Below are 113295 nucleotides of genomic sequence, written 5' to 3'. Positions count from 1 at the left end.
TTTGGTGGCCGGCGGATTGGCTGACCCTCGGCGCAATGGCGGCCGCAGTAGCTGTCGTGTACAGTATAGGTGCCTATACCTTGAGCTTGAGCCGTTCGGATCGTGATCTGCTGTGGAGCGTCCTGGATCGGAGATCACATGCTTAACTGGCGTGCACCGATCCTGACGGTCTACGACTCACGGATCTCCCATAATCCGATCCCCCGCCATGGCTCATTCCTAGGCGAATTCCATAGCTGGCCGGTCGCAAGGCAGCGAGAGGCGCAGCTGGAGCGGCTTTCGCAGCTGTTGCGGCACGCTGCCCGCAACGTACCGCATTACCGCGATGTGCTGACAGCGACTGGCGTGGTGCACGGCGACCACGTGGACCTCGACCGCTTTCGGCACGTGCCGGAGCTTACCAGAGACATGTTGCGCGCGAAATTCGAGTTGCTGAAGAGCGATGATCTCCCTTCGAGGGCCTGGTATAAGAACAGTTCGGGCGGAAGCAGCGGGGAGCCGGTGACGCTGCTGCAGGACCGCCACTACGATGACATCGGGCAGGCAACGATCGAGATGCACTATTCCTGGGCGGGAAAGCTCGCCGGGGAGCCGTTCGTCAAGCTTTGGGGGTCGGACCGCGACGTACTGTTCGGTACCGAAGGATGGCGCAACAAACTCAGCAACTTCATACGGAACCGAACGTTTCTCAACTCCTTCTATCTAAGCAGACAACACATGCAGAACTACGTAAAAGTAATTCAGCGTGTGCGTCCGGTCATCATCGAAGCCTATGCGGAAAGCATCTATGAGCTTGCGCGCTACATCAATGCCGAGCGTATCAGGCTTCCGCCCGTCAGGAGCATCGTCACGAGCGCCGGTACTCTCTATCCCTTCATTCGTGAAGAGGTCATGCGCGCCTTCAACTGCCCGATATTAAATCGTTACGGCTCGCGCGAGGTCGGCAGCTTCGCCGGCGAGCACGAGGCCGGAGCAGGGCTGGAGGTCTTCACCTATACCCATTTCGTCGAGGTCGTGGATGAGGCAGGCGAGCCATGCGGGCCGAACGAAGAAGGCGACGTGCTGGTCACGTGCCTGACCAACTACGCCATGCCGATCATCCGCTACCGGATCGGCGACCGCGCGGTGGTCGCAGCCGCGGTTTCGACCCCAACACCCTCCGTTGAAAAGTTGGCGACAGTCACCGGACGCATGATGGATGCCTTCGTGCGCGAAGACGGCTCGACCATCCCCGGATACTTTTTCGTCCATTTCCTTGGTGTCGTGCATAAATCCAATTGGCTGAGGAAGACTCAGATCATCCAGCAAGACTACGATGTGATCCTGGTTAAGATGGTCACGGCAGCGCCGCCGCCGGAGGGTGCTTTGGACGAGATCCGTAGTTCGCTGCAGCGTGTTATGGGATCAGCATGCCAGGTGACCTTCGAGTTCGTCGACGCCATTCCGAAGCTGGCCTCAGGCAAGTACCGTTACACGGTATCGCTCGTTCCTCGGCCATCACACGGCACACCTGCTATTCAATAAGTATCTGAAGTTCGCGCCGACGGCCCCCGGAGCGGAAGCCCCTCCTTTCGCTGAAGCTTCCGAACTGCTGGCAAGTTCGACCACCGTCAGGGATGACACTCGTCCTTCATTGATCCGTTTGTTTCATGCAGCCGTGGCGTGGCTTCCCTTGCAGAGGGCGGCTTGTAGGAATGCATCGCTGTCCAGATAGGTGCGTGACCACGCATCCAGAAAGAGAAGCCGCCACAACAGCGGCCCGAAGTCTCGCCCACCCGCCGAGATGTGGGCCGCGATGATGCGTTCCACGCACGTCACATCCCAGAAGCCGCGCGCCTTCGCCTCCGGGGAAAGCAGCCGTTCGCGGAGGAACGTTTGCCCACTCGGCTGCTGGAACCAGGCGCGAAGCGGAACACCAAAGCCGCGCTTGCTGCCGCGTTGCACCTGCGTCGGCAACAGCCGCTCCGCCAGCTTTCGCAGGGGGAGTTTGCCCTCACGGGTGTTGAGGAGTGCCGCACGGGGTAACCTCGCGGCCCACTCGACGACGCGGTAGTCCAGGAAAGGCGAACGCACCTCGATAGAGTGCGCCATCGAGGCCCGGTCCATCTTCACAAGGATGTCGTCCGGCAGGTACAGCGCGTAATCCAGTGCCTGTTGGCGCGCTTGAATCGCTTGCCCGCGCGTGGCGCTCCACCGGTCCCAGAGCGGTGCGCCTGCCCCCGCGAAATGGTCGCGCACAGTGGGGCCGAAGGCGAATTGCAGTGCCGGATCGGTTGGCACACCATCAAAGGCGGCAGCGTAGCCCCCATCCCGCAGCCCACATTTCAGCAAGCGGTAACGGTGCGATGAAAGTGTCGGCAACGCTTGCGACAGCCCGCGCATCGCCCAACCTATCGGGGCGGGTAACGTTGCGAGCCAACGATACCGCTGCGCCTCCACGTAACGGCGGTAGCCGCCAAACGCCTCGTCGCCGCCATCCCCCGACAGAAAGACCGTCGCGTGCTCTGCCGCCGCCTCGCACAGTGCAAAGGTAGGCAGCGCAGATGCATCGCCGAACGGCTCATCGTAGAACCAGGCGAGGCGGTCTATATCGGAGAGGCTGGCCGGCCGTTGCACGATGAGGCGGTGCTCCAACCCGGCACGCTCGGCAGTGGCGCGGGCAAGGTCGCTCTCGTCGTGATCACGCTCGGAAAAGCCGACGGTGAGCGCGAGCGGGCGCCTTCCCTCTGCGGCCTCGCCCGCCAGCGCGGCCACCAGCCCGCTATCGATGCCGCCGGACAGAAAGATGCCAACGGGAACGTCACTTCGCATGCGAATGCGCGTGGCGTCGGTCAGCAGGGCCAACAAGTCGTCCAGTTGCGCCGACGAAAGCGTATCTGTTTCTGTGTCAGCCTCATCAGACACCTGCCAATATTGGCCCAATCGGGCGCGGTGCGGCTCGTCCAGGCGTCCTGCCAGATAGTGTGCGGGCGGAAGCTTCTGATAGCCCTTGAAGATGCATCGGTCGGTGGAGAGATAGTTTAGGGCCAGGTACTCGGCAACTGCGGCAGGGTCCACCTCACGCGGGGCGTCAGACCATGCGAGCAGCGCCTTCAACTCCGAGGCGAAGCGCAAACTTCCTTGCCGCAGGTGGTAGTACAGCGGCTTCACCCCCAGACGGTCTCTTGCAATGATGAAGGTCCGCTCGTGGGTATCCACGAAGGCGAATGCAAACATGCCATTCAGGCGGTACAGTGCCCGCGCACCCTTCAGCGCAAGTAGACGAACCAGAACTTCAGTATCCGAGCCGCTTTGGAACTGTTCTCCCTCGCGCTCCAACGTCTGCCGCAGTTCGATGTAATTGTAAATTTCGCCGTTGAAGATCAGCCAATAGCGACCATCAGGCGACGCCATTGGCTGGCGGCCAAGCAGGCTCAGGTCGAGGATGCTCAGGCGGCGGAAGCCTAGCCCCCAACCCGCCCCGCTCTCGTAGCCCGCGTCATCCGGCCCGCGATGCTGAAGCAGCCTGGATAGAACCTCGACCTGTTCGTCACCGCCGCGAGGTCTCTCGCCGAACCAGCCAAATAGTCCACACATGTGCGTTCTCGCTTACTCTGCCACCGATTGCCTCCGATGAAAGCGGCATGTGGTTCCGCCGTGTCCGCTCGTCATGTCTTCTCGCCGGAAACACGAGCAGCCCCACCAGCCAACAGCTTCATCGTCGCGTAACCTGTCATCACCCGCTTACCTCCCACTTTCGCTTTACGGCGTCATAGAGGCCGAGAGCGACGAGATATCGTCTCAGTACTGCCTTGAGCGGCTTGGGGAGGGTGGCTAACGGGGGTAGCAGGCCCGCCCGCCGTTTCTTTGCCATTGAAACAGACCAGTCATATTCCACGCGCCTCACCTTGATGGCCTGGCGTGCGGTATCGAGAACGAGGTAGGTGGCGCGTGGATCGGAGGTCCGCGATTCTCCGACTGAACCCGGGTTGATATGGTAATAGGCATCCTCCGTGACCTTGATCTCGTTGCCAAGAAGTTGTCGCGGCGAGGACCCCTGCCATTCGAAGACGCCAAGGTGATGCGTGTGTCCGAAGGCGCAGATCCGGATGCCCGAGGGGTGGTTCATGAGTGCCTCGAAGCTCGCTCGGCGCTGTTCGTCATTGTCCAGCCGAACGGTATCGCAGTCTTTCTCTGGGTGCAGCGCGCCATGAACTGCGATCACCGCGTCGTCAATCTCAGCCTTGAGGGGCAGCCCGGCCAGAAATGATAGCGCTTCCCGGCCGAGCCGCCGGCGTGTCCAGAAGATCGCGCGGGCGCCGACAAAACCGAAATCATCGGTGACGAGCTGTCCACAGACAGCCCTGTCGTGATTTCCGGCTACGCATATGGCTCCGCATTCCTGTAGCAGTGCTATGCACTCTGCCGGATTCGTGTTGTAGCCGACGATATCGCCAAGGCATACGATATGGTCCGCTCCTTGCGTAGAGATGTCGTCGAGAGTCGCCCGGAGTGCCTCGAGATTGGAGTGAACATCGGAGATTATCGCCAATCTCATGCTTCCCCCCGGTGTGCGGGCTGCATGAGGCGGGAAAGCCTTTCGCCAACGCTAGACATGCCCCAATGCCATGCCGTTTGCAGCAGTACCGGATCATCCCAACTCAGATGCGAAGTCACCTCGCAGCGGATCACCCAGGGCAACCACGACCGCAAGGGCAACCCGATGGCGCGAGCAGCAAACCAATCGGAAGGGAGAGTGCACCATCGGATGCCCGGGCGGGCTTTCGCTGGGGGCGGCCGGGATTGACCGGTTAGATCTGCGTAGACCAGCGCTGGTATGTTGACGCCTGCACGTGCGCCTAGGACATGCCAAAGATTAAAGCGCGGGTTGACTTCCAGGAGGTGAAGCGCACCATCCGGGTCTCGTTTGAAATCGAATTTAGCGACGCCGTGCAGGTTCAGCTTCTCAACCAGTGCGTGGCCGAGCGATGCCACATCCGCCGCATCCGTAGTCTCCAGGGCGGTGCTGTGACCACATGACGGCGGGTAAGTTCGTATTTTTCGGCCGGTAAACTCGCCGGCAATTTCGCCCCGATGATCAACATAGACATGATAACTTTCGATGCAGCTTTCCGGCCCCGGAATCATCTCTTGGACCAGGAGATCCATTTCGTTGCTGGCCAAACGGGGCCACAATTCTCGGAATGCCTCTTCTGTGGCGACTTCGATTGCCTTGCCGCCGCTCGCGATGAATTCCCAAGGTGACCGGCGCCTGAGTGGCTTGATGACGACCGGAAAGCGCAGATCAATGGAAACCGGTACTGAGTCCGCGCATGGCCGGATTCTTCGCGATGCCGGAACGGGAAGGCTCAGCCGTTCTGCCAAAAATTGAAAACGGGCCTTGTCGACGAGATCCTCCACCAACGCCACTTCGGGCAGGATGAAGCGGAAGGCCTGCCCCAGTCTCTCGCGATATCGTGACATGAACAGGAGGTGGGAATCCTCTTCAAAGAAAAGGACGGGGGGCTCTTGCTGTGCCGTACCGAAGCGCAGCAACATGTCCGCCAACGCGTCGAGATTCTTTGAAAAGCTCTGCCAGGGTAGGACCGCTCGGACGAACCGCGAATAGGTGGTCGGATTGCCGGGCGGCGCGACAACCGCGCAGGAAATGCCGGCCAGTCCGAGGGGCCGAACCACATTCATATCGCCCATGACGCAAGCCATGGGGCCTACGACCGCCTTGCGCTTCACGGGAGCTTCCCGTGTCTGCTGTGGATGGCGAGTGCGATACATTCGAAATCCTATTCCGCGGAGCGCCGAGGAGGCTCAGGCGACGCGACGTGCCGTCAAGTGCCAGCGACGCGAGAGCTTCCCGCAGCGGCACGGCGGCCGCCGCTTGCAGGCCGAGCATCGGCCGGACCGGACAAGCGTGGCCACAGGGTCGTCGTGAACCTGCCGCGCGGCGCGGTCACGTGATATATCCCTTCTCCTGACGCACCCGACCTTGCTCAAGGCGGTGGCGCCACCATGAGATGGTCCGATCGAGACCTTCTCGAAGAGAGGTGACGGGTTGCCAGCCAGTTTCGCGCTCGAAACGAGAGGAGTCGGCCAGCAAAGCTCGAACTTCGGAATTTACCGGCCGTAAGCGGCTTTCATCCCTGCGGATGGGCTTGTTGCATTTCGTCACATCGAGGACGAGCTCGATAATGTCGGCTACGTTCGTCGCCCGTTGGCTGCCGGCATTGTAGGGGCTGCCGAATTCAATCCCGACTGCGCTTCCTGCCGCAAGAAACGCAGCAACCGTGTCTCCTACAAAGGTGAGATCGCGGATCGGTGTCGTATCGCCCACGAATATGGCCGAGCAGGATGGGTCGAGCGCCTGCCGAACAATTGTTGGAATGATGGCCCGCTCGCTCTGACGAGGCCCGAACGTGTTGAACGGTCGCAGGATAACAACGGGAAGCCCGAACGAACGGGCGAATGCTTCCGCCATCGCATCCGCACCGATTTTCGATGCCGAATAGGGAGATTGTGCCTTCAAAGGATGCGATTCACCGATCGGCATCGTGATCGCCGTTCCATAGACCTCGCTGGTAGAGGTAACGACCACGCGCTCCGTCCCCGACTGCCGGGCGGCCTCAAGGATGTTGAGCGTGCCGAGGATATTTGTCTCTACATAAGATTGGGCAGCTGCATAGGAATATGGAACTGCGATGAGGGCAGCGAGATGAAATACCAACTGGTGATCCCGCACGATGCTGCTAATGAAGTTGGTATCGCGCACGTCGCCGCGAACGAGATTGACCTTCTCCTTTATGGTTTCGGGCAGGTCGTCGAGCCAGCCATAACTGTCGAAGGAGTTGTAAAGGGCAAGGGCCGTAACCTCGCTCCCATGCCGGACGAGCTCTTCGGTCAGATGCGATCCAATGAACCCATCCGCTCCGGTTACGAGCACTCTGGTCTTGTCATATCGCATTCAACTACTCCCCTGCGGCGTTTCGCATCACGTGCGACGGTCCCAATCGGGCTAGCGACGCTCGCGCTCTGCCAGTGCGGTGCCAATCGGCGGGACCCAGCCGAGGACGGCCAACGCCCCCCGGATCATCCAAGCAATGTCGGAAGCGACGGTGCGGTGTGAGAAATAGGCAAGGTCTAGCCTTGCCTTGGCCGGAAACAGGACGTCGCGATAAAACTGCGTCGGATCCTTGTCTCGCGGATAGAACTGCCGTTCGTTGCGGAATGCTACCTGGCTCGGGCCGATCAGCCCCGGCCTGTACCGCAGGACTTCCTCGAACTCTTCGCAAAAGCAATTAACGAAGTCCAAGCTCTCCGGGCGCGGCCCAACGATGGACATCTCGCCGCGTAGCACGTTCCACAATTGCGGCAGTTCGTCGATTTTTGTCCTGGCGAGGAACTGTCCAATTCTCGTGAGGCGACAGTCACCGTCCAACGTGAGCGGGCAGCCATCCGTACCGCAGTCTGGGCGGAACTTGCGGAACTTATACATCCGGAATGGTTGCCCCCCGACGCCGACTCGTATCTGGGCGAAGAGGATCGGGGGCCCGCCTTCCAGCAGGAGCGCGACCGCGACCAGAGCCAACAGAGGAGCCAGGAGCACCATGGCGACTCCCGCGATCAGGATGTCGAACGTCCGCTGTACGAGCAGGCTGGCGGCTGGTGCTTGCTGCCTCTGCAACGCGATTGGCTGCATTATCATGCCACGGCTCCGGTATTGGCCCTGCTGTGAACCACCTCTGCGAGACGTGCGACGATCATCTCCAGCATGGATGTGCTGATCCGAGGATGCAGGGGGAGCGTCAACTCGCGTTCGGCGAAGGCTTCGGTTTGCGGCAGGTGAAGGTTCGGGTAGAGCTGCCGGTAGAGCGACAGGAGGTGCACTGGGGGGTAGTGGATGGTGGTCTGAATCCCATTGGCTCGAAGGTGATCGATCACGTCCTGCCGGTTCACGAAGGACGGCAGCAGAACCGGCATGATATGACACGCGGACAGACTGCTTCCGGAGAACGGGATTTGGACCGAAGGGCAGTCCAGCGCCATCAGGCGGCGATAGATCAAGGTCAATCCCAGCCTGATGCCGTTCCAGTTCTGGAGTTGCTTCAGTTGCACCAGGCCGATGGCGGCGCGTAACTCATCCATGCGATAGTTGAAGCCCAGCATGGTGACGTCGTAATGCGGCGTCCGGCTATTCAGCCGCTGATGGGTGGTGCTGGTCATTCCATGAGCGCGCGCCTGCCGGATTGCCTCGCGCACAGCACCATCCCGGGTCAGGACGGCACCGCCTTCGGCCGTCGTCATGTTCTTGTTGCCATAGAAGCTGAATGCAGCTGCATCGCCGAACGTGCCGGCTTCCTTCAGCCCGGGCGCATGCGCTGCGTCCTCGATGAGCAGCAGCCCTCTGCGCCGAGCGAATGCACGCCATGCCTCGCGGTCGGGTAGATATCCGGCGAAATGCACCAGGATGACGGCTTTCGTCCGCGGGGTGCACCGCGCCTCTGCCTCGGCCAAGGAGATGAGTGGCACATCCATCGACTCGATATCGACAAAGACGGGATCGGCACCAACATAGCGAACGGCATTGGCAGTGGCGACGAAGGTGAGGCTCGGCACGAGCACTTCATCCCCGCACGTCACTCCAAGTGCCTGCAAGATCAGGTGCAGTGCCGCAGTGCAGGAGCTAACGGCGACGGCGTCCTCAGCTCCATGCATCGTGGCAAACGCCTCCTCAAAGGCGCGCACGCGATCTCCCATCGTCAGCCATTCGCTGTCGATGACCTCGGAAAGGACAGCCTTTTCCTCAGCTCCTACAATGGGCGCAGAGACCAGCAGCATGGAGACACTTCCTTTGGCTCTGTGAAGACGGGAGGGTATTCCCGCAGATCCGGCTGGCGCGCCGGTACGCGTCAGGCCGCGGATACCGCTTCGATCGAGGCCGACAGTTCATCCCAGGCGATGTCCTGAGCGCTCTGGAAATCCTCGACGCGCCCGATATCCAGCCAGAGGCCCTCGTGCCGAAAGACATGCACGTCCTCGCCGCTCTCAAGCATCTGTAGGATTAAATCATCGAATCCGAATGGAACGCCGGTCGGGATGAACTCGAAAACGGTAGGATTCATGCAATAGAGGCCCATGCTCACGAGGTGCGCCAGCGTCGGCTTTTCGCGGAATCTCTTTACGGATCCTTCCTGCTCGTCGATAACGCCGAAATCCATCTTGAGCGAACGAACCGTGGTCGCGATGGTCAGTGGTCCGCAGTGCTTGTGATGAAAGCCAACGAACTGGTTCAGGCTCAAGTCGGTCAATATGTCGCCGTTCAGCACTAGAAATGGCTCGGTGAGATCGTCCCGGAGAAGGGAAAGCGGGCCTATCGTTCCCAGCGGCTCAATTTCCTGCGTGTACAGGATCCTCATGTTCCATTGGGTGCCGTCACCGCAGAAGCTGCGGAGGAGATGTCCGAGGTAGCCGGTGGTAATGTAGACATCCTGCACCCCGTTTCGCCTGAGCCACTTCAAAAGCAGTTCCAGGACCGGTCTCGACCCGATCGGCATAAGAGGCTTTGGAAGGACCGACGTGAAGGGCCGCAATCTCGTACCTTTCCCCCCGCATTGAATGACAGCCTTCATCTCATCCTCCCTGTTCCCAAGAGCCGTACCAATTAGCGCCAGGGTGGTGCCGGCACTTTGAAAACACAGCGGCACCTTTACTTATGCGGCTTCAGTTTCCATGACTCTTTTCCAGTTGGACCCCTACAGCGCCGCGCGTCTTATAAGACGCGCAAAGGTCGCTGTAGCGCTTTGAATTGCTGCATGTTTTTATCCTCAGATCGGCTACGATTTGACGAAACATGCAGTAGTTTCACTTCCCGAGCATCATATCTTGAAGGATATGGATCTGAGCGAGTGCTGTCTTCGTGTGTTCGAACGATGCGCGCGGTTCTGTCTCGCGACGATCGGATGAAGCTGTACGGCGCCCAGAATTCTGAGCTCGGAGCCAGGTTCTGCGGGCGGCGCACCCGATGCGCTGCCCGACCAGCGGTGCAGGAGCACGACCGACAAACATCGGACCAGCCGATTTGCGCCGTTACAAGCTGCCACCGCAAGCTCGCAAAGAGAAGCCTCGGTGGCTGGCCGAGGCTAAGAGCGAAGGAGATCAACGAGCATGCCTCCGACTGGTGTCAGGTCGTGAGAGCGATTATCACCAGAGGCTATTCGGCGGACCGTGGGGAACACCCCGCCGGCTGATGGTCGGATGCCGACGATGTCAGCGCAGGATTTCGGCGAGCTTTCCCGGCTTCCGATCGACGCGGTCGAGGTCGAGGCCGGAGAGCAGGTCGAGCAGGTGCTCCTCCATCAACCGCGCCGCCGTCTCCGCTTCGCCGGCCTCGATGGCGTCGACGAGCGCATGATGGGCGTGGCTTTCGCAGGTGGTGTCGCGCCGCCGCCAGTAAAGGGCAATGATCAGTGAGGAGTGGGAGACCAGGTCCCGGACGAAGCCGGTCAGGACCGCCTGACCGGCGATCTCGGCGATCGCCACGTGGAACTTGGCGGACAGCATGATGGCGTCGCTGTCCCGTCCGGCATGCAGCGCCTCTTCTTCCTTTTCCAGGTGGCTGCGCAACAGACGCACATCCTCGTGTCTGGCGACGCAGGCAGCCAGCGCGGCCACCTTCGGTTCTATCAGTGCGCGGGCGTCAAAGACCTCGCACGCCTCCTTGGGGGAGGGCTGGGCGACGAAGGCGCCGCGGTTCGGCTCCAGTCGGACAAGCCAGTCATGCGAGAGCGCCTGTAGGGCGCTGCGGATGACCGTTCGACTGACCGAATAGATCGCGGCAAGTTCGTCCTCGGGCAGCTTCGTGCCTGGAGCGAGGCGGTGGCTGACAATGGCATCGCGCAGGCCGTGATAGATCGGTGACCAGCGCGCCCCCGGTTTCTCGCGATCGTTGTCAGGCCTGAGTGTCGTCACCATCTTTGTCGCTTCCGGCGAGCTGCCGCTGCCCATGCCTTGTTTGCGCCATGTATCCTTCCCGGGGCCATTCTTCGCTCAACTGCTCCGCCACTCGCCGCGACGGGCGAACCGGCGTCACCGGACCCAACGCCCGCTGCGGGCATTGCGCCATTCCTCAACCTCCTCCTGGGGACCAGGGCGCATAGTGTCCGGCAAATCGCTTTGCGAGCGGAAAGGCGTAGCCGCCTTTCTTTGACGTCCTGAGCCCCAGCGCCGCAGTCGCTTCCGCGAGTTTTACCGCGCAGGCAACGCCATCGAGCACCGGCACCCCATGTTCGAGCGAGAGGGCATGCGCAAGATCTGCCATGCCGGCGCAACCGAGCACGATCGCCTCGGCGCCGTCTTCGCGGACTGCGCGGGCGATCTCTGCGGAGACCTTGCGGCGTGCGTCGGAGCCCGGCGATTCGAGGTCGAGGACAGCGACATCGGAAGCACGGACTTTTGCACAACGGGAGGCGAGGCCGTATTTCGACAGATTGTGCTCGATGGCCGGGACCGATCGCGCCAGCGTCGTGACAACGCTGAATTTGCCGGCGATCAGCGTGGCGAGATGAAACGCGGCTTCGCCGATGCCGATCACCGGAGCCTCCGCGGCGCAACGGGCCGCGTCGAGGCCGGTGTCGTCGAAACAGGCGATGACATAGGCGTCCACCGCGCCGGCCCTGGCCATTTCGGCGATGATGCCCGGGACGACGAAGGCCTCGTCGAAATAGCCTTCGATGCTGGGAGGACCGTCCTTGGGATTGACGGCAACGATCTGCGTCGCCGGCGATGCTGCCGCCTGTGCCGCCCTGCCGATCTTGTCGGTCATCGAAGTTGTCGTGTTCGGGTTGATGACGAGTATACGCACGTTGATCCGCCTAATATTCACCACCGAGATAAAGATGCCTGACGCGTTCGTCGGTCAAAAGTTCAGAGGAATTGCCGCTGAGCGCGACCTTGCCGGTCGTCAACGCATAGGCGCGCTGGGAGATTCTAAGCGCCATGCGTGAATTCTGCTCGACAAGGAGGACGCTCACCTTTTCATCCCGACTGATCGCGACGATGGAGCGGGCGATGTCCTGCACCAGCTTCGGCGCGATCCCGAGCGATGGTTCATCGAGCAGCAGAAGGCGCGGCCGCGCCATCAATGCCCTGCCGATGACGAGCATCTGCTGCTCGCCGCCGCTCATGGTTCCCGCCTGCTGTGAATAGCGCTCCTTGAGACGCGGAAAGCGCGTCAGCACCATCTCGATGCTCTGCCGGATTTCGCCCTTGTCCGTGCGGCTGAAGGCGCCCATCAGCAGGTTGTCGCGCACGGTCATGAAGGGGAAGACCCGACGCCCCTCCGGCACCATCGAGATGCCCATGCGGACGATCTCGTCCGGAGCGACGCCATCGATGCGGTTCCCCCGATAGTGGATCTGACCGGAGCGTATCTTCCTGAGGCCGGTGACGGCGCGCAGGATCGACGTTTTGCCTGCGCCATTGGCGCCGATGAGAGCGACGGTCTCACCCTCACGCACCTCGAGCGATACGCCTTTGAGGGCGTAGACGTGATCGTAGTAGAGCTCGACATCATCGAATTTCAGCAATGGTTCCATGGCCTACAATCCGATCGATTCGTCTTCGGCACCGAGATAGGCCTCGATGACCTTCGGGTTCTGCTGGATCTGCACCGGCGTGCCCTCGGCGATCATCTGGCCGAAATTGAGCACGACGATCCGGTCGGAGATGTTCATGACCGCCGGCATGTCGTGTTCGACCAGCAGCACCGTGATGCCGCGTTCGCGCAGTTTGCGGACGATCTCGACCGCGCGCCGGGTTTCATCGTGGTTCATGCCGGCGAAGGGCTCGTCGAGGAGGATGACGGAGGGATCTGTAGCAAGCGCGATCGCAATGCCGAGCGCGCGCAGATGACCGTGCGGCAGGGTGCTGGCGATCTCACCGCTCATCGCCGCCAGGCCGAGAAAGGCCAGGATCTCGTCCGCCGAGGCGCCGAACGCCTCGAGATCGCTCCGGGCCGCCGCGCTGCCGAAGTAAAAGCCGGCCAGGCTGGCGCGAGAGCGCAAATGGTGGGCCGTCACGACATTGTCGCGAACGGTCATGTCCTTGAAGATCGTCGTTTCCTGGAAGGTCCGCACAACGCCTCTGCGGGCGGCGATGTGCGGCGCGAGGCCGGAGATGCGTTCACCTTTGAGGCGTACTTCGCCGCTGGTCGGCCAAAGGAAGGAGGAGATCAGCTTGAACAGTGTTGACTTGCCGGCGCCGTTCGGGCCGATCACGGACAGAATCTCACGATCGCGCACGGCAAAGGACACGTCGTTGACGGCGATGAGGCCTCCGAAGCGTTTGGTGAGCCCGACGATTTCCAGAATGTCTGGCATCACTGGACGCTCCTCTTGCGGGGCAGGGCGAGGCTCAGGAGGCCGTTGGGCAGCACCAGCATGAGCGCGATCAGCACGGTCGAGAAGATCAGCAGTTGGAATTCGCCCGTCTGGAACAGCATGTCCCAGCCGAAGTAGAGGACGAAGGTGCCGAGCATCGGCCCGAGCACGTAACCAAGGCCGCCGAGGAAGCAGTTGAGCATGAAATTGACGGAATCGGCGACGGTGAAGCTCGAGGGGTAGATCGACTGCGATATCGCGGCGAACATCGCGCCGCCGACGCCGCCGAGGAAGGACGAGATCGCATAGGCAATGACGCGGAGGTAGGCGATGTTGACGCCGATTGACGAGGCGAGTTCCTCGTTCTGCTGCAGCGATTGGCAAAGCTGGCCGATCCGGGAATGGGTGAGCCGATAGAGACCGAGGAAGCACAGCGCCATGAGCAGGACGGCGGCGATGTAAAAGGCGAGGCGCGGGTTTGCCAGCGTGGCGAAATCCGGGACGAGCGTCACGCCGAAGATGCTGAGGCCCGACGGCAGTGGAATGCTGACGATGCCACTCGCGCCGTTGGTGATCGGCAGCGCAAGGGCGAGGAGGCGGGCGACTTCGGTCAGGACCAGGGTGACCATGGCGAAATAGACGCCGCGCAGGCGCAGGATCGGCAGTCCGATCAGCACGCTCGCAGCGGCGCAGAACAGGCCGGCCAGCGGCAGGGTCAGCCAGAAGGACATGCCGTGGCTCGTGACCAGGATGGCCGAGACATAGCCGCCCATCAGCGCATAGGCGCCCTGGCCGATGTTGATCCGGCCGATGTAGAACGTAATCCACACGCCGGCGCTGATGATGCTGAGCAGCGCCACCGAGGTCAGCGTGTAGTAGAGGTCGCTTCGCCCGGTGGCCTCGATCAGCAACGGCACTACGACCAGCAGGGCGAGCAGGAAAAGGGCGCTCGCGATGAGCTTGAACGTGGCGGTCCGTGACGTTTTCATCGCATCAGCCCCACGGTTTGCCCATCAGCCCGTTCGGGCGGATGCTCAGGAAGATCATCAGAAGCGCGAAGATGACGAGGTAGGTGACGTCGCCATATTCGCGCAGCGTCGCCAGCCCGATCGACTCCATCATGCCCAGGATGAAGCCGCCGACGATCGCACCGCCGACCACGCCGGCGCCGCCAATCATCACCATCAGGAAGGCCTTGATGGAAATCGGGCCGCCGATGCCGGAATTGACGCCGGTGATGCTGACCAGCAATCCGCCGACGACGCCCGCAAGCATGGCGCCGAGCGCGAAGCCGATCATCGAGTAGCGCTCGACCTTGACGCCCATCAGCTGGGCGGCAACGCGATCCTGCGCCAGGGCCCGCATCGCGCGGCCCGGCTTGCTGTACTGCATGAAGAGCATGAAGGCGGCGATCATCAGGATGGCGACCACGCCGACGACGATGCGGTCATAGGGCAGGATCACTCTTTCGGAGACAAACACGCCGCTGACGATCTTTGGAACGCCGCGCTGCTTTTCGCCGAAGAGAAGCAGCATCACCGCATCGAGGAAGAATGCTGTCGCTGCCGCGAGCAGCATGGTGCTTTCCTCGCGCTTGCTGCGGCGGACCACCGGCCGGAAGAGAAATTTTTCCATCAAGGCGCCGATAATGGCGAGCGTCAGACCCGAGCAGATCAGGGCGACGACGAACGGCAGCTTGAGCTGGCCGTAGACCGTATAGGTGACGAAGCCGCCCAGCACATACATCTGGCCGTGCGCGAAGTTGAGCACGTTCATCAGCGCGAAGATCAGCGTCAGTCCGAGTGCAATCAGAGCGTACTGGGCGCCGAGGTAAAGTCCATTGGCAATCACCTGCTCCATGGGCGCATCCAGTCGGTGGAGGTCCGGCTGCCCGAACCTCGGTTGACTTTAGGACGCGGCCAAAGCGTGCCACGGCATTGCCCGCGCCGATTCCCGTCAGGCGGAGAAAGTCAGTCCACTTCGCCGACGAACAGCGTCTGGAAGGCGCCGTCCTTGAACTCGGTCACCACCATCGGCACGAAAAGTTGTCGTTTCTGGCCAAACGAGGTCGTGCCGACATATTTCAGCGTGCTGTCCTTGGCGTAGGGGTTGGGCGCCGTGAAGCTGTCCATGGTCTTCCGGAACTCGTCCACATTGTCGATCGCCTTGGGGTTCGCCTTGAGCGTTTCGATGATGTACTCGAGCGCATAGACCTTGGTGTTGGACTCGTCGTTGTACTCCCCGAACTTCTTGGTGTAGCGGTCGATGAATTCCTCCATCAACGGCGTCCGGATCTCCGGCGTGGAAGCGCCGCCGACGGAAATGAAGCCGTTGGCAAGCTCGCCGGCCCCCTCCTGCAGGACGGTCGCATCCTGCGCGGTTTCCGCCGAAATCAGGCCCTCATAGCCGAGTTCGCGCGCGGCGCGGATCAGGAGCGGCGCATTGGCAGGGGCGACGCCCGACAGCACCAGCAGGTCCGGCTTCAACTGGACGATGGGCGTCAGCACCGGCGTAAAGTCGCGGGTGTCGCTCTGGTAGGTATCCTTCTCGGCGACGACGTCGAGGCCGAGTTCCTTGGCGGCGGCCACGCCGCTGTCGCGCTGGCTGAGCGGGTCGGACTCGTTGGCCGCGATGAAGGCCACCTTCTTCACGCCCTTGTTGTCCTTGAGGTACTTATAGATGGCCGGTCCCGACTGATAGTTGGCGATCATGCCGAGGACGGCGTTGGAGGCCGGGGCCGTATAGAGCGCTTTCGGAAAGGCGTAGGGGAAATAGATGATCCCCTTGGATTCCGCGACCGGGCGGACCGCGGCCGCGCCGTCATCGACATTGGGCCCGACGACATAGTGGATGCCTTCCTGGGCCATCTTCTCCATGCCCGCGATGGCTCGCTTGGGGTCCCTCTGGTCGTCGAAGGTGACGATGGTGATGTTGTAGGTGTCATCGCCGATCTTCACGCCGCCCTTCTCGTTGAGCCAGTCGGCACGGGTCTGCATCGAGCGGACGTTGGACGTGCCCCAAGCGGCGGCGGGCCCACTGGTCACGCCGACGAAGCCGATCTTGAGTTCCTTGTTCTCGGCCTGGGCGGAAAAGGTCCCTGCGACTGCGATTGCAAGTAATGAGACGGCGCCGAGCGCCAGTGATTTCAATGTCGAGCGTCTGTTGAACATGTCACTCTCCATCTGTTGCATCCGGCGCGCCTCTGGCGATGCGGACAGATTAAGGAGATACTAAAATACACGGTTGTCAACATTAGCGTTTCGCTGTGTATACAAAATCGATCTGCAGTGCGAAACGCGAACACGTAGTCAGTGGAAGAACTCCATGTCGTCCGCGGCTACAGCCGCGGACGCAGGTGCAATAATGCTCTTGGTAAAGCGAGAATAACGCCCGGTTTTGGTGGACGTTCTTACACCAGTCCAAGATCCGTATAGCTGTCGTGCAGAGCCCAGTCGGCGTCGCTGAAGCGGTCTTTGGCGAAATTGTGCTGGTGCCAATAGGGATAGATATAGGCTGGGCGGCTGACCTTGTTCAGCGTGTCCAGTTCATCTGCGGTCAGTTTCAAGTCGACGGCGGCGATGTTGTCGCGGAACTGTCTTTCGCTGAGGCCGCCGACGACCAGGCTTGCGACGGCCGGGCGGGAAAGCGTCCAGGCGAGCGACACCTGCGCGACGCTGACGCCGCGCGCCCCGGCTATGGCTTCCAGGGCATCAACAACCGTCCACAGCCGTTCCTCGTCGCGGATTGGCGGCTCGCTCCAGCCGGCTGCCTGACGCGAGTCGGCCGGCGTCTTGCCGCGACCGAATGCGCCGGAAAGTAGGCCAGCCGACAGCGGACTCCACACCATCACGCCAAGGCCCTGATCGACGGAGATCGGCAGGAGTTCGTACTCGGCCTCGCGTGCCTCCAGCGTGTAGTGGATCTGCTGCGTGACGAAGCGGGGAAGGTTCTTTGCCTCGGCTACCCCCAGCGCCTTCATGATGTGCCAGCCGGAATAGTTCGAGCAGCCGATATAGCGGATTTTTCCTTGCTGCCGCAGCGTGTCGAGAGCCGCCAGCATTTCCTCGACCGGCGTTACACCGTCCCATTCGTGCATGAAGTAAATGTCGATGTGATCCCTGCGCAGCCGTTTCAGGCTGAGCTCGCATTCACGAATGAGGTGATAGCGCGACACGCCCTCGTCGTTCGGGCCGTCGCCGATGCGCATGCGCGCCTTCGAAGAGATGAGCACCTGGTTGCGCTTGTCGCCGAGCGCCTCGCCGAGGATCTCCTCCGAGCGGCCGAGTGAGTACATGTTCGCGGTGTCGAAGAGGTTGACGCCGCCATCGAGGCAGCAATCGATCAGGCGACGTGCGTCCTCGACGCCCTGGTTCGCCACCCGCCCGAAGGCGCCGACACCACCGAACGAGAACGTACCCATGGCGATGGCTGAAACCTTGAGGCCCGAGCGGCCGAGTGTCCTGTATTCCATATGCATGCTCCTCCGGGAAACGCCGACCGAGTCGGCGATCATCAGTTGGCTCACTTCCGGCGAGCCCCAATCTTCGGCGGGGGCAACGGCAACATTTGCCCGCCCGTTGCTACTCCGCGGGATGCGGCAAGCTCTTCGCGGACCTTTCCCGTGTCGGGCCAGCGGCGACGCGTTCGTGGCTCGTCCGCAGGATCAGGTCGGCGCCGACGAGGATCTTGACGGGCGGCTGCGGTTCGCTGGCGGTAATCAGGTCGTCGAGAACCGTCACGGCGAGGTAACCGATCTTGCGCTTGGACACGTCGATCGTCGTCAGGCCCGGCTCCATGGTGGCGCTCTGCGGCAGGTTGTCGAAGCCGATGATCGAGACGTCGTCCGGAATCGAGACGCCGTGCTCCCGAAGCGCCCGGATGAAGCCGTAGGCGATGACGTCATTCGTGCAGAAATAGCATTCCGCGAGGTCGAGGCCGGTGGACAGCAGAGCGCGCGTGTCGAGATAGGCGCCATCATAGGTCGATTCCACCGACAGCACATCGGCCGCATTCACCTGCAGGCCCAAGCGCTCCATGTTCTTGAAGAAAGCGTCGCGGCGCAGGCGGAAGTTGGTCGTGTCGACATGGGAGGCCACGAAACCGATGCGCTGGAAGCCCTGCTTCTGAAAGCGCGACAACACCTTGTAGACGGCATCCTCGTTGTTCATGTCGACGAAATTGGCGTCGAGGACGTCGTAGAACGTATCGATGAACACCGTCGGCAGGCCGAGGCCCTGGATCAGCCGGATATCGGCTTCCGTCAGTTCGGTGCCGAGCGCGATCACACCGGAAATCGGGGCGCCGGCAAGCGATTCTGCGACAGCGCTGATCGGCTGCCCCTCGAAGCTCACCACTTCGAGCGTGTAATTGCGCCGCGTCGCCTCCGCGGACATGCCGTCGATGTAGTCGGAGACAAAGACGCTGTGGTCGCGATTGACGGTGTGGCCGTGCTTGGCAATCTTGAGGAAGCGCAGCGTCTCGCCGGGGGGCGTGCTCCGCGTCGTCCTCGGGACATAGTTCAGGCTTGCCACCGCTTCCAGCACCCGCGCCCGGGTCACGCCGGAAATTTCTCCCTTGCCATTCAACACGAGCGAAACCGTGGCCGGCGACACGCCGGCGGCGACCGCGATGTCCCTGATGGTCAGTTTTTCCGGTTTTTTCATGTGGAGGCGACAGTCCCACTTTTGCTGCAGGTGCGAATAAGTTTACTAAACGATTTTATGGATTTTTGCGAGACCTAGGCGAATTTGTCGCTCTGCGCAACCGGTCCAGTGCGAAAACGAGGCTTGCCACAGGAAATTTCCTTTGCTAGCGTTTTAGTGAAGTGAAGTTTTATTTAGTAAACAGTCGGGAGGAGATCATGCGAAAAACCGGGGGGCAGCTGGCGATGCTGGCTGTCATAAACGGCCTTTTGCTGGTCGCGGGTGCGATGATTTCCGGCGGCTCCTTCCTTTCCATCTTCAATCTCCAGTCCATGGCGAGCCAGGTGCCGGAGATCGGCCTTCTGGCGATCGGCGTCATGCTCGCCATGTGCGCCGGCAATGGCGGCATCGATCTGTCGGGCATTGCGCTTGCCAATCTTTCGGGCGTTCTGTCCGCCGTCATCGTGTCTTCCTTCCTGTCGGCAGCGGATAGCGGAACGGCCTTCAGCCTGGCCTTCATTGCCGGTGCGCTCCTGATCGGGCTTGCCGGCGGGGTGATCAATGGCTTGCTGATTTCGCGGCTCAATATCACGCCGATTCTCTGTACGCTCGGCACGCAGATGGCCTTCATGGGGCTTGCGGTCGTGGTTTCCGGCGGCAAGGCGGTGATGGTCGGCAGCCCGGCGCTGCTCTCCAGCATCGGCAACGACATGCTGGCCGAGGTGCCGATCAGCTTTCTGCTCTTCGTGATCGTCGCCGGTGTGATCGCCGCCTTGCTGAAGTTCACGCCCTACGGCCTGTGGTTGATGTTGATGGGCACCAATCCCAAGGCGGCGGTCTATGCGGGCTTTCCGAAAAACGGCGTGCTCGTCGCCACCTATGCGATTTCCGGCATGCTGTCTGGGCTTGCCGGCGTCATCATCGCGGCGCGCAACGTCAATGTGAAGTTCGACTATGGCAGCTCCTATCTGCTCATCGCCATCCTCATCGCCGTAATGGCGGGCGTGAAGCCGGAGGGCGGTTACGGGCGCGTTATCTGCGTCGTGCTTAGCGCAATCGCGCTGCAGCTCATGTCGAGCCTGCTCAATTTCGGCGGCCTCTCCAACTTCGTGCGCGATTTTGCCTGGGGCCTGCTGCTGCTCACTTTCCTGGCCGTCGGCCGCTACGACATCGCTGGCTTCCTGAACCCGGGTCGCCGTTCGCAAACCCCTTCGGTGCCTGTCCCTCAAGCGCCGAAGTGAAATAGGAGGGAAAATTCGTGGAGGTAAACATGAAGTCGTTTTCGAAGAAGTTGCTGGCGGGAACCACGGTTGCGGCCGTAGCGCTCGTCGGTTCCATCGGCACGCTGGTTGCCCAGGAAAAGCCGGTCATCGCCACCGTGGTGAAGATCAGTGGCATTCCGTGGTTCGACCGCATGAACACCGGCGTCGTCGCCTACCAGGAAGCCAATCCGGACGTCGTTGCCAGCCAGAGCGGCCCGGCGACCGCGGACTCGGCCCAGCAGCTGCAGATCGTCAACGACCTCGTCGCCAAGGGCGTCAATGCGCTCGCCGTTGTGCCGATGGATCCGGCCGTTCTCGAAGGCACGTTCCAGCGCGCCATGGATCGCGGCATCGTCGTCGTAACCCATGAAGCCGACAACCAGGCGAACACGCACGCCGACGTCGAGGCCTTCGACAATGCCGATTACGGTTCGGCGCTGAACGAGCGCCTGGCCGAGTGCATGGGCAAGGAAGGCAAGTGGACGACCTTCGTCGGCTCGCTCGGCAGCCGTACGCACATGCAGTGGGTTGGTGCAGGCGAGGAGAACGCCAAGAAGTATGCCGGCATGGAACTCGTCGATCCGAACAACGAATCCTTCGATGATGCCAACGGCACCTACGAAAAGGCCAAGGAAATCCTGCGTAAGCACCCTGATCTGAAGGGCTTCCAGACCTCCGCCGGCAACGACGTTCTCGGCGTCGGTCGCGCGATCGACGAAGCGGGCCTGAGCGGCAAGGTATGCCTTGTCGGCACCGGCCTTCCGAACCCGTCCGCCGATCTTCTCGAATCCGGCGCTATCACGGCGATCGGCTTCTGGGATCCGCAGAAGGCCGGCATGGCAATGAACGCCGTTGCCAAGCTGCTGCTGGAGAAGAAAGAAGTCACCGACGGCATGGACCTCGGCGTCGAAGGCTACAGCAAGGTCTCGGTCAAGCAGGGCCCCGGCAAGGGCCTGCTGATCCTCGGCAACGGCATGGTTCTCGCCGACAAGGCGACCTACAAGGAACACATGTTCTAATTCGACGAACCGTCAGCCGGCCGGGAGGTTTGCCTTCCGGCCGGAACCGTCCGGCGTGTCGACGCGCCGGTCAGCATGAGGACAATTTCCGTGGCGGCACAAGCAGATCGCGCGCAGCATTCGGCGGCGCTCCTTGAACTCAGAAACATCCAGAAATGGTTCGGCGGCGTTCACGCTCTCCGGGGCATCGACCTGACGCTCCAGCCGGGCGAGGCCTATCACCTGCTCGGTGAGAACGGCTGCGGCAAGAGCACGGTCATCAAGATCATGTCGGGCGCGCACGCGCCGTCGTCCGGAGAAATCGTTCTCGGCGGCAAGACTTTTTCGTCGCTGACGCCGATCCAGTCGCTGGCCGCCGGCATCGAGACCGTTTACCAGGACCTGTCGCTGCTTCCCAATCTCACGGTTGCCGAGAATGTCGCCCTGAACGAGCAGTTGGTGAACGCCAATGGCCGCCTTGCGCGTCTCTTCGATCGCAAGCGGCTGAAGGAAACGGCAGAAAGGGCGCTTGCCGCTGCAGGCCTGCCGACCGACCGCGCCTTCCTCAACACGATTGTTTCCGACCTGCCGCTCGCCTCCCGCCAGCTCGTCGCCATCGCGCGGGCGATCGCGACCCGCGCCAAGCTCGTCATCATGGACGAGCCGACCACGTCGCTGACGCGCCGCGAGGTGGACAATCTCATTCGCGTCGTCGAGCGCCTGCGCTCCGAAAACGTCGCCGTTCTCTTCGTCACGCACAAGCTGGACGAGTGCTACCGCATCGGCGGCCATGCGGTCGTCTTCCGCGACGGCCAGTGCGTCGCCCAGGGACCGATCGAGAACTACAGCAAGAAAGAGCTGGCCGAATTGATGACCGGCCGGTCCATCGACGCGCAGCGCTATCGCACGGGCAAGCCGTCCGACGCCGAACTTCTCAAGGTCGACCGCCTCGTCGCCGATGGCGTGCGGGAGATGAGCTTTTCGGTGAAGAAGGGCGAAATTCTCGGCATCACTGGGCTTGCAGACTCGGGCCGCAACGAACTCGCCATGGCATTGACCGGCGTCGCCCCCGCGACCAGTGGCTTGGTGACGCTCGACGGCAAGACCGTTTCCGTGCGCTCGCCCGCCGAGGCGATCGCCCAAGGCATCGGCTACGTGCCGGAGGACCGGCTCGCCGAGGGACTCTTCCTCGACAAGTCGATCTTCGAAAACGAGATCGCGCTGATTGTATCGCGCCTCGCCAACTCGTTTGGCGTCGTCGACCGGGAGGAGGGGCGCAAGATCGCTGCCCGCCTCTCCGAGGAGATGCGTCTCAACACCAAGGACCTCGACCTGCCGGTCGGCGCGCTCTCCGGTGGCAACCAGCAGCGTGTGCTGATCGGCCGCTGGCTGAGCATCGCGCCGAAACTGCTCGTGCTGCACGGCCCGACCGTCGGCGTCGATGTCGGGTCCAAGGACACCATCTACCGCGTCATCCAGGCGCTTGCCGAAGCGGGCATGGGTCTCGTCATCGTCAGCGACGACCTGCCCGAACTGCTGCAGAACGCGGACCGGATCCTCGTCATGAACAACGGCCGCGTGGTCGCCGAAATGGATGCGGAGCAGGCAACCGAAGACCAGCTTTACAAGGCGATGCTGACGGCCACGACGGAGACTGTGCGATGAGTGCTTCTGGGATCGATGAACTTCATGGCGCCGCTCCGTCGCGCTCCTTCAGCTTCGGCGACCTTGTGCGGCGTCGTCCGGAGACCATCACCTTCGCGTTGCTGGTTGCGATCTGCGTAATCGTTGCGATCGTCAACCCCGCCTTCCTGCAGCCATCGACCCTCATCGATATCGGCCGTGCGAGCGTGGTCATGGGCCTTTTCGCGCTTGGCGTCTTCATCATTCTTGCGGCAGGCGGCATCGACGTGTCCTTCACGGCGATTGCGGCGTTCACCATGTATTCGATGACCGTGCTGGTGCAGAACTACCTGCCCGGGCTGCCGATCGCCGTCGTCATCCTGATGTCGACGCTCGGCGGTGCGGCGCTCGGCATCATCAACGGTCTGCTCGTCCATCACCTGAAGGTGCCGTCGCTGATCGTGACGATCGGCACGCAGTATTTGTTCCGTGGCTTCCTACTCTCGTTCATCGGCACGGTCTGGATCATGTCGCTGCCGCCGCAAATGGGTGCCTTCGGCCGGATGCCGCTCGTCCAGCTCGAGTCCGCAAACGGCGCGCTCATCACCCTGCCGTTCTATTTCCTCGTCCTGCCGATTGCTGCGGGCGTTACGTGGTGGATCCTCAACCGCACCCTGATGGGGCGTGCCATCTTCGCGGTCGGCGGCAATGCCGATATCGCAAGCCGCCTCGGCTACAGCCTGCGCACCGTGCACGTCTTCCTGTTCGGCTATGCGGGCGCGCTCGCGGGCCTTGCCGGCATCATCCATGTCTGCGCCAACCGCCAGGCCAACCCCTTCGATCTCGTCGGCACCGAGATCAACGTGATCGCCGCCGTCGTGCTCGGCGGCGCACGCATCACCGGCGGCACGGGCACGGTTCTCGGCACCCTTCTCGGCGTGCTCCTGATCGTCGTCCTCAACAGCGTGCTCGTCATGGTCGGCATTCCCAGCACCTGGCAGCGGCTCGTCGTCGGCAGCTTCATCCTGCTGGCCGCCGCTTTCTTCGTCACGCGCCAGCGTAAGAAATAACCCCCATTCCCGGAGGAAACCCATGAAGAAGTTCCTGAACGATCCCGTCAACTTCGTCGACGAGATGCTGGAAGGCATCTACAAGGCGCATCCCGCCGTCACCTATGCGGCAGGCGACCTGCGCTGCCTCGTCACCGCCAAGACCAAGCCCGGCAAGGTCGGCATCGCCACCGGCGGCGGCTCGGGCCACCTGCCGACTTTCCTCGGCTTCGTCGGTGACGGCATGCTGGACGGTGCCGCGGTCGGCGGCGTCTTCCAGTCGCCCAGTGCCGAACAGATGTACCAGGTGACCAAGCACATCGATCAGGGCGCCGGTGTCCTATACATCTACGGCAACTACAGCGGCGATATCATCAACTTCGACATGGCAGCGGAACTTGCCGATCTCGACGGCATCGCGGTGAAGCAGGTCGTCGGCAATGACGATGTTGCCTCGTCGGTCGTCGGCGAGGAGCACAAGCGCCGCGGCGTTGCCGGCATCTTCTTCATCTACAAGGCCGCCGGCGCTGCCGCTGCCGAAGGCCTTTCGCTCGAAGAGGTCACCCGTCTCGCTGACAAGGCGCGTCTGCGCACCCGCACCATGGGCGTCGCCCTTTCGAGCTGCGTCGTTCCGGAAATCGGCCACGCCACCTTCTCGATCGGCGAGGACGAGATGGAGATCGGCATGGGCATCCACGGCGAGCCCGGCATCAGCCGCAAGAAGCTGGCGCCGGCCGATGCCGTCGTCGACGAGATGATGGAGCGCATCTTTGCGGAAACGGACTACAAGCAGGGCGACAATGTCGCCGTTCTGATGAACGGCCTCGGCGGCACGCCGCTAGAAGAGCTCTACATCCTCTTCCGCCGCGTGTCGCAGCTCTTCGAAGCACGCGGCGTCACCGCCAAGCATGTCTGGGTCGGCGAGTTCGCCACCTCGATGGAAATGGCCGGCGCCTCGATCTCGATCCTCCACCTCGACGAGGAGCTGGATCGCCTCATCGCCGCCCCGGCCAACACGCCGTTCTTCCAGCACGTCGCAGGGTGATGGCATGACCATGCAGACATTGAACGCCGCCGGCCTGATCGACCTTTTCAAGAGCTGGAAGAATCTCTTTGCCGAACAGCGCGAGTTCCTTATCGCGCTCGACGGCAAGGTGGGCGACAGCGATCTCGGCATCACCATGAATAAATCCTTCGCCGCTGCCGCCGAGGCGCTCGAAGCGGAAGGCGAGGGGGCTGGCATCGCCAAGCTGCTGCGCACCGCCGGGGCGACGATGGCACGCACGGCACCCTCCACCATGGGGACTCTGACGGCGACCGGTTTCCTGCGGGCAAGCAAGGTCGTCGAGGGCAAGGAAGCGCTGGATACCGCCGACATGGCCGCCTTCTGGCGTGCCTATCGCGATGGTGTAGCCGAGCGTGGCAAGGCCAAGGTCGGCGACAAGACCCTGCTCGACGTGCTCGACCCGATCGCGACGACGCTGGAAGCGCAGGCTGCTGCCGGCGCATCGCTCTCTGACGCGTTGAACGCTACCGCGGATGCTGCGGAACAGGCGCTGGAAGCGACCAAGTCGATGCTTGCGCAGCACGGCAAGGCGGCTGCGTTCCAGGAGAAGACCGTTGGCCTGCAGGATGCGGGTGCAACGGTCGGCTACTTCCTGATCCGTCGCATGGCGGAATTCGTGGCAAGCCGATAGAGATATTCTATACGGATCGCTCTGTCCGCGGGGTCTATAGACAAACTCCACAGAACCGATTGCATCCAAAAGATGCATGGAGAACCAAGTGGAATTTAATAGTCTCCGCGGCATCAGACCACCGCAACCAACGACCTCGGCAAAGCCGGTCCTTGGCTACGCCTTCGGAAGGCAGGCAGACTTTCGGCCCTGGCTGACGGCCTTGTGCATGGTCTTGCTCGGGAGTGGGCTCGTCGCTCTCACAATTGCCTTCGGCGGCTGAGGCCTGCCATTTACCGATGATTGAAAAAACCCGATCGTCGCCTTCGGCAATTCTGTTGTTGACACTCAAATGCTAAAATGTGTCGGCGCGGGCGATCATCCCTGACGCACCGCGTTCGTGTTCAACGCCGATGCAGACCGAGAACAGGCCCACCGGATTGTCCGAGGCCTCGGCCGGCACCCTTCACACTGAAACTTTACGACGAAGCCAACAAGGACAGATGGTCGTCGTTCAGCATGAAAAGCGCTGGTGGCGTCCATTCGCCGACCAAGCGGGCAGTTTCGCCCGCACGTTCGGACTTCCAATGACCCAGAACGCAGGAGGTAGCCATGATTCCCAGAACTGCCGTCTTTCTTTCCTCGTTCCTTGCCGCGAGCCAACATCTGGTCGCCGACGCGACATTGGCGCAGGACGCCACTATCAAGCCGCACGTTCCACTTGCGAAAACGATTGGCCAGGTAACGCCGACCGGGCCGGTTCCATCCCTTTTCGTCCTTAATTCCGCAGGCGCAAAGCTGGAGGGAACCACGCTCACCATGACCGGTGTTTCAATGAACTCGATCGTCTTTGCCGATCGTCCAGTTCGTGCGGCCGGCCACGTCACGACTGAGCAGTTCATCATGCAATGGGACAAAGGCAAGGGCAGTTTCGCCGTCGATCCGCCCAATGCCACCATTTCCATCCTTGGTGGCGATGGGTCGAAGGTCGAAGATGCTGTGGTGACGATCATGAATCCAAGGCTTGAAGGCGGCAACCTGACGTTTGAGGTGGCCGTCCTTGAAGGAAGTCTGTCCGGTGGGAGTGGGCCGGCGGCTCTGTTCATTGACCGTGGTGGTTTTGGTGGCTTCGGCGGGGGCGGCTTCGGCGGAGGTGGACGGGACTTTGGTGGCGGCGGCTTCGGCGGCGGACGCGGCGAGTTTGCTGGAGGCGATCGAGTGGGCGACGTCCACGTTAATGACGTCCATGTCAACGACGTCCATGCCAACTACTGGCATGCTCCGAACTATCATGGCGCCTGGTATGCCGGCGCGGGCGTTGCGACCGGGGTCGCCATCGGGGCAGCAGCCACCGCGCCCTATCGCTACGGCAACCGCTACGATGACTCCTACTATACCGGCTACGGGCCGTGTGGATACTACCCCTATCCACCATGCTACTAGCGTCGGACGTTTTGATTGAATCGACGGGATTCCGTTGAGTAGGGTTTCGCGATTCACTTCCGGAGGAAGTGATTTGCGATGGCAAAAGCTTATTCCCTTGGTCTTCGGACACGTGCTGTCAGTCATGTCGACGCCGGTCATTCGCGCCATGCCGCGCCGCCCATTTTGGCGTGTCGGCTTCCTTCGTCGTGGAACTGGTTCGGGTTTGGCGCGGCTCCGGTCGCCTTTTGCCTCGACGGGGTGGCGGCGCTCTTCCACGTGTCGAATTGAATGCGTTGTCGGTGGCCGTCATCGCACTTTCGCTCATCGCGGCGCCGTCCCGACGCGACATCACCCTGCGCGACCATAAGTGAATAGAATACATAATATACCATAATGCGCTTTGACTAATTTTTCGGATTGCTTCAACGAACCGGTAGGCAGGCTGGTGCGGGAACGAGCGCCGCCGCGCCCATAGCAACACTGGGAGGGAGTATGATGAGGTTCGGAAAATTCGCCGCGGTGGCGGCTTTTGTTGGCGCGTTCGCCGTTGGCGCCGCAGCGGCGCAGGAAAAGACTTTTAAAGTTTCGCACGTTTTCAGCGCCGATCATCCTGTGCATCTTGGTCTGTCCAAGGCCGACGAATTGCTGAAGCAGAAGTCCGGCGGCCGCTTTGCGTTGCAGATTTTCCCGTCCGGCACCTTCGCCAGCTATCGCGACGCGGTGACGGCGGTGCAGATGGGCACGCTCGACATGGCGCCGCTCGATACGGCCATCGACTGCATGCCCGCCTCGGGCGTGATGCTGTCGCCTTACACTTTCCGCGACTACGACCACTGGCGCGCGTTCAAGGGCAGCGAGGTCTATGGCAAGCTGCTGGCGGATATCAGCGAGGCGTGCGGCGTTCAGCAACTCAGCCTCTACACCTTCGGTTTTCGCCACGCGACGACCGGCAAGGTAAAGGCGACCACTCCTGACGAGTTCAAGGATTTGAAGCTGCGGGTGGCGAACTTCGCTCCCTATCCCGAAGCTGCCACCGTGCTGGGCGCGACGGGCACGCCGCTGCCGGTCGGCGATGTCTATCTGGCCTTGTCGAACGGAGTTGCGGACGGGCAGGAAAACCCCTTCACCCAGATCGTCACCATGAAGCTCTTTGAGGTTCAGAAGCACCTGATCCTCACGGGTCACATGCTGGCGAGCTCGGGCCTGACGATATCGCAGCGCGCCTGGGACGAGCTATCGACAGAGGACCAGGCGCTGTTGCGCGAGGTGTTCACCGAAGCGGCCGCCCATGTCGACTCGCTGGTGATCGACGGTGAGGCGAAGTTGCTGGACGAGTTGACCTCCACTCACGGCATGGAAAAGGTCGAAGTCGACAAGCAGCCCTTCATGGACCGGGTGCCGCTGGTGCTGGCGAAATACCCGGAGTTCAAGGAACTCTACGATCAAATTCAGGCGATTGAATAACCGCCGCCTATCAGATGCTCCTTTCCCGCCGTAGCGCGGGGAGGGGCCGGGGGAGTTCCTATGATCCGATTTCTGAAGACCGCGGAAGTGGGGATTGGCAGCTTCTGCCTGTTCGCCATGTTTGCGATACTGTGCACAAACATTCTGATGCGCTACGGCTTCAACGCCGCCTTGCCCTGGGCCGAAGAGGTGTCGAACTACCTCTTTGTCTGGGCGGGATTCCTGTCCTGCGCTTACTTGCTGGGTAAGGACGAGCATCTGCGGGTCGACTTTCTGGTCAGCCGGTTTTCGGACAAGACCCAGGCCGCGATCCGATTGTTCAACGATCTGGTGCTTGTCGCTTTCTTTGTGTCGATGGTGATCCCGAGCTTCCAATTGCTTGGCAAGCTGAGGACTACTCCGTCTTTGCGGATGCCTGAGGCGATCCCCTATTCGATCCTGCCGATCACCATGCTGATTTGCCTGGTGCATCTGATTTCACTGATCCGCCGCCACTACGCGGCCTACCGGGATGCCGCCGCATGAGCCTTGCTATCCTTCTCGGCGTTTTTGCCATTCTGTTCTTCCTGGGAATGCCTGTCGCCTTCGCGATGATCGTCGCTGCCTGGGCCTACATTCTGTACAGCGGCTTTGACCTGTCCTTCATGGCACTGCAAATGTTCGCAGGGTTGGATTTCTTCGTCCTGCTGGCTATCCCCTTGTTCATCCTTGCCTCCGAGGTCATGGCGCGCACATCGGTCGCCCAGAGGATCTTTGATTTCGCGGAGGCGCTGGTCGGCGGCATTCATGGCGGCCTCGGCCATGTGAATACCGTCACTTCGGTTATCTTTTCCGGAATGTCCGGCTCCGCTGTGGCGGACGTCGGGGGCATCGGGCGGCTCAGCCACAGGGCCATGGTCAATCAGGGCTATCCGGCGCCGTTCAGCGCCGCCGTCACGGCGACGAGCGCGGTGATCGGACCGATCATTCCGCCATCGATCCCGATGATCGTCTTTTCGATGGTCTCAGGCGCGTCGATCGCGAAACTGTTCTTTGCCGGCGCCATCCCGGGCCTGCTGATCGCCGCAGCGCTGTTCGTCTACGTTTACGTCGTCGCCAAACGCCGGGGATATCCCATGGGCAGACGCGCGACGTTCGCCCAGTTGATTGCCGCTTTCATCGCCGGTTTTCTGCCTCTGATGACACCGGTCATCCTTCTGGCGAGCATCTATCTGGGCATCGTCACCATCACGGAAGCCGCGGCGGTCGCCGTGCTCTACGCTCTCGCGCTGGGGATCTTTGTCTATCGGGCGCTGTCATGGCAGGATTTCCTCGACTGTATGCGCACCGTGTTTATTGCCTGTGGCGCCATCCTGATCCTGCTGCCGGCCGCAAAGGTCTTCGGTTTCGCCCTTACGGCGGAGGGCGTGTCCAATCATTTCGCTGCCTGGATCATGTCGATCTCGGACAATCCGATCTTCATCCTGATTGCGATTAACGTGCTGTTCATCGTGCTTGGTTGCATCTCCGACCCCAACGTCAACATCATGCTTTTCGTGCCGATCGTCATGCCGCTGGCCAACGCCATCGGTCTGGATCCGATACACTTCGGCATGATCGTGGTGCTCAACTGCATGATCGGCCTGGTGACGCCGCCGGTCGGAGGGCTGCTATTCGCCATCTGCGGCATGGAGAAGCTGCGCTTCGAGACGGTGGTGAATGCGATGTGGCCCTTCCTTGGCCTCCTCTTCTGCATTCTCGCCCTCGTTACGGCTTTTCCGGCGCTTTCCCTTTGGCTGCCCGGCATCCTGTTCAACTGACTGAAAAGAGCGAGCAATGACGATTTCGCATGCTTGGATGAAGCCGGCCCTGGCTTCTGGAGCGGTGCTGCGCGGCATTATGGTGTCGGAGTTGAAGACACCGTTTCTCGGCGCGATCCTTGATTCGGCGGGGATGGACTTCGCCATTCTCGACCAGGAGCACGGGAGTTATGGCGCGGATATGCTCGCCACGCTCATCGCCGGGTTCCGCGGAGGGCGCTGCCAACCGATCGTCCGGGTGCCGGAGATCCGTCGCGACTGTTTCCTGACACCGTTGGAAATGGGAGCGGCCGGGGTTCTGGTTCCGCGTGTCGAGACGGCTGATCAGGCGCGTGCCATCGTCGATTTCTGCCGCTATGCGCCTTCAGGCTCTCGGGGGGTCAGCCTGAGCCGCGCGCATACCGGCTTCGCCCGGGTCTCGGCCAGCGAATATCTTGCGCGCGCGAATAAGGAAATTCTCATCGGCGTGCAGATCGAAACCGCGGAGGCCCTCGACTCGCTGGACGACATCTTGGCGGTCGAGGGTGTCGACATGGCCTTCATTGGCCCCTCGGACCTAAGCGTGAGCTGCGGGATATCGGCGAATTTGCGGGCGCCTGAAATGGCGTCACATATCGACAACATCCTCGCGGCTTGCCGGCGTCACGGCAAGATCGGCGCGCTGCAGACCACCGACTGGGAAAGCGCCATGGCGCTGGTGCCAGCGGGCCTGGCCATGATCTCCGCCACCACCGACCTGGCCGCGCTGCAGCACGGTCTGCGGGCGGCGCTCGCCGCCCTGCCGGTCGCGACACCAGGAGGCTGATCCAATGCCCGCCACTAGCCCCACATATCTCGGTCTTGATTTAGGGACGAGCAGTCTCAAGGCCCTGCTCGTCGCGGCAGACGGCCAGGTGATAGCCGAAGCTTCGGCCAATTATCCGACCTTGCGGCCGCAGGTGGGCTGGACCGAGCAGGATCCTGCCGACTGGCGCGTCGCCATGGCGGACGTGGTGAAGCAACTTCAAGCGCGCGCGCCGGAGTCCATGGCCCGGGTGACGGCGGTTGGGTTCTGTTCGGCGGCGCACTTGCCGGTGCTGCTGGATCAGGCGGGCGAGGTAATCCGACCGGCGATCCTCTGGAGCGATCAGAGGAGCGCTGTCGAGGTGGCGCAGCTTCGCGCGACGCATGGGGAGCATATCCGCCGGGTGACGCTGAACGAGCCATCCTGCACCTGGACGCTGCCGCAACTCATGTGGATCGCCGCCAACGAAGCCGGGGCGATAGAGCGGGCGGCGATGCTGCTGTCCTCCAAGGACTACCTGATTCATCTGCTGACCGGGGTCTACAGCATGGATCTGACTTCGGCGGTGGCAACGCTGCTTTATGATGTGCCCAGCGGCCGCTGGGATGCGGACTTGGTCCAATTGGCAGGGCTGAAACCCTCGGCGTTGCCGCCGGTCTGTGCCTCGGCGACGGTTGTCGGGCGCATCGGCGAGGGGCGGGAATGCTTCGGCCTCCCTGCCGGGGTCGCCGTGGTGAGCGGGGGGCTCGACAGCGCGGCGGAGATGGTGGCCTGCGCCGGGCGATCCGATACAGCCCCAGCGGTGATCCGGGTCGGATCGTCGGCGGCGATCCTGGCGCCATGTAAGGCGGTGTTCCGACCGGGGTTGCTGAACTACCCGCATGCCATACGGCCCGGGCACTATCTCCAGGCCGGGACCAATGCCGGCGCGGTGGCGCTGCAATGGGCGCGGCAATTCAATGGCAACCTATCCCATGGCGAAGTCGACAGCGCGGTGTTGGCGACGCCGCCAGGCGCCGAGGGGTTACTCTTCCATCCCTATCTCCAGGGCGAGCGCGCGCCATTCTGGAACCCCGATCTGCGGGGAAGTTTCTCGGGACTGCACACCGGGCACGGTAACAGTCATTTTCTGCGCGCCGTGATGGAGGGCGTGGCATTGTCTTTGCGGGACTGCATGGAGCGGCTGTCCGTGGGGTTGCCTGACGCGGCCGGGACAAGGCTGGCCGGCGGTGTGACGCGTGGCCGTGTCTGGCCGCAGATCCTGGCCGACGTGCTTGGGCGCCCGCTTGAGACTGTCGAGCACGCCGAATCCGCGATCGGCGCGGCTTTCATCGCGATGCGGGCCGTCAGTGGCGAAGCGGCCGTGCCCGAGGTGAGGGTGAAGGCGGTCGTACGCCCGCGGCCCGAAATCGCCTATGTCTATAACGAGGCCTTTGAGCGCTATCAGCGGCTGGCCGATTTCATGGATGCTGAGTATCGAAGGCGGCAACTGCGTTCACCGGAGCTTGCCCTGCCGTTTCAGTGAAGTGGCGCCAGCCCTCGGGCAACGGCCGCTGGGTCACCGCTGGAAACAGATCCGGGCGGTTGCGCGCGAAGGCCAGAAACAGCCGCGCCACCCGCGTCATGCGATGCGGGATAAAGGCCGCGCCGAGCTGTTCGCACAAATCGTCGGTGTTGATATCCAGCGCCACCAGCCGCCCTTGCTCCAGAAGGTCCGCCGCCGCCCAGTCTGGCAGGAAGGCGATGCCGCTCTCGATCTCTGTCAGCGTGCGAATCAAATGGGTGTCGTTGCTTTGGCTGGCGATCTCCGGTGTGATGCCGTGCAATGCGAAGAAGTGATCGCTGAGGGCGCGGAAGTTAATTCCCCGCTCGTACAGGACGAATTTTTCGCCGGCGATATCGGCCGGCCGCAGCCCCTTGGCGTTGGCCAGGGGATGGTTGGGGCTGACAACGATCAGAGTGCGGTGATGGCCCAGAACGACTTGGCGGATGCGCGGATCCCGATGGGGATAGGGGATCGGCAGGAAACCGATATCGAGCGCCCCATGCAGGATGTCCTCAGCCGTTTGTTCCGTATGCGAGGTCGTGCGGATGTCCAGCTTTATGTTCGGATAGGTTCGCCCGAACGCCTGATAGAGCCTTGCCCAGATGAACGATGTCCCCGATGTGCTGGTGCCGACCCGGATGCGGCCCTGATACTCCTCGGGCGCCAGATCGCTTTCCGGCAGAAGCGCCTGGCGCTGCTGCAAAAGGCTTTGAGCTTGGGGCAGCAGGTTACGCCCGGCCTCGGTAATTTCGCATTGGCGGGCGTTGCGGAGAAACAATGGCTCCTTCAGTTCCTCCTCCAGCCGGCGGATCGTTTGGCTGACGGCCGATTGGGACATGTTGAGCTGCTCAGCGGCCAGCGAGAAACTACCGCATTCCGCAATTGCAACAAAGGTCTGCAGGTGGCGAAACTCCATGTTGGCACGCTACGGGTTTCGCGCCTTTTATTCCAGAGTTGAAAAGAGGAGATGTCAGATTAAACACTCGGACCGAGCGCGACCCGGCAAAGGCTGCGCTAACCGCGCTTTGGCCGAATGGCGCCCGGGTCACAGAACGTCAAGAACGGATCCGCGCCGGACATTAATCCTGCTTATTCGTTATCGGCAGAAACCAAACCTTTTTGTCGCTCGGCCCTCTCTCTGTCTGCCTTGCCGAAGGCGGTCATGATGCTCACCAGAACGCTCACCGTCCAACCAAACGTAAATAATCCCGACATGGCGATGATCGGTCCAATTAGTCTCCATTCATCGGGTAATGTGACCGCGTCGTCGCCAAGGGTCGTGTAGCTCTCAAGTACGAAATAGTAGGCGTCACGGAGAGATGGAACTATTTGCAGAAATACCAGCGGCGTTGCCCAGAGCAATGTTTCCGCGAAGTGCAGAGCTGCGAGTAATCCTATGTTCGCAGCGAGCAACATGTTCAGACGCCATAATGGAGTTGCCCCAGTTACGTGGATCCAGGCCCTGTTGAAGCGTCGATTTATCGTTCGGATGCCTGCGCCATGGACGAAGATTACGACGATCATCGTTAGCGTGCCCAGGATGATTTCCAAAAGCGGATGGGGAGCTGAGAGTTCGTCCATGTCTGAATCCCTTCGGCCACAGTGTCGAAACGATATCGCATGTGCCGGACCCTGTCTCCAGAGCGATGGGTATGTTGCCTGCGTCTCATGTGGCCGCCTAACGTGCACATAGGCCTTGGCCAGCGACGCTCCACCAACAGTGCAGTGAACGCAAAAAGTAAAGCAACGGAGCCATGAGGGGCATCGTTGTCAGTCGTGTGCGCCTTTGGTAGCGTCGCAGCCGAGTTCGCCATGTCACGAGGGGGAGGCTAGGACATGAGAGACAAGCCAAGGTGGCGACCATCCAACGACCCTGAACGTCCGCCGCGTATCGAACCAACCAGGTAACCGATCCAAACACGTCGCTCCCGCGGGTGTGCCAGTCGGCGGCCCGTGACGGGATCGCGCTCTCTCCTTCCAACGAGTCCTTGAAGCCATGCGCAATTTCCAGCTCCCTGGTCGTTCTCCCGTTCGCACAATGGAAGCAATGGCGGCGACCTCGCATCCGCTGTCAACGCTCGCGGCCGTCGAAATGCTTCGTGCCGGTGGCAACGCGATGGATGCCGCCGTTTGCGCCGCCGCTGTCCAGGCAGTGGTCGAGCCGCAATCGACAGGCATCGGTGGCGACTGTTTTGTCCTCTATGCGCCGAAAGGCGAGGGCAACGTGCTTGCCTTTAATGGCTCCGGTCGCTCGCCAGAGGCCGCCACCTTGGAGTGGTACGTCGAACGCGACTTTACGGAGATACCCACCCATGGGCCGCATTCGGTGACCATTCCGGGCGCGATTGATGCGTGGTGCCGCCTGATCGAGGACCACGGTCGCAAAAGTCTGGACGAAGTCCTCCAACCCGCCATCCGCTATGCGGAGCGCGGCTATGTGATCCATGATCGGGTTGCATTCGACTGGAATGATGCACTCGGCACATTGACCGGGGATGAGTATGCCGCCCGTCTGTTTTTGAAGGATGGCGCTCCTTTGCAGGCGGGTGCCGTGCACGTTCAGCCCGAATTGGCGGCGACGCTGCGAACGATTGCAGCGCGGGGCAGGGCGGGCTTTTACGAAGGCGCTGTCGCCGAGGATCTTGTCGGCCGCCTTCAAGCGCTCGGCGGACTCCATACACTCGATGATTTTGCCTCCACCGCCGGCGAGTATGTCCAGCCAGTGAGCATTTCCTACCGCGGCCATGACATATACCAGATGCCGCCCAACAATCAGGGCCTGACGGCACTGCTGATGCTCAACATCCTTTCGGAATTTGATCTGAAGGGGCTCGGTCCATGCGGTGTTGAGCGACTGCATCTGGAGGTCGAGGCGGGTAGGCTCGCCTATCGCGATCGAGACCGGTACATCGGCGATCCGGATCAGGTGGATATGCCCGTCGATCGACTGTTGTCTCGAGACTATGCGCGTGCGCTCTCGACCGCGATCAAGCGCGACCGCCCGATGTCCGATCTGCCCGATGTCGCCTTGCCGAATAGCGACACGGTCTACATCTCGATTGTCGATAGCGAGCGAAACGCCGTCTCGTTCATCAATTCGACGTTTCATTCGTTCGGAAGCGGAATCGTAGGCCCGCGCTCCGGGGTCGTTCTCCAGAACCGCGGCAGCAGCTTCAGGCTCGATCAGGGTCATCCAAACGTCATTGCCCCCCGGAAAAGACCGATGCACACGATTATGCCGGGAATGGCGGTGAAAGATGGTCGCGCTGTCATGCCCTTCGGCGTCATGGGCGGCGCATACCAGCCGTTCGGTCATGCGCACGTCCTCACCAACATGCTGGATTTCGGAATGGACCCTCAGGAGGCGTTGGACGCGCCTCGGGTGTTCTATCGCGACGGGGTAATTGAAGCCGAGAGCGGCGTTGCGGCAGAGGTTCTCTCGGGGCTTGAGGCTCTTGGGCATGCCGTGACCGGAGCGCCCGAACCGCTGGGCGGTGGGCAGGTGGTCGTGATCGATTGGGAAAGCGGCACCCTTACCGGCGCATCCGATCCGCGCAAGGACGGGTGTGCGCTGGGATTTTAGGTTCGAGGCGTCCTTATTTCGTCGCGTGCAAACAGGCACGCTCGCGAGCGGATAGCATAAGGGCTGATCTTGCAGAAACCCCTTGGCCTTGACCCACCGGCCGGAAAGAGATGTCGGTGCAGTCAAGCGCGATTTGAATCAAAAGCGATCTGCGCGATAGGGTGAGGGGTTCGCAATGGGTTTTTCTCCGGTCATCTGCTCCGCTAACAAACGACCACTCACCGGGCCAAGGGTAAATCCGTGGTGTGCGTGACCAAAGTTGAACCAAAGTCCGGGGTGCCTCCCGGCATGTCCAATCACCGGTTTCATATCCGGCAGGCACGGTCGCACCCCCATCCATGCCTCTTGCTCCACGCGCTTGCCGAGCGGAAACAGCCTCCGGGCGACCGTCTCCGCCATGTCCAGCTGAATTGGTGTTGGCGCGGAATCACGTGGGGCCAGTTCGATACCCGTTGTCAGACGAACGCCATCGAGCATTGGCGACAGGACGAAACCTCCATATTCGCTCAGGATCGGTCGTCTTAAGGAGACCCCATCGGCTGGGGAGAAGTGCATATGGTATCCGCGCTTCACGGCAAGTGGAATGCGATAGCCCAGGGGCTCGATCACGTCCGTCGACCACGCCCCAAGTGCGACAACGACTTCTTTCACCCGGATGTTGCCGGCCACCGATGGCAGGCACCAGTGCCCGTCGGCCTGCTTCAAACCTCGTGCGTCAGCATGAACAAATTTTCCGCCCCGCCGCAGGAACAACTCGGCGTAAGCCTTGGTCACCGCGCCGGGGCTGGACACAGTGACGGGATCGCGCCAATGGATCGCCCCGAAAGTGGACGCGTTGACCGAGGGCTCCAGTTCGAGCAGCTGCTGGGTTTCCAGCACGTCATAGCTTAACCCATATTTCAGCAGGCTTTCGGCCGTCTTTATCGAATACCCCAGATCCTTGGGAGTGCGGCAGATTTCCAGCCATCCATTCTGACGGGCAAGGTGGGTGGCGTCCGCATCCTGCAGCATGCGCATGTGCTCGCTGACACAAAGCTCGATGAGCGGGAGCATGTCGCGAGTTGCTTCGGCCAGACGTCCGGGCGAAGAGTGGCGCCAATATTGGAACAGCCACGGAGCGATGCGAGGCAGATGCCGCCAGTGGTAGCGGACATCCGCCGACTGGTTCAGGGCGAAACGTAGAACCGTCAGGGCATTGCGTGGGAAAGCATATGGCACGACGCTTGCGCGCTCGATAAGGCCTGCGTTGCCGTAACTGGTCTCCTCGCCGGGGCCGCGTCGGTCGACCAGAACGACGGACCGTCCCTTGGCCTGCAGATGCAGGGCCGTGGACACGCCGACGATACCCGCGCCGAGAACTGCGACGTCATTATCAATGGTCAAAATCGATTCCTAACAATTAGCTGAAAAGCCGGATGCGCCGAGGCAGCTGCAGGATATCTCCAGCTTGCCCGCCGCGCTCGCGCATATCCATATGCGGATAGGTTTTGTACGAGACGATGATGTTTGCCAGATCGCACATCTTCGCTGTGACATTGGCGTGAAGATCGAGAGTTATCGCAATGGGGATCTCATAACCGACAGCGTCCCGCAACCTAGCAAGCAGTTCGCCCTCGCTGTCTTCGCAGAATTCGGTCACCATCGCGCCGTGCAGGCCGAGCAGAATTCCCGAAATTTCACATCCCTTCCGTTTCATCCAGGCGCCCGTCACGCAACGTCGTTCCCGGCAAAAGCAAAGGCGAGCCTGCTTGGATTCAAGCAGGCCCGCCTTTGACGGTATACACGTTCAAAGAACCTGGGGTCAGGTACGCGGCTTCAGATTTTCGGGATCGTAGAGCGGCTTGTAGCCGATGCCGACAACCTCGACCGGGTAGGTCTCGGTGAAGTACTGGATGTTGAGCTTGCGGCCTTCCTGGCAATAGGCGTGCGGCAGGTAGGCAAGCGCGATGTTCTTTCCGATGGTCGGGCCGAAGGCGATGGAGGTCGTGTAGGAGCGGCGGCCGAGCTCGTCGATCAGCACCTCGCCGGTTTCCGGGTCCATGACCGGCAGGTTGCCGAGCGGATAGCGCTTGATGCCGTTCCTGTCGGTGTTCTCCGTCATGACCAGCGTGCAGAGCATGGCGGGCTGGTGTTCCCGGGCCTTGTACTCCAGGTGCTTTGCCTTGCCGCGGAAGTCGGCCTCCTTGACCTTCGGACGGGCAAGGTCGGCCTCGATGAGGTTGTACTGGGTGAGAAGATCGGCGTTCTGCAGGCGCAGACTCTTTTCCATGCGGCGCGAGTTCGCATAGGTCTCGACGCCGAAGGCCATGACGCCGGTGGCGCGCAGCGCATCCCAGACGGCAAGGCCGTCCTCATACTTCATGTGCAGTTCCCAGCCCTGCTCGCCGACATAGGAGATGCGGAAGGCCGTCACCGGCTTGCCGGCAATCTCGATCGGCTTGATCGCGGCGAAAGCAAAGTTTTCGATATCGAGTCCATCAGGATCGGCAACCACTTTCTTCAGCGTGTCGCGGGCGTTCGGGCCCCAGATGCCGACGGTGATGAACTTCTCCGACACGTCGGTGATGGTGACGTCGAGGCCACGATCCTGCGCGATGCGGCGCATGTAATGGAGGTCGCGCGGGCCGGCATCGGCGCCGTTCACGAGGCGGCCACGATCGGCCATGCGGAAGACCGTGAAGTCGGCGCGCACCATCCCCTCGTCGTCGAGGAAGTGGGTGTAGATGCCCTTGCCGATGTTGCCGTCGCCGCCGACCTTGGCCGCGCAAAGCCATTCGAGCAACTCGACATGATCCGGGCCTTCGATGTCCACCATGTGGAAATGCGAGAGGTTGACGATGCCGCAATCCTCGCTCATCGCCAGGTGCTCGGCGTTGGAGACGCGCCAGAAGTGGCGGTTGTCCCACTCGTTCTCGCGTACTGGAACGCGGTCGCCGTACTTTTCCAGGAGATGCTCGTTGGCCTTGTAGCCGTGCGCACGCTCCCAGCCGCCGAGCTCCATGAAGTAGCCGCCAAGCTCGACCTCACGCTCATAGAAGGGCGAGCGCTTGACGTTGCGGCCGTTGGCAAAGGGCTCGCGCGGGTGCACGGCGGGAAAGTAGATCTTCTGGGCGGACTCGGTGCAGCGGCCCGCGATGTATTCCTCTTCCAGCTGGTGCGGGTAGAAACGGGCGTAATCGATGCCGTTGTGGTCGATCTCGGTGCGGCCGTCCGTCATCCAGTCGGCGATCAGCCTGCCGTAGCCGGGACCGTCCTTGACCCAGATGGCGATGCAGTACCAGAGGCCGCGCACCTTCTGGCTCTCGCCGCAGGACGCGCCGCCGGCGGCGGAGACCTGCAAGAGGCCGTTGAACGAGTGGCCTTCGTTGTAGCCGAGCTCGCCGAGGATCGGCGTCAGTTCGATGGCCTTTTCGAGCGGCTCGAGGATCTGTTCCATGTCCAGGTCGCGCTGCGAGGGCGAAAGCCGTGCCTCGTGCTTTTCGAGAATGTCGCGCGGATGGCAGAGGCGCGGATTGCTGGTCTCGTAGTAGCCCCACTCGATCTGACCGCCTTCGGTCGTCTTCGGGTCTCCGGTGTCGCGCATGTAGGCGGAGTTGCCCTGGTCGCGCAGCAGCGGATAGCCGATCTCCTTGCCGGTGCCCTCGAATTCGTTGTACGGGCCGAAGAAGGTCAGCGGGTGGTCGACCGGCATGACCGGCAGGTCTTCGCCGACCATTTCGGCGATCAGTCGGCCCCAGATGCCGGCGCAGACGACGACGTGGTCGGCCATGATCGTGCCGCGGTGCGTGACGACGCCCTTGATGCGGCCATTCTCGACGATGAGCGATTGGGCGGGCGTGTTGGCGAAGGCCTGCAGCTTACCGGTCTTTTCCGCGGCGTCGACCAGCTTGCCGGCAACCGTCTGCGAACGCGGAATGACGAGGCCGGCGTCGGGATCGAACAAGCCGCCCTGCACCTGATCTTCCTCGATCAGCGGGAACAGCTTCTTGATCTCAGCCGGCGAGACATAATGGGCGCGGGTGCCGAAGGCCTTGGCCGAGGTCAGCTTGCGCTTGATCTCTTCCATCCAGGCATCGTCGCCGGTGCGGGCCACTTCCAAGCCGCCGATACGGGCGTAATGGCCCATCTTTTCGAAGAAATCGACCGAGTACTGCGTGGTCCAGACAGACAGATAGTCATGGCTGGTCGTGTAACAGAAGTCGGAGGCATGTGCCGTCGAGCCGATGTCGGTCGGAATGCCCGACTTGTCGATGCCGACGATGTCGTCCCAGCCCCGCTCGATCAGATGATGGGCGATCGACGCGCCGACGATGCCACCCAGCCCGACGATTACGACTTTCGCCTTGTTCGGAAACCCTGCCATTGATTGCCACCCTAGTTGGTATTCGCGCCGGATATTAGAGCGCGCAACAACACGACTAAAGCCTGTCTACGACATAATCATCCTGCTGCACGACCAGTGCGACATTTGCGTCCGGGCGGGCAAAGACCGAAGTCACGGCGCACGGCGGGCATTTGCTGCTCGGTTCCGAGAAAAGCACGCGGACGCAAAATGACGCGCCGCCCGGCCGGCAGAGAAGATGCGCCGTGTCGCGCGCCGATCGGCCGCTTAAGCCCTATTGTTCCAGCCGCTGCTCATCGTCCTGCGGGGAGACGGTGGCGGAGACCGACGGAACGTCCGGATCGCCTTCCGCGCGGTCGCGATGCAGTGCTGCCTGGGCGAGCAGCATCAGCGTGACCGGTGTCGTGACCGTCACGAAAATGCCGATCAGGATCTCGTGGAAAACTGGCCGGCCGCCGATGACGGAAAAGTAGATCATCGAAGCCATCACCACTCCGCCCGTTCCCCAGCTCGTGCCGAGCGTCGGGGCATGCAGGCGTTGGTAGAAGGTCGGCAGCTGCGTGAAGCCGATCATGCCGATCAGCGCCAGCCCCGCGCCGAGCAGCAGAAAGGCCGAAACGACGATGGCCGCCCACAGCGGCAAGTCGGCGGCATGGCTCATTCGATCACCTCACCGCGCATCAGGAACTTCGCCAGTGCGACCGTCGAAACAAAGCCGAGCAGGCCGATGATCAGCGCCGCTTCGAAGTAGATCGTTCGTCCGCTGCCGATCCCGAAGACCAGCAGCAGGAGCATCGAATTGAGATAGAGCGCGTCGAGGCCGAGCACCCGATCCTGCGCCCGCGGCCCGAAAACCATCCGCAGCAGGGCCAGCGCCATGGCGATCGAGAGCATCAGCTGAGCGGCCGTTAACGACCAGTAGAGGATCGTTGCGCTCATTCGAAAATCTCCCTCAGCAACCTTTCATAACGGTTCTTGACGATATCGATCCATTCCGTCTCGTCCTCGACGTCGAGAATATGCATGAGCAGCGTACCCTCGGACGAGTTGTATTCGATCCAGGCGGTGCCCGGCGTGCTCGTTACGATCACCGAAAGCAGCGCCAGCCCGGTCGGGTCCTTCAGGTCGAGCGGCACCGCCAGGAAGGCGGAGTGGTGCCCCGGCCGCCGGCCGGTGAGGATGAGTGCAACGACGGCAATGTTCGACAGGATGATGTCGTAGAGCACGATTGCAAGCAGCCGCGCGAGAAGATCCCATCGGCGGATGCGCGGCTTGTTCGGCCGCAGCGCCGCCATCGACCAGGAGGCAAAGATCGCGATGGCGCTGCCGAGGAGGAGATGGCCGACCGAGAAGCTGTTGAGGATGAGCCACATCAACAGCAGCGACAGGGCCAGCAGCGGGTAGGGCAGGACGCTCATTGCTGCACCTCTGCGCTGGCGGGCCCCACCTGGCGGGCATTGGTCACGGCGTCGATATACTGGTGCGGTGCGCTCAGTGCGCGCGCGGTCGCATCCATGTAGCGCATGGCCGGGCCAGCCTGGACAGTGAGGAGCAGGGTGGCGAGCAGAAGCAGCAGGACGGGCGCCACCTCGATCACGAGCACCCGGGGCTTCGTGCCCTCCAGCGATGCCCAGAACGTGCGGATGCCGGAGCGGGTCATCGCGATCAGTGCCGAAAGACCAGACAGGATGATGAGGAAGACGACGACCCACATGACGGCCGGCACAAGGGCAGCGCTGCCGCTGCCGGCCGGTTCCAGCATGGCCGACAACATGGCGAACTTGGCCACGAAGCCGGAAAGCGGCGGAAGCCCCGCAAGCAGAATGCCGCAGGCGGCAAAGCAGATGCCGAGCACCGCCATGGTGCCGGGCAAGGCCACGCCTTCTCCGCCTTCTTCCGGTTCGTCTTCATCCGCGTCACCGTAGACTTCCATCGTCACCGCCAGCATGCTCGCGCCGGCGTCCTGGCCGCGTTCGACCAGTTCGATCAGCATGAAGAAGGCGCTGATCGTCAGTGTCGAGCTTGCAAGGTAGAACAGCGCGCCGGTCGTGATCGCGCCGCTGCCGAGGCCGATGGCCATCAGCAGCGTGCCGGAGGAGACGAGCACCGAGAAGCCGGCGAGGCGGCCGAGCGCCTGGGAGGCGAGCACGCCGATGGCGCCGAAGGTGATGGTTGCCATCCCGCCAATCAGAAGCACCTGCAGGCCGAAGCCGGATGAGGACGACGTGCCTTCACCGAACACCAGCAGCGACAGCCTGAGGACCACATAGATCCCGACCTTGGTGAGGATCGCGAAAATGCCGGCGACGGGCGCGGCCGCTGCGGTGTAGGCCGGCGGCAGCCAGAAGTTCAGCGGCCACATGCCGGCCTTGATCAGGAAGGCCACTCCGAGAATGCCGGCACCGGCTTCGAGAAGCATCCGCTTCTGCGGTTCGACGCTTGCCACCCGAACGGCGAGGTCGGCCATGTTCAGGGTGCCGGTGACGCCATAGATCATGCTGACGCCGATCAAAAACAGCAGCGCGGCGGCGAGGTTGATGGCGATGTAATGGAGGCCGGCCTTGACCCGCAGGAGCCCCGAACCGTGCAGGAGCAGGCCGTAGGAGGCCGCCAGCAACACCTCGAAGAAGACGAAGAGATTGAACAGATCGCCGGTCAGGAAGGCCCCGTTGAGTCCCATCAGCAGGAACTGGAACAGGCTGTGGAAATGCGCACCCGCCGTGTGCCAGCGGGCAAGGGCGAAGATCAGGGACGGCAGCGCGAGCGTCGCCGTCAGCACCAGCATCAGTGCCGAAAGCCTGTCGACCACCAGAACGATGCCGAACGGGGCGGCCCAGTTGCCGAGAAGATAGACGCCCTGCCGCGCCGCTTCCGGTCCGTCGATGCTGTCGGCAAACCGGAAGAGCGCAACGGCAACGGCGAAAAGGATGATGGTGGAGGCGACGCCGATCATCGCCTTCTGCAGGCGCCGGCGCTCGTCGATCAGCAGCAGCAGCGCTCCGGTGACCAGCGGGACCAAGATCGGGGCAATGATGAGATGCTGCCCAAGGTTCATTGCGACTGCTCCCGGCCGTCGACGTGGTCCGTCCCGGTCAAACCGCGCGCTGCGAGCAGCACCACGAGGAAGAGTGCGGTCGTGGCGAAACCGATCACGATTGCGGTCAGCACGAGCGCCTGCGGCACCGGGTCGCTCAGGGCGGCTGCTTCAGTCCCGTCCGCAAGGATGGCGGGTCCATTGACCTTCAGTCCCCCGACACCAAAGATGAAGAGGTTGACCGCATAGGACAGCAGCGAGAGCCCGATGATGACCTGATAGGTGCGCGGCCGCAGGATGAGCCACACGCCCGATCCCGTCATGATTCCGATCCCGAGCGAAAGAACGAGTTCCATTATGTGTCCTCCGGCTTCGGCTCGGTCCTGATCCGGTAGGTGCGGATGGACTGGTGGGCAATAGCGATCAGGATCAGCACGGTTGCGCCGACGACGAGGCTGAACACGCCGAGGTCGAACAGCAGGGCGGATGCGGCCGGAACCTTTCCGATGAACGGCAGCGCCACATATTGCGAGTGCGAGGAGAGGAACGGGTAGCCCACGAACCAGGATCCGACGCCGGTCGCGACGGCGATGAGCAGGCCCAGCGCGATCCAGCGCAGCGGTAGGATTCGCAGGCGGTCCTCAGCCCAGCGGGTGCCGCCGCCGAGATACTGCAGCAGGAAGGCGATCGCCATGGTGATGCCTCCCGCAAAACCACCGCCCGGCAGGTCGTGACCGCGCAGGAACAGGTAGATCGCAAAGGTAATGATCACCGGGAACATCCACTGCATGACCACCGAGGGAACCAGCAGGTAATCCCTGACCGTGTCGCCCGGCTTGCGATCGGGCTGCGCATCGTCGAAGGCGTTCTGGATCTGCTGCTGTTCGGTGGTGCCGATGCTTTCCGACGCCGGCCGGAAACGACGGAGCAGCGCAAAGACGGTGAGCGCGACGATCCCGAGCACGGTGATTTCGCCCATCGTGTCGAATCCGCGGAAATCCACGAGGATGACGTTGACGACGTTCTTGCCGCCACCCTGCGTGTAGGCATTGTCGAGAAAATAGTTGGCGATGGTATCTGGCACCGGCTGCATCATCACCGCATAGGCAAGGATCGACATGCCGGCTCCGCAAGCGACGGCGAGCCCAAAATCGCGGAGGCGGCGCAGTCGCGCGGAGAGCATGGTGCTTTCGTCGATCTTGCCGACACGCTTCGGCAGCCACCGCAGCCCAAGAAGCAGCAACACCGTCGTGACGATCTCGACCACCAACTGGGTAATGGCGAGATCCGGTGCCGACAGCCAGGCGAAGGTGATGCAGGTGACGACGCCGGACCCTCCGAGGAGCACCAGCGCGGCGACGCGATGGTACTTGGCCAGCAGCGCGGCGCTCACCGCGGAAAGCATGCCGATGATCCAGATCATCGCGAATGCCGGGTCGACCTGGGCAAGCGGCGCCAGCTTCGGTTCAAAACCGGAAAGATAGAGTGGGATGGCTGCCGCAGCAAAACTGAACCCGGCGACGAGGCGCAATTGCGGCTGCAGCCGCCGGGTGCCGAGATTGGCTTCCACCCACCGCGCCCATTTCCAGGACACGGTGACCAGGATGCGCTCGAAGATGCGCTGTCCGCGAAGATGACGAAAGATCGGCGGGCCGTCCTCGCAATGCGCGAGGTACTTCTGCAGGAGAGAATAGAGAATCGTGCCGCCGACCATCGCGACCACGCTCATCATCAGCGGCAGGGTGATGCCGTGCCAGACGGCGAGACTGTAGTGCGGCGTCTCGGTGCCGAGGACCGAGAGCACGGCGGTGCTGAGGAACGGGCCGATCGACATGCTCGGCACGATACCGACGATCAAGCAGGCGAACACCAGGGACTCGACGGGAAAACGCATCCAGCGTGGCGGTTCGTGCGGGTGCGGATTGGGAATGTCGGTCGGTGGCGGGCCAAAGAAGACCGTGTGGATGAAGCGGATCGAATAGGCGACGCTGAAGGCGCCGTAGATGGTCGCGATGTAGGGCAGGGCGCGATCGAGAATCGAGTCAGCATGGGTCTCGACGGCTTCGGCGAAGAACATCTCCTTGGACAGGAAGCCGTTCAACAACGGCACGCCGGCCATCGCGGCGCAGGCGACCATCGCCAGCGTCGCCGTATGGGGCATGAAGCGGTAGAGCCCGCTCAGCTTTTGCATGTCGCGCGTGCCGGTTTCATGGTCGATGATGCCGGCGGCCATGAACAGCGATGCCTTGAAGGTCGCGTGGTTGACCATGTGGAAGATCGCGGCGACCGCTGCAAGCGGGCTGCCGAGGCTGAGGAGCGTCGCGATCAGGCCGAGGTGGCTGATCGTCGAATAGGCGAGCAATCCCTTCAGGTCGCGCTGGAAGATCGCGAAATAGGCGCCGAGCACCAGAGAGGTGATGCCGGCGAGGCCCAGCAGCCAGAACCACTCGAAGGTTCCAGACAGGGTGGGCCAGAGTCGTGCCAGCAAAAACACGCCGGCCTTCACCATGGTGGCGGAGTGCAGGTAGGCCGATACGGGCGTAGGCGCCGCCATGGCGTTTGGGAGCCAGAAATGAAACGGAAACTGCGCGCTCTTCGTCAGCGCGCCGATGAGGATCAGGATCAGCGTCGGCACGTAGAGCGGATGGGCACGCACCACGTCGCCCGCGGCCAGCACCGCGTCCAGATCATAGCTGCCGACGATATGGCCGAGCAGGATCACCCCGACCAGAAGACAGAAGCCGCCGGTGCCAGTGATCGTCAGCGCCATACGTGCGCCGTCGCGGGCATTGGCGTTGTGATACCAGTAGCCGATCAGCAGGAAAGAGAAGATGCTTGTCAGTTCCCAGAAGATCGACAGCACGATCAGGTTGCCCGAGAGCACGACGCCGAGCATCGCCCCCATGAAGGCGAGCAGGAACGAAAAGAATCGCGGGATCGGATCTTCCGCCGACATGTAGTAGCGGGCGTAGACGACGACGAGGAAGCCGATGCCGGTGACCAGCATCGAGAACAGCCAGGCGAAGCCGTCCATTCGCAGTGTGAAATTCAGGCCCAGTTCCGGAAGCCAGGAAATTTCCTGACGGACCACTTTGCCGGCCGTGACGGAAGGATAATAGAGCGCCGTCGTGATCGTCGCGATGAGCGCGACGCTGCCCGCCAGCCAGGCAGGCAGGGACCGGGAGGCTGTGCGCAACAGCAGGGCGGTGGCGATGCTACCGGCGAAAGGAAGAACTAACAGAAAAAACAACAATCTTTCAGGCATCAGCTAACATATCGCTTCGAATCGGAACCTCTTTGTCACATTGGGATTCGATGTCTAGCGCAGACCGGAGCCGGCCGCGCATAGACAATCATAAAATTATTGTTACCTATCAAGGCGCCCGTTGCAATTGCCTGTGCGCACGAACGCCGCGAAAGCGGCGTCGTGCCGGGATCAGGGCGCCCGCCGGACACTGGTAGGCGGCTGGAGCGTCAGCGTAGCTTCATGTGCCGGTTGACGTCCTTGTAGAGAAGGTAGCGGAACTTGCCGGGGCCGCCAGCATAGCAGGCCTGCGGGCAGAAGGCACGCAGCCACATGAAATCGCCGGCCTCGACCTCGACCCAATCCTGGTTCAGCCGGTAGACGGCCTTGCCTTCCAGCACGTACAACCCGTGCTCCATCACATGCGTCTCGGCGAAGGGGATGACGGCACCAGGCTCGAACGTCACGATCGTCACGTGCATGTCGTGGCGCAGGTCCGTCGGATCGACGAAACGCGTCGTCGCCCATTTGCCGTCGGTATGGGCCATCGGCGACGGCACGATGTCCTGCTCGTTGGCGAAGATCGGCTCCGGCACGTCCAGGCCGTCGACCTTCTCATAAGCCTTGCGGATCCAGTGGAAGCGGGCGGCTTCAGCCCCATGGTTGCGCAGGCGCCATCCGCTCGACGGCGGCAGGAAGGCAAATCCGCCCGGACGGAGCACATGCAGTTGCCCGCCGAGTTCGACCGTCACCTCACCCTCCATGACGAAGAGCGCGCCTTCGGCGCCCGGGTCCAGTTCCGGCCGGTCGCTGCCGCCGCCGGGGGCGACTTCCATGATGTACTGGGAGAAGGTCTCGGCGAAACCGGAAAGCGGGCGCGAGAGAACCCAGAGGCGAGTATCGTCCCAGAACGGCAGGTAGCTCGTGACGATATCCATCATCACGCCCTTGGGGATGACCGCGTAGGCTTCGGTAAAGACTGCCCGTCCTGTGAGCAGTTGCGTCTGCGCTGGAGCGCCGCCCTTCGGTGAAAAATAGGTCCGTTCAGTCAACTCAGTCTCCCGGTGTGTTTTTGCGATCCGACAGATCACGTATGCCGATCGATAGCGCAGTCTGCCTGAAAAGTCGTCGGAAAATCACGATGAAAGCCTTTTGCGTTGCGCCGCGGAACCGTCCTTCGTGCATGGAATTGATCCATTCTGAAAGCGATCTCTATGGCAGTGGCGAGCATTGCGGACTATCGTGCCTGTTTCGCACACCGATGTGCCTGAGGCGCCCGTTCCACTGCGCAGAGCGGGCAAGGAGTGAAAGCATGGCTGCCGCCCGAGGGAGTTTGCGGGAGTTTCTGCGGGATGAAGCGGACTGCGTACTCGTCGAGGTGACGGACGCTGACGGCTCGACGCCGCGCAACACGGATGCCTGGATGCTGGTTTCGCAAAACGGCATCTTCGCCACAATCGGCGGCGGCCAGCTCGAATACCTAGCGATCGACCATGCGCGCCGTGCGTTGCGACAGCGCCAATCCATTGCCCCGTTGACGGTTCCGCTGGGCCCCGAAATCGGTCAGTGCTGCGGCGGGCGCGTCAAGCTCGCCTTCACGGCGGTAACGGAGCAACTTTCAGAGGATCTGATTGCGCGCAGCGACGCCGAGATGGCGCGCCGGCCGCATGTCTATATTTTCGGCGCCGGCCATGTCGGCCGTGCGCTGGCCATGGCGCTGGCGCCTGTGCCGGTCCGCACCGTCCTGATTGATACCCGCGAACAGGAACTCCGCGACTGCCGGATCACTGGCGTCGAAACCTGCCTGACCCCGGTGCCGGAGGCCATGGTGCGTGATGCTCCCGCCGGCAGCGCTTTCGTTATCCTCACGCACGATCACGCGCTTGATTTTCTGATCACCGCCGAGGCGCTTTCTCGCGGCGATGCGGCCTATGTCGGCATGATCGGCTCGAAGACGAAGCGGGCGACGTTCCGGAACTGGTTGTCGCGCGAGGTCGGTCGCCCCGAACTCTGTGAGCGTCTTGCCTGCCCGATCGGCGGCGCGGCGGTAAAGGACAAGCGCCCGGCGGTGATTGCGACGCTCGCGGCGGCCGAAATCCTGACGGCGGTTTTGACACACCCGACCGAAGGGTCCCGAGGGAAAGGGCACGTCCAGAGTTCATCGGCGCGCTGATCCTGCAACCGGCATCTATCAATCAAGCGTAACAGGCAGCAATTTTGAGTCTGCGCAGCCTCTCTCTCCGGTTGCTGCGTACAGAAAGTACAATTAGCGATCGTCGGTCAGTACATCGCGTGGGCATGCAGAATCTCGTGGATTTCGCCCGAGTTGTCGCCGTGCGTGGGACATGAGAACATAGGAATGCCGGATTTGAGCGGTGATTCTCGCCGACCAAAACAGGGCAGGGCAAGGAATTGGGCACGACGTGTGCTCCGGGGTTGAGGCGGACCGCCTCAGCCATTAGGAGGAGACGGGGCCAAAGTCGAACTTTGCCGGAGACGGGTGAAACTGTGATCGATCCCTATGACATCATCGGCGTCCCGCGCGATGCCAACACCGCGGCGATCAAGGCCGCGTACCGACGTCGCGCCAAGACGGCCCATCCGGATTCCGGCGGCGACGTCGATACATTCGGCAGGCTCAAGGTCGCCTACGAACTGCTGCTCGATCCCGTGCGGCGGAAGGTCTACGACGACACCGGCTATGATCCGGAGCTTGCGGATACCAAGGACCTCAAGGGCCTCATGGTGCTCGAAAAGCTGATCAACGAGGTCATCCTCGACGAACGCGAACCCGGCAGTTTCGATCCGATCGCGACGATCCGCCGAAAGCTGACGAACGAGATCGTCAATGCGCGCTTCCACATCATGGAGATGGAGCGGCACCGCGCCCGCATCCGCAACCATATGGATCGCGTCGGCAAGCGGCCCAATACGGACGTGTTCGGCAGCATGCTGCGCGCCCGCAGCGAGGCGATTGCCGAGGCGATCGAAAAGGCCGAGGCGCAGATCAAGGACATCGAACAGGCCTACGGCATGCTCGACGGTTATTCGTATGAGGTCGAGATCGAGACCGAGACACGCAGCGCTGCAGAGTAAACTGTCCGCAATAGAACCATTGCCAAGTGCTGCAATTCGGACATGCCCTACAGGCTGTCCTCATCGGTCGAGCATTCATAGAGCTCTTCTCCGGTATCGGCATCAACGCCCACAAGGCTGACGTCGTAGCCCCAGAGGTGACGGATGTGGCGCAGGGTGGCGTCGCGGCTGTCCTCCTCGAGCAGGATGCCGTTCTTGACATTGTGCTGCAGCCGCAGTTGGCGGTCGCCCAGAAGATCGACGTCCACCACCTGGATGTCCTGCTGGTTGACGCCGATGTCGTAGCTTCGGGCGAGCGCTGCGCGGATGGCCTGGTAGCCGCGCTCGTTGTGGATGGAAGCGACTTCCAGATAGTTGTCGCTCGCGCTGTCGGTCAGCAGGAAGAGCCTGAATTTTCGGATCAAGGCCGGGCTCAGATATTGCAGGATGAAGGACTCGTCGCGGTGGTTCGCCCAGGCGTCGAGCAGCGTCGAGCGCCAGTCTCCGTTTCCCGCGATCTCCGGGAACCAGTCGCGATCCTCCTCGGTGGGTTCGATGCAGATGCGCTGGATGTCCTGCATCATGGCAAAGCCGAGCGCATAGGGGTTCATCCCGGAATGGCGGGGGTCATCAAAACCCGGCTGGAAGACGACGTTGGAATGGCTTTGCAGGATTTCCAGCATCGCTCCTTCTGAGATCTGGTCCTTTTCGAACAGCCGGTTCACGATCGTGTAGTGCACGAACGTGGCGCACCCCTCGTTCATCACCTTCGTCTGTCGCTGCGGGTAGAAATACTGGGCGATCACACGAACGATCCGCAACAGCTCCCGCTGCCAGGGCTCCAGGATCAGGCTCGTCTTTTCCAGGAAGTAGAGCAGGTTCTCCTCCGGGAGGTTCAGCGCCTTCTTTCGTTCCGATGCGTCGCGCTCGGCGGCGGCCCGGTCGTGGGTGGCGGCCGAAGGCGGCAAGGTCCGCCAGAGATCGTTGAAGGTCTGCTCCTCGTATTCCAGCCGTTCCCGCGCGCGCTCGCGCTCCTTTTCCGATGACAGCCTTGGCGGGCGGCGATAGCGGAAGACGCCCTGGTCCATGATCGCATGGGCCGAATCGAGAATGGCTTCCACCGCGACCGTTCCGTACCGCTCCTCGCACTTGATGACGTATTTCTTGGCGAATTCCATGTAGCTCAGGATCGCGCTGGCTTCGGTCCATTGCCGGAAGAGATAGTTGTTCTTGAAGAAGTGATTGTGGCCGAAGGCGGCGTGCGCGGTGACGAGCGCCTGCATCGCCATCGTGTTTTCTTCCATCAGATAGACGATGCAGGGATTGGAGTTGATCACCAGCTCGTAGGCGAGGCCGCGACGCCCCTTGCGGTAGAGATGGTCCTCGAAGACGAAGCGCTTTCCGAACGACCAGTGCTGATACATCAGCGGCATGCCGACCGAGGAATAGGCGTCCAGCATCTGCTCGGAGGAGATGATCTCCATCTGATTGGGATAGACGTCGAGCTTGAGCTCGTCGAGCGCGATCGTCTCGATCGCCTCATACGTGCGCGCAAGCGTATCGAAATTCCAGTCGGAGCTGTGAAACAGCAGCTTTCCGGCGCTTTTCATCATCACGATGCCTTTTCATTTGCGCGGCTTGCGGGTGGCGGGCTGCCTGGCAAAGAGCTTGCGGAAGACCGGATAGATGTCGGCCGGCTTGGATATCCGGGTCATCTGGAAATTGGGAAACTCGCCGTCGATGGTCCTGTAGGCCCGCCACAGCGACGTGCCGTTGTCGGTGCGGGCAAAAATCTCGCTTTCGCGTTCGTCGATGATCTCGACATAGGCGTAGTATTGGCAGAGCCGCATGACCGCGCTGAGCAGCGTGATGCAGCGGTCGGAATCGCCGGAGATATTGTCGCCGTCCGAGGCCTGGGCGGCGTAGATGTTCCATTCGCTGGCGGGATAGCGCGCCTCGATGACGCGCAGCATTTCCGCGAGAGCGGTGGAAACCATCGTGCCGCCGCTCTGCGTGCTGTAGAAGAATGTCTCCTCGTCAACCTCCCGCGCCTCGTCCGTGTGTCGAATGAAGACGATCTCGATGCGCTCGTAGCGGCGCTTGAGGAAGAGGTGCAGCAGCACAAAAAACCGCTTGGCGAGGTCCTTCTCCCGCTCGCCCATTGAGGCCGATACGTCCATCAGGCAGAACATCACCGCGCTGGCGTTTGGCAATGGCTGCTGCTCGAAGCGGTTGAAGCGGATGTCGACCGTATCGATGAATGGAACGCGCCGGCGCCGCCGCTCCAGCCAGTCCAGTTCGGCTTGCAGCATTGCCAGCCGTTCATGCGCTTGACGGCCACCCTTTGTTTCCAGTTCGGCGATCTCCGCCAGCAGCGCATCGATCTCCGCCTGCTTGGGCCGTCGCAACGCAATGCGCCGGCCGAAGCTGTTTCGCATCGTTCGCCCGACATTGATGTTGGTGGGATTGCCGGTCACCGAGAAACCGGCGCGTCGGGGCTTGAAGGTGGGGGTTTCCTTCAGCGACAGTTTGACCATGTCCGGCAGTTCGAGGTCCTCGAAGAACAGGTCGAGCACCTCGTTGCGTGAAAGGACGAACTGGAAGTCGTCTTCGTCCTCCCCGGTGCCGGCACCGCCCTTGCCGCCTCCGCCGCCTTGTTGCTTGCGCAAGCGATCGCCGGGGGAGAATTCCCGATTGCCCGGCAGCACACGTTCCCGGTCGCCGGTGTCGGGAGCGGGCTGGAACGTCGGCTCACCGACACCACGCGTGGGCATCGACACGCTGTGGGTGGTACCGACATCGGCGATGCCGATGGACTTGATCTGCTCCTTGACGGCGCGCTTGAGTTCTTCGCGTGCCCGTCGCAGGAAGCGTTGCCGGTTGCCGATGCTCTTGTCCTTCGGGTTCAGACGCCGGTCGATGAAATTCGGCATGCCCACGACCCCTCGGTGGGCATCAGCCCGCTTTGTTGACCCGCATGTACCAGTCGACCAGACGCCGGACCTGGCGCTTGGTGTAGCCGCGTTCGATCATGCGCTGGATGAATTCGGCGTGCTGCTTTTCGGTCGAACTGTCCTTCTTGGAGCCGAAGCTGATCACCGGAAGAAGATCCTCGACCTGGCCGAACATCCTCTTTTCGATCACCTCGCGCAGCTTTTCGTAACTGGTCCAGGAGGGATTGCGTCCGTGGTTCTTGGCGCGGGCGCGCAGGGTGAACTTCACCACCTCGTTGCGGAAGTCCTTCGGATTGGCGATGCCGGCCGGCTTTTCGATCTGCGACAGCTCGCTGTCGAGGATCTGCCGGTTGAGGATCTGGCCCGTATCGGGATCCTTGAAGTCCTGGTCCTCGAGCCAGGCATCGGCATAGGCGATGTAGCGGTCGAACAGGTTCTGTCCGTATTCGCTGTAGGATTCCAGATACGCCTTCTGGATCTCATGGCCGATGAACTCGGCGTAGCGGGTGGCCAGTTCCGAGCGGATGAAGTCGAGATAGGCGGCTTCGGTTTCCTTGGGGAACTGCTCGCGCTTGATCGCCTGTTCCAGGATGTACATCAGATGTACGGGGTCGGCCGCAACCTCCTTGGTGTCGTAGTTGAAGGTTTCCGACAGCACCTTGAAGGCGAAGCGGGTGCTGACACCGGTCATGCCTTCGTCGACACCGGCCACATCCCGGTATTCCTGGACGGATTTCGCCTTGGGATCGATATCCTTCAAGTTCTCGCCGTCATAGACCCGCATCTTGGTGTAGAGCGGAGAGTTCTCGTGGGGCGCCAATCGGGTCGAGACGGTAAAGCGGCTGAGGTTTTCCAGCACTTCCGGCGCGCAGGGATTGTTGGCGAGTTCGCTCTCCCGCAACAGCTTTTCGTAGATTTGCCGTTCCTCTGTGACCCGCAGGCAATAGGGAACCTTCACCACGAGGATGCGGTCGAGGAAGGCCTCGTTGTTCCGGTTGTTCTTGAACTGCAACCATTCGGATTCGTTCGAGTGGGCGAGCACCATGCCCTGGAAGGGGAAGCCGCCAAAGTTCTCGGTGCCGTTGTAGTTGCCTTCCTGGGTTGCCGTCAGCAGCGGATGCAGCACCTTGATCGGCGCCTTGAACATCTCGACGAATTCCAGCAGCCCCTGGGTCGTCCGGTTGAGGCCGCCGCTGTAGGAATAGGCGTCCGGGTCGGCCTGGCTGTAGTTTTCGAGCTGGCGGATGTCGACCTTGCCGACCAGCGCGGAGACATCCTGGTTGTTCTCGTCGCCAGGCTCGGTCTTGGCGATGGCGATCTGCCGCAGTCGCGACGGCATCATCTTGACGACGCTGAACTTGGAGATGTCGCCGCCAACCTCGTCCAGCCGCTTGGCGGCCCATGGGGAGATCAATCCCGTGAGGCGGCGGCGAGCGATTCCGTACTTGTCCTCGAGCAGGTCGGCCATCCGTTCGGGATGGAACAGGCCCAGCGGCGACTCGAAGATCGGGCTCACCTTGCCGTTGACCATCAGGGTATAGATCGGCCGCAGTTCCATCAGTTTCTTCAGGCGCTCGGCCAAAGAGGACTTGCCGCCGCCGACCGGGCCGAGGAGATAGAGGATCTGCTTGCGTTCTTCGAGACCCTGAGCGGCATAGCGGAAATAGCCCACGATCCGCTCTATCGTGTCTTCCATGCCGTAGAAATCGGAGAAGGTCGGGTAGATTTTGATGGTACGGTTCGAGTAGATGCGCCCGAGCCGTTCGTCGGTGCTCGTATCGACAAGGGTGGGTTCGCCGATCGCATCAACCATGCGCTCCTGCGCGGTGGCGTACATGCTTTTATCATCACGGCACGCGAGCAGGTATTCTTGAAGACTCATCTCCTCCCGCGCGGTGCTGGAGTAGATCTCCGAGAAAAGATTGAAGACGTCGGATTCACCCCTTTGCATGGTCGTCTCCCACGACAAGCCGTTGAAGTCGGATCGGAATCGCTGCCTGTAGAATCATTATACAGGAAAACGGAATCCTTGGACCAATGTTCCCTTCACATAATCGGCATTGTTTGCAATTTACGTGATCGATGACTGGCCGCGGGCATCAAGGGTTTGGCGCACGCTTCGAGGCGATTTGAGCCCGCTGCGCGCGAAAGTAGTTCCATCATCGATGCTGGAAAATTGGTGGTAGCAGGCCCGGTTAACGGACCATCAGCAGTGGCGTTGGCTGACAGGGCCTTTGGCGGCCCTGTCACGCTGGCTTCGTTGGCGCTACTCGGACTTCTTCGCGTCCGGATGATCGGTCCTGCCGGCTGGAATGGTGCTCACCGTGATCGACACGGGGTCGCTTGCGGGAAACGATGCCTCCAGCCCTTCGTCCAGTTCCTCTTCCATGGTTTGCGTGTCGCCCGTGGCACGGGCGCTACGCAGGCAATTCACCTCATCATCGCCGGTCAACAGACTGCCATCGAACGTGGCAACCTCCAGCAACACCGCCTTGGCTCGGTCGGTGGCGTTGAGGCGATTGAGGTCACTGTCGTCGCCGGCCCGCAGGAGGACGCTGACCACCTCGCCGGCTTCGCCGACGAATTCGACGGTGAAGCCGGCCTTTCCACCCATCTCCGGGTGAACCTGTACTCCGACAACTTGCATGGCCTTGCTCCTTCCATGAACCCTGGATCAGAAACGTCATCCCGACGACAAGGTTCCCCGTGTGGGCGGGTTTGCGTTTACGCTGGGGCAGCGTGTCGTTGTATTCCACGTCCCAGGTGCCGGAGAGACCGGGTACGCGGAGGCGCTGGGAACGCGACCTCGACGGGACGCAATGATTCCTGCCAGTACCGCACCGCAAGTGCAGGCTTGACATCGCGCGCGCGGTGCCGGACGAAATTGTCGACGTTTTCATCCACCGTTCAAGGATTTCGCCGCATGCCCGGTCCCTATGTCGTTCCCGTTCATGGCGATGTCGAGTTGCCCAAGGAAGTCGATGTCGTGGTCATCGGCGGCGGCATCATCGGCGCCTCGACGGCGCTGGAACTCGCGGAACGCGGTCTGCGGGTGGCGCTGTGCGAAAAGGGCGGCATCGGCCAGGAGCAGTCGAGTCGGAACTGGGGATGGGTGCGGATTGCCTGCCGCGACCCGCGTGAAGTGCCGCTGATGGCGGAATCGCTGCGGATCTGGGACACGCTCGACCAGCGCACCGGTCGCGACACCGGCTTCAAGCGCGCCGGCATCATCTTCACCTCCTCGACCGACCAGGAATTCGCCGGCCACAGAAATTGGATCAAGAACCTCGAAAACTATGAGATCGAGGCGCGGATGCTGAGCGGGCAGGAATTCCGGTCCATGTATCCAGGGACGACGATGAACCTGAAGGGCGCGCTGTTTACACCGGCCGATGCGCGCGCCGAGCCGCAGAAGGCTGCACCTGCGATCGCCGAAGCGGCCCGCGCCAATGGCGCGGCGATCCTGACCGAATGCGCCGTGCGTGGTATCGAGACGGCCGCCGGTGCCGTGTCCGGCGTCGTCACGGAGCGCGGGTCGATTGCCTGCAAGGCGGTCGTGCTCGCCGGCGGGGCCTGGTCCAGCCTCTTCGTCGGCACGCTCGGCATCCACCTTCCGCAGTTGAAGGTCCTGAACTCGGTCCTGCGCACTAAGCCGCTGGAGGGCGGGCCGGAACAGGCGATGTGGGCCAGCGATTTCGCCTTCCGCAAGCGGCAGGACGGCGGTTATACGATCGCATCGGGCAGCGAAAACGTCGTCGATATCGTGCCCAAGTCGTTCCGCTTCGCGCTGGACTTCGTGCCGGCGCTGCGCAAGGAGTGGCGCGCACTGAAATTCCGTGCCGGATGGCGCTTCTGGGACGAAGTGCGCATTCCCGATCGTTGGACCCTGGACGAGCCGAGCCCGTTCGAATATTGCCGCGTCCTCGATCCCAAGCCTTCGACGAGGATGTCGGACAACGCCCTTGCCAATCTGCGGCGCGCCTTTCCGATTTTCGAGAGGACGCAGATCGCGCAACGCTGGGGCGGATACATGGACGTGACGCCGGACGCGATCCCGGTGATCTCCGCCGTCGATCGCATTCCCGGCTTCCATATCGCCACCGGCTTTTCGGGGCATGGGTTCGGCATCGGTCCGGGCGCCGGCCGGCTCATGGCCGATATCGTCACCGGTCGAACTCCGGTGGTCGACCCGAAGGATTTTCGCCTTTCCCGTTTTACGGACGGCTCGAAGATCGAGCTGATCACCGGGTACTGAGGCGGAGCCGGGTTTGTCTGAGATGGCGAGCGCTTACCCGCATACTTGGTCGAACTGATCTCATGACGCTGTTTTTGAATAAGTTTTTTTGTAAATAGTCCTTTCGTCGTACATCGGTAACAGAACCTTAATATACTTATATGCACGTTATCGTTCGGAACGGTAGCGTGCATATATGCTTGAGGGGTGAATATATGGATGCGCGTAGGGACGAGGACGAGATCAGTGAACGATTGACTTTTGTCGGGCTGGGGCCCGGCGAAAGCGATATCCTGCGGCAAACTGCAGCGGTGGTCATGGCGAACATGGATGCGGCGCTTGCCACATTCTACCAGACGATCCGCGCCACGGCCCAGACGCGCGGTTTTTTTGACGACGATGCCGCGGTGGCGCGTGCCGGAGGCAGGCAGAAGCAGCATTGGGCGATGATCCTCAGCGGACAATACGGCCGCGACTACATGGAGGCCGTCCGCGCCGTCGGTTCCGTGCACGCCAGGATCGGGCTGGAACCCCGCTGGTACATCGGCGGCTATGCTCTCGTGATGGAGCGGCTGCTGGAGGGGCTGTTTGCGGCCCGTCAACCGCAAAAGCCAAAATCAAGCTTTGCGATCGCCAGAAACAGGACGCAGCCACGGCAAGACAATCTGGCGAAGGAGGTGGTCGTTCTCGTCAAGGCGGCGATGCTCGACATGGAACTGGCGATCTCCGTCTATCTCGACAATCTGGAGGAGCGGCGCCGGAAGGCGGAACTGCAGCAGATCGAGTCCCTGGATCAGGTCGCCGCGGCATTGTTGCGGCTCGCCGATGGCGACCTAGGAGTTTCCGTCGATCCCAATGTGTCGGAGAAATCGGAGCGGCTGGCACAAGGCTTCAACGAGGCGGTCGCGAGCCTGTCGCGAGTGATTGCTTCGGTGCGGGACGCAGCGGGAAATGTGCGCGCGGGCTCGGTGGAGATCGCCAGTGCGGCGGAGAACGCCAACCGCCAGTGCGAGCGGCAGGCCACGGCTCTTGAGGAGACCGTCACGGCGATCCGGGAATTGGCTGGCGCGATCGAGAGCACGGCGGATACGGCGCAGGATGCAAGCCGCACGGTATCAGGTGTGATGAATGCGGCCGAACAGGGTGTCGCAATTGCACAAAGGACGGCGGATGCCATCCGCGAGGTCGATGCCTCGTCCGCAAAGGTGACGAACATCATTTCCGTCATCGACAAGATTGCCTCCCAGACCAATCTGCTTGCGCTCAACGCAAGCGTGGAAGCCGCACGCGCCGGTGACGCCGGGAAGGGATTCGCGGTGGTCGCAAGTGAAATTCGGTCGTTGGCGCAACGATCCGCGGATGCGGCGAGGGAAATCGCCGGCCTGATTCAAGCAAACTCGAACAGCATTTCGGCCGGTGTCGGCCTGGTTGGTGAAACGCAGTCCCAACTGTCGAGCATTGCCGAGGCGATCCGGCACACGGGTAATCTCGTTCATGGCATCGCCCAGTCGGCCCGCACGCAAGCGGCAAGCATCGCTGAGATCTCCGCAGCAACCGGTCAGATTGACGACGCCACGCAACGCAACGCTGCCGCGATCGAGGAAAATGCGGCGGCAAGCCGGTCGCTTGCCGCCGAAGCAGAGGCGCTCTCGCGTGCGATCGCCGGGTTTCGGGACGGCACCGAGGATTCGCTACGACGGCCCGGAGCAGAGAGCAGGGCAGGCGGCAACGCAAACGGGTCGCGCCATGCAGCGTGATCGGAGCGGTTCGGATATCTATGGATATGATCGGCTGCGCATGGCGCCGATATCAGCAAACCGAGGCCGACCGGATCCGATCATAGCAGGGACAGGAGCGCGCATGCAGGGCCGCGCGATTCCGCACGGTTACCCGGCCGCGAACGTAGGTGATCGCGCCAGCGTTCATCAGGTCGCTGCAGGCGGCATTGACGGTTGCCCTCCGAAGCGCCAGCAGTCGCGATATCGCCTCCTGAGTGACGTGGAACTCGTCGCCCGAGACGCGGTCATGCGCCTGCAGCAGCCAGCGGGAAACCCGCTGTTCGGCCGTGTGCAGGCTGCTGCAGGCGACCGACTCCATCAGTTGCATCATCAGCGATTTGGCATAGCGCAACATAGCCGCGCGCACGTCCCTGAAACGTGTGAGAGCCTGATCGAAATCGGTCGTGGGAAGCCACAGCGCACGACCCGGCACCTGCACGACGGACGTCCCCAACGACGTCTCGCTCTCCATAACAAGAGCAAAACCGAGAAACCCTTCACGCCCGATGGACACTTTTTCGACGCTCTTATCGCCTGCAAGTTCGGCGATGAAGGACACGACGCCCTCCAACGGAAACACAAGATGTGTGACCTGGGCGCCATTCGTGAAGATGACATCGCCGGTGCTCATCTCGCGCATCTCGGCGCGGTCAACGATGAAATCACGGGCATCCGCTTTCAGCGCGGCGAGGACGTGGTTGCTCAGAAATGCTGTGGAATTGCCACTTTCAGCCAAGGTGCGCTCCGCATCATTTTGGTGCCAATTCATAACAGAAATTGTGAAATGTCAAATCGACAGTAACAACTTGTTAAATTTGTTATACTGCACAACAGTTTATCCATTCCGCACGGAGTCTATTTTAGAATGAATGGATTACAAATTACTGAAGAGGCTGCGCCGGTTGTCGATGAAGACGTCGGCCGACTTCGTTCCCGCAAACGCCCGCGCCGAACCGCGATTGTTCGAATCCTGGCGAATTCGAAGCGAGCAACGAGCAATTCCGCAGACCGGGACGAGGTCGATGAGGAAAATGGCGGTTTGCAGGGGCTGTTCAGGGCCTACCAGGCGGCGTTGGACCAGCACGCGATCGTTGCGGTGACCGACCGGCGTGGAAAGATCGTCTTTGTCAACGGGAAGTTCTGCACCATCAGCGGCTATGGGTCGGACGAACTGATCGGACAGAACCATCGTCTCGTCAACTCGGGACATCACTCGAAGGATTTTTTCGAGGAGATGTGGCGCAAGATCGCCGGTGGTGAAATCTGGCATGGTGAAGTGTGCAACCGGGCCAAGTGCGGCACCCTCTACTGGGTCGACACAACGATCGTCCCGGTGCCGGACCGCGCGGGTCGGACGAATGCCTATGTGTCGATCCGGTATGACATCACCGATCGGAAGCTCGCCGAGCGGACGCTGAAAGAAGAGGTCGCCAGGCGCCGCAAGGCAGAGGCATTGCTTGTGGACGTCATCGAAACGATCCCGGACGGTATCGCAGCCTTTGACGCCGAAGACCGTCTCGTCCTTCACAACCGTGCGTTCGAGGACATTTACAGCAAGGCGCGGGAAGCGATAGTGCCCGGCAACACTTACGCCGCGATCGTGCAATGCGGATTGGAGAATGGGCAATACCTCCTGCCGCGCAACACGCCGGAGGGGCGCGAAGCCTGGCTCCAGGCGCGCTTGCGCGAACACGCAAATCCGGGGCGCAAGGCGGTCGTGGCGATCGCCGGGGGGCGTTGGTTGCAGGTGCAAGAGCAGCGATCCGCCTCCGGTCATATTGTCGGAACGCGAACCGACATCACGGAGCTGAAACGATCCGAAGCGGCGATCAAGTTTCACGCGGAGCACGATCCGCTGACGAAATTGTTCAACCGGTCTGTGCTGGATAAACGGCTGGAGCAGGCCATCGCAAGTAGTCGCAAGACCGGGGTGAGCGGCGCACTGGTCGTAGCGGACCTTGATGGCTTCAAGCAGACGAATGACACGCTGGGCCATGCCGCCGGCGACGCACTGCTCATTGCGGTGGCAAAACGGATGCAGGAAGCAATCCGAAAGACCGATACCATCGTGCGGCTCGGGGGAGACGAATTCGCGATCATCCTGTCGAATGCGACGCGAGCGAACATCGACAAAACCCTCGAGAGGCTGTTTGCGAGGGTTCAACAGCCGGTTCCTTTCCAGAGGCATCAGATCACGCCGCGCATGAGCATCGGAGGCTGTCTGTTTCCTCGTGACGGACGGCGGCCGGAAAGTCTGCTCAAGAAAGCCGATCTCGCCCTCTACGAGGCAAAGGCCGAAGGCCGCGGTCGGCACAAGCTATATTCGCGGGCTATGTCTGTGGAGAGTGAACGCAGGCACAGGATGGCAAACGCGCTGGCGGCTGCCGTGTCCACGAACCAGATCGACATCGCGTTGCAGCCGCAATTCCGCGTCGGCGATGGATCGCATGCCGGATTTGAGGTGCTGGCGCGCTGGAACCGCGCCGGCCAGCCGGTCAGCCCCGCCGAGTTCATTGCAGTAGCCGAGACGCACGGCCTGATCGTGGAATTGGGTCATCAGATCTTGCGCAAGACCTTCGACGCCATGCGCACCTTGCGGTCCCAGGGGCTGGACATCGGGCAGGTGGCAATCAACGTTGCCGCGGCGCAGATCCGTCGCCCCGACTTTCCGTCGATGTTGCGGGCGATGGTCGCAGAAAGCGGGCTGGAGCCGCAATGCGTGGAGGTCGAGCTGACCGAAAACATCCTTCTCGATGCCGCCCATGACCAGATTGCGCAGACACTGACCGAATTGGATGGACTGGGCTTTTCGATTGCGCTCGACGACTTCGGCACGGGATATGCCTCGCTGGCACATTTGCGGCGCTTTCCGGTCAACCGGATCAAGATCGACCGGTCGTTCGTTCGCGACATGTCTACGAGTGCGGATGCTTTCCGGATCGTGCGAGCCACCGTCGGCCTAGCCCACAGCCTGGGGATGCAGGTCGTCGCCGAGGGGATCGAAACCGAGGAACAGCTGGAGATTCTGCAGGGGATGAACTGCGATTTCGGTCAGGGCTTCCTCATCTCCGAACCCCTTGCCCGCGACGCGCTGCCGACGTACCTCGCTGCGCGTGCCGACTGATCACAGCGGCTATCGTCGAAGCCAGCTATCGACCCCCTGAGCGGCCGCACGGCCGGTCGCCATGCAGGCAGTCAGCAGATACCCGCCGGTTGGCGCCTCCCAGTCAAGCATTTCGCCGGCGACGAAAACGCCGGGTAGGGCCTCCAGCATGTAGCCGGCATCGATGCCACTCCAACGGATGCCGCCGGCCGAGGAGATGGCCTCGGCGATGGGGCGCGGTCGCTGAACGCGCAGCGGTAGTGCCTTGATCGTCGTTGCAAGGCGCTCCGGAGAGTATTGCGCGAGGTCCGGTGCGAGCTCGCGCAGCAAGGCCGTTTTCACGCCCGCCAGGCCGGCACCTTTGCGCAAACGATTGCTAAGGCTCGCCTTTTCGCCCTGGCGGCCGAGGTCGCGTGCGAGGCGCTCGGCGGGCCGCCCCGGCACAAGATCGAGCCAAAGCACCGCCTCGCCGTCGCGTTCCAGCCCATCGCGCAGGCTGGCCGCATGGGCATAGACGAGGCTGCCTTCGATGCCGTGCCGGGAGATGACGAATTCGCCGGGAACGACGCCGGCCTCCGACGTCGCGGTCACCGACTTGATCGGCTCGCCGGCAAAACGTGTGAGGAAAGTTTCGCTCCAACCGACGTCGAAACCGCAATTTGCCGGCCGCAGCGGCGCGACGGGCACGCCTTTCTCCCGAAGCGGGCCGCCCCAGGATGCGTCGGAACCGAGCCGCGGCCAGCTGGCGCCGCCGAGGGCAAGCAGGGTCGCCTTGCTCTTGATGGTCGTTGAACCTTCCGGCGTCTCGAAAACGAGGCCATCATCCGAAAAGCCGATAAAGCGATGACGGGTCCTGATGGTTGCCCCTTGTGCCTCCAGCCGGCGCAACCAAGCGCGCAGCAGCGGCGACGCCTTCATCGCCGTCGGAAAGACGCGGCCGGAACTGCCGACAAACGTCTCGATGCCAAGCCCGGCCGCCCATGCGCGCACGGCGTCGGGGGGAAACGCGTCGAGCGTCGGGCGCAGCCGCTCCGATGCCTTGCCGAAGCGGCCGGCAAAGCGCGCATAGGGTTCGGAATGGGTGATGTTCAGTCCGGACTTGCCGGCCAGCAGGAATTTGCGGGCGACGGTCGGCATCGCCTCGTACACCGTCACCGCTCGTCCGGCGCCGGTCAACACCTCGGCCGCCATCAGTCCCGCCGGGCCGCCGCCAATAATCGCTATCTCGTCCCGCTGCATTCGTCCGCCAAACCCTGAATTCGTTCGCCGCACTCTTTGCGCGGACGGCGCCCGAGTGCAAGGGAGATGTGGACGGCGCGACCGCTGTTGACAGGTGTTGGTTGCATTGGCACTCACACCCGACATTCAGTAGGTTAGGCGGACAAAGGCACGAAGGACTGATCCCCGATGAAGAACGACGCCTCCGGCGATTTGCGTGTGATCCTCCGGGTCGATTTTCCGCAGGCCGAACGGCTTGGGCGCGGCAAGATGCTGCTGCTGGAAAGGATCCGCGAGACCGGATCGATATCGGCGGCAGGCCGTTCGATGGACATGTCCTATCGCCGGGCCTGGCTGCTGGTCGACGCGATGAACCGCATGTTCTCTTCTGCAGTGGTGGAATCGCAGCGCGGCGGCAAGCAGGGCGGCGGCGCGGCCGTGACCCCGTTCGGCGAGGAACTCCTGGCACGCTTCCGCGGGATGGAGGAGAAGGCAAAAGCGGCGCTTTCCGCGGATCTGGACTGGCTGCAGGCCAACCGTGCGAAGGAAGCGCCGGAAGACGGCCGCTGATTCAGCGCGTGTTCCTTTAGCGCGTGTCTAGCGCAACCGTCTTGATAATGGCAAAGATGGTCTTGCCGGGATGCAGTTGCAGCCGCTCGCCGGACAGTGCGGTGATACGTGCATGGACGGCATCGCCGCCGCAATCGACCTCCACCGTGATCATGCCCTCGCCATCGGGGGTGATCGTCGCGATCGTGCCCTCGAGAATGTTGAGCGCGCTCAGGCCTTCGGGCTTGCCGGTCGACAGCATGACGTCGCGGGCGGGAATATGGACGCGCACGGGCTTGCCGGCTTCGATATCGGTGTTGGGCACGTGGAGTTCCCGCGCATTCAGCCGCACCGTCGCGATGCGATGCGGCCGATCGACAGCGGCGACGGTACCCGTTAGCACGCTTCCGGCCTCCCGGCGGTCCACCGTTGCGGCGAGCAACGGGCTGCTCAGCACCTCCGATACGGCACCGATGGCTTCCACCCTGCCGTCATTCAGCAGGACGACGCGGTCAGCCAGCCGCGCCACCTCGTGCACGGCGTGGCTGACATAGACGATCGGGACTTTCGTTTCGTCGCGCAGCCGCTCCAGATAGGGCAGTATCTCCGCCTTGCGCTCTTCGTCGAGCGCCGCAAGCGGCTCATCCATGAGCAGCATCCTTGGCGCCGACAGCAGCGCACGGCCGATCGCCACGCGCTGCTTTTCCCCGCCGGAAAGGTTCGCCGGCCGCCGGTCGAGCAGGGCGCCGATGCCGAGGAGGCCTACGACATGATCGAAGCCTGCCGGCTCGATGCCGCGCGGCGCGAACCAGCGGCCGTAGGTAAGATTACCCCTGACGGAAAGATGCGGAAAAAGCCGCGCCTCCTGAAAGACGTAGCCGAAGCGTCGCTTGTGCTTGGGCACGAAGATCTTGCGCTTCGTGTCGACCAGGATGTCTCCGCCGAGCACGATCCGGCCTTCGTCGGGGCGGACGAGACCGGCGATCGCGCGCAGCAGCGACGTCTTGCCCGACCCGGACCGGCCGAACAGGGCGGTGACGCCGCCTTCGGACGTAAAGTCTGCGTCGAGGCGGAAGTTGCCGAGCCGGTGGCGGATTTCAACCGACAGTGTCATTCGAAATGCACCCGTTTGCCAACAGCATGCGCCATGAATTCGGAGGCGAGCAGCGCCGCCATCGAAATGATGATCGCGACGATCGTCAGGCGCATTGCGCCCGCATCGCCGCCGGGGACCTGGGTGAATGTGTAGATCGCCGCCGACAGCGTCTGCGTTTCGCCGGGGATGTTGGAGACGAAGGTGATGGTCGCGCCAAACTCTCCCATCGCCTTGGCGAAGGAGAGGATCATGCCGGCGATGATGCCCGGCAGGATCAGCGGAAGCGTGACCGTGACAAAGACCCAGGCCCGGTTGGCGCCCAATGTTCCCGCCGCATCCTCGAGCTTGCGATCCACCGTGTCGAGCGAGAGGCGGATGGAGCGTACCAGCAGCGGAAAGCCCATGACCGCGCAGGCGAGTGCCGCACCCGTCCAGCGGAAGGCGAGGACAATGCCGAGATACTCATCGAGAAAGGCGCCGATCGGACCCTTTCGTCCAAACAGTATGAGCAGCAGGAAGCCGGTGACGACCGGCGGCAGGATCAGGGGCAGGTGCACGATGCCGTTCAGCAGCGACTTGCCCCAAAAGCTGCCGCGCGACAGTGCCAGCGCAGCCAGGACGCCGAAGGGAAGGCTTGCCGCCACCGCCACCGTCGAGACCAGCAGGCTCAACCGAATTGCCGTCCATTCCGCGTCGCTGAGGGTCAACCAGTCCAAGTCAGAGCTCACATTTCCACGATTGGTCCGTCGGCGCATGCCATCCGGCGAAGGCCGACACCCGTCGGTCGGGAATCATATGCAATCAAATTAGTGCAACGTTTCAAAGGAATACAACGCCCCGCGCCATTCGCGGCGCGGGCGCGCGGGGAGGAACTCACTTCAGGATGGTGAAGCCCTGCTCGGTGAAGAACCGTGATGCCTCGTCGGACTTCAGGAAGTCGAGATAGGCTTTGGCGTCGGCACTCTTCGATTCCGACAGGACGGCGATCGGATAGATGATCGGCGGATGGCTGTCTTCGGGGAACGTTCCGACGACCGCGACGCCCGGATCGGCCGCGGCATCCGTCTCGTAGACGATGCCGTAGGGCGTCTCGCCGCGGGAAACGAGCGCGAGCGCCGCGCGAACGCTTTCGACCCCTGCAACCTTGGCCTCGACAGACGGCCAGACGCCGAGTTTTTCCAGTGCTGCCTTGCCGTATTTGCCGGCGGGAACGGAATCGACGGCACCCATGGCGAGCTTGCCGTCGCCGACGAGGCCGGCAAGGTCGAAGCCGTCCTTGATCTCGACCGGCTTGGCGGCTTCCTTCGGCGCCACGAGGACGATGCGGTTGCCGAGCAGGTTCGAGCGCGTGTCGTCCTTGATCAGCTTCTTCTCTGCCACGTAGTCCATCCAGGCGAGGTCGGCGGAGATGAAGATGTCGGCGGGCGCGCCGGCCTCGATCTGCTTTGCGAGTGCCGAGCTGGCGGCATAGGAGACCGTCGTTTCCTTGGACGTTTGCTTCGTCCAGGCCGCGTTGGCCGCGTCGAGCGCGTTCTTCAGGCTGGCCGCGGCAAAGACCGTGACCTTGTCTTCGGCTGACGCCGGTGCGGCAATGGCCGCAACGCCGAGCCAGGTCGCGGCAACCGAGGCCGCGGCGAGCCTCACCCAATGACGACGGTTGAATTTCATAGTCCCCTCCATGCTGTGCGAGATATTTCCTTGGATATAACGACGCGCATCAAATGGCTAGTGCTATATTTTGCGAAATATATCGCTTGCAGGATTTCGCGATCGCGTCAAAGTCGCCGCGGGCGAGGGGACGCAGTTTTCGATTGCGGACGAACGCATGAACTGGAACGCGTGATTAGATTGCGCATGAACGCATGACTGAAGGGGAAATGCATGGTTCGGGAAAACGAAATCCGCGAGAACGAGGTCGCCGTCGCGCCGCCTGAGCCAACCGATGCGGGGCTCGTCTTCATCGGACGCATCCATACACCGTGGGAATCGCGACTGCTCTGCCCGCGGCAAGGTCGCCTGGATGGGCCGGTGTGCCGGATCGAGATCTTTGACCCGTGGATCCCGGCGCTGGAAGGCATCGAAGCGTTCGAGCGGCTGGAGGTCCTCTATTGGCTCGACAGGTCCCGGCGCGATCTCATCCTGCAGAGCCCGGCCAGCAGCGGCAAGGTGCACGGCACCTTTTCGCTGCGCTCGCCGGTGCGGCCGAACCCGATCGGGACATCGATCGTTATGCTGGATCGGGTCGAGGGCAACGCCCTGTACGTGCGCGGGCTCGACTGCCTGAACGGCACGCCGCTGCTCGACCTGAAACCGGACCGTTCGCTGTTCAAGCCGATCTCGCCGCCCCAGCCCGGCGATTTCGAGACCGGCGAGGCGGAAACCGCGCCGAACTGCCAGAAAGCCTGAGCCGCGGTTCGGCTACATCTGCGCGGACATGCCGCCGTCGACGGTGAGCGTGATGCCGTTGACAAAGCTTGCGGCCGGCGAGGCGAGGAACAGGGCCGCCGGAGCCAGTTCCTCCGGTCGACCCCAGCGCTTCAACGGAATGCGCGTGTCGACGAAGGCCTGCACGCTTGCATCCTCCGACAGCGCCCTGTTCGGTTCGGTAACGAACCAGCCGGGCGCGATCGCATTCACGGTGAGGTTGTCGGCGCCGAACTCGACCGCAAGAGACCGGGTCAAGGCCTCCAGTCCGCCCTTCGAGGCCGTATAGGCGGGGTCGGGCTTGCGGGCGATCCGTGCTGCGATCGATGTCACGAAGATCAGCCGCCCGGCGCTGGATTGCTGAAGAAGCGGAATGGCCGCGCGCGCCAGCCGATAGGCTGCGGTCAGGTTGACGTCGAGAAGCGCGGCAAAGGCCGCACCATCGAGGTGCTCGGTTGTCCGCCGGTCACGGATGCCGGCCGCGTGGACGACGACATCCAGCCCGCCAAGTCGTTCGGCGGCCCGATGTGCAATCGTCTCCGGACTATCCGCAAGGTCAGCCGGCAGCGCTTCGGCCAGGAAGCCTTGCTGGCGCAATGAAGCGCAATGAGCCTCCAGCGCGGACGCGTCGCGACCGTTGAATGCGACCCAGGCTCCTTCGTGGGCAAATGCCTTGGCGATCTCAAGGCCCAGTCCGCGGGTTGCGCCGGTAACGAGCACGCGTCGTTTGCTGTCGGTCATCTGCATCCTCGCAGCTCGATCCTTGGCGTGGCGCCGGCTGTCCTCAGATGACCTTGTCGGGGTTCAGGATGCCTTTCGGATCGAGCGTGTGCTTGATCCGGCGCATGGCTTCCAGTTCCTCGGGGCTCCGGGAGCAGCCGAGATAGGGACGTTTCAACGTGCCGATCCCATGTTCAGCCGAGACGGAGCCGTTGAATTGTTGCACGAGCGCATAGACGATTTCGTCCACGGCATGCAGTTCGCTGTCGGATGCGTTGGCCACGGAAAACGCAATATGCAGGTTGCTGTCGCCGATATGGCCGTAGAAGGAGACATGGGCGGTGGGGAAGCGTGACAGCAGATCCGCCTCGCAGGCCTCGGCGAAACGGCCGATCTCGCCGCTCGGCATGCTGACGTCGAGGTTTACCAGAGACGGCAGCAACCGATCCATCGTCACCGCTTCGCGCACGGTCCAGAAATTGCGGGCGTCCTTCTCGGATTGGGCGATGAGCGCATCGACGATCAGGCCCTCTTCCAGCGCGCCGCCGAGGAAACCTTCAAACCGCTCGCGCGCAACGTCCGAACCGTCGTTGTCTTCTTCGATGATCACGAGAAAGGGATATTCGGCTTCGAACAGCTTGATACCCTCCGCCTTGCTGCTGAAGCGGACAAAACTCTGCCACATCGCCTCGTAGGCGGAGAGCGCGAGTAACTCGCGCTGGGCTTTCTGAAGAAAGGCGATCACGGCCTCGTAGCTTTCCAGGGCGACAAGCGCCGTGCTGCGCCCCGTCGGCAGCGGCTTCAGCTTAAGGACGGCGCGGGTGATGATGCCGAGCGTTCCTTCGGCGCCGATGAAGAACTGGCGCAGGTCATAGCCGGTGTTGTTCTTCGTCATCTTGTTCAGCATCGACAGCACCGTGCCGTCGGCGAGCACCACCTCCAGCCCCAGCACGTTGTCACGCGTGACCCCGTGGCGGATGACCCGGATGCCGCCGGCATTTGTCGAAAGGTTGCCGCCGATCTGGCAACTGCCGCGTGCCCCAAGGTCGATCGGCAGTAGGAAGCCGGCATCCTCCGCCGCCGCTTGCGCCGTTTCCAGGATCGTTCCGGCCTTCAGCGTGATCGTTGCCGCCGCCGGATCGATCTCTTCCACCCCTGCCAGTTGCTCCAGCGAAATCGCCACCTCGCCGCCACGCGGGTTTGCACCGCCGGCAAGGCCGGTCATGCCGCCCTGGGGGATCACGGGCTGGCCGTGCTCGTTGCAGATGCGCAGGGCGGCGGAAACGGCGTCCACGCTCCGCGGACGGATGACCGCCATCGGCGGAACGCGCCCCGTCTGGCTGGCGTCGCTGACGTAGCGATCGCCGATCTCGGTGCCCGTGAGGACAACCTCCGAACCAAGGGCACGCTTCAACTCTTCGATGATGGTCATGGTGGCTTCCTGTATGCGCCGCAACGTCTGCGTTTTTGACTAGCGATGACCTCGTCGGATTGCAATCGGGATCTTCGCCGCTGAAGGAGGCTCGGGCCTTGCCCCAGCCGGGCGCCAGTGAGCGGGAAAAGTTGGCGCGCGCCAGGAACGGCGGCAAGCCGCATTCCCCCTGTCCGATAGGCGCGTTTTCGGGCACAAAGGACAGCGCAAGACGGAGGAAAACAGCATGACATCGCAGGCTGGCAACTTTGATCGCGGCACGTTCGTCGGGCGCATCTGGCGTCCCGAGCGCAGCGGACCATCGCTGGTGGTCGTGCACAACGGCGCCGTGGTCGACATCACCAGCAAGGCGGCGCCGACAATGCGGGACCTTCTCGAAATGGGCGACCCGGTCGGCTTTGTGCGCGCACAGGCCGGCGATCCGGTGGCGCCGCTTGCAACCGTGCTCGACCATTCGATTGAAGGCGAGGGCGACCTTTCGCGCCCCCATCTCCTTGCCCCTTGCGACCTGCAGGCGGTCAAGGCCTGTGGCGTTACCTTTGCGCGCTCGATGATCGAGCGGGTGATCGAGGAAAAGGTGGCCGGCAACCCGGCGCTCGCGCAGACGGTCCGTGCACGCGTCACCGCCATCATCGGCGACAGCCTGCGCAACCTCAAGGCCGGTTCCGAGGCGGCGGCGAAGGTCAAGGCGGCGCTGATCGAAGAGGGCATCTGGTCGCAGTATCTTGAGGTGGGCATCGGGCCGGACGCGGAGGTCTTCACCAAGGCGCCGGTGCTGTCGGCCGTCGGCTGGGGGGCCTCGGTCGGCCTGCATCCGATCTCCCGGTGGAACAATCCGGAGCCGGAAATCGTGTTGGCCGTGAACAGCCGGGGCGAGGTGAAAGGCGCGACGCTGGGCAACGATGTCAACCTTCGCGACGTCGAGGGCCGTTCGGCGCTTCTCCTCGGCAAGGCCAAGGACAACAATGCGTCCGCCGCCATCGGCCCCTTCATCCGCCTCTTCGACGAGACCTATTCAATCGACGATGTCCGCAAGGCGGACCTTGATCTCCTGATCGAAGGTGAGGACGGTTTCGTGCTCAAGGGCACGAGCACGATGCGCGAGATCAGCCGCGACCCGCTCGATCTCGTCGCTCAGACGATCGGCCTCCACCACCAATATCCGGACGGCCTCATGCTGTTCATGGGCACGCTGTTTGCCCCGGTCAAGGATCGCGACGTCAAGGGCGAGGGCTTCACCCACAGGATCGGCGATCGGGTGACGATCTCGAATGCCGAACTCGGTGCGCTCTCCAACACCGTTCGCCTCTCGACCGAGTGCCCGCCTTGGACTTTTGGCGTTGCCGCGCTGATGCGCAACCTCGCCGGCCGCGGCCTGATCTGAGCCCGTTGCGCCCGCTCAATCCCGGTCCGGCGCGCCGAGCGGGAAAAACTTGCGATAAGGTCGCGCCTCGTCCACCGCGCGGGCGAAGGAGGGGCGGGCGAGCAGCCGGTCGCGATAGGCTTTGAGGTTGGTGAGCGCCGGGTCGATCGCATGCGTCCAGTCGGCGTAGAACAGCGCGGGAGCGGCGGCGCAGTCGGCCAGGCTGAAGGCGTCGCCCGCCGCCCATTCCCGCCCGGCCATGTGGCGATCCAGCCACTGGTAGGTCCGCTCCAGCATCGTGCGCGCTTCGCCGACACCATAAGGATCGCGGTCCGCCTCGGCCCGGATGGCATTGAAAACGATCTTCTGCTGCGGGGTGCTGATGTAGTTGTCGAAGATCCGGTCGAGCATGCGCACATCGATCGCCGCCTGCGGATCGTCCGGAAGCGGCTTGAACGGCCCGGGATGGGCGAGTGCCAGGTATTCGATGATCACCGTCGCCTCCAGCAACGTCCGGCCACCGTCGACGAGAACGGGGAAGCGCTTGATCGGCCAAAGTGCTTCGAATTCCCGGAGGATCTCGGGATTTTCCGGGCTGAGCATCCGAAACTCGAAAGGGGTTTCGTTCTCGTAGAGCGCAATCAGCGCCTTCTGGCAGTATGACGAAAACGGATGCGCATAAAGGATCGGTTTCATAACGTCCTCCCGTGCCGATCACCGCGTGTACATACAGCCTAGCGAATCTGATTGCATTTCGCAACCAGATCGATGAGGGAGTAGGTGCGGGGACGGCGCTGTCTGGGCGTGATGCACCGTTACCACCCGCCGTGCCCCGCCCTCGATGTCAGGTCAGATTCTTCCGCCGTTCCAGTTCGGCCTCCGTCGGCTGGTCGAATTCGAACGAGCCTGTCTGGACTTCGCCCGCACGGCTGTATTTGTTGACGGTGACACCGGCTGGCGTCACCTTGGAGCTGACGAGCTTCAGCGCATGCGGTGCCGCGCCTTCGCTGAACAGCTTCTTTCCGCCCCCGAGCACGACCGGGAACAACGAGATGTAGAGTTCGTCGACCAGGTCATGCCGGAACAGCGTCTGCAAGAGATCCGTCGAGCCTTGCGTCAGAAGATCGGGCCCTTCTTCGGCTTTCAGCTTCGTGAGCGCGGCGACCGCGTCCGGCCCCAGCGTTTGACTGTTTTGCCACGTCAGCTTGAAGTCCGGATTGCGGGTCGCGACGAACTTGGTGATGCGGTCGAACAAGGAGCCGATCGGATCATCCGGGCCGGCGTAGGGCCAATGCGCCGCGAAGATGTCGTAAGTCTTGCGGCCGAGCAGCAGGTCAAAGGGCTTCGCGAACATCTCGTCAACGGCCGTCCCCATCGCTTCGTCGAAATAGGGGGCCGCCCAGCCGCCGTGCTTGAAGTCGCCGACGGGGTCCTCCTGCGGGCCGCCCGGTGCCTGCATGACGCCGTCGAGACTGACGAATGTTCCAACGATGATCTTGCGCATTTTCGCTCTCCTGTTTTTCCTGGCAGGTAGACAAGGGACGTTTGGCGTGGGCGAGCGCCGACAAAAATCCGGACCCGGCGACAGGCCATCGGGCGGATGCAAGGCAGCACATGAGCACCGCCTGCGAAAGGTTTTGCGGAAACAGAAGCGCTTGTCAAAGGACGCGATCTCTTGTTGTTATTGTCGAATTGGCGGCAGTGTCGATTCGGCAGCATCGACTGGAAGCGTGCTCCTGGGGGATTGAGGGGTTCGCTAAACCAACTGCGGCGAAAGTTGTCAGGGTCAAGCCCTCGGAGGGGACACATGACGCAGCGCATCGCATTCAGTGTTATCCTTGTCGCGACCACCATGCTGGGCCACAATGCCCTGGCCGCTGACCTCACGCCGACCGCGATGACCCCGGAGGCGCAGCAGGTGCAAACCGAAAGCGGCTGGACCTTCACGTTCGCCCCGTATTTCTGGGCGACGGGCCTTTCCGGTGACCTGCAGAACTTCGGCCTGCGCACTATCCATGTGAACACGTCCTTCAGTGAAATCTGGGATCATCTCGACTTCGGGGCGATGGCGATCGGCGAGGCCCGTTACGGACGCTACAGCGTCGTCACCGATCTCATGTACTCAAAGATTTCCGGCAGCGCGGCGACCCCCAGAGGCTTCATCTCCGGTGAAGTCGATTCCGAGACCTTCGCGGGCTTTGCGGGCGTCGGCTACTCGCTGCTCCAGGACAGCACCGGTAACCTCGATATCGTCGGCGGCGTTCGGGTGTGGTCGGTCGATAATACGATCTCGATCACCTTCCGCGATCGGACCGTGTCGCGAAGCGATGGCGACACTTGGGTCGATGCGATCGGCGGTCTGAAAGGGACTTACTTCCTTACGCCGAACTTCTTCCTCACCGGCTGGGGACTGGTCGGCGGTGGCGGAGCAGACATCGACTGGGATGTCGCCGCGACGGCGGGCTACAAGTTCAACGAGACGTTCTCGGCAGTGGCCGGCTACCGCGCACTGGGCGTGGACTACAGCAATGACGGCTTCAAGTTCGACGTCGTCGAGCAGGGCCCCATCATCGGCCTCGCGATCAAGTTCTAAGCATCGCACACCAAACATAACCTTGAGGCACTATGCAGAAAGGCCGGTCATCGCTGACCGGCCCTTCTGTATTTCATGCAGTGCTGCTTACTTCGCGCGCTTCAGGGCATCGCCGAGCACCGAGACGATCTCCTCGAAATGCTTCTTTTCGGCGATCAGCGGCGGCGAGAAGGCGATGATGTCGCCGGTAACGCGGATCAACAGGCCCTTCTCGAAGCAGTCAACGAAGACGTCATAGGCGCGCGCGCCGACAGCGCCGTCGCGCGAGGCAAGCTCGATGCCGGCGATCAGGCCGATCGTGCGGACGTCGATGACGTGCGGCAGGCCCTTCAGCGAGTGCATCGCTTCGTGCCAGTCGTCCTGCAGCTCGGCGCCGCGGGTGAAAAGGCCCTCGTCGCGGTAGATGTCGAGCGTGGCAATGCCGGCGGCGCAGGCGGCCGGGTGGCCGGAGTAGGTGTAGCCATGGAACAGTTCGATCGCGCCCTCCGGTCCGTGCATCAGTGCGTCATGCACCTTGCGGCTGGCGAAGACCGCACCCATCGGAATCGCGCCGTTGGTCAGTCCCTTGGCGGTCGTCACGAGGTCCGGCGTCACGCCGAAATAGTCGGTCGCAAAGGCGGCACCCAGGCGGCCGAAGCCGGTGATGACCTCGTCGAAGATCAGCAGGATGCCGTGCTTGTCGCAGATGGCGCGCAGGCGCTCGAGATAGCCCTTCGGTGGGATCAGCACGCCGGTGGAGCCGGCGACCGGCTCGACGATGCAGGCGGCGATCGTCTCGGCGCCGTGCAGAGCGACCAGACGCTCCAGATCGTCGGCGAGTTCTGCGCCATGCTCCGGCTGGCCCTTCACGTAGGCGTTCTTGGCAAGGTCATGCGTGTGGCGCAGGTGGTCGGAGCCGGGGAGCTGCGGGAAGACGCGGCGGTTGTTGAGGATGCCGCCGACGGAGATGCCACCGAAGCCGACGCCGTGGTAGCCGCGCTCGCGGCCGATCAGGCGCGTGCGGGTGCCCTGGCCGATCGCGCGCTGATAGGCGATCGCCATCTTCAGAGCGGTGTCGACCGATTCCGAGCCGGAGCCGGTGTAGAAGATGCGGTCGAGTTTCGCGCCTTCCGGACCGGGGGCGATCTCGGCCAGGCGCTCGGCGAAGTCGAACGCGATCGGATGGCCCATCTGGAAGGACGGCGCAAAGTCCATGGTGGTCAGCTGGCGCTCGACGGCGGCGGCAATCTGGCGGCGACCATGGCCGGCATTGCAGCACCAGAGGCCGGCGGTGCCGTCCAGAATGGTGCGGCCGTCCTGGCTCGTGTAGTGCATGCCTTCGGCGGAAGCGAGCAGGCGCGGCGCCGCCTTGAACTGCCGGTTGGCGGTAAACGGCATCCAGTAGCTGTCGAGCACCGGGGCGTTGGGCTTGTTGTGAACGTTCATGGGAGTCTCCTCTGGTCGAGGCATTGACGCCATGATTTGGCAGATTGAACAAGTCCTTTTCTGCCTGATATGAAGTTATTGATATTTAATAGGCCTGCTCGCAGATGTTTCGATATATCGAACAATGGAAACAGGCGCGCGGTGCAGCATCGGGAGGGGCGGCATGTCGGTCGATATCGGGAGCAGGTTGCGCAGCTTGCGCATGGCCCACAATCTGTCGCAACGGGAACTGGCCAAACGTGCAGGCGTCACCAATTCCACCATCTCGCTGATCGAGTCGAATGCGTCAAACCCGTCGGTCGGCGCCCTCAAGCGGATCTTGGACGGCATTCCGATCGGGCTTGCCGAGTTCTTCGCTTTCGAACCGGAGCGTTCGCGCAAGGCCTTCTATCGTGCCGACGAACTAGTCGAGATCGGCAAGGGGCCGATTTCCTACCGCCAGATCGGCGAAAACCTGTTCGGTCGCAGCCTGCAGATCCTGAAGGAGTGCTACCAACCCGGTGCCGACACGGGCAAGGTGCCGCTGGTGCATGATGGCGAGGAGGGCGGCATCATCCTCTCCGGACGTCTCGAAGTGACGGTCGATGACGAGCGGCGTATTCTCGGGCCCGGCGACGCCTATTACTTCGAGAGCCGCCGGCCGCATCGTTTCCGCTGTGTCGGACCGGTACCGTGCGAGTTGATCAGCGCCTGCACGCCGCCGACCTTCTGAGCCACTTGCCGCTCGGTCAAGACTGCGCTGCCGGAGCGGCAGCGCCATTTTTCGCCGCCACCGCGGCCGGTCGGCGCACACCGATCACTTCAAAGACGTCAAGCGCGGTGGACCGACCCTTGGCCTGTGCCTGGCCGAGAGCCCGGAACTGGATCGCGTCTTCACATTGAGAAACGACCGCGCCGCTCGCCAGGATCCAGGTGCTGTAGGTCTTGTTCATGCCCTCCAGCCGGGAAGCGACGTTGATGCTGTCGCCCATGGCAGTGTACTGTAGGCGGTCGTTTGCTCCGACGCTGCCGACAACTGCGGTACCGGAATGAATGCCAAAGCGTGTGCGGAATTCCGGCAACCCGCGGCTGCGCTGCCTGTCGTTGAAGACTTCGAGCCGCCCCTTCATCGCTAGCGCGGCCCGGCAGGCATTCTCGGCGTGGTTTGGATCGGGTGCCGGGGCGTTCCACATGGCGAAAATGGAATCGCCCAGGAACTGGATGATCGTGCCGCCGTGTTCGTTCACGGTGTCGTTGAGAATGTCGAAATACTCCGACAGCATGCTGACGACTTTCTCGGGCGAATGCTGCTCGCTGATCGTGGTGAAGTCGTAAATATCGGTGAAGATGGCCGTCACCTCCTGACGGCGCGCGTTCCGTCCGGAAAATTCTCCCGATTCCATCCCCTTGCGCACCAGTTCCTTTGGCACGTAGAGGCCGAAGGTGAAGATTGCGTCCCGAGCCTTGTTCATCGCACTGCCGAGCGTCGCGATTTCGTTTACGCGCGTTGGCACTTCGATCGGGGTACTGAAGTCCAGATCCTGCAGCCGATTTGCGCTGTTGGTCAGTTGGTTCAGCGACTTGGTGACCAGATGGGCCAGAAGAAGCGCACCGAGCACGGAGAGAACGACGATCCCGGCGGACAAGGTCAGGCCCTGGTAGAGGCCTCTGCGTGCGGGGGCCATCAATTCGTCGATAGGTGCGGCAACGACGGCGATGTGCCCGGCAAAGAGGATCGCCGAGTCGACCTCTGACCCCATGACCACCCACTTGCGGCCGGCGACGTCGACGGTGCCCATCTTGTTCAGATCCGGCGGGTTCTCCTTGATCGCTGCCAGCAGCGGATCGTGCAGGTTCGCCGGATCGAAATCGCGTTCGTCTTTCGAGGCGGCGATTGCCCGCATGATTGCGGGGTCGGAATGCATCAACAGCTTCTTGTCGGGATCAACGACGAAGGCGACAGCACTGGGTGTCAGTCTTTCGCTGGCAATGAAATGCGTAACCCGATCAAGCACGACATCGGCACCGACGACGATGTCGGGGTTGCCTTTATGGGCCTGGGAGATGGTCATGCCGAGCGACCTGGTCGTCGCCATGCTGTAGGGACCGGTCGCGATCGGTCCCGTTCCTCCAACGGCGGCGCGATACCAGGGGCGCTGCCTGGGATCATATTTCCAGCCGCTGATCGGACGCTCCGACAGTTGTTTTCCGGCGCTGTCGTAGAAGATGACCCGTGCACGCGGCTCTTCTGCGCCGGGCTCCAAAATGCGGACGGCCATCGTCGCAAAGGCGGGGGGATTGAGGGCTTTGCGCCAGTCCGTCGATGACAGATTGACGGCATGAAAGAAGCTGCCATCCGGATAGCCGGCATAGACCCCGTCGATCTGCGGCGATCGCGAAAGTGCGGCCCGCAGGATCGTGACCTTGTCGCCGATGCGCTCCGTTGGCGGCGCAAGGAAAGAATTGGCGATGGAAACGATCAGGTTGACCACGGCCGACGTGTCGCCGGAGAGGACCTGCATGCGTGAGATCAGCCGGTCCTCAAAGTTGTCCATATGGATTTCAGCCGCTTCGATCGCGGCATTACGGGCACGATAGTAATCGAGTGCGATCAGCAACCCCGACACGGCGAGCAGAAGCGCTACCATCACGACGCCGAGCAGGGTGCGAAGCGACCCATGCCAGGGCCTTTTCGCCGGCACCGACGCAACCTCCTTCGTCATGCCTTACATCCTCCGCTCCATGAGCCTCTGCCGCGGCAGTTGTGCGTCGATCTCGATCGGTCTTACGCCGCCGCCGGCCGTCAGTATCGATCTTCTTGATAAGATTCGCCAACTCTTTACGTCAGCGGAAGAGAACTGGAGGCGCCGTATCGCCGAAGTGCCCGAGATGGTGGGCGGCGGCACGTGGCGACACCGGCCGCGATCGCCTTACAGTTGTAAGCTTGTTACCGAAGGAACAACACCCGGCTTCCGCGCCGACTAGCAATCGGCTCACGCCAGACCGGCGTTGCAACTCTAATTCTCGAGGAAGCCATGAGCAAGAAAGTGAATTCTATCGCGGCGCTCCGGGCGTCGCTTGCGCTAGATCCGCTGGCAGTCGGCTATACCATCCCCGGCGTCGGCGATCAGAGCGAGTATGGTGACGACGGCAACAATGTGATCAGCACCGGCTCGGGCCGCGACCGGATCGTTTCGGGCCTCGGTGCCGATACGATCAACGCTGGAACGGGCGACGACGAGATCAGATATCTCGCGCCGGCAGAGCTTTCCGGCGACAAGATCGACGGCGGCCTGGGCTTCGATGAACTCGAGATCGATTTCAGTGGCGCGAGCGCCGGCGTCACGTTCACCGCCTTCGATCCGATCATTTCAAAGAACATCTTCGGCGCCAGTATCGTCAACGTCGAGCAGTTCGAGCTGTACGGCAGCAGCTACGCGGACAGCTTCACCGGCGGCCGGTGGGACGACTGGTTTTCCGGCGGCAGAGGCGATGACGTTCTGAAAGGCGAGATCGGGCGTGACTGGCTCGACGGCGGCGAGGGCAACGACAAGCTCTACGGTGGCAACGGCAATGACACGCTGATGGGCTACACCGGCGACGATTTCATTTCCGGCGGCTACGGCGACGATTACATCGCTGGCGACGATGGCAACGACACCATGTATGGCGGTGCCGGCTACGACTATATGTACGGCCATTCCGGCGACGACACCATCAAGGGTGACAGCGGCAACGACACGATTTCTGGCGGCTCTGGACGCGACTATATCGAAGGCGGCACCGGCAACGACACGCTCGCCGGCGACGCCGACAACGACACGGTTCTGGGCGGCGCGGGCAATGACACGATCCGCCACAACATGGAAAGCTGGGCCGGTGACGGCAAGGACGTTCTGGATGGCGGCGCTGACGTCGACACGCTCGTCCTGCACGGGTTCTCCGGCACCTTCACCGCCAAGGCCCCGACGGTGAAGCAGACCCTTTCCAACGGCACGACCATCGTCAACTTCGAGGCCTACGAAATCTATGGCTCGGACAATGCTGACCGGCTTACCGGCTGGTCCGGTGCGGACATGCTCGACGGCGGATCCGGAAACGATACGCTGATCGGCCTCGGTGGAAATGACCACATCTCCAGCGGCCTTGGCGTCGACATTCTTGATGGCGGCGACGGCAACGACCTTCTGATCGCCGGCGGCGGCGGCAAGGACACCATCAAGGCCGGCAAGGGATACGACCGCGTCTGGATCGAACGGTACGACAGCACGAGCAACCTGACCTTCAGCGTCTCGGGCGCAACCGCCAAGCTGTCGGACGGGACCGTCGTCACCGACGGCGAGAGCTTTTCGATCCGAACAGGCAGCGGCAATGATGTGCTTTCCGCCGGGACGGCCAGCTTTGTCGATTTCGATGCCGGCAGCGGAAATAACAGGATGACCGGTGGCAAAGGGAACGACAATTTCTACAGCAGGGGCGGCAGCGACACCGTGAAGGGTGGTGACGGAAACGACCGGATCATCGACTATGGCGGCGGCACCAATCTGATGGACGGCGGCAATGGCAATGACTACCTGTCGGCTGACACCGAGACCGGAACCGCCCTGACGACGATGCTCGGTGGGGCCGGCAACGACATGATAACGATCAACACCGCCGGCGGTTCGACAGCCGGGCGCTACTCCGTTGATGGCGGATCGGGTAAAGATTCGCTTTGGATCAACCGCTATGACAGCAAGGCGAACCTGACCTTCGTGCTTTCCGCCAATGCGAAGCTCGTCAACGGCGGGGTGACGGCCAAGAACTTCGAAAGCGTCAACATTACCGCCGGCCAAGGTCACGATTCGCTGACCGGCGGCAGTCTCAGCGACAATCTCGACGGCATGGGCGGCAATGACACGCTCAGGGGTCTTGGCGGTAACGACTACCTGACGGGTTGGACCGGTTCCGACAAGCTCTACGGCGGCGATGGCAACGATATCCTTTGGGGGTCGGGCGGTTTGCCGGACACCGGATCGGACCGTCTCTACGGCGAGAACGGCAACGACATCCTCCATATCAACGCCGGGGACTTCGCATCGGGTGGAAGCGGCACCGACCGTGTCATTATCGACTTTGGCAACCAGACCTCCGATGTGTCCTTCGTGTTCGGCACCGGATCGGTCAAGGTGAACGCCAACACCTCGTTTACCGGCATGGAGACGATGGAATATGTCGGTGGTTCCGGGCGGGACATCGTCACGGGCAGTTCGGGCAGGGACTACCTCGAAGGCGGTACTGGCAACGACACCCTCAGGGGCGGCAGCGGCAATGATGTCCTGATCGACGGCAAGGGCAATGACAAGCTCTACGGCGATGCGGGCAACGACAGGTTCATCCGTTATACCGATGAAGACGGCACCGACTATTTCAACGGCGGTGCCGGCATCGACACGGTCAGCCTGAACGTCGTTTCCGACCGGTCCGTGATCCTCGACCTCGAAAACAACGCGAAGAACGGTGGCGTCGCCTCCGGTCTGAGCCTGGTCAGCATCGAAAACGTGATCGGTGGGAGCAGGGACGATACGATCTTTGGCAACGCCTCTGCCAACACCTTGACCGGCGGCTTTGGCGACGACAAGCTGGATGGCCGAGCTGGCAACGACAAGCTCGAGGGTGGTGGCGACGGCGATACGTTGACCGGCGGGTCCGGTGCCGACCAGTTCATCTACGCCTCGGGAAATGCGATCGGCTCCGGCGACCGGATCACCGACTTCAAGCGCGGCGAGGACAAGCTCGTCATCGACAAGGGTGTTTTCGGTTTTTCCAAGCTCGTGCTCTATTCAGGCAACGATCTAAAGGCGACGGGCAAGGCCGCCCAGTTCTTCTTCGAAAAGGACAACGGGCGTCTGTGGTACGACCGCGATGGCAGCAGCAACGAGCACGACGCGGTTCTCATGGCCACCCTCGACAAGGTGACGTCGCTCTCCGCGACGGACTTCATCCTGATTTGAGGCGGCGGTAAACGAGGCCGCCCGCAGCTTCGCCTCTGCGGGGTAGGTCGATGGGAGGCTGCCGGGGCATGTCCTGGCAGCCTCCTCCACATCGCATGCTGTCAGCGATTGCTGCAGAAGCTGCTGATTTATATGACGATTGTTAAATATAGCGCCAACTAAATATTGCGATTGGGTCTTTATTTCCAACGAACCGACGCTACTATGTCCCTGACAAGGTGAGGTGTCGATTTGTCTCAGCTATCTTCCAGCCAGCCCGCTTCGCAGGAAAGACGTGCCAAGCGGCGTGTCGAACTGATCGCTTTCTTCGTGCTGGCTTTCGGAATATGGCCGTTGGTCGCCGTTGGTGTGGTGGGCGGATACGGCTTCCTTGTCTGGATGTTCCAGATTATTTACGGCCCGCCCGGCCCCCCTGGTCAGTGAGGGTGTGATGCGGACAGAACCGATATCACGCCGAGAGCTTTTCGTTGGCCGTTCGGTCGCCAGATCGCCGGGCATTTGTCCCCCCGGGGCAACCCTGGAAAGCCTTGACGCCTGTACCGGTTGCGGCCGCTGTGCCGAGCGATGTCCCAGCGGCATCATCCGTCTCAGTGACGGGGTGCCATCCATCGATTTTGCGCGGGGCGAATGCACGTTTTGCGGCGAATGCAGCGCCGCCTGTCCCGAGCCTGTCTTCGTTTTGAACAATGTCACGCGGTTTGCACATGTGGCAGTGGTCGGCGATGCCTGCCTGGCGCGAAACGACGTTGCCTGCCAGTCCTGCGGTGAATGCTGTCCCGAACAGGCGATCCGTTTTCGCCCGCGCATCGGCGGACCTTTTCTTCCCGAGTTGAATGAAGCGATTTGCAGCGGCTGCGGCGCGTGCCTGACTATCTGCCCGGTCGGCGCGATCGGGCTGCAGGCGCGCGACATGGAGACGGCCGATGTCTGAGCGGGCGCAGCGCTACCATGTTTCCAGCGCCGTGGTTGCGACGATGCCGGCGCACACCGAGGCCGTCCTGGCGGAAATCGCGAAGATGGAAAATGTCGAAATCCACGGACACGGCGGCGGCAAGATCGTCGTCGTGATCGAAGGTACGAGCACGGGCATGCTTGGCGAATGTCTGACGCGCATGTCGCTCCTGGACGGAGTGATCGCCGCGAACATGGTCTTCGAGCATGTCGAGACAGAGGGAGAGTGAAAGCGATGACCGGAATACTGACACGGCGTGACATTTTGAAGGCCCATGCCGCCGGCATCGCCGCGGCCACGGCCGGTGTCGCGCTTCCCGCCGCCGCCCAGCCCGTCCCGGGCGGCGTCGAGGCGCTTCAGATCAAGTGGTCGAAGGCGCCCTGCCGCTTTTGCGGCACCGGTTGCGGCGTGATGGTCGGCGTCAAGAACGGCCAGGTCGTCGCCACCCACGGTGATAGCCAGGCCGAGGTCAACCGCGGCCTCAACTGCATCAAGGGCTATTTCCTTTCCAAGATCATGTACGGCGAGGACCGGCTGACCACCCCGCTGCTACGCAAGCGCGGTGGCGTCTATGCCAAGGACGGCGAGTTTGAGCCGGTGAGCTGGGACGAGGCCTTCGACGTGATGGCCGAGCAGTGCAAGAAGGTGCTGAAGGAGAAGGGCCCGACGGCCATCGGCATGTTCGGCTCCGGCCAGTGGACCATCTTCGAGGGCTATGCCGCAACCAAGCTGATGCGTGCCGGCTTCCGCTCCAACAACCTCGATCCGAATGCCCGCCACTGCATGGCCTCTGCCGCCTATGCCTTCATGCGCACCTTCGGCATGGATGAGCCGATGGGCGTCTACGACGATTTCGAGCATGCGGACGCCTTCGTGCTGTGGGGCTCGAACATGGCCGAGATGCATCCGATCCTGTGGACGCGGGTCGCCGATCGTCGTCTCGGCCAGCCACATGTCAGGGTCGCCGTGCTCTCGACTTTCACCCACCGCAGCATGGACCTCGCCGACATTCCCATTGTCTTCAAGCCGGGAACGGATCTGGCGATCCTCAACTATATCGCCAACCACATCATCCAGACCGGGCGTGTGAACCAGGACTTCGTCCAGCGGCACACGCGGTTTGCGCGCGGCGTTACCGACATCGGCTACGGCCTGCGGCCGGACGATCCGCTGGAGAAAGCCGCTGCCAATGCCGCCGAACCTGGGAAGATGGAGCCGATCGACTTCGAGGCCTTCAAGGAGCTCGTATCCGAATACACGCTGGAAAAGGCGGCCGAGCTGAGCGGCGTCGATCCGGAGTTCCTGGAGCAATTGGCGGAGCTCTACGCCGATCCGAACACCAAGGTCATGTCGCTCTGGACGATGGGCTTCAACCAGCATGTGCGCGGCGTCTGGGCCAACCAGATGGTCTATAACATCCACTTGCTGACGGGTAAGATCTCCGAGCCCGGCAACAGTCCGTTCTCGCTGACCGGGCAGCCGTCCGCCTGTGGGACGGCCCGCGAGGTTGGCACCTTCGCCCATCGCCTTCCGGCTGACATGACCGTCACCAATGCCGAGCATCGCAAGCGGACGGAGGAGATCTGGCGCATCCCCGACGGCATCATCCCCGACAAGCCGGGCTACCATGCCGTGCTGCAGGACCGCATGCTCAAGGACGGCAAGCTCAATTTCTACTGGGTGCAGGTCAACAACAACGTCCAGGCCGCGCCGAACACGAGCAACGAGACCTGGCAGGGCTATCGCAACCCGGACAACTTCATCGTCGTCTCCGACGCCTATCCGACGATCACCGCCATGAGCGCCGACCTGATCCTGCCGGCCGCCATGTGGGTGGAGAAGGAAGGCGCCTACGGCAATGCCGAGCGCCGCACCCAGGTCTGGCGCCAGCTTGTCCAGGCCCCCGGCGAGGGCCGGTCGGACCTTTGGCAGCTTGTGGAGTTCTCCAAGCGTTTCACGACCGACGAGGTCTGGCCCGCCGACATTCTCGACGCCAACCCGCAATATCGCGGGAAGACCCTGTACGACGTGATCTTCCGCAACGGCGAGGTCGATCGCTTTCCGCTCAGCGAACTCGATGCCGACTACGACAACCAGGAGGCCAAAGACTTCGGCTTCTACATCCAGAAGGGCTTGTTCGAGGAGTATGCCAACTTCGGGCGTGGACACGGCCATGATCTTGCACCCTTCGACATGCTGCACGAGGTGCGCGGGCTCCGCTGGCCGGTGGTCGACGGCAAGGAGACGCTGTGGCGCTACCGCGAGGGCTTCGATCCCTTCGTGAAGCCCGGCGAAGGCGTGAACTTCTACGGCCAGCCGGACGGCAAGGCGGTGATCCTGGCCGTGCCTTACGAGCCGCCGGCGGAATCGCCGGACGAAGAGTATGACGTCTGGCTCGTGACCGGCCGCGTGCTGGAGCATTGGCACTCGGGATCGATGACGATGCGCGTGCCCGAGCTCTTCAAGGCGTTCCCCGGTGCCCGCGTCTTCATGAACGCCGACGACGCGCGCAAGCGCGGCATCAACCAGGGTGCGGAGGTTCGCATCGTCTCGCGGCGCGGCGAGATTCGCTCGCGCGTCGAGACGCGCGGCCGCAACCGGATGCCGCCCGGCGTCATCTTCGTCCCGTGGTTCGATGCCAGCCAGCTGATCAACAAGGTCACGCTCGACGCCACCGATCCCATCTCCAAACAGACGGATTTCAAAAAATGCGCGGTCAAAATTCTCCCCGTCGCCTGAGGCGGCCTGATTGGATGGTGGTCGCGGCAGGTGTCCTGCTGTTTGTCGCGACGGCCGCAATCGCCCAGGTGGTGCCACAAAGGGCACCGCAGCTGGTAGGGCGCACGCCCTCGATGGAGACCGGCCCTGCGGCGCCGTTGCCGAAATGGATCGTCGACGATAAACGCCGGATGCGCGCCTATCCCGACCAGCCGCCGGTCATCCCGCATTCGATCGAGGGCTACGAGTTATCGGTCAACGCGAACCGTTGCCTGTCCTGCCACAAGCGCGAGTTCACCCAGAACTCCGGTGCGCCGATGATCAGCGTCACGCACTACATGACACGCGACGGCCAGATGCTGGCCGACGTCTCGCCGCGGCGCTACTTCTGTACGGCCTGCCACGTGCCGCAGGCCGACACTCAGCCGCTGGTCAACAACGTCTTCAAGGACATGAGCGAAATGGGCGTCAAGCCCGCTGGGAGCGAGTGACGCCATGATCACATGGATCAAGAAGGTCGTTCTCTGGGCTTGGAATATCATCGCCACGCCGGCGGGCACGCTCGGCCTCGGCTTCCTGACGCTCGGCGGCTTCGTTGGCGGCGTGATGTTCTGGGGCGCCTTCAACACTGCGCTGGAATTGACCAACACCGAGCAGTTCTGCACCTCCTGTCACGAAATGCGCGACAACGTCTATCAGGAACTGACCCACACCATTCACTTCTCGAACCGCTCCGGTGTGCGGGCTTCCTGCCCGGACTGCCACGTACCGCATCAATGGACGGACAAGATCGCCCGCAAGATGCAGGCCTCGAAGGAGGTGTGGGGCAAGATTTTCGGCACCATCAACACGCGGCCGAAGTTTCTTGAAAAACGCCTCGAACTTGCCCAGCACGAGTGGGCGCGCCTGAAGGCGAACGACAGCCTCGAATGTCGCAACTGCCATTCCTCGACGGCAATGGACCTGCAGAAGCAGACGGAACGGGCCGCGGAGATTCACACGCGCTATCTTCTCCCCGGCAAGGCCACTTGCATCGACTGCCACAAGGGTATCGCCCATGAACTGCCCAACATGGAAGGTATCGATCCCGGCTGGAGGATGCCGCCGGAAGTCGAGGGGAAGAGTGCGGCGAATGCGACGCCGATCGGCGATTTGAGCCGTGCGATGGCCGAACTTCACGCCGAGGCATTCTGACAGCCTGGGTGGGCCCCGGTCTCGTGGGGCGCCCACCACGCGCGGGTGACGCAGGCGGGCATCCAAGCGCTACAAGTCGCTCCGACACCCGCCGTCGTAACCCTGGGAGGCCTATTGGGCTTGCTGACAGGCCTTCAGCGCCTTGAAGGCTGCATCGGTTCCGGCAAGCTTGACGACAATCGCCTTGCCCCCTTCCGGGGTAATCGTAACGGCGTTCTTCTTGGCAAGGTCGTAGATGAAGTCAGCATTGTTCACCCACACGTATGCTCCCCGATAGCCTCCGATCACCTGGCCTTCGGCTTCACCGCTGAATTTTTGCCCGTCGACGTCAAAGAGAACCGGAATTTTCTTGCCGGAGGCGACATTGGCATCGGCCTTTGTATAGAGCGCCATGTAGCCGCGCATCTTACCCTTCGCGTCGATGCCCATCTGGATCTGCGTCCCGTCGGCGTTGGCCTTCTTGATCAGGCATCCGGGGCCCATCTCGTCCTTCACGAGGATCTCCCAGCCGGCTTCCGAACCGTATTTCTTCTGGGCGATTGCCCCCGTTGCAGCCAGGGCCGAGAAGGCCAGGGCCATTCCCACGATGATCTCGCTTCTCATGGACAGGCTCCTTTCTGTTCGGCTCGTCCCGAGCCGAAGCGCACAAAAGACCTCAGTTCAGCGGGACACCGTGCGCGACCGGCCGGTGTCAATTTTCACTGTCGTCATTCTCCCGCTTCGTTCCGCATAGCCCGAGATAAACCCACCGCGACGACCACCAGGTCGTGCGGAGCACGCTGGTCAACGTAGTTCGGCGGCGCTCGGGCGCTCGCAAACGAATGCATCCCTATCCCTATTGGGACAAGCAGGTCTGAGGTTTGAGTTGTCTCCTGCCTTCACTCCCACGTTGCTCGGGCTGTCCGCGGCGCTTCATGGTTGGGCAGAACAGGGCACAATATGCCACCATCAAAGCTCAAAATCCAGCCGGAGCACCGCAAATCGAGGCTCAAGCGGTGACAGTATGGTTGCATTGCGGCGTTGGGACGCGGCGTCGCGCCACGGCAAGTTGCTGTATCGCGACACCTTTCGGGTAACGCACCGACGTCGCTCCCGCCTGGAAAATGCCGTCGGGAGGCAAGGGGAAGAGTGCCGCGAAAGCGATGGCGATCGACAATGCCACGTGTCCGGTCCGGCTGACGACATGCCGACTGTGAGCGGACGAGGGCGGGGGGTCAGTTTAATATTCTGTCCGGCGACCATCGCGGATCGTAGGTGAGGGTGACGGCCACATCGCGCACGCCGTCGACGCCTGCAGCACAGGTGCGCACCGCTTCCTGCAGGAAGGCCGCGGCCGGACAGCCCGGCGTCGTCGTCGTCATCGAGATTGACACGTTGCCCTCCCGGTCGCTGGAAACGTCGTAGATCAGGCCGAGGTCAACGACGTTTTTCCCCAGTTCGGGATCCATGACGATCGTCAGGGCTTCGCGAATGCGCTGGTCGAGGTCTACCCGTTCGATCTGTGACATCTATGACGCCTTTCCCAAGCGGATCATGATGCGATAGGTTTCGCCCTTCTCGTCGAAATTGCCGAACCACTGGTGCCCGCGCTTGGCAAGCTCCGGATAAAGCAGCAGTGGCTCGCGCGACAGCAGCGCGAAGATGACCTCGCCCGCCTGCCGGGATTCCGCTTCGGACAGGATCTGCACCAACGGTTCGGGCGGCGGCAGGTCGGTCAGGTCCAGCTCGACGACAGGATCGGGCCAGAGTTCCGGCGCGTCGGCCTCCTGGGATAGCTGCACGTCGGGCAACGCCCTGGGAACGAAACGTATCTCGAAGCCGCCTTCGATCTCGTTCACCTCATGGTCGAAACCGCGACTGTCCATGACGGCGTAAAGCGGCTGAGGTCGGAAGGGGGCCAGAAGCCTCAACCCCTGTCCTGGTTGGAGAGCGCTGACGGCGCTCATGATCGCCTGAAACGGCTCGCCGCCATTCTGCAGGATGGGCCTGACGTCAAGTTCCGCGAAGTTTTCGGTCATTGTCATCTCCAATAGGAAGAAAGAGGCGGGGCCGCGGCACGCCCGGCGGCAGGCGTATTTCGGGCGGCGCGCAGGAGAGCCGACGCGCGCGCACAAATTCGACGATAAGGCCGAGGGTTGCAAGGATCTGCAGCACCCCTGCGGCCATGAAAACCTGAAGTTCCTGGACGAACAGCGCCAGCGCCGCGACGCCCACCGTGATGATGTAGAGGCCGAACCACCATGCCGCTCGTTTCTCGTTGACGAGATCCTGGACCCGCGGCACCGCCGTCTTGCCGAGAACAGGACCGTAGTATTCCATCCAGGTCAGGAAGGGGACGATCTTGTAGAGCTGCCCGAGACCGAGGGAGGTGAGCCAGCCCATGGCCAGGACATAGACCAGCACGGAGGCGTTCTCGGCGAGTGTGCCCTCAAGGGCGAACGCCGCAAAGAGCATGGCGGACAACAGGAGAAGGGCCACGGCGGCCAAGCTTATCAGCGTGTTGAGCTCTGTCGTCTTGCGCCGCCGTTGCCGGAAGATGCTGACGACGTCGTACACGTAAAGGCCAAGCCCGATGAAGGAGACGGCTGCTGCTGCATAGAGCGCCAAGGACCTTGGCGACTCGATTCCCGTCAGCACAGTCGCGATCGTGACGAGCAGCAGTGAAATGACGCCGGCGGCAAAGACCAGGCGGGTCGTCCGGCGGTCATGTTCCGGAGAGAGCAGGAACATGGAGAGCAGGCGATAGGACACACCCATGGCCATGATTGTCATCCACCCCACCAGCCCGAAGGTCGCGTGCAACCCGATGCCCCCTATGAGAAGGTTGAGCACGTGCGCATCATCGACAAGCCCGGACAGGCCGGCGGTGAAGCACAGGCCCAGCAACACCGTCACACCCATGGCAACTAGCCCGATGACGACGAAGCGTGCAGGAGGCTCCAACGGCCGCGCCGACCAGATCGTCGCAACGAGACTTGCCGCGAGTGCCGAAAAACCGGAGGCCAGAAGGACGCCGCCGGCCGGCAGGACAAGCGGGTCGACGGACACGCGGCCGTTCAAGCCGAGAAACCCCATAAGTAATGTCAGCAGGCCGGCAACGATCAGCACCAGCGCGGGCAGCGCCAGAGAAGGCGCCTTCAGCGGTTTGGCAACGAGCACCGGAACGAACTGCAAAAGAGCGCCGGAAAACAGCAGTCCCAGCCAGCCAATCGCGATGGTATGAACGATAACCAGCGTCTCCGGCGCCTCGACAGGCAGCACGGGATAACCGAAGCCTGCTGTCAGCATGACCTCCCCGGCGAGCAGGAAGACCAGTGCGACTGCGAAATAGGACATCGTCCATCGGGACAGCGTGGCACCGGGCATTTCGTCACCTCGTCGACACAAGGTCGGTTATTGGCTCAGTGTCCGCAACTGCAGCCGCAACCCGCGCTGTGGTTGCGCTGGATTTCTACCCGCCAGACCTGCGGACCCTGCTCGAGATATTCCCACTGGAACTGTTCAGGATAACGCGTCTCGATCAGGTAGTGCAACGGACGGGGGTCGTGATCGCTCGTGACATGCATGATGCCGCCCGGCGCCAGGGCGGTCAGCACACCGAAGATCGTCGGGTGGCGATCCGGCGGGGCGATCGTCCGGACATCGATCAGCGGTATGTTTTCGGAATTTGACATGTTGCTTTCCATTGGCCTCTGTCGCGTTCGTTGGGCGACTGGACCAGCATCACCCCACCTCGAAAACCTAGCGATGCTCTGCCCGCTTCAATTTGTCGCCGGGCAAACAATAGTCAAAAACCGCCTCGCGGCATTTGCGATTCATCAAAGACGGAGGGTGGTCGCGCCCCTAGGGTCGCCCGCAGAGCCAACGAGTAGAGAAATCCGATGTCCCAAGCCATCATGGAAAAATACGGCGAGGCGAGATTGCCCCGCTACACCAGCTATCCGACCGCCCCGCATTTTGCCCCGCTGGAGGACAAATCGGTATATTCCAACTGGCTCTGCGCCATTCCGGGCGGCGAGCGGACCTCGGTCTATCTGCACATTCCCTTCTGCCGGTCGATGTGCTGGTATTGCGGCTGCCATACGACGATTACCGAACGCGATCGTCCGATCCTGGACTATCTCGACGTGCTGCACCAGGAGATCGAACTGGTGGCGAAGACGAGGGGCAGGTCCTTCTCGGTCGGCGAGATCCACTTCGGTGGTGGTACGCCGACCATCATCAAGCCGGGGGAGTTCGTCTCGCTGATGGATGCGCTGCGAAGCCGGCTCGGCTTTGCCGATCAGGTGAACACGGCCGTGGAGATCGATCCGCGGACCCTGACCGAAGAGATGGCCGCAGCACTTGGCCAATCCGGCGTGACGCGCGCAAGTCTCGGCGTACAGAGCTTCGATCCGGTCGTGCAGAAGGCGATCAACCGGATCCAGAGCGTCGAGACGACCAGCCTCGCGGTCGAAAACCTGAGGAAAGCCGGCGTTTCGGCCCTGAATTTCGACCTGATCTATGGCCTACCGTTTCAGACAGTCGAGTCCTGCGTGGCGACCGTCGAGGCTGCGGTCGGCCTGCGCCCGGATCGACTTGCCGTCTTCGGCTATGCGCATATCCCGACGTTCAAGAAGCACCAGCGCATGATCGACGAGGCAGCACTTCCCGATGCCGCGCAGCGAAGCGCGCAGGCCGAAGCGATCGCCGACGCCCTGGTTGCCGCAGGCTATGAGCGCATCGGCCTGGATCACTTTGCCCTGCCGGGTGACGAACTCGCGCTCGCCCAGCGCGATGGCCGCCTCCACCGCAATTTCCAAGGTTACACCACGGACAATTGCTCGACGCTGGTCGGACTTGGCGCCTCGTCAATCGGCAAGTACGTGCAGGGCTACATTCAGAATGAAGTGCCGCCCGGCCTTTACGCCGGTCGCGTCGCCAGCGGCGAGCTCGCCGCGGCCAAGGGGTACAGTCTGACTGCTGAGGACCGGTTCCGGGCCGAGCTGATCGAACGGGTGATGTGTGATTTTTCCGTCGACATCGCGGCGATCGCCTCTAGGCACGGTTTCGAACCGCAGGCCGTGCTCGAAGGCAACGCCGTGCTCGATGAACTCAAGAAGGACGGACTGATCTCGATCGACAACGATGTCGTTCGGGTGGAGGAGCGCTATCGCTTCATCGTTCGCTCGGTCGCCTCTGCCTTCGACGCCTACTTCGGCAAGAGCGCGCGCACCTTCAGCAAGGCCGCCTGATCCGCTTCATCCCATTACAAACCGAAAAGAAGAAGGCCCAGCAATCCGCCGATGCTGGGCCTTCAGTGCGAGGAAGTCCAAGTGGAGCCATTCTGGACTTCCTCGCGCTCACATCGCGGATCCTTGGTCCCCCTAAACCGTCAGTCCGCGATAGATCGTGGGCAACGCCACCGGCAGCTTCGAGATGTCGCTGACGAGCGCAAAGCCGTTCCGGCCGAAGAGGGTCGGAAGGTAGTTGTTGGCATCGCGGTCGACCGTGACCGCGAACACGCTGGTGCCGGCGCGACGCGCCTCCTGCACGGCTCGACGGGTGTCCTCCAGCGCGAAACGACCTTCATAGTGGTCGATGTCGTTCGGCTTGCCGTCGGTCAGCACGAGCAGCAGCTTCTTCCGGCTCGGCTGCTTTTGCAGTTCTGCGGTGGCATGCCGGACCGCCGTTCCCATGCGGGTATAGTAGCCCGGCTTCAGACCGGCGATGCGGTCCTCGATCGTGCCGTTGATCGTCTCGCCGAACCCCTTGATCGTCTCGATGCGCACCCAGGAGCGGCGCCGCGACGTGAAGGTGAGGATCGAGTGCATGCTTCCGCAAGCCGCCAACCCATGCGCCAGCACGAGCAGGGCTTCCTTTTCCACGTCGAGCACGCGGCGGTCGTCCACCCATGCGTCCGTCGACAGCGAGACGTCCACAAGGATCGTCGTCGCCAGGTCCGGCGCTACCGGCCGGCTCGCCAGGTGGATGCGGTCGCTGCCCTGGCCGCCCGCGGCAAGATCAGCGCGCGAACGGATCACGGCATCGAGATCCAATTCGGCTCCGTCCAGTTGCGCCTTGAGGAGTTCATGGCGGGGACGCAGCACCTCGAATTGCCGCCGGACCTTGCGCATAAGTGCCCGCGTCTCATCGTTGGGGGCGCTTCTCTCCCCAAGGGTCGTCGCCGGCACGGCAAGAACGTTCGTGTAATTGTCGAGGTAGCGGCCCTTGCGGTAGTCCCACTCCGGATAGCTGATCTCGGCGGCGATGGTGGATAGATCGACCATCTCTGGCGGCAGATCGAGATCGAAGCGGAACTTCGACGACGGCCGTTCCTTGCGCTGGCCGAGCTTCATCTCGTCGAGGTCGTCGGCCGCCTTGCTGTCGTTCTCCTCGCTGTCGTCCGTCGGGCGATCGACATTGACCATCTCGGCCATCGCCAGGATCTTCTCGAAGCGGTTGAGGATGAAGGGGCTGCGGTCGGAATTTCGCTCTTCGTCGCTCTGTCGCGTCGCCAGATAGCGCGCGTTGCCGGCCATTGCCGGCCCTTCCGGACCGTTCCGGCCGGTGTCTTCGGTCTTCGTCGCCGTTTCCGCGCGGACGTGGAACTCAGGCCACAGCGGCACGCCCATCATCGGCTGGTAGCCGGCCGGCGCGTGGCGGGGGAAGATCGCCGGCGGCGTGGCATCGGCAATCCCGGCGCCTTTCCGCAGCAGGCCGAGGATGCGGTTTTCCACCAGTTGCTCCACGGCGGGAAGAATGCCGCGGGTTCGTTCCTTCAGGATCGCGCTGCACAGCCGCGCATAGGTCTGTCGCAGTCCAGGCAAGGCGTCGAGAATGTTTGCGACCATTCGCTGCGCTGCTTCGATGCGTTGCAGGTCGCGGCGCAGTGGGTCCGTGCCGTCGGGTTCGTCCAGGTCCATCGCTGCCATCGCCGCGGCGAGCCAGATGTAGAGATCCCGGTTCAGTTGTTTGTCGGGAAAGTGGTCGATCACCGGTGGCAGCATGGCCGTGGAGCGGTCGCGGGTGGCGCCGGCGACCTTTTCCTCGCCGAGCCCCACCAGTTGTCGAATCCGCAGGCGGTGGCGCGAGGTTCGCGCATGCGCCGGCGTCAGCTGTACCGCCGCCTCTCCGCCGAAGCCTCGGAAGCAGGTTGGGAGAATCGGCTTCAATTCGTCAAAGGAAACCGCGTGGTCGGGGTAGCGCGGCATGCTCGCCGTCGTTCCGACGAGCCGATGCCAGAACTTGCCGACCGTTTCCTCCAGTTCGAGAAAGTCGAGCATGGCCAAGCCCTCAGTTGATGACGGCGTTGGCGACTTCGACCAGCGCGGAGCGAATGTCCGGTTCGTCGGTAAGCGGTTCGATCAGTGCGGCCAGGACCGCTTCCTTCACCTGCATCCCGCTGTCGATGAGGGCTGCGCAATAGACGAGCAGTCGCGTCGAGACGCCCTCCTCGAGATCATGGCCCTTCATCGCACGCAGCCGATGGGCAAGATCGACCAGCGGCGCGACCTTGGCGGCGTCCAGGCCGCTTTCGATCGAGACGACGGCAATTTCCTGTTCGCGCGGCAGGAAGTCGAATTCGATTGCGACGAAGCGCTGCTTCGTCGAGGGCTTCAGCGCCTTCAGGATGTTCTGGTAGCCGGGATTGTAGGACACGACGAGCATGAAGCTGCTCGGCGCCTCGAGGGTCTCGCCGGTGCGCTCCAGCGGCAGGATCCGGCGGTCGTCAGTGAGGGGGTGCAGAACGACGGCGACGTCCTTGCGCGCTTCGACGATCTCGTCGAGATAGCAGACGCCGCCATTGCGCACGGCAGTCGTCAGCGGGCCGTCGACCCAGACCGTGTCGCCGCCCTTCAAGAGATAGCGGCCGGTCAGGTCGGCTGCGGCGAGGTCGTCATGGCAGGAAACGGTCGTCAGCGACAGGCCGAGGCGGGCGGCCATGTGGCTGACAAAGCGGGTCTTGCCGCATCCCGTCGGCCCCTTCAGTAGCAGCGGCAGCTGCCGCACCAGCGCGGTTTCGAACAGAGCGCATTCGTTGCCCTTGGGTACGTAGTGCGGGATGTTTTCCTGCGAAAGCGATTGGGGAGTCTTCAGAAGGTTCATGGCGGATTTCCTTGAAAGAGAGGGGGTGAATGCGGCTCCGTCGGGTACGGAGCCGCATTCCCTCATTCGGCCGGTTGGATTGCCGAGGAGACGCGGGGATTGCGCTCCTTGCCCGGCACGAACAAGGCCCAGAGGAACATCAGCGCGGAGATCAGGACGACAACGCCCGAGCCGAGCCGGATCCAGTAGAACATGGCGAGCTGGTCCTGCACGTCCATGTAGCTTTCGCCGAGGACACGCTGCAGGTGGACCTGGAGCACGCCGGCAAAGGTCAGCGCGAAGGTCATCACCGACATGGCTGTGCACATGATCCAGAAGCTAGCCATCGACAGCCACTGGTTATACGGCGCGCGGCCGCGGATCTCGGGAACCGCATAGGCCATGATGGCAAGGTTGAGCATCACGTAGGCGCCGAAGAAGGCGAGGTGGCCGTGAGCTGCGGTGACCTGCGTGCCATGGGTGTAGTAGTTCACCGACGACAGCGTGTGCAGGAAGCCCCAGACGCCGGCACCGAAGAAGGCCATCACCGAGCAGCCGATCGACCAGAGCAGGGCGGCACGGTTCGGGTGCCTGCGACCTGCCTTCCAGGTCATGACGAAGGTGAACATGACCATGGTGAAGAACGGTGCGACTTCAAGAGTGGAGAAGAGCGAACCGATCCACTGCCAGTAGCCCGGAGCGCCGATCCAGTAGTAGTGGTGGCCGGTACCGAGGATACCCGAGAAGAGCGCCAGGCCGACGATGACGTAGAGCCACTTCTCGACGACCTCGCGGTCGACGCCGGTGAGCTTGATCATCAGGAAGGCCAGGATCGACGCCATGATCAGTTCCCATACGCCTTCGACCCAGAGATGGACGACATACCACCAGTACAGCTTGTCGAGGGCGAGGTTCATCGGGTTGTAGAAGGCGAACAGGAAGAAGATCGCCACGCCCCAGAGCCCGAAGATCAGGATGTTGGTGACCACCGTCTTGCGACCCTTCAGAACGGTCAGCGTGATGTTGTAGAGGAACATCAGTGCGACGATGACGATGCCGACCTTGATCGCGAACGGCTGCTCGAGGAACTCGCGGCCTTCGTGGATGTGGAACATGTAGCCGACGACCGCGATCGCGGCGGCGACCAGGAACAGCCAGAACTGCACGATGGCGATCTTCGGGCTGTAGAGTTCCGTCTCGGCCTCTTCGGGAAGCAGGTAGTAGGTTGCGCCCATGAAGCCCATCAGCAGCCAGACGATCAGGGCGTTGGTGTGGATCATGCGGACGATGTTGAACGGCAGCAGTTCGGAGAGCGTGTTCGGCAGCACGTAGATCGTGCCTGCGAGCACCCCGAACAGGACCTGGGCGAGAAACAGGCCGAGCGCGCCGTAGAAATACAGCATCGCGACCTTCTGGGTTTGATATTTCATGTGAAGGTTCCTTTCCCGGTCAGCCGGCGTCGTTCGGCGGCCACTTCTGCGTCTTGATGCGGCTCGTCCATTCCAGGAAGTCCGCCAGATCGTTCAGTTCCTGCTCGGTGAGATTGAATTGCGGCATCTGGCGCCGGCCCTCGATGCCTGACGGCTGTGCTGCCATCCAGCCCTTGAGGGTTTCGCGGGCGCTCTCCGGGTCGGTGTCACCGCCCCAGCGCTTCCAGACGTTGCCGAGCTCCGGCGCAAAATAGGCGCCTTCGCCGAGCAGCGTATGGCAGTTGATGCAGGAGTTTTTCTCCCAGATATGCTTGCCGCGTCCGACCGAGTCCGTGAGCGTCGACTCATCGGTGGACGTCGTACGCACGTAGTAGTGGCTATGGGCGGTGAGCCCGATGAAGATTGCGAAAAAGAAGGCCGAGCCGCCGTAGAAGACGTTTCGGGCTCCTGTCTTTGTAAGGCGTTCCGCCATTCCGAGGTCCCCTTGATTTGAGCGGCCGCATCGCCCCGATGCGCCGAGCAGTCATGCTCGCCGCAACCTCCGGGTACGACCGGACGCAAACGACCATCAGTTCCTTCGGATTTTTCCCGCCCGCTTTCTTTGCGATTTGGCAAACAAGAAAGCAGTGGGCGGAGGCGTGCCTACGGGAGGAGTTGGAGACGTATTTCGCGCTCCGGCGAGAGGCCGAAACGCGCTTTACGGACATGCCGTGGAGTGTCGACGCGGCCTTGCGGAGGCGCCGCCGCCTTCATGCGGAGTGATCGCTCAGAGCGTGTCGAGAAGGCCCGCCGCCAGCGACTTCGCCAGGATTGCGACGGTGAAAAAAACCGGCCAGGCGAGAAGCGCCGCTGCCAGTCCCGGGCGTTCGCCGCGCAGGTGCATGAAGTCCAGGATGATCAGGCGTGCCTTGAAGACCGTCAGGACGAGAATAGTGACGATGGCGGCAAGGGGCAGTGCTTCGTGCTTCCATTGCGCCGCGATCAACCCGGAAACGATGCCCATCATCAGGATCCAGTTGGTGCTGGCAAACAGCGAGACGGAGGACTTGGTTTTCATCATCGTCACCCGAAATAGATCAGAGGGAACATGACGAGCCAGACAAGATCGATGACATGCCAGACGGTCGTCAGAATCAGGACGTTGCCGCGCTCGGGTCTCCGGGCGACAAGCACGAACAGGCTGGCGACGAAGGCAACGTGCGCCAGATGGAAGCCCGTGATCATGAAGTACAGCTCGAAGAAGGTGCTGAAGGTTTCGTCGCCGGCATATTTCCATTCCGAGCTGTATTCGACGAATTTGAGGGCGACGAACAGAAAGCCCAATGCCGCGGCCAACAGTAGGCAGACGCGCTGCTGCAGCAGGCTGGCGCCTTTCCGGGCCGCGAGCGCTGCCTGCCATCCGCTTGTGAGCAGGACGATCGTGTTGATGCTGGCAATGCGTGACGACAGGTGCAACTGGGCCGCATCAAAGGTCTCGGCATGAAGGATCGACATGACGAGGTAGCCGAACAGGAGGATGCCGAAGGCGGCCAGTTCGCTCCAGACGAGCACCCAGAGCAGCAGATCGCCGCCTTCGTCGGTGGAGTCGGCCTGTGACAACGGCACCATCGTCATGTGAATCTCCCGCTCTGTTTGCGCCTTGCTTGACGCATTCCGACGGCCCGCTCTTTGCCTTTTCGCAAAGACGGAAGCAGGCAGGGCGTTAGCATTGGCAAAAATCAAGAGGTTCCTGATATGTCCGACGCCCAGGCCGGCCTGCTCGTGGCCACCCCCGTCATCGTCGCCTTCGCGATCGCCCTTCACCGGATGGGTGTGCTGCAGCGTTACAGTGCTGTCGCGGCGGTTCTGTTCTCCGTCGCGATTGCCGCGGTGCTGTTTCTGCAGCAGTAAAAAACTCGACTGCTGGATTCGGAAAATTCCGCCGTTGTTTGTTCCAGCGCAAAGATGCCCATCCGGTGCGTGCATAAACATGACTTAAATAGTCATGTTAACGGGTGGACAATCACATGCATGCATCTCGCTCCCTGACCATCGCAGGCGTTGGTCTTCTGGCCTTTTTCCATCTTCCCGCCTACGGCGCGGAGTATCCGATCGGCGAGCCGCAGCTCGTCAGCGGCATGGAGATTGCCGCGGTCTACCTCCAGCCGATCGAGATGGAACCCGCGGGGATGATGGCGCCCGCGAGCGAGACCGATATCCATCTCGAGGCCGATATCCATGCGACCGCCAACAATACGAACGGTTTCGCCGAGGGCGACTGGCTGCCGAACCTCGCCGTCGACTACCGGCTGACCAGGCTGGACGACGGGCGGCAAGCCAACGGTGTTCTCATGCCGATGGTGGCAAGCGACGGCCCGCACTACGGCGACAACGTCAAGCTGATGGGACCGGGCAAGTACCGGCTTGAATTCGTGGTCAACACGGGCGGCGAAGGCCATGGCCATTTTGGGCGCCACGTCGACAAGGAAACGGGCGTGGCACCATGGCCGCAGCCGGTCACGGTATCCTACGAGTTCGTCTTTGCCGGAACAGGCAAGAAGGGCGGCTACTAGAATGCGGCCGGTAGCGGCGCTTCTCTTCGCAGCTTCGCTTTTGACGTCGACCGGCGTTGCCCATGCAGACGGCGATCCGGTCTTCGTCATCGAGTTCAAGGACGGCGCAATCGAACCAGCCGAACTGGTCGTGCCCGCAGGTGTGCGCTTCAAGCTGGAGCTTCACAACACCGGCGCCAGCCCGGTCGAGTTCGAGAGCCTGGTACTGCGCAAGGAGAAGGTGCTCGGACCGGGCGCCTCCAGCTTCATCGTCATCCGGCGGCTCGATCCGGGCGAGTACGAGTTCTTCGACGATTTTCATCTCGACATGCCGCCAGCCAGGCTGATTGCAAGATAGGAGCCCAGGCGCATGTCCGGGAATATGATCCAGATCGTCCTCGTCGTGTGGCGCGAGAGCATCGAGGCGCTGCTCGTGGTGGGAATTCTCAGTGCCTTTCTGATGAGGCAGCCGGCAGCGGCGCGCCGAAAGGGTCTGGCCTATCTTCGCGCCGGTATCATCGCGGGCCTGCTGCTCGCGATGTTGATCGCCGGCGTCATCCTCTTCGTCGGCGAATGGCTGGACGGCGATCGCCAGGACTATTTCCAGGCGATGATGGTGTTTGTCGCTGCCGCCTTGATCGTCCAGATGGTGTTCTGGATACGTAGTCACGGGCGGCAGATGCAGCAGGCGCTCGAAAGCGGTGCCGGCAAGGCCCTGGCGGCCGCGAACGGCTGGGGGCTGCTGCTGCTTGCTGCCCTCGCGATTGCCCGCGAGGGCAGCGAGACCGCGATCTTTCTCTATGGGATCCTGGCATCCTCCGGCGAAAGCCTGGACGCCGCCGCGATCGTGGCCATTGCACTGGGCTTCGGCGCCGCGCTTGGCTGCTACCTGATCCTGCAGGCCGGCGCCCGCGCCGTGACCTGGCGCGTCTTCTTTCGGGTAAGTGAAGCGATGCTTCTGATCCTGGCTTGTTCGCTTTTGATGAGCGGTCTGGACAGGCTGATCTCGCTGGATCTCGTGTCGCCGCTCTCCGCACCCTTGTGGGATACGTCCTGGCTCATCGATGACGGACAGGGGATCGGCGGCCTGATCGCGTCGCTGACCGGTTACCGCGCCCGGCCGGAGCTGCTGCCGCTGCTGGTCTTCGCCGGCTACTGGCTGGCCGCGGTCATCCTGCTCGGTGGCGGGAAACGGTGGAGAGTGGCGGCTGCGTCATGAACATCTTCAATGCCGTTCCCTCGACCTATGCCGTCCCCAAAAAGGCCGATCCGTGGCAGCGGGTCGGCGACTGGCTGTTTCGCCACCGCACGCACATCCAGGTTTTGCAATGGATCGTGGTGGGATTCTACCTGGCACTGTTGATCGTGCCGCTCCTTTTGCCGCTTCCCGATCGCACGGCCACTATTTGGAACAATACCATCCGCTTCGCCCAGTTCATGTTCTGGGGCATCTGGTGGCCGTTCGTCATCCTCGGCACGGCCCTTGTGGGGCGCATGTGGTGCGGGCTGTTGTGCCCGGAAGGGTCGCTCTCGGAGTTTGCCAGTAGGCACGGTCGCGGCGGCGCCATTCCGAAATGGCTGCAGTGGTCCGGCTGGCCGACGGCGGCTTTCGCGCTCACCACGCTGTATGGGCAGATGACGAGCGTCTACCAGTATCCGAAGCCGGCCGCGCTCATTCTTGGCGGCTCGACTGTGGCGGCGATTGCGGTCGGCTATGCCTATGGTCGCAACAAGCGCGTCTGGTGCCGCTATCTCTGCCCGGTCGGCGGCGTTTTCGCCCTGCTTTCCAAGCTGGCCCCGCTGCATTTCCGTGTCGAACCCGTCTTATGGCGCCTGTCGCAGGAGCGGGGGGAGAAGCCTGGTGCGATCGACTGCGCGCCGCTGGTGGCGATCAAGACGATGCGCGGCGCCAGCGATTGCCACATGTGCGGTCGTTGCAGCGGCTTTCGTGGTGCCATCACGCTGGCGCGGCGCTCGCCCAGCCATGAAATTATCCATGTGGCCGGCGTGACGCCGAAGCCGGCCGAGACCGTCCTCATCCTCGCCGGGTTGATGGGGCTTGCGGTTGGCGCGTTCCACTGGAGCGCCAGCCCCTGGTTCATCGCCGCCAATCAGAGACTGGCGGAATTCCTCATCGAAGCGGGATGGGTCGCACCGCTGGAAATCACCCTGCCTTGGTGGATCCTGACGAACTATCCGGAGCGCAACGACGTGCTGACGCTCGCCGATGGCGGCTTGCTTGTCGGCTATGTCCTGGGCACGGCCGCCGCGGCGGCTGTCCTGCTTTCGGCTGCGCTGGCACTTGCTGTCCGTTGCCTCGGCCAGTGGGATGTCCGCCGCTTTCATCATCTGGCCCAGACACTGATTCCGCTGGCCGGAGCCGGTCTGTTTCTCGGGCTTTCGGCGATGACGGTGACCCAGCTGCGGTCAGACGGCGTCGTCATCCCGTACGTTGCGGAACTCCGCGCGTTTCTCCTCTGCCTCGCTGCGGCGTGGAGCGCCTATCTCGGCTGGCGCGTGGGCGGGCTCTACTGCCGGTCGGCCGTCGCCCGTATCGGCGCGATGCTATGCCTCTCGAGCGCGTGGGCAATTGCGGTCTCGGGCTGGGTGTTGTTCTTCTGGCTGTGGTAGGACGTGGTCTGGCCGTGCAGGCGTGTGCAGATCAAGAGCGGCTGCGGGCGCTCAGCACCGGGTGCGGAATTGGACGACGAAGCGCTGACAGATGCGCTGTGAGGAAGAGTGCCCAGCCGGCCATCCAGAGCAGCGCGGCAACGGGCACGGGATCAATCGCTTTTGCTGGAACCAAACCGGCTGCGATCCGCGCAGGAGCTGACAGCCACACGAGTATGAAGGCGAAGGCAAGGGTGGGTGAAAGAACAAGATACTCGCCCCGTCGCTGCATCGCTGCGCGCCCCATGATCGCAAGCATCATCGTGCCCATCGCGCCCATGGTCAGGCCGTGCAAGGCCGTGGCGACACCGATGATGTCGGGCCGGAGCAGGGCAAGCCCCACCAGCAGCAGTCCCGCCGGGAGCCAGATCCAGGCGAGGTGCAGCACGAGGAGCGCCGGATATCGAATGGTGACGGATGTCCGCCATCCGGACATCCGGGCCAAGGTCACGGCGCCGGAGCCGATGAGGCATGCGCCCGCGAGGGTATCCCGTTCCACTAACGCCAGGCAAAGCCCGGCCACCATCAACCCCGTCGCAAAGACCGACATTCGGTGGCTGTCTTGCAGGCGTTGAGGGGACTTCGTCCGTTCGAGCCAGTGGCGCGTGAAGGCCGGCACGGCGCGGCCGCCGATAGCGTTGATCAACAGCGCAAAGATCAGCACGGCAACGAGTGCCGCCCGTCCATCGCGAAAACCATTCGGCTCGGAAAGCAGCATGAAATCAGCGGCAGCCAGGCCAAAAACAGGCCCGAGAAGCCAGCCCTTTGCCCAGAGGCGGGCCGAGATCAATTGCCAAGCGAGATAGGCGCCGAGGGAGAGGAGATAGGCAAGGGTTGCCGCGACCTGGACGGTGAACGGAAGCGAGCCCGCCAGAACGAAACCGACGCGCGCAATGATCCATAGCACCGAAAGCGAGAGCGTCACGACGCCTGAGACGGTCCCCCGTCCGGTCCACGCCGGCAATGCCGTCAGCAGATAGCCGCCGACAGCGGCACCCCCCGTTCCGAACATTAGCTCATGCAAATGCCAGAGGACGGGATCCCGTCCGCTCGCGCCCGGAAACAGCCAGACCGAAGGCGCCGCCACCGCCCAAAGTCCCGAATACAGGAACAATGGGCGATACGGCGCCTGCCAGAACGGATGGACTGTCCAGCGCGTCAAGGACGGTGTCAGGCCGGCACGCCGTTGCGCTCGAAGCGTGGGAAGAGCACGCCGTCTTCCAGATGCATGTGGGTCACGAGGTCGTCGCAGAACTTGGCCACGCCCGTGTAGAGCGCGGTCCAGGACCCGCAGGCGCCCGCCGGCAGTGCCAGTCCGTGCGTGGCGTGTTCGATTTCGGCCAGCAATTTCGCCGTATCGTCATGCTCGTCGCGCATCTGGGCCAGCGGGTGATCGATCATCGGGCTGCCGCCGCGCCGCATCATCGGAAACAGCAATTGTTCCTCCCGGTGCATATGGCCATCGAGATCCTCGCGCATTGCAATCAAGGCGTCGGCGAGACCCAGCGGCGCGTTCGGATGATCGCCATGCACGCGCTCCACCTTCTGCGCCAGCGGGATCAGCCATTCGAGCTCCTCCCGGTGGACCTGGTGGTAGCGGCTGATGAGGTGATCGATCAGCGCTCCGGTTTCCTCCGGCGCATCCCGGCCCGCCGCTGTCGCCAGAGCTTCAAGCTCGGCCACCAGCGCTTCGGGCACGAGCCCGGCTTTGCTTGCGGCATCGGCCAGCGGGACATTGCCGCCGCAACAGAAATTGATGCCGGCGCGGCGAAACAGTTCGGCTGCACCGGGCAGTTCCGCTGCGAGGGCGCTCACGGTCTTGTCCAGGGAAATGTCGATCATCGGGGTGTCTCCTTCACAGAGTGACTTGGCGGTTGTCGGTGCCCTTGAACCTGCGGTCAGCGGGCGGGGCGGAAGCTCGTGATCCGAGTCGGATCGGTTTCGATGCGGCCGGCGCCGATCAGGTCCAGGCAATAGGGAATGGCGGCGAACACGGTATTGAGGCTGAGCCGGATCGAGGCAGGATTGCCGGGAAGATTGACGATCAGGGTTTTGCCTCTGATCCCGGCGGTCTGCCGCGACAGGATGGCCGTCGGCGTCTGCTGGAGGCTGGCGCGGCGCAGTTGCTCGCCAAAGCCCGGCAACTCCTTGTGGAGGACCGCAACGGTCCCCTCCGGTGTCTCGTCGCGCGGCGAGGGGCCAGTGCCGCCGGTCGTGAGAACGAGGTCGACGCTCGCCTCGTCGCAAAGCGCGGCAAGCGTCGCACTCACACTGTCGCGGCCGTCCGGAATGAGCCGCGAAACGGTCTCGAAGGGCGTGGTGATGACGGCGCGCAGCCAGGCCTCGATCTCCGGACCGCCGAGATCGGGGTATTCGCCGCGGCTTGCGCGATCGGAAACGGTGACGATGGCAATTCTGACGGTCTTTTCGGTTTCCATGGCCGGCACCTTCATCGTTGGATCAGCCTTGCCAGGGCAGGGCGACCGGCCCCGAGGGCAATGCCAAGAGATCGATGGCGCGGGCGGCAAGGTGATCGATGATCTCCTCGACCGTCTTGGGGAGGTGGTAGAAGGCAGGCACCGGCGGCATGACGATCGCGCCCATTTCCGTCACCGCGCACATGCTGCGCAGATGCCCGAGATGCAGCGGCGTTTCGCGGGCCAGCAGCACCAACCGGCGCCGTTCCTTCAACTGCACGTCCGCTGCGCGGGTCAGCAGCGTGTCGGCCCGCCCCGTGGCGATCGCCGACAGTGTCTGCATCGAGCAGGGAGCGACGATCATGCCGCGGACCGGAAAGGAGCCGCTGGCGATCGAGGCCCCGACGTCGGCAATGGGATGATGGCGATGAACGCGCGGCAGGAGATAGTCCAGTGCACCCGGTCCGTGTTCGAGATCCAGCGTACGTCGCGCGGCATCGGAGACGACGAGGTGGGTCTCGACATTGGCGATCTCGGCCAGCCGTTCGACGATGCGCACCGCAATCGCCGCGCCCGAGGCGCCGGAAATGCCGACGACGACGCGTTCGATGCTCACGGTGCGACATCTCCAAGCCCGAGCGAAGACCAGATCTGGTCAACCTTCGATGCGACGTCTGGTGACATCTTCAAGACCTGACCCCACTCGCGGTCGGTTTCTGTGCCGATCTTGGTGGTGGCGTCGAGGCCGAGCTTGCCGCCGAGCCCCGACCGCGGGGAGGCGAAATCGAGGTAGTCGATCGGCGTGTTCTCGACGACCATCAGGTCGCGGCTCGCATCGAAGCGGGTGGAAAGCGCCCAGATCACGTCCTGCCAGTTCTTCACATCGATGTCGCTGTCGACCGCGATGATCATCTTGGTGTAGTTGAACTGTGGCAGGATCGACCACAGACCCATCATGATCCGCCTGGCCTGCCCCGGATAGCGCTTGTCGATCGAGACCACCATCACGCGGTAGGAGCAGCCTTCGGGCGGCAGCCACAGGTCGCGGATCTCGGGAAACTGCCGCTTGACCAGCGGCACGAACAGCTCCGTCATCGCCTCGCCCAGCCGGGAAGGCTCGTCCGGCGGTCGGCCGGTGTAGGTGGATAGATAGATCGGGTTCTTGCGCATGGTGATCGCCGAAAGCGTCATCACCGGGAATTTCTCGACGGAATTGTAGTAGCCGGTGTGGTCCCCGTAGGGGCCTTCGTTGGCCGTGTCGCTCGCCGAAACGGTGCCTTCCAGCACGATCTCGGCGTTAGCAGGCACCGGCAGCGGAACCGTCGCCCCTTGTGCGATCTCCTGCCGCTTGCCTTTGAGCAGTCCGGCAAAATTCAGTTCGCTCATCCCGTCCGGCAGCGGCATGACGGACGAAAGGATCGTCGCGGGGTCCGCGCCGATCGCGACCGCCACCGGCATGTCGCGGCCGAGCGCCTGCCAGAGGCGATGGTGGCGCGCGCCGCCGCGGTGGGCGAGCCAGCGCATGATCAGGCGGTTCCGTCCGAGCTTCTGCATGCGGTAGATGCCGACATTGACGTCGCTCGGGTCATCCGGCGCCTGGGTGATCACCAGCGGCCACGTGACGAGCGGCGCCGGTTCGCCGGGCCAGCAGCTCTGGATCGGCAGGCGGTCGAGATCTAGTTCGCCGTCGCGCCAGATCACCTGCTGGCAGGGCGCGCGCGTTATAGACCGCGGGTGCATCGACAACGCCGCCTTCAGGTGCGGCAGCTTCTGCCAGGCGTCGCGCATCGAACGCGGCGGCTTCGGATCGCGCAGGTCGGCGAGGAGGGCGGCCAGTTGCGGCAGGCCGCCGCTGTCCAGGCCAAGTCCCCACTCGATCCGCTCCCGGGTTCCGAAAAGATTGGCGAGCAGCGGGATCGGCTGCACGTTGCCGGCGGCGTCGACCGGCTTTTCAAACAGGAGCGCCGGGCCCTCGTCGGCGAGAACGCGCCGATGGATCTCGGTAATTTCATGCACCAGCGAAACGGGACGGGAGATGCGCTTCAACCGTGCTCGGCTCTCGAGCATGGCGACGAACTCCTGGAGGCCGGAAAAGCTGCGCGGGATCGGGACATCGGCTTTCATCATTGAAGTCTTGCCGGGGAAATATTCGACCGTCTTTGCGTTTGCGCAAACTGGATCGGCGTGCCGTTCCGTAGGTTCGGCGCCGTACGTTCATTGCCGAAGGTTCGCCGCATGACACTTCCGCCCGCCTTGGTCACGCCGATCGCCGTCGCCCCGCTGTGGCTGGTCGAGCGTGTCGCAAGGACCATCTTTGCCGGGGTCCTCAGGGCTCACCCCGACCTGTTCGAGCGCCTCGGCGACTATCGGCAGATGCGCTACTGCCTTTCGCCTTCCGACCTGCCGTGGAATTTTCTCGTCGTTCCGGCGACGAGGACGCTCAACGTTTCGCGCAAGTCGCAGAAACCGGCCTCGGACGCCTGCATCGAGGGGCCGCTCGTGTTGCTGCTGGGCCTGCTCGAAGGGCGATGCGATGCCGACGCCCTGTTCTTCTCGCGTGACCTTTCCGTCACCGGCGACATGGAGGCGATGCTCGCGCTTCGCAACGCTCTCGACGACAGCGCTATCGACCTGCCGGACGAACTCGGTGCGCTGGCCGGACCATTGGCGCCGTTCGTAACAGGCACGGCCCGTTACATCCGCAAGCAGGCGCTCGAAGGAAAGGCCGCGTCATGGAACTGATCTGTCCCGCAGGCACGCCATCGGCCTTCCGCGAAGCCGTCGATGCCGGCGCCGATGCCGTCTATTGCGGCTTCCGTGATGAGACCAATGCCCGCAACTTCCCCGGACTGAACTTCAGCCGTCAGGAACTGCGCGAGTCGATCGGCTATGCGCGGAAAAAGAACGTGCAGACCTTCGTCGCCCTCAACACCTTCATGCGGGCTGGTGACGAGACGCTCTGGTACCGGGCGGCCGACGATGCTGCCGCAATGGGCGTCGACGCGCTGATCCTCGCCGACTTCGGGCTGATGGCCTATGTGGCGGAAAAATATCCCGAGCAGCGGCTGCATGTCTCCGTACAGGCTTCCGCCTCGAACAGGGACGCCATTCAATTTCTCATCGACGCCTTCGGCGCCAAGCGCGTGGTGTTGCCGCGCGTTTTGACGGTCCAGGACATCGCCCGACTGACGCGGCAGATCAACTGCGAGGTGGAAGTCTTCGCCTTCGGCGGGCTGTGCGTCATGGCGGAAGGGCGTTGTTCGCTCTCGTCCTATGCCACCGGCAAGTCGCCGAACATGAACGGCGTCTGCTCGCCCGCCAGCCATGTGAAATACCGGCAGGACGGCAAGACGCTGGTCTCCGAACTCGGCGAATATACGATCAACCGCTTCGCTCCCAACGAGGCCTCCGGCTATCCGACGCTCTGCAAGGGGCGCTTCGAGATCGGGGACACGCACGGCTATGCCTTCGAGGATCCAGTGTCGCTGGATGTCGTGGACCATATCGACGCGCTGAAGGATGCCGGGGTGGCTGCTCTGAAGATCGAGGGACGCCAGCGCGGCAAGGCCTATGTCGCCGAAGTGGTCTCGAGCCTGAAGCGCGCCCTGGCGGCGCAGCCGGCGGAGCGATCCGCGCTTGTTTCGCGTCTTCGCACGATGAGCGAGGGCCAGCGCACCACCTCGGGTGCCTACGAAAAACGCTGGCGATAGGGGACATCATAATGACTGCGTTGAAGCCGGCATTGAGCCTGGGGCCGGTCTACTATCTTTGGGACGGCCCGAAGTGGCGCGACTTCTATTTCCGGATCGCCGACGAGGCGCCCGTGGAGCATGTGATCCTCGGCGAGACCGTCTGTTCAAAGCGCCAGCATTTCACCGAGCCGCATATTTCCGAGGTTGTCGAGCGGCTCGAGGCCGCCGGTAAGACGGTCACGCTCTCGACACTTGCCATGGTCACGCTGGAGCGTGAGAGCCGGCATGTGCGCGACCTGATCCGCGACAGCGTTCATGCCATCGAGGCCAACGATCTCGCAGCCCTAGGCCTCATCAAGGGAAGGGCGCATTCGATCGGCCCGCTGGTGAACGTCTACAGCGCGGCGACAGCGAGGGTGCTCGCCGCTCGCGGTGCCGACAACATCTGCCTGCCGCCGGAACTGCCGATGAGCTCGATCGGGAACATATTGCAGTCCATGCCCGGCTTTTCCTTCGAGATCTTCGCCTTCGGGCGGATGCCGCTCGCGATTTCCGCGCGCTGCGCGCACGCCCGTTCCAAGGGGCTGACAAAAGACAACTGCCAGTTCATCTGCGGCGAGGAACCGGACGGTCTGCCGCTGCGGACCCTCGACCGCCAGTCGTTCCTGGTGCTCAACGGCGTGCAGACCATGTCGAACACCTGCGTGGTCCTGCTCGACGAGCTGTCGGCCCTTGCGGCTGCCGGGATCGCGCGGGTGCGTCTGTCGCCGCAGGACTGCGACATGGTCGCGGTTGCTCGGCTCTATCACGCCGTGCTCGACGGAAGCATGGATGGCGAGGAGGCGATTGCCAGGCTGGCGGAGGTCTATCCAGGTGCGGTCTTCTCCAACGGTTTCTATCACCAGCGGGAAGGGGCAGCATGGGTCGCAAGAGGCCGTGACGCCGCACTGGGACACAGCTGAGCGTCGACGCTCGCGGCGCGCACGTCGCCTGAAATGACTTGCGAACCGCTTTCGGGGAAACGTGGCGCATCGGACTGCGATGCTGAAGTTCGTCCTCAGATTATAGTGATGCGTTTGCTCGTCCAACCGCGGCGGTCAGTGCGGCTCGGAGCCAGCGCCACCGTCAACCGGCCGACCTGAAGCATCGGATCCGTTCCCCGCCCACTCATCCGCGCGGATTTCGCGTTCCAGCAGGTCGATGAAATGGCCCATGTCGCCGGAGGCGGTTGTCGGTGACATCAAGATGTCCAGCAAGCTGTCTCTATCGGTGCATCGCGGCTGCTGTCTCATCGGACGGTCCTCATCGTAGGCTTTGCGCCTGCGGTCTGTTCAGCCGGCGCTATCATTTTCCGTGTCGCCTTCGAGGCGCAGCATCTCCCGGAGCAGGGTCGAGCCGAGTGCGGCTTCGGATGCGATGTCGTGGAGCAGCAGGCTGGCTTCGGAGAGCTCGCCTTCGTCGGCGGCTGCAGGGTCGAAATCGCCAAGCAGATCGAGCAGCGCCGTGACCTTGTGTTTCTGGGCCCGTACGGCCTCGGAAAGACGCTTCTTCTCCCGGCGCTGCTCGAAGTGCTCAAATCCCCGGATGGCGTCGGCCACCCGATCGCGGCAGCGGCAATCCAGGGCACTGTCCAGAACAACCGTCCGCACCCGTCTTATGGCGCCCAGAACATCGTCGCGCGGGCGAGCTCCGTCGCCCTCTCCGGCATGCAGCGTAAGTTGCGGTTCCTTCATGCCTGCCCCCCGGGGCGGATGCATCGATGGTCTGCATTCTCTTGCCGGATTGCCCATCGAGATGGGCAATCCGTTCTTGTATCCTTGCCTCAGAGGCCGGCAGCGGCAATGGCGGCGTCGAGGCGCTCGCGAGCCTTCTTCGGAAGCTTACCGGTCTTGACCGCGTCGATATTTGCCGGAGCGTCGTCGACGACGACGAGCGCCACCATGCCCATGCCGACGTGCGGCGTGCATTTGACCGCATATGCGCCGGAAGTGTCGAACGTCACCTTAATCGATTCATTGACCTTGCCCTTGAACGGCGTCGCGCCGTCCGGGATCATGTCCTTGATGGACTCGGCGTTGTGGGACTTGTCGGTCGGAACGAAGGTGACCGTGTCTCCCTTGGCAATCTTGATGGAGGCCGGTTCGAAGACCATTGCCCCATCCGTGCCCTTGTTCAACATGTGGATCTCATGGTCTGCGGCGACAGCATAGCCACCGAGGGCAGCGGTCAAAAAAGCAGCGCCCGCCAAAGAACGAAGGATCATGCGCATTTTTTATACTCCTGGGTCGGAAGCCCAACCGGCTTCGTCAGGAGCAGATTACCGCAGTGCGAAAGGTAATCTTTGACATAGCGCAAACATTAACGCGCACAACCGCAGGAAAGGCTGCGTCAATCCTTCGCATGGTCAGCCAGGGCCGTGAGGCCGTTGATGTCGAGGACGATCAGCTTCTGGCGGCCGCCTTCCACAAGCCCCTTGCCTTCCCAGGCGCTGAGGATCCGCGACACGGTGTGAAGCGTGGTCCCGGTCATCTCGGCGATGTCCTGCCGCGAAATGGGAAAGTCGATCCTGACGCCCGGGCCTTCCTTCTTGCCCGCCTGTTCGGCAAGGCGGAGGACGGCGTGAGCGACGCGGCGCTCGACTTCCTGGGTCGACATTTCGCGGATGCGCGTGTGTGCCTCCTCCAGTCGCTGCCCGATCGTCTGCATGGCGGTGACGGCAAGGCGCGGATTTCGGTCGATGAACTGCGGCCACAGTTCGGTTGGCCAGCAAAGCGCGATGCTTTCAGAAACCGCCAGCGCCGTTCCGGGGTAGTCCGATCGCTGCAGCGCCTTTGCGAAGCCGAACAGGTCTCCGGGATGGACGACGCGCACGATGATCTGCTGGCCGTCCTCGGTCACCTGGGTAACCTTGAGCCGGCCGTGCAGGAGAAGGAAGAAATGCGTTGCCGCAGCACCCTGCTCGAACACCGCCTCGCCCGTGGGGACCCGGCGGGGCACCGCGTGACCCAGGAACTTGTCCAGATCCGCGTCGCTCATCCTGTCGAACAGCGCAATGGATCTGACCAGGCTCTTATCGATCTTCACGGTTTCCACTCCATCGCTGACCCGTACCGTTCTACGGTCAGAACGGACTACCTTGCAAGGGCAATAGCAGTTGGATTGGCCCCGCATTGATCTGGATCAGATGGAGAGGGGGCTGCCCCGATTTCCAGAACCGGGTCAGCCCGTCGACCTGGGGCATTACAGGTTGATGCCCCTGTTGCGCAGTGCTCCCAGCAGCGGCGCATACCATTCGGTCGATTTGACCAGTCGAAAGCCGAGGTTGTCCGGCGGCGTGCCGACGGCGCACCCACCACCCTTCGGATCGCGGACGAACGAGGTCATCGGGGCGCGATGGTTGCCCACCGTGACATAGACGCCGCAGATGTCCTCGCTGCGGATGACCGAGCCGGCCTTGTCGAGCTGGACGCGGCGATGGCAGGTGTTGGTCCATTCCCAGACGTTGCCGCCGAAGTCGGACAGGCCGTATTCGTTCTCGCCGTAGCTGCCGAGGATGCGCGGGACGGGATCCCGTTTCGAGCGTTCGGCCGCCTCGCGGCGGTAGTCCGCAAGCCAGCGGATGGCGGGGTTGGTGCCATCGTCCTCGAGCCCGAAGGCATCGTCGGGAAAGCCAGTTCCCGCCGCAAACGCCAGCTGCTGGTCGGTCGGCAGGCTCCAGAGTTCGCCGGTCCTCTCCGACAGCCACTTCGCATAGGTCTGCGCGTCGTCGTAGTTGACGCCCGTCACCGGCACGTTGCCGAGCGAGTAGGAGACGGCTTCCGGCGATTTGCAGACACCGTCGGCAACGCAGACACCGTACTCGGCCAGCGAGACCTGGTGCTTCATGATGGTCAGCGGCCGGCTTTCGATGACGGTCTGCATCGGCGCATCCGTCGCATAGGTGCCGCGGATAAATTCGCCGTCGCTGCGGTAGGTGAACGTGCGCGGTGGAATGGTGACCGTCTGCGGCGCGAACAGGGCGGCAGTCGACGGTTGAGGTGTCAAAAAGCCCGTCTGGTGCGCGATGCCGGCGGTCAGGCCGGCCAGGATGGCAACGGGAACAAGCGTTTGAAGAAACGGGTTCGATAATGCTGCGTGGAATGTTGACATCGTCGCCCCCCAGAGGCGAGAGCCGGCCGCGGTCGGCCGGACTGTCGGCAATGGCGATACAGGCCCGCTTGGCGGGCCTGTATCTGTTGTCGTCGTTATACCTGCGACGGTGCCAGGACGGCGGTCATCAGGTCGTCGTTCCAGTCCCCGGTGACGGCGAAGTGGCCGGCCGCGCCGAGCTCGAACGCCTCGATCAGGTTGTGGTTCACGTAGGCGTAGATGCCGGGCTGCTCGAAGGTGTAGAAGGCAGCGCCTGCGGTTCCACCGGGGATGAACCAGGTTTCCTGGTCGCGGTCCGGCACGTTGTTGAACTTGCCGGTCTGCCAGACGTAGTCACCGTGTCCGCCGATCAGGTGCGGGCGGGTGTCGCGGTTGGCCTGCGAATGGACGATCAGGACCTTCTCGCCGACTGCCGCCTTGAGCGCATTCTCGCCGGTCAAGGCACCGACGGCACCGTTGAAGACCACGTGGCTCGGGGTCAGCGTGCGCATCACTGCGAGCGTGTCGGCATATGCGTCGCCAGCGGTTTCGTACTTCTTGTAGTTACCCTTCTCGTCCTTCGGCACGTAGAAGTCCTGTTCGCCGACATAGTAGACTTTGTCGTAGACCAGTTCCTTGCCGTGGCCGTCGGTCAGGCCTTCGCGCGGCAACACCATGATCGCGCCGTTCATGCCCGAGGTAACGTGCCAGGGAACCATGCCGGGAGGTGCGCAGTGGTAGACGAAGACGCCGGCCTTAGTGGCCTTGAAGCGCAGGATTGCCTTCTCGCCTGGGTTGACGATCGTCAGCGCACCGCCGCCGAGGGCACCCGTTGCCGAGTGGAAGTCGATGTTGTGCTGCAGAGTGTTGGTTTCCGGGTTGATCAGCGTCAGTTCGACATAGTCGTTCTGGTGCACGACCATCAGCGGACCGGGCACCGAGCCGTCGAAGGTCATCGCATGCACTTCGGTGCCGGCGTCGTCGAGGATCAACTTCTTCTCTTCGATCGTCATGGTGAACTCGACGATCTTCGGACCACCCTCGGCCTTCTGGGTGTGCTCGTGGACAAACGGAGGCTTGACGAGTTCAACCTTTACGCGTGGGAGGTGCGAGAGATCGGTCGGGTTCATCTTGGCGGGTGCCTCTTCGGCCTGCGCGAAAGTCGCAGTCACAATCGGTGCCACAGCGCTTGCAATCGCGGCTCCAGCCAGCATTGTGCGTCTGGTTACCTGGAATTGGTCGGTCATTTGTCTTCTCCTTGGACAAGACCGGAGCTATCCCCGATCTGTTGGAGAGGAATTTACGCCACTCGCCATGGTGGTCTTTGATCCATCACAAACTTTCGCAGTTCCTTTCCTTGCGAGTTGTCAACGAGCCGCGAAACCCTTTGCTTAAATTTGGGCCGAACAAGAGGAGCGATCCAATGACGGTGACGTCGCAATCGAAGAGGGCCGGAGGCATTCCCCGGGGGCTCTCGCAAACGGGCCCGGTGCTTTTTTCCTATGGCTTCCGGCCGTTCTTTCTCGGCGGGGCGCTGTGGGCCTTCGCTGCGATGGCACTCTGGATTGCGGCCCTTTCCGGGCTCGATTTTGCCTGGAAATACGGCGTTTCTCACTGGCATGCGCACGAAATGTTGTTCGGCTACGCCTCGGCCGTCCTTGCCGGATTTCTGCTGACGTCCGTGCCGAACTGGACGGGCCGCCTGCCGGTTTCGGGGTGGCCGCTGTTGTTGCTGTTTCTGCTCTGGTTGGCGGGGCGGCTGGCGCTTGTTGCCTCGGACACGATCGGCGTCGGCGTCGCGGTCGCAGTCGACCTGCTCTTCCTGCCCGCCATGCTTCTCATCTGCCTGCGCGAAGTTGTCGCAGGCCGCAAGTGGAACGATCTGAAGGTGATTGCCGCGCTGCTGGCGCTCTCTCTCGCCAATGCCGGTTTTCACTATGAGGTGCTCGCCGGCGGGCAGCCTGAGCGGGCCCATCGGCTTGCGATCACGGCTTATGTCGGCCTGATCATGATCGTCGGCGGACGGATCGTCCCGAGTTTTACGCGCAACTGGATCAATCGAAGCGGCCGGAAGGATTTTCCGGCGCCCTACAGCAGCTTCGACACCGCTGCCATCATGGCCGGCGTCGTCGGGCTTGGTTTGTGGGTGGCGCTGCCCGAAAGCATCCTGACTGCGGCGGGCGCGGTGATAGCCGCCGCCTTCCATTTTGTCCGGCTTTATCGCTGGCGTGGCTGGACGACATTCTCGGAAATGCTGGTCGCGATCCTGCACGTCGCCTATCTGTTCGTGCCGCTCGGCTTCATCGCGATCAGCATGGCGGCGATCGGCATCATCGACCCGAAGTCCGCTCTGCATGTGGTGACGATCGGCACGGTCGCCTTGATGATGCTCGCCGTAACGACGCGCGCGACCCGCAGTCATACCGGCCGGAACCCCGCGGCCTCGCGCATGACGACGCTTTCCTATGCGGCGATCGTGCTATGTGCGCTGGCGCGCCCGGTGGCAGGCTTTCTTCCCGATCATGCACCGGCGATCTACGGCCTGTCCGGTGCCCTGTGGTTGATGGCGTTCGGGCTGTTTCTTATCGAATACGGTCCGATGCTGGCACGCACGCGCCGGCAGATCCGAGCGGCATGACCTCAGGCGCGGCTACCGCTTCTTGACGTAAATACCCGCTTCCTCGGCCGCCCTGATGAAGGCTGCTCGGGCGATCTGCCTCGG

At 62.5% G+C, this 113295-nt stretch carries 107 protein-coding genes and 1 pseudogene (2 of these 108 only partly in view); 42 read left to right on the top strand and 66 right to left on the bottom strand.

Going from position 1 to position 113295, the window contains the following annotated elements:
• Positions 1-146: the end of a lipopolysaccharide biosynthesis protein gene (locus J2Y48_RS08320; protein WP_310415585.1), read on the top strand. 1411 nt of this gene lie to the left of the window's left edge; only the last 146 of its 1557 coding nucleotides appear in the window; its start codon lies beyond the left edge, outside the window; its stop codon occupies positions 144-146.
• Entirely contained in the window at positions 139-1524 is a 1386-nt protein-coding gene (locus J2Y48_RS08315) for a hypothetical protein (RefSeq protein WP_310415582.1), read from the top strand. Before J2Y48_RS08320 ends, J2Y48_RS08315 begins: the two co-directional genes overlap by 8 nt.
• A gap of 123 nt (positions 1525-1647) precedes the next feature.
• Here the strand turns inward: J2Y48_RS08315 and asnB are convergent, their stop codons facing one another.
• The 16 genes from asnB to J2Y48_RS08235 form a co-directional block, all read right to left on the bottom strand.
• The gene (gene asnB / locus J2Y48_RS08310) at positions 1648-3576 is read right to left on the bottom strand and encodes an asparagine synthase (glutamine-hydrolyzing) (protein WP_310415579.1); all 1929 of its coding nucleotides are present in this window, start codon (positions 3574-3576) and stop codon (positions 1648-1650) included.
• Positions 3577-3715: 139 nt separating this feature from the next.
• Positions 3716-4537, bottom strand: coding sequence for a metallophosphoesterase family protein (locus J2Y48_RS08305; RefSeq protein ID WP_310415576.1), 822 nt, complete (start codon positions 4535-4537; stop codon positions 3716-3718).
• Positions 4534-5730, bottom strand: coding sequence for an ATP-grasp domain-containing protein (locus J2Y48_RS08300; protein ID WP_310415573.1), 1197 nt, complete (start codon positions 5728-5730; stop codon positions 4534-4536). The genes J2Y48_RS08305 and J2Y48_RS08300 overlap by 4 nt, the downstream gene beginning before the upstream one ends.
• A gap of 217 nt (positions 5731-5947) precedes the next feature.
• The gene (locus tag J2Y48_RS08295) at positions 5948-6955 is read right to left on the bottom strand and encodes an SDR family NAD(P)-dependent oxidoreductase (protein WP_310415569.1); all 1008 of its coding nucleotides are present in this window, start codon (positions 6953-6955) and stop codon (positions 5948-5950) included.
• Positions 6956-7006: 51 nt separating this feature from the next.
• Positions 7007-7696, bottom strand: a complete 690-nt coding sequence (locus J2Y48_RS08290) for a sugar transferase (RefSeq protein ID WP_310415566.1) — start codon at positions 7694-7696, stop codon at positions 7007-7009.
• The gene (locus J2Y48_RS08285) at positions 7693-8829 is read right to left on the bottom strand and encodes a DegT/DnrJ/EryC1/StrS aminotransferase family protein (protein WP_310415563.1); all 1137 of its coding nucleotides are present in this window, start codon (positions 8827-8829) and stop codon (positions 7693-7695) included. Before J2Y48_RS08285 ends, J2Y48_RS08290 begins: the two co-directional genes overlap by 4 nt.
• A 71-nt stretch (positions 8830-8900) precedes the next feature.
• Positions 8901-9620 (bottom strand): NDP-sugar synthase, encoded by a 720-nt coding sequence (locus J2Y48_RS08280; RefSeq protein WP_310415749.1) that lies wholly within the window; start codon positions 9618-9620, stop codon positions 8901-8903.
• A 637-nt stretch (positions 9621-10257) separates the two neighbouring features.
• Complete coding sequence (locus J2Y48_RS08275; protein ID WP_310415560.1) at positions 10258-10962, bottom strand: GntR family transcriptional regulator; 705 nt, start codon at positions 10960-10962, stop codon at positions 10258-10260.
• A 154-nt stretch (positions 10963-11116) separates the two neighbouring features.
• Positions 11117-11851 (bottom strand): aspartate/glutamate racemase family protein, encoded by a 735-nt coding sequence (locus tag J2Y48_RS08270; protein ID WP_310415557.1) that lies wholly within the window; start codon positions 11849-11851, stop codon positions 11117-11119.
• A gap of 10 nt (positions 11852-11861) precedes the next feature.
• Positions 11862-12575: an ABC transporter ATP-binding protein gene (locus J2Y48_RS08265; protein WP_405030182.1), complete on the bottom strand. Its 714-nt coding sequence runs from the start codon at positions 12573-12575 to the stop codon at positions 11862-11864.
• A 12-nt stretch (positions 12576-12587) separates the two neighbouring features.
• Positions 12588-13367: an ABC transporter ATP-binding protein gene (locus J2Y48_RS08260; RefSeq protein WP_310415551.1), complete on the bottom strand. Its 780-nt coding sequence runs from the start codon at positions 13365-13367 to the stop codon at positions 12588-12590.
• Positions 13367-14356 carry a branched-chain amino acid ABC transporter permease gene (locus J2Y48_RS08255; RefSeq protein WP_310415548.1) on the bottom strand — a complete coding sequence of 330 codons (990 nt, stop codon included), beginning with the start codon at positions 14354-14356 and terminating at the stop codon, positions 13367-13369. Before J2Y48_RS08255 ends, J2Y48_RS08260 begins: the two co-directional genes overlap by 1 nt.
• Before the next feature lie 4 nt (positions 14357-14360).
• Positions 14361-15227 (bottom strand): branched-chain amino acid ABC transporter permease, encoded by an 867-nt coding sequence (locus J2Y48_RS08250; protein ID WP_310415545.1) that lies wholly within the window; start codon positions 15225-15227, stop codon positions 14361-14363.
• A gap of 110 nt (positions 15228-15337) precedes the next feature.
• Positions 15338-16537 carry an ABC transporter substrate-binding protein gene (locus tag J2Y48_RS08245; RefSeq protein WP_310415542.1) on the bottom strand — a complete coding sequence of 400 codons (1200 nt, stop codon included), beginning with the start codon at positions 16535-16537 and terminating at the stop codon, positions 15338-15340.
• Positions 16538-16776: 239 nt separating this feature from the next.
• A complete protein-coding gene (locus J2Y48_RS08240; RefSeq protein ID WP_310415539.1) occupies positions 16777-17838 on the bottom strand; it encodes an aldo/keto reductase in 1062 nt (353 codons plus the stop codon).
• 109 nt (positions 17839-17947) lie between these two features.
• The gene (locus tag J2Y48_RS08235) at positions 17948-19030 is read right to left on the bottom strand and encodes a LacI family DNA-binding transcriptional regulator (RefSeq protein WP_310415536.1); all 1083 of its coding nucleotides are present in this window, start codon (positions 19028-19030) and stop codon (positions 17948-17950) included.
• Between the two features lie 197 nt (positions 19031-19227).
• Between J2Y48_RS08235 and J2Y48_RS08230 the strand changes: the two genes are divergently transcribed.
• The 12 genes from J2Y48_RS08230 (at position 19228) to J2Y48_RS08175 (ending at position 32614) form a co-directional block, all read left to right on the top strand.
• On the top strand, positions 19228-20250 hold the full coding sequence (locus tag J2Y48_RS08230) for an ABC transporter permease (protein WP_310415532.1): 1023 nt from the start codon (positions 19228-19230) through the stop codon (positions 20248-20250).
• Between the two features lie 29 nt (positions 20251-20279).
• Positions 20280-21290: a substrate-binding domain-containing protein gene (locus J2Y48_RS08225; protein WP_310415529.1), complete on the top strand. Its 1011-nt coding sequence runs from the start codon at positions 20280-20282 to the stop codon at positions 21288-21290.
• Between the two features lie 75 nt (positions 21291-21365).
• Complete coding sequence (locus J2Y48_RS08220; RefSeq protein ID WP_405030174.1) at positions 21366-22934, top strand: sugar ABC transporter ATP-binding protein; 1569 nt, start codon at positions 21366-21368, stop codon at positions 22932-22934.
• Complete coding sequence (locus tag J2Y48_RS08215) at positions 22931-23962, top strand: ABC transporter permease (protein ID WP_310415523.1); 1032 nt, start codon at positions 22931-22933, stop codon at positions 23960-23962. The genes J2Y48_RS08220 and J2Y48_RS08215 overlap by 4 nt, the downstream gene beginning before the upstream one ends.
• Before the next feature lie 22 nt (positions 23963-23984).
• Positions 23985-24986, top strand: a complete 1002-nt coding sequence (locus tag J2Y48_RS08210; protein ID WP_310415520.1) for a dihydroxyacetone kinase subunit DhaK — start codon at positions 23985-23987, stop codon at positions 24984-24986.
• Between the two features lie 4 nt (positions 24987-24990).
• Positions 24991-25638 (top strand): dihydroxyacetone kinase subunit L, encoded by a 648-nt coding sequence (locus tag J2Y48_RS08205; RefSeq protein ID WP_310415517.1) that lies wholly within the window; start codon positions 24991-24993, stop codon positions 25636-25638.
• 591 nt (positions 25639-26229) lie between these two features.
• On the top strand, positions 26230-27060 hold the full coding sequence (locus tag J2Y48_RS08200) for a hypothetical protein (RefSeq protein ID WP_310415514.1): 831 nt from the start codon (positions 26230-26232) through the stop codon (positions 27058-27060).
• 477 nt (positions 27061-27537) lie between these two features.
• Positions 27538-28506, top strand: a complete 969-nt coding sequence (locus J2Y48_RS08195; RefSeq protein WP_310415511.1) for a TRAP transporter substrate-binding protein — start codon at positions 27538-27540, stop codon at positions 28504-28506.
• 60 nt (positions 28507-28566) lie between these two features.
• Positions 28567-29031 (top strand): TRAP transporter small permease, encoded by a 465-nt coding sequence (locus J2Y48_RS08190; RefSeq protein WP_310415508.1) that lies wholly within the window; start codon positions 28567-28569, stop codon positions 29029-29031.
• On the top strand, positions 29028-30305 hold the full coding sequence (locus tag J2Y48_RS08185; RefSeq protein ID WP_310415505.1) for a TRAP transporter large permease: 1278 nt from the start codon (positions 29028-29030) through the stop codon (positions 30303-30305). Before J2Y48_RS08190 ends, J2Y48_RS08185 begins: the two co-directional genes overlap by 4 nt.
• Positions 30306-30321: 16 nt before the next feature.
• Positions 30322-31110, top strand: a complete 789-nt coding sequence (locus J2Y48_RS08180) for an aldolase/citrate lyase family protein (RefSeq protein WP_310415502.1) — start codon at positions 30322-30324, stop codon at positions 31108-31110.
• A 4-nt stretch (positions 31111-31114) separates the two neighbouring features.
• Entirely contained in the window at positions 31115-32614 is a 1500-nt protein-coding gene (locus tag J2Y48_RS08175; RefSeq protein WP_310415499.1) for an FGGY family carbohydrate kinase, read from the top strand.
• On the opposite strand, the gene J2Y48_RS08170 is transcribed toward J2Y48_RS08175, so the two are convergent.
• Positions 32550-33551 (bottom strand): LysR family transcriptional regulator, encoded by a 1002-nt coding sequence (locus J2Y48_RS08170; RefSeq protein WP_310415496.1) that lies wholly within the window; start codon positions 33549-33551, stop codon positions 32550-32552. The genes J2Y48_RS08175 and J2Y48_RS08170 overlap by 65 nt on opposite strands.
• A 173-nt stretch (positions 33552-33724) precedes the next feature.
• A complete protein-coding gene (locus tag J2Y48_RS08165) occupies positions 33725-34216 on the bottom strand; it encodes an ion channel (RefSeq protein ID WP_310415492.1) in 492 nt (163 codons plus the stop codon).
• A 415-nt stretch (positions 34217-34631) separates the two neighbouring features.
• Here J2Y48_RS08165 and ggt point away from each other — a divergent pair, with 415 nt between their 5' ends.
• The gene (gene ggt, locus J2Y48_RS08160) at positions 34632-36218 is read left to right on the top strand and encodes a gamma-glutamyltransferase (RefSeq protein WP_310415488.1); all 1587 of its coding nucleotides are present in this window, start codon (positions 34632-34634) and stop codon (positions 36216-36218) included.
• A gap of 138 nt (positions 36219-36356) precedes the next feature.
• Here ggt and J2Y48_RS08155 read toward each other — a convergent pair whose 3' ends face one another.
• From J2Y48_RS08155 to J2Y48_RS08110, 10 genes are all read right to left on the bottom strand, one after another.
• Positions 36357-37595, bottom strand: a complete 1239-nt coding sequence (locus J2Y48_RS08155) for an FAD-dependent oxidoreductase (RefSeq protein WP_310415746.1) — start codon at positions 37593-37595, stop codon at positions 36357-36359.
• A 22-nt stretch (positions 37596-37617) separates the two neighbouring features.
• Positions 37618-37929: a M81 family metallopeptidase gene (locus tag J2Y48_RS08150; protein ID WP_310415485.1), complete on the bottom strand. Its 312-nt coding sequence runs from the start codon at positions 37927-37929 to the stop codon at positions 37618-37620.
• A 90-nt stretch (positions 37930-38019) separates the two neighbouring features.
• Positions 38020-40581 carry an FAD-dependent oxidoreductase gene (locus J2Y48_RS08145; protein WP_310415482.1) on the bottom strand — a complete coding sequence of 854 codons (2562 nt, stop codon included), beginning with the start codon at positions 40579-40581 and terminating at the stop codon, positions 38020-38022.
• A 253-nt stretch (positions 40582-40834) separates the two neighbouring features.
• Positions 40835-41221 carry a monovalent cation/H(+) antiporter subunit G gene (gene mnhG, locus J2Y48_RS08140; RefSeq protein ID WP_310415479.1) on the bottom strand — a complete coding sequence of 129 codons (387 nt, stop codon included), beginning with the start codon at positions 41219-41221 and terminating at the stop codon, positions 40835-40837.
• Positions 41218-41499: a K+/H+ antiporter subunit F gene (locus tag J2Y48_RS08135; RefSeq protein ID WP_310415477.1), complete on the bottom strand. Its 282-nt coding sequence runs from the start codon at positions 41497-41499 to the stop codon at positions 41218-41220. The genes mnhG and J2Y48_RS08135 overlap by 4 nt, the downstream gene beginning before the upstream one ends.
• On the bottom strand, positions 41496-41978 hold the full coding sequence (locus J2Y48_RS08130) for a Na+/H+ antiporter subunit E (RefSeq protein ID WP_310415474.1): 483 nt from the start codon (positions 41976-41978) through the stop codon (positions 41496-41498). Before J2Y48_RS08130 ends, J2Y48_RS08135 begins: the two co-directional genes overlap by 4 nt.
• Positions 41975-43615 carry a monovalent cation/H+ antiporter subunit D gene (locus J2Y48_RS08125; RefSeq protein WP_310415471.1) on the bottom strand — a complete coding sequence of 547 codons (1641 nt, stop codon included), beginning with the start codon at positions 43613-43615 and terminating at the stop codon, positions 41975-41977. The genes J2Y48_RS08130 and J2Y48_RS08125 overlap by 4 nt, the downstream gene beginning before the upstream one ends.
• Positions 43612-43950, bottom strand: coding sequence for a Na+/H+ antiporter subunit C (locus J2Y48_RS08120; RefSeq protein ID WP_310415468.1), 339 nt, complete (start codon positions 43948-43950; stop codon positions 43612-43614). The genes J2Y48_RS08125 and J2Y48_RS08120 overlap by 4 nt, the downstream gene beginning before the upstream one ends.
• A complete protein-coding gene (locus J2Y48_RS08115; protein WP_310415465.1) occupies positions 43950-46859 on the bottom strand; it encodes a monovalent cation/H+ antiporter subunit A in 2910 nt (969 codons plus the stop codon). The genes J2Y48_RS08120 and J2Y48_RS08115 overlap by 1 nt, the downstream gene beginning before the upstream one ends.
• A gap of 209 nt (positions 46860-47068) precedes the next feature.
• On the bottom strand, positions 47069-47890 hold the full coding sequence (locus J2Y48_RS08110) for a bifunctional allantoicase/(S)-ureidoglycine aminohydrolase (RefSeq protein ID WP_310415462.1): 822 nt from the start codon (positions 47888-47890) through the stop codon (positions 47069-47071).
• A gap of 260 nt (positions 47891-48150) precedes the next feature.
• Between J2Y48_RS08110 and xdhC the strand changes: the two genes are divergently transcribed.
• Together xdhC and J2Y48_RS08100 are read left to right on the top strand one after the other, a co-directional pair.
• On the top strand, positions 48151-49011 hold the full coding sequence (xdhC, locus tag J2Y48_RS08105; RefSeq protein ID WP_310415459.1) for a xanthine dehydrogenase accessory protein XdhC: 861 nt from the start codon (positions 48151-48153) through the stop codon (positions 49009-49011).
• A 335-nt stretch (positions 49012-49346) separates the two neighbouring features.
• Positions 49347-49934 carry a J domain-containing protein gene (locus J2Y48_RS08100; RefSeq protein WP_310415456.1) on the top strand — a complete coding sequence of 196 codons (588 nt, stop codon included), beginning with the start codon at positions 49347-49349 and terminating at the stop codon, positions 49932-49934.
• 47 nt (positions 49935-49981) lie between these two features.
• On the opposite strand, the gene J2Y48_RS08095 is transcribed toward J2Y48_RS08100, so the two are convergent.
• The 4 genes from J2Y48_RS08095 to J2Y48_RS08080 form a co-directional block, all read right to left on the bottom strand.
• The gene (locus J2Y48_RS08095; protein WP_405030173.1) at positions 49982-51523 is read right to left on the bottom strand and encodes a SpoVR family protein; all 1542 of its coding nucleotides are present in this window, start codon (positions 51521-51523) and stop codon (positions 49982-49984) included.
• 15 nt (positions 51524-51538) lie between these two features.
• On the bottom strand, positions 51539-52846 hold the full coding sequence (locus J2Y48_RS08090) for a YeaH/YhbH family protein (RefSeq protein WP_310415452.1): 1308 nt from the start codon (positions 52844-52846) through the stop codon (positions 51539-51541).
• A 22-nt stretch (positions 52847-52868) separates the two neighbouring features.
• The gene (locus J2Y48_RS08085) at positions 52869-54818 is read right to left on the bottom strand and encodes a PrkA family serine protein kinase (RefSeq protein WP_310415449.1); all 1950 of its coding nucleotides are present in this window, start codon (positions 54816-54818) and stop codon (positions 52869-52871) included.
• Between the two features lie 315 nt (positions 54819-55133).
• The gene (locus tag J2Y48_RS08080; protein WP_310415446.1) at positions 55134-55514 is read right to left on the bottom strand and encodes a hypothetical protein; all 381 of its coding nucleotides are present in this window, start codon (positions 55512-55514) and stop codon (positions 55134-55136) included.
• A gap of 276 nt (positions 55515-55790) precedes the next feature.
• On the opposite strand from J2Y48_RS08080, the gene J2Y48_RS08075 reads away from it, so the two are divergent.
• Both J2Y48_RS08075 and J2Y48_RS08070 read left to right on the top strand, forming a co-directional pair.
• Positions 55791-57122, top strand: coding sequence for an FAD-binding oxidoreductase (locus J2Y48_RS08075; protein ID WP_310415443.1), 1332 nt, complete (start codon positions 55791-55793; stop codon positions 57120-57122).
• 194 nt (positions 57123-57316) lie between these two features.
• Positions 57317-58858, top strand: a complete 1542-nt coding sequence (locus J2Y48_RS08070; protein ID WP_310415440.1) for a methyl-accepting chemotaxis protein — start codon at positions 57317-57319, stop codon at positions 58856-58858.
• 52 nt (positions 58859-58910) lie between these two features.
• Here the strand turns inward: J2Y48_RS08070 and J2Y48_RS08065 are convergent, their stop codons facing one another.
• On the bottom strand, positions 58911-59615 hold the full coding sequence (locus J2Y48_RS08065) for a Crp/Fnr family transcriptional regulator (RefSeq protein WP_310415437.1): 705 nt from the start codon (positions 59613-59615) through the stop codon (positions 58911-58913).
• A 303-nt stretch (positions 59616-59918) separates the two neighbouring features.
• On the opposite strand from J2Y48_RS08065, the gene J2Y48_RS08060 reads away from it, so the two are divergent.
• Positions 59919-62003 (top strand): EAL domain-containing protein, encoded by a 2085-nt coding sequence (locus tag J2Y48_RS08060; protein WP_310415434.1) that lies wholly within the window; start codon positions 59919-59921, stop codon positions 62001-62003.
• Positions 62004-62012: 9 nt separating this feature from the next.
• On the opposite strand, the gene J2Y48_RS08055 is transcribed toward J2Y48_RS08060, so the two are convergent.
• Positions 62013-63221: a TIGR03862 family flavoprotein gene (locus tag J2Y48_RS08055; RefSeq protein ID WP_310415431.1), complete on the bottom strand. Its 1209-nt coding sequence runs from the start codon at positions 63219-63221 to the stop codon at positions 62013-62015.
• 168 nt (positions 63222-63389) lie between these two features.
• Here J2Y48_RS08055 and J2Y48_RS08050 point away from each other — a divergent pair, with 168 nt between their 5' ends.
• On the top strand, positions 63390-63770 hold the full coding sequence (locus tag J2Y48_RS08050) for a winged helix-turn-helix domain-containing protein (RefSeq protein ID WP_310415428.1): 381 nt from the start codon (positions 63390-63392) through the stop codon (positions 63768-63770).
• Between the two features lie 16 nt (positions 63771-63786).
• Here the strand turns inward: J2Y48_RS08050 and modC are convergent, their stop codons facing one another.
• From modC to modA, 3 genes are all read right to left on the bottom strand, one after another.
• Positions 63787-64863: a molybdenum ABC transporter ATP-binding protein gene (gene modC, locus J2Y48_RS08045; RefSeq protein WP_310415425.1), complete on the bottom strand. Its 1077-nt coding sequence runs from the start codon at positions 64861-64863 to the stop codon at positions 63787-63789.
• Entirely contained in the window at positions 64860-65600 is a 741-nt protein-coding gene (gene modB, locus J2Y48_RS08040; protein ID WP_310415423.1) for a molybdate ABC transporter permease subunit, read from the bottom strand. Before modB ends, modC begins: the two co-directional genes overlap by 4 nt.
• A gap of 118 nt (positions 65601-65718) precedes the next feature.
• Positions 65719-66513 (bottom strand): molybdate ABC transporter substrate-binding protein, encoded by a 795-nt coding sequence (gene modA, locus J2Y48_RS08035; RefSeq protein WP_310415421.1) that lies wholly within the window; start codon positions 66511-66513, stop codon positions 65719-65721.
• Between the two features lie 213 nt (positions 66514-66726).
• Here modA and tsaA point away from each other — a divergent pair, with 213 nt between their 5' ends.
• Positions 66727-67251 carry a tRNA (N6-threonylcarbamoyladenosine(37)-N6)-methyltransferase TrmO gene (tsaA, locus tag J2Y48_RS08030; protein ID WP_310415418.1) on the top strand — a complete coding sequence of 175 codons (525 nt, stop codon included), beginning with the start codon at positions 66727-66729 and terminating at the stop codon, positions 67249-67251.
• A gap of 12 nt (positions 67252-67263) precedes the next feature.
• Here tsaA and J2Y48_RS08025 read toward each other — a convergent pair whose 3' ends face one another.
• Together J2Y48_RS08025 and J2Y48_RS08020 are read right to left on the bottom strand one after the other, a co-directional pair.
• Positions 67264-68010: an SDR family oxidoreductase gene (locus J2Y48_RS08025; RefSeq protein WP_310415413.1), complete on the bottom strand. Its 747-nt coding sequence runs from the start codon at positions 68008-68010 to the stop codon at positions 67264-67266.
• Between the two features lie 43 nt (positions 68011-68053).
• Entirely contained in the window at positions 68054-69421 is a 1368-nt protein-coding gene (locus J2Y48_RS08020; RefSeq protein ID WP_310415410.1) for an FAD-binding oxidoreductase, read from the bottom strand.
• Between the two features lie 226 nt (positions 69422-69647).
• Here J2Y48_RS08020 and J2Y48_RS08015 point away from each other — a divergent pair, with 226 nt between their 5' ends.
• Positions 69648-70805 (top strand): fumarylacetoacetate hydrolase family protein, encoded by a 1158-nt coding sequence (locus J2Y48_RS08015; RefSeq protein ID WP_310415406.1) that lies wholly within the window; start codon positions 69648-69650, stop codon positions 70803-70805.
• Positions 70806-70820: 15 nt separating this feature from the next.
• Here the strand turns inward: J2Y48_RS08015 and J2Y48_RS08010 are convergent, their stop codons facing one another.
• On the bottom strand, positions 70821-71480 hold the full coding sequence (locus tag J2Y48_RS08010; protein ID WP_310415403.1) for a glutathione S-transferase family protein: 660 nt from the start codon (positions 71478-71480) through the stop codon (positions 70821-70823).
• 148 nt (positions 71481-71628) lie between these two features.
• Complete coding sequence (locus J2Y48_RS08005) at positions 71629-72288, bottom strand: dihydrofolate reductase family protein (RefSeq protein WP_310415401.1); 660 nt, start codon at positions 72286-72288, stop codon at positions 71629-71631.
• A 303-nt stretch (positions 72289-72591) separates the two neighbouring features.
• Between J2Y48_RS08005 and J2Y48_RS08000 the strand changes: the two genes are divergently transcribed.
• A complete protein-coding gene (locus J2Y48_RS08000; protein WP_310415397.1) occupies positions 72592-73377 on the top strand; it encodes a hypothetical protein in 786 nt (261 codons plus the stop codon).
• Positions 73378-73464: 87 nt separating this feature from the next.
• Here the strand turns inward: J2Y48_RS08000 and J2Y48_RS07995 are convergent, their stop codons facing one another.
• On the bottom strand, positions 73465-74802 hold the full coding sequence (locus tag J2Y48_RS07995; protein ID WP_310415394.1) for an aspartate aminotransferase family protein: 1338 nt from the start codon (positions 74800-74802) through the stop codon (positions 73465-73467).
• A 163-nt stretch (positions 74803-74965) separates the two neighbouring features.
• Between J2Y48_RS07995 and J2Y48_RS07990 the strand changes: the two genes are divergently transcribed.
• Entirely contained in the window at positions 74966-75514 is a 549-nt protein-coding gene (locus J2Y48_RS07990; protein ID WP_310415391.1) for a cupin domain-containing protein, read from the top strand.
• A gap of 16 nt (positions 75515-75530) precedes the next feature.
• Here J2Y48_RS07990 and J2Y48_RS07985 read toward each other — a convergent pair whose 3' ends face one another.
• Positions 75531-77504, bottom strand: coding sequence for an adenylate/guanylate cyclase domain-containing protein (locus J2Y48_RS07985; RefSeq protein ID WP_310415388.1), 1974 nt, complete (start codon positions 77502-77504; stop codon positions 75531-75533).
• Positions 77505-77816: 312 nt separating this feature from the next.
• On the opposite strand from J2Y48_RS07985, the gene J2Y48_RS07980 reads away from it, so the two are divergent.
• From J2Y48_RS07980 to J2Y48_RS07945, 7 genes and pseudogenes are all read left to right on the top strand, one after another.
• Positions 77817-80774 carry a calcium-binding protein gene (locus J2Y48_RS07980; protein ID WP_310415385.1) on the top strand — a complete coding sequence of 986 codons (2958 nt, stop codon included), beginning with the start codon at positions 77817-77819 and terminating at the stop codon, positions 80772-80774.
• A 231-nt stretch (positions 80775-81005) separates the two neighbouring features.
• The gene (napE, locus tag J2Y48_RS07975; RefSeq protein WP_310415382.1) at positions 81006-81197 is read left to right on the top strand and encodes a periplasmic nitrate reductase, NapE protein; all 192 of its coding nucleotides are present in this window, start codon (positions 81006-81008) and stop codon (positions 81195-81197) included.
• A 7-nt stretch (positions 81198-81204) separates the two neighbouring features.
• Positions 81205-81705 (top strand): ferredoxin-type protein NapF, encoded by a 501-nt coding sequence (locus J2Y48_RS25325; RefSeq protein ID WP_405030181.1) that lies wholly within the window; start codon positions 81205-81207, stop codon positions 81703-81705.
• A pseudogene (locus J2Y48_RS07960) lies at positions 81698-81986 on the top strand (chaperone NapD). The gene J2Y48_RS25325 and the pseudogene J2Y48_RS07960 overlap by 8 nt, the downstream one beginning before the upstream one ends.
• Positions 81961-84465, top strand: a complete 2505-nt coding sequence (napA, locus tag J2Y48_RS07955) for a periplasmic nitrate reductase subunit alpha (protein ID WP_310415375.1) — start codon at positions 81961-81963, stop codon at positions 84463-84465. The pseudogene J2Y48_RS07960 and the gene napA overlap by 26 nt, the downstream one beginning before the upstream one ends.
• Positions 84435-84935: a nitrate reductase cytochrome c-type subunit gene (locus tag J2Y48_RS07950; RefSeq protein WP_310415372.1), complete on the top strand. Its 501-nt coding sequence runs from the start codon at positions 84435-84437 to the stop codon at positions 84933-84935. Before napA ends, J2Y48_RS07950 begins: the two co-directional genes overlap by 31 nt.
• Before the next feature lie 4 nt (positions 84936-84939).
• Positions 84940-85638, top strand: coding sequence for a NapC/NirT family cytochrome c (locus J2Y48_RS07945; protein ID WP_405030172.1), 699 nt, complete (start codon positions 84940-84942; stop codon positions 85636-85638).
• Positions 85639-85749: 111 nt separating this feature from the next.
• Here J2Y48_RS07945 and J2Y48_RS07940 read toward each other — a convergent pair whose 3' ends face one another.
• From J2Y48_RS07940 to J2Y48_RS07920, 5 genes are all read right to left on the bottom strand, one after another.
• Positions 85750-86241, bottom strand: a complete 492-nt coding sequence (locus tag J2Y48_RS07940; protein ID WP_405030171.1) for a hypothetical protein — start codon at positions 86239-86241, stop codon at positions 85750-85752.
• Between the two features lie 611 nt (positions 86242-86852).
• On the bottom strand, positions 86853-87146 hold the full coding sequence (locus J2Y48_RS07935; RefSeq protein WP_310415369.1) for a metal-sulfur cluster assembly factor: 294 nt from the start codon (positions 87144-87146) through the stop codon (positions 86853-86855).
• Entirely contained in the window at positions 87147-87662 is a 516-nt protein-coding gene (locus tag J2Y48_RS07930; RefSeq protein WP_310415366.1) for a DUF2249 domain-containing protein, read from the bottom strand.
• Complete coding sequence (locus J2Y48_RS07925) at positions 87631-89004, bottom strand: hypothetical protein (protein ID WP_310415363.1); 1374 nt, start codon at positions 89002-89004, stop codon at positions 87631-87633. The genes J2Y48_RS07930 and J2Y48_RS07925 overlap by 32 nt, the downstream gene beginning before the upstream one ends.
• Positions 89005-89039: 35 nt before the next feature.
• Positions 89040-89312: a DUF2249 domain-containing protein gene (locus J2Y48_RS07920; RefSeq protein ID WP_310415360.1), complete on the bottom strand. Its 273-nt coding sequence runs from the start codon at positions 89310-89312 to the stop codon at positions 89040-89042.
• A 207-nt stretch (positions 89313-89519) separates the two neighbouring features.
• Between J2Y48_RS07920 and hemN the strand changes: the two genes are divergently transcribed.
• Positions 89520-90872 (top strand): oxygen-independent coproporphyrinogen III oxidase, encoded by a 1353-nt coding sequence (gene hemN, locus J2Y48_RS07915; protein WP_310415357.1) that lies wholly within the window; start codon positions 89520-89522, stop codon positions 90870-90872.
• Positions 90873-91004: 132 nt separating this feature from the next.
• On the opposite strand, the gene J2Y48_RS07910 is transcribed toward hemN, so the two are convergent.
• The 6 genes from J2Y48_RS07910 to J2Y48_RS07885 all read right to left on the bottom strand — a co-directional run bounded on the left by J2Y48_RS07910 (position 91005) and on the right by J2Y48_RS07885 (position 96749).
• Positions 91005-92903 (bottom strand): VWA domain-containing protein, encoded by a 1899-nt coding sequence (locus tag J2Y48_RS07910; RefSeq protein WP_310415354.1) that lies wholly within the window; start codon positions 92901-92903, stop codon positions 91005-91007.
• A 10-nt stretch (positions 92904-92913) separates the two neighbouring features.
• Positions 92914-93726, bottom strand: coding sequence for a CbbQ/NirQ/NorQ/GpvN family protein (locus J2Y48_RS07905; protein WP_310415351.1), 813 nt, complete (start codon positions 93724-93726; stop codon positions 92914-92916).
• 62 nt (positions 93727-93788) lie between these two features.
• Positions 93789-95135 (bottom strand): nitric-oxide reductase large subunit, encoded by a 1347-nt coding sequence (locus J2Y48_RS07900; protein ID WP_310415348.1) that lies wholly within the window; start codon positions 95133-95135, stop codon positions 93789-93791.
• Positions 95136-95154: 19 nt separating this feature from the next.
• Positions 95155-95607: a cytochrome c gene (locus J2Y48_RS07895; RefSeq protein ID WP_310415346.1), complete on the bottom strand. Its 453-nt coding sequence runs from the start codon at positions 95605-95607 to the stop codon at positions 95155-95157.
• A 294-nt stretch (positions 95608-95901) separates the two neighbouring features.
• A complete protein-coding gene (locus J2Y48_RS07890) occupies positions 95902-96192 on the bottom strand; it encodes a cytochrome C oxidase subunit IV family protein (RefSeq protein WP_310415343.1) in 291 nt (96 codons plus the stop codon).
• A 5-nt stretch (positions 96193-96197) separates the two neighbouring features.
• Positions 96198-96749, bottom strand: a complete 552-nt coding sequence (locus J2Y48_RS07885) for a cytochrome c oxidase subunit 3 family protein (protein WP_310415340.1) — start codon at positions 96747-96749, stop codon at positions 96198-96200.
• Positions 96750-96869: 120 nt separating this feature from the next.
• Here J2Y48_RS07885 and J2Y48_RS07880 point away from each other — a divergent pair, with 120 nt between their 5' ends.
• From J2Y48_RS07880 to J2Y48_RS07860, 5 genes are all read left to right on the top strand, one after another.
• Positions 96870-97025 (top strand): hypothetical protein, encoded by a 156-nt coding sequence (locus J2Y48_RS07880; RefSeq protein WP_310415337.1) that lies wholly within the window; start codon positions 96870-96872, stop codon positions 97023-97025.
• Between the two features lie 116 nt (positions 97026-97141).
• Positions 97142-97687, top strand: coding sequence for an iron transporter (locus tag J2Y48_RS07875; protein ID WP_310415334.1), 546 nt, complete (start codon positions 97142-97144; stop codon positions 97685-97687).
• A gap of 1 nt (position 97688) precedes the next feature.
• On the top strand, positions 97689-98024 hold the full coding sequence (locus J2Y48_RS07870; protein WP_310415332.1) for a cupredoxin domain-containing protein: 336 nt from the start codon (positions 97689-97691) through the stop codon (positions 98022-98024).
• Positions 98025-98036: 12 nt separating this feature from the next.
• Positions 98037-98885, top strand: a complete 849-nt coding sequence (locus J2Y48_RS07865; protein ID WP_310415329.1) for an FTR1 family protein — start codon at positions 98037-98039, stop codon at positions 98883-98885.
• Positions 98882-100297 (top strand): 4Fe-4S binding protein, encoded by a 1416-nt coding sequence (locus tag J2Y48_RS07860; RefSeq protein ID WP_310415326.1) that lies wholly within the window; start codon positions 98882-98884, stop codon positions 100295-100297. The genes J2Y48_RS07865 and J2Y48_RS07860 overlap by 4 nt, the downstream gene beginning before the upstream one ends.
• A 31-nt stretch (positions 100298-100328) precedes the next feature.
• On the opposite strand, the gene J2Y48_RS07855 is transcribed toward J2Y48_RS07860, so the two are convergent.
• From J2Y48_RS07855 to J2Y48_RS07835, 5 genes are read right to left on the bottom strand one after another with little or no spacing between them, the layout of a single operon-like run.
• On the bottom strand, positions 100329-101498 hold the full coding sequence (locus J2Y48_RS07855) for an NnrS family protein (RefSeq protein WP_310415323.1): 1170 nt from the start codon (positions 101496-101498) through the stop codon (positions 100329-100331).
• Positions 101499-101506: 8 nt separating this feature from the next.
• Positions 101507-102178 (bottom strand): iron-sulfur cluster repair di-iron protein, encoded by a 672-nt coding sequence (gene ric, locus J2Y48_RS07850; protein ID WP_310415321.1) that lies wholly within the window; start codon positions 102176-102178, stop codon positions 101507-101509.
• A gap of 56 nt (positions 102179-102234) precedes the next feature.
• On the bottom strand, positions 102235-102774 hold the full coding sequence (mog, locus tag J2Y48_RS07845) for a molybdopterin adenylyltransferase (protein WP_310415318.1): 540 nt from the start codon (positions 102772-102774) through the stop codon (positions 102235-102237).
• Between the two features lie 22 nt (positions 102775-102796).
• The gene (locus tag J2Y48_RS07840) at positions 102797-103369 is read right to left on the bottom strand and encodes a UbiX family flavin prenyltransferase (RefSeq protein WP_310415315.1); all 573 of its coding nucleotides are present in this window, start codon (positions 103367-103369) and stop codon (positions 102797-102799) included.
• Entirely contained in the window at positions 103366-104880 is a 1515-nt protein-coding gene (locus tag J2Y48_RS07835; RefSeq protein WP_310415312.1) for a UbiD family decarboxylase, read from the bottom strand. Before J2Y48_RS07835 ends, J2Y48_RS07840 begins: the two co-directional genes overlap by 4 nt.
• A 108-nt stretch (positions 104881-104988) precedes the next feature.
• Between J2Y48_RS07835 and J2Y48_RS07830 the strand changes: the two genes are divergently transcribed.
• Genes J2Y48_RS07830 through J2Y48_RS07820 form a run of 3 tightly spaced genes read left to right on the top strand, consistent with a single transcriptional unit; the run spans position 104989 to position 107407 of the window.
• Positions 104989-105495 (top strand): SCP2 sterol-binding domain-containing protein, encoded by a 507-nt coding sequence (locus J2Y48_RS07830; protein ID WP_310415311.1) that lies wholly within the window; start codon positions 104989-104991, stop codon positions 105493-105495.
• Positions 105486-106463, top strand: a complete 978-nt coding sequence (locus J2Y48_RS07825; protein ID WP_310415308.1) for a peptidase U32 family protein — start codon at positions 105486-105488, stop codon at positions 106461-106463. Before J2Y48_RS07830 ends, J2Y48_RS07825 begins: the two co-directional genes overlap by 10 nt.
• A gap of 11 nt (positions 106464-106474) precedes the next feature.
• The gene (locus tag J2Y48_RS07820; protein ID WP_310415306.1) at positions 106475-107407 is read left to right on the top strand and encodes a U32 family peptidase; all 933 of its coding nucleotides are present in this window, start codon (positions 106475-106477) and stop codon (positions 107405-107407) included.
• 135 nt (positions 107408-107542) lie between these two features.
• On the opposite strand, the gene J2Y48_RS07815 is transcribed toward J2Y48_RS07820, so the two are convergent.
• The 6 genes from J2Y48_RS07815 to nirK all read right to left on the bottom strand — a co-directional run bounded on the left by J2Y48_RS07815 (position 107543) and on the right by nirK (position 111820).
• Positions 107543-107686 (bottom strand): hypothetical protein, encoded by a 144-nt coding sequence (locus J2Y48_RS07815; RefSeq protein WP_310415303.1) that lies wholly within the window; start codon positions 107684-107686, stop codon positions 107543-107545.
• Between the two features lie 90 nt (positions 107687-107776).
• The gene (locus J2Y48_RS07810) at positions 107777-108178 is read right to left on the bottom strand and encodes a hypothetical protein (protein ID WP_310415300.1); all 402 of its coding nucleotides are present in this window, start codon (positions 108176-108178) and stop codon (positions 107777-107779) included.
• Between the two features lie 89 nt (positions 108179-108267).
• Positions 108268-108714 (bottom strand): pseudoazurin, encoded by a 447-nt coding sequence (locus tag J2Y48_RS07805; protein ID WP_310415297.1) that lies wholly within the window; start codon positions 108712-108714, stop codon positions 108268-108270.
• Between the two features lie 119 nt (positions 108715-108833).
• Positions 108834-109529, bottom strand: coding sequence for a Crp/Fnr family transcriptional regulator (locus J2Y48_RS07800; protein WP_310415294.1), 696 nt, complete (start codon positions 109527-109529; stop codon positions 108834-108836).
• Between the two features lie 156 nt (positions 109530-109685).
• A complete protein-coding gene (locus J2Y48_RS07795; RefSeq protein ID WP_310415292.1) occupies positions 109686-110594 on the bottom strand; it encodes a formylglycine-generating enzyme family protein in 909 nt (302 codons plus the stop codon).
• Between the two features lie 95 nt (positions 110595-110689).
• A complete protein-coding gene (gene nirK / locus J2Y48_RS07790; protein WP_310415289.1) occupies positions 110690-111820 on the bottom strand; it encodes a copper-containing nitrite reductase in 1131 nt (376 codons plus the stop codon).
• A 176-nt stretch (positions 111821-111996) separates the two neighbouring features.
• Here nirK and J2Y48_RS07785 point away from each other — a divergent pair, with 176 nt between their 5' ends.
• Positions 111997-113211 carry an NnrS family protein gene (locus J2Y48_RS07785; protein ID WP_310415286.1) on the top strand — a complete coding sequence of 405 codons (1215 nt, stop codon included), beginning with the start codon at positions 111997-111999 and terminating at the stop codon, positions 113209-113211.
• Positions 113212-113223: 12 nt separating this feature from the next.
• On the opposite strand, the gene J2Y48_RS25320 is transcribed toward J2Y48_RS07785, so the two are convergent.
• Positions 113224-113295, bottom strand: the 3' portion of a protein-coding gene (locus J2Y48_RS25320; protein ID WP_405030180.1) for a DUF982 domain-containing protein. The gene runs 168 nt beyond the window's last position; 72 of the gene's 240 nt are visible here — the last part of the coding sequence; the start codon falls outside the window, past its right edge — the gene reads right to left on this strand; the stop codon is at positions 113224-113226.

It is taken from the genome of Mycoplana sp. BE70 (assembly GCF_031455855.1).
GTDB lineage: Bacteria > Pseudomonadota > Alphaproteobacteria > Rhizobiales > Rhizobiaceae > Mycoplana.
The sequence above is the reverse complement of the archived record's forward strand: the minus strand, read 5'-3'. Positions and strand labels throughout refer to the sequence as shown.

What these genes read in the sequence shown, in the direction of transcription:
- J2Y48_RS07785 (WP_310415286.1), top strand. Translation starts at nt 111,997, where the DNA reads ATGACGGTGACGTCGCAATCGAAGAGGGCCGGAGGCATTCCCCGGGGG.
- J2Y48_RS07830 (WP_310415311.1), top strand. Translation starts at nt 104,989, where the DNA reads ATGACACTTCCGCCCGCCTTGGTCACGCCGATCGCCGTCGCCCCGCTG.
- J2Y48_RS08230 (WP_310415532.1), top strand. Translation starts at nt 19,228, where the DNA reads ATGCGAAAAACCGGGGGGCAGCTGGCGATGCTGGCTGTCATAAACGGC.
- J2Y48_RS07990 (WP_310415391.1), top strand. Translation starts at nt 74,966, where the DNA reads ATGTCGGTCGATATCGGGAGCAGGTTGCGCAGCTTGCGCATGGCCCAC.
- J2Y48_RS08055 (WP_310415431.1), bottom strand. Translation starts at nt 63,221, where the DNA reads ATGCAGCGGGACGAGATAGCGATTATTGGCGGCGGCCCGGCGGGACTG.
- J2Y48_RS07865 (WP_310415329.1), top strand. Translation starts at nt 98,037, where the DNA reads ATGTCCGGGAATATGATCCAGATCGTCCTCGTCGTGTGGCGCGAGAGC.
- napA (WP_310415375.1), top strand. Translation starts at nt 81,961, where the DNA reads ATGACCGGAATACTGACACGGCGTGACATTTTGAAGGCCCATGCCGCC.
- J2Y48_RS08275 (WP_310415560.1), bottom strand. Translation starts at nt 10,962, where the DNA reads ATGGTGACGACACTCAGGCCTGACAACGATCGCGAGAAACCGGGGGCG.
- asnB (WP_310415579.1), bottom strand. Translation starts at nt 3,576, where the DNA reads ATGTGTGGACTATTTGGCTGGTTCGGCGAGAGACCTCGCGGCGGTGAC.
- J2Y48_RS07905 (WP_310415351.1), bottom strand. Translation starts at nt 93,726, where the DNA reads ATGAACCTTCTGAAGACTCCCCAATCGCTTTCGCAGGAAAACATCCCG.
- modC (WP_310415425.1), bottom strand. Translation starts at nt 64,863, where the DNA reads ATGACACTGTCGGTTGAAATCCGCCACCGGCTCGGCAACTTCCGCCTC.
- J2Y48_RS08125 (WP_310415471.1), bottom strand. Translation starts at nt 43,615, where the DNA reads ATGAACCTTGGGCAGCATCTCATCATTGCCCCGATCTTGGTCCCGCTG.
- J2Y48_RS07860 (WP_310415326.1), top strand. Translation starts at nt 98,882, where the DNA reads ATGAACATCTTCAATGCCGTTCCCTCGACCTATGCCGTCCCCAAAAAG.
- J2Y48_RS07890 (WP_310415343.1), bottom strand. Translation starts at nt 96,192, where the DNA reads ATGAAAACCAAGTCCTCCGTCTCGCTGTTTGCCAGCACCAACTGGATC.
- J2Y48_RS08195 (WP_310415511.1), top strand. Translation starts at nt 27,538, where the DNA reads ATGAGGTTCGGAAAATTCGCCGCGGTGGCGGCTTTTGTTGGCGCGTTC.
- J2Y48_RS08070 (WP_310415440.1), top strand. Translation starts at nt 57,317, where the DNA reads ATGGATGCGCGTAGGGACGAGGACGAGATCAGTGAACGATTGACTTTT.
- J2Y48_RS08235 (WP_310415536.1), bottom strand. Translation starts at nt 19,030, where the DNA reads ATGAAAAAACCGGAAAAACTGACCATCAGGGACATCGCGGTCGCCGCC.
- J2Y48_RS08305 (WP_310415576.1), bottom strand. Translation starts at nt 4,537, where the DNA reads ATGAGATTGGCGATAATCTCCGATGTTCACTCCAATCTCGAGGCACTC.
- mnhG (WP_310415479.1), bottom strand. Translation starts at nt 41,221, where the DNA reads ATGAGCCATGCCGCCGACTTGCCGCTGTGGGCGGCCATCGTCGTTTCG.
- J2Y48_RS08200 (WP_310415514.1), top strand. Translation starts at nt 26,230, where the DNA reads ATGATTCCCAGAACTGCCGTCTTTCTTTCCTCGTTCCTTGCCGCGAGC.
- J2Y48_RS07820 (WP_310415306.1), top strand. Translation starts at nt 106,475, where the DNA reads ATGACTGCGTTGAAGCCGGCATTGAGCCTGGGGCCGGTCTACTATCTT.
- J2Y48_RS07895 (WP_310415346.1), bottom strand. Translation starts at nt 95,607, where the DNA reads ATGGCGGAACGCCTTACAAAGACAGGAGCCCGAAACGTCTTCTACGGC.
- J2Y48_RS08225 (WP_310415529.1), top strand. Translation starts at nt 20,280, where the DNA reads ATGAAGTCGTTTTCGAAGAAGTTGCTGGCGGGAACCACGGTTGCGGCC.
- J2Y48_RS07900 (WP_310415348.1), bottom strand. Translation starts at nt 95,135, where the DNA reads ATGAAATATCAAACCCAGAAGGTCGCGATGCTGTATTTCTACGGCGCG.
- J2Y48_RS08250 (WP_310415545.1), bottom strand. Translation starts at nt 15,227, where the DNA reads ATGGAGCAGGTGATTGCCAATGGACTTTACCTCGGCGCCCAGTACGCT.
- J2Y48_RS07920 (WP_310415360.1), bottom strand. Translation starts at nt 89,312, where the DNA reads ATGTCAAATTCCGAAAACATACCGCTGATCGATGTCCGGACGATCGCC.
- J2Y48_RS08315 (WP_310415582.1), top strand. Translation starts at nt 139, where the DNA reads ATGCTTAACTGGCGTGCACCGATCCTGACGGTCTACGACTCACGGATC.
- J2Y48_RS08050 (WP_310415428.1), top strand. Translation starts at nt 63,390, where the DNA reads ATGAAGAACGACGCCTCCGGCGATTTGCGTGTGATCCTCCGGGTCGAT.
- J2Y48_RS07795 (WP_310415292.1), bottom strand. Translation starts at nt 110,594, where the DNA reads ATGTCAACATTCCACGCAGCATTATCGAACCCGTTTCTTCAAACGCTT.
- J2Y48_RS07825 (WP_310415308.1), top strand. Translation starts at nt 105,486, where the DNA reads ATGGAACTGATCTGTCCCGCAGGCACGCCATCGGCCTTCCGCGAAGCC.
- tsaA (WP_310415418.1), top strand. Translation starts at nt 66,727, where the DNA reads ATGGTTCGGGAAAACGAAATCCGCGAGAACGAGGTCGCCGTCGCGCCG.
- J2Y48_RS08080 (WP_310415446.1), bottom strand. Translation starts at nt 55,514, where the DNA reads ATGCAAGTTGTCGGAGTACAGGTTCACCCGGAGATGGGTGGAAAGGCC.
- J2Y48_RS07925 (WP_310415363.1), bottom strand. Translation starts at nt 89,004, where the DNA reads ATGCCCGGTGCCACGCTGTCCCGATGGACGATGTCCTATTTCGCAGTC.
- J2Y48_RS08095 (WP_405030173.1), bottom strand. Translation starts at nt 51,523, where the DNA reads ATGAAAAGCGCCGGAAAGCTGCTGTTTCACAGCTCCGACTGGAATTTC.
- J2Y48_RS07935 (WP_310415369.1), bottom strand. Translation starts at nt 87,146, where the DNA reads ATGTCACAGATCGAACGGGTAGACCTCGACCAGCGCATTCGCGAAGCC.
- J2Y48_RS08180 (WP_310415502.1), top strand. Translation starts at nt 30,322, where the DNA reads ATGACGATTTCGCATGCTTGGATGAAGCCGGCCCTGGCTTCTGGAGCG.
- J2Y48_RS08135 (WP_310415477.1), bottom strand. Translation starts at nt 41,499, where the DNA reads ATGAGCGCAACGATCCTCTACTGGTCGTTAACGGCCGCTCAGCTGATG.
- J2Y48_RS08165 (WP_310415492.1), bottom strand. Translation starts at nt 34,216, where the DNA reads ATGGACGAACTCTCAGCTCCCCATCCGCTTTTGGAAATCATCCTGGGC.
- J2Y48_RS08170 (WP_310415496.1), bottom strand. Translation starts at nt 33,551, where the DNA reads ATGGAGTTTCGCCACCTGCAGACCTTTGTTGCAATTGCGGAATGCGGT.
- hemN (WP_310415357.1), top strand. Translation starts at nt 89,520, where the DNA reads ATGTCCCAAGCCATCATGGAAAAATACGGCGAGGCGAGATTGCCCCGC.
- J2Y48_RS07985 (WP_310415388.1), bottom strand. Translation starts at nt 77,504, where the DNA reads ATGACGAAGGAGGTTGCGTCGGTGCCGGCGAAAAGGCCCTGGCATGGG.
- ggt (WP_310415488.1), top strand. Translation starts at nt 34,632, where the DNA reads ATGCGCAATTTCCAGCTCCCTGGTCGTTCTCCCGTTCGCACAATGGAA.
- J2Y48_RS08130 (WP_310415474.1), bottom strand. Translation starts at nt 41,978, where the DNA reads ATGAGCGTCCTGCCCTACCCGCTGCTGGCCCTGTCGCTGCTGTTGATG.
- J2Y48_RS07945 (WP_405030172.1), top strand. Translation starts at nt 84,940, where the DNA reads ATGATCACATGGATCAAGAAGGTCGTTCTCTGGGCTTGGAATATCATC.
- J2Y48_RS08295 (WP_310415569.1), bottom strand. Translation starts at nt 6,955, where the DNA reads ATGCGATATGACAAGACCAGAGTGCTCGTAACCGGAGCGGATGGGTTC.
- J2Y48_RS07810 (WP_310415300.1), bottom strand. Translation starts at nt 108,178, where the DNA reads ATGAAGGAACCGCAACTTACGCTGCATGCCGGAGAGGGCGACGGAGCT.
- J2Y48_RS07950 (WP_310415372.1), top strand. Translation starts at nt 84,435, where the DNA reads ATGCGCGGTCAAAATTCTCCCCGTCGCCTGAGGCGGCCTGATTGGATG.
- xdhC (WP_310415459.1), top strand. Translation starts at nt 48,151, where the DNA reads ATGGCTGCCGCCCGAGGGAGTTTGCGGGAGTTTCTGCGGGATGAAGCG.
- J2Y48_RS07940 (WP_405030171.1), bottom strand. Translation starts at nt 86,241, where the DNA reads ATGAGAAGCGAGATCATCGTGGGAATGGCCCTGGCCTTCTCGGCCCTG.
- mog (WP_310415318.1), bottom strand. Translation starts at nt 102,774, where the DNA reads ATGGAAACCGAAAAGACCGTCAGAATTGCCATCGTCACCGTTTCCGAT.
- J2Y48_RS08190 (WP_310415508.1), top strand. Translation starts at nt 28,567, where the DNA reads ATGATCCGATTTCTGAAGACCGCGGAAGTGGGGATTGGCAGCTTCTGC.
- J2Y48_RS08020 (WP_310415410.1), bottom strand. Translation starts at nt 69,421, where the DNA reads ATGACCATCATCGAAGAGTTGAAGCGTGCCCTTGGTTCGGAGGTTGTC.
- J2Y48_RS08175 (WP_310415499.1), top strand. Translation starts at nt 31,115, where the DNA reads ATGCCCGCCACTAGCCCCACATATCTCGGTCTTGATTTAGGGACGAGC.
- J2Y48_RS08145 (WP_310415482.1), bottom strand. Translation starts at nt 40,581, where the DNA reads ATGGCAGGGTTTCCGAACAAGGCGAAAGTCGTAATCGTCGGGCTGGGT.
- J2Y48_RS08260 (WP_310415551.1), bottom strand. Translation starts at nt 13,367, where the DNA reads ATGCCAGACATTCTGGAAATCGTCGGGCTCACCAAACGCTTCGGAGGC.
- J2Y48_RS08245 (WP_310415542.1), bottom strand. Translation starts at nt 16,537, where the DNA reads ATGTTCAACAGACGCTCGACATTGAAATCACTGGCGCTCGGCGCCGTC.
- J2Y48_RS08025 (WP_310415413.1), bottom strand. Translation starts at nt 68,010, where the DNA reads ATGACCGACAGCAAACGACGCGTGCTCGTTACCGGCGCAACCCGCGGA.
- J2Y48_RS08120 (WP_310415468.1), bottom strand. Translation starts at nt 43,950, where the DNA reads ATGGAACTCGTTCTTTCGCTCGGGATCGGAATCATGACGGGATCGGGC.
- modB (WP_310415423.1), bottom strand. Translation starts at nt 65,600, where the DNA reads ATGCGCCGACGGACCAATCGTGGAAATGTGAGCTCTGACTTGGACTGG.
- J2Y48_RS07875 (WP_310415334.1), top strand. Translation starts at nt 97,142, where the DNA reads ATGCATGCATCTCGCTCCCTGACCATCGCAGGCGTTGGTCTTCTGGCC.
- nirK (WP_310415289.1), bottom strand. Translation starts at nt 111,820, where the DNA reads ATGACCGACCAATTCCAGGTAACCAGACGCACAATGCTGGCTGGAGCC.
- J2Y48_RS07835 (WP_310415312.1), bottom strand. Translation starts at nt 104,880, where the DNA reads ATGATGAAAGCCGATGTCCCGATCCCGCGCAGCTTTTCCGGCCTCCAG.
- J2Y48_RS07930 (WP_310415366.1), bottom strand. Translation starts at nt 87,662, where the DNA reads ATGACAATGACCGAAAACTTCGCGGAACTTGACGTCAGGCCCATCCTG.
- J2Y48_RS08240 (WP_310415539.1), bottom strand. Translation starts at nt 17,838, where the DNA reads ATGGAATACAGGACACTCGGCCGCTCGGGCCTCAAGGTTTCAGCCATC.
- J2Y48_RS08075 (WP_310415443.1), top strand. Translation starts at nt 55,791, where the DNA reads ATGCCCGGTCCCTATGTCGTTCCCGTTCATGGCGATGTCGAGTTGCCC.
- J2Y48_RS07870 (WP_310415332.1), top strand. Translation starts at nt 97,689, where the DNA reads ATGCGGCCGGTAGCGGCGCTTCTCTTCGCAGCTTCGCTTTTGACGTCG.
- J2Y48_RS08010 (WP_310415403.1), bottom strand. Translation starts at nt 71,480, where the DNA reads ATGAAACCGATCCTTTATGCGCATCCGTTTTCGTCATACTGCCAGAAG.
- J2Y48_RS08290 (WP_310415566.1), bottom strand. Translation starts at nt 7,696, where the DNA reads ATGATAATGCAGCCAATCGCGTTGCAGAGGCAGCAAGCACCAGCCGCC.
- ric (WP_310415321.1), bottom strand. Translation starts at nt 102,178, where the DNA reads ATGATCGACATTTCCCTGGACAAGACCGTGAGCGCCCTCGCAGCGGAA.
- J2Y48_RS08015 (WP_310415406.1), top strand. Translation starts at nt 69,648, where the DNA reads ATGACATCGCAGGCTGGCAACTTTGATCGCGGCACGTTCGTCGGGCGC.
- J2Y48_RS08255 (WP_310415548.1), bottom strand. Translation starts at nt 14,356, where the DNA reads ATGAAAACGTCACGGACCGCCACGTTCAAGCTCATCGCGAGCGCCCTT.
- J2Y48_RS08005 (WP_310415401.1), bottom strand. Translation starts at nt 72,288, where the DNA reads ATGCGCAAGATCATCGTTGGAACATTCGTCAGTCTCGACGGCGTCATG.
- J2Y48_RS07805 (WP_310415297.1), bottom strand. Translation starts at nt 108,714, where the DNA reads ATGCGCATGATCCTTCGTTCTTTGGCGGGCGCTGCTTTTTTGACCGCT.
- J2Y48_RS08085 (WP_310415449.1), bottom strand. Translation starts at nt 54,818, where the DNA reads ATGCAAAGGGGTGAATCCGACGTCTTCAATCTTTTCTCGGAGATCTAC.
- J2Y48_RS08205 (WP_310415517.1), top strand. Translation starts at nt 24,991, where the DNA reads ATGACCATGCAGACATTGAACGCCGCCGGCCTGATCGACCTTTTCAAG.
- J2Y48_RS07910 (WP_310415354.1), bottom strand. Translation starts at nt 92,903, where the DNA reads ATGCTCGACTTTCTCGAACTGGAGGAAACGGTCGGCAAGTTCTGGCAT.
- J2Y48_RS25325 (WP_405030181.1), top strand. Translation starts at nt 81,205, where the DNA reads ATGCGGACAGAACCGATATCACGCCGAGAGCTTTTCGTTGGCCGTTCG.
- J2Y48_RS08215 (WP_310415523.1), top strand. Translation starts at nt 22,931, where the DNA reads ATGAGTGCTTCTGGGATCGATGAACTTCATGGCGCCGCTCCGTCGCGC.
- J2Y48_RS08220 (WP_405030174.1), top strand. Translation starts at nt 21,366, where the DNA reads ATGAGGACAATTTCCGTGGCGGCACAAGCAGATCGCGCGCAGCATTCG.
- J2Y48_RS08280 (WP_310415749.1), bottom strand. Translation starts at nt 9,620, where the DNA reads ATGAAGGCTGTCATTCAATGCGGGGGGAAAGGTACGAGATTGCGGCCC.
- J2Y48_RS07880 (WP_310415337.1), top strand. Translation starts at nt 96,870, where the DNA reads ATGTCCGACGCCCAGGCCGGCCTGCTCGTGGCCACCCCCGTCATCGTC.
- J2Y48_RS08000 (WP_310415397.1), top strand. Translation starts at nt 72,592, where the DNA reads ATGACGCAGCGCATCGCATTCAGTGTTATCCTTGTCGCGACCACCATG.
- J2Y48_RS08185 (WP_310415505.1), top strand. Translation starts at nt 29,028, where the DNA reads ATGAGCCTTGCTATCCTTCTCGGCGTTTTTGCCATTCTGTTCTTCCTG.
- J2Y48_RS07980 (WP_310415385.1), top strand. Translation starts at nt 77,817, where the DNA reads ATGAGCAAGAAAGTGAATTCTATCGCGGCGCTCCGGGCGTCGCTTGCG.
- J2Y48_RS08090 (WP_310415452.1), bottom strand. Translation starts at nt 52,846, where the DNA reads ATGCCGAATTTCATCGACCGGCGTCTGAACCCGAAGGACAAGAGCATC.
- J2Y48_RS08210 (WP_310415520.1), top strand. Translation starts at nt 23,985, where the DNA reads ATGAAGAAGTTCCTGAACGATCCCGTCAACTTCGTCGACGAGATGCTG.
- J2Y48_RS07885 (WP_310415340.1), bottom strand. Translation starts at nt 96,749, where the DNA reads ATGACGATGGTGCCGTTGTCACAGGCCGACTCCACCGACGAAGGCGGC.
- J2Y48_RS07995 (WP_310415394.1), bottom strand. Translation starts at nt 74,802, where the DNA reads ATGAACGTTCACAACAAGCCCAACGCCCCGGTGCTCGACAGCTACTGG.
- J2Y48_RS08285 (WP_310415563.1), bottom strand. Translation starts at nt 8,829, where the DNA reads ATGCTGCTGGTCTCTGCGCCCATTGTAGGAGCTGAGGAAAAGGCTGTC.
- modA (WP_310415421.1), bottom strand. Translation starts at nt 66,513, where the DNA reads ATGAAATTCAACCGTCGTCATTGGGTGAGGCTCGCCGCGGCCTCGGTT.
- J2Y48_RS08115 (WP_310415465.1), bottom strand. Translation starts at nt 46,859, where the DNA reads ATGCCTGAAAGATTGTTGTTTTTTCTGTTAGTTCTTCCTTTCGCCGGT.
- J2Y48_RS07815 (WP_310415303.1), bottom strand. Translation starts at nt 107,686, where the DNA reads ATGTCACCGACAACCGCCTCCGGCGACATGGGCCATTTCATCGACCTG.